83 protein-coding genes and 2 pseudogenes are annotated in these 100,719 nt (G+C 64.0%); 26 read left to right on the top strand and 59 right to left on the bottom strand.

Translation table 11 applies throughout. The annotated features are described in order from the left end of the window. The 5 genes and pseudogenes from QCE48_RS11580 to QCE48_RS11600 all read right to left on the bottom strand — a co-directional run. A pseudogene (locus QCE48_RS11580) lies at positions 1–473 on the bottom strand (phosphatidylserine/phosphatidylglycerophosphate/cardiolipin synthase family protein); the annotation flags it as partial. Beyond that, a complete protein-coding gene (locus tag QCE48_RS11585) occupies positions 422–697 on the bottom strand; it encodes a hypothetical protein (protein WP_309787710.1) in 276 nt (91 codons plus the stop codon). The pseudogene QCE48_RS11580 and the gene QCE48_RS11585, both read right to left, overlap by 52 nt. Positions 698–699: 2 nt before the next feature. After that, on the bottom strand, positions 700–3,222 hold the full coding sequence (locus QCE48_RS11590; RefSeq protein ID WP_404983348.1) for a type VI secretion system Vgr family protein: 2,523 nt from the start codon (positions 3,220–3,222) through the stop codon (positions 700–702). 732 nt (positions 3,223–3,954) lie between these two features. After that, a complete protein-coding gene (locus QCE48_RS11595) occupies positions 3,955–5,706 on the bottom strand; it encodes a GMC family oxidoreductase (protein ID WP_309787709.1) in 1,752 nt (583 codons plus the stop codon). Between the two features lie 420 nt (positions 5,707–6,126). Continuing rightward, positions 6,127–6,756, bottom strand: a complete 630-nt coding sequence (locus tag QCE48_RS11600; RefSeq protein ID WP_309787708.1) for a DapH/DapD/GlmU-related protein — start codon at positions 6,754–6,756, stop codon at positions 6,127–6,129. Positions 6,757–6,982: 226 nt separating this feature from the next. On the opposite strand from QCE48_RS11600, the gene QCE48_RS11605 reads away from it, so the two are divergent. Continuing rightward, on the top strand, positions 6,983–7,549 hold the full coding sequence (locus QCE48_RS11605) for a hypothetical protein (protein ID WP_309787707.1): 567 nt from the start codon (positions 6,983–6,985) through the stop codon (positions 7,547–7,549). Between the two features lie 229 nt (positions 7,550–7,778). Here QCE48_RS11605 and QCE48_RS11610 read toward each other — a convergent pair whose 3' ends face one another. From QCE48_RS11610 to QCE48_RS11650, 9 genes are all read right to left on the bottom strand, one after another. After that, a complete protein-coding gene (locus tag QCE48_RS11610; protein ID WP_309787706.1) occupies positions 7,779–9,125 on the bottom strand; it encodes a glycosyltransferase WbuB in 1,347 nt (448 codons plus the stop codon). Positions 9,126–9,264: 139 nt separating this feature from the next. Further along, positions 9,265–10,407 (bottom strand): glycosyltransferase family 4 protein, encoded by a 1,143-nt coding sequence (locus QCE48_RS11615; protein ID WP_309787705.1) that lies wholly within the window; start codon positions 10,405–10,407, stop codon positions 9,265–9,267. 53 nt (positions 10,408–10,460) lie between these two features. Then, entirely contained in the window at positions 10,461–11,417 is a 957-nt protein-coding gene (locus QCE48_RS11620) for a GDP-L-fucose synthase (RefSeq protein WP_309787704.1), read from the bottom strand. Positions 11,418–11,423: 6 nt separating this feature from the next. Beyond that, positions 11,424–12,542 (bottom strand): GDP-mannose 4,6-dehydratase, encoded by a 1,119-nt coding sequence (gene gmd / locus QCE48_RS11625; RefSeq protein ID WP_116568086.1) that lies wholly within the window; start codon positions 12,540–12,542, stop codon positions 11,424–11,426. A 74-nt stretch (positions 12,543–12,616) separates the two neighbouring features. After that, a complete protein-coding gene (locus QCE48_RS11630) occupies positions 12,617–14,845 on the bottom strand; it encodes a polysaccharide biosynthesis tyrosine autokinase (protein WP_309787703.1) in 2,229 nt (742 codons plus the stop codon). Positions 14,846–14,917: 72 nt separating this feature from the next. Beyond that, positions 14,918–16,105 carry a polysaccharide biosynthesis/export family protein gene (locus QCE48_RS11635; RefSeq protein ID WP_309787702.1) on the bottom strand — a complete coding sequence of 396 codons (1,188 nt, stop codon included), beginning with the start codon at positions 16,103–16,105 and terminating at the stop codon, positions 14,918–14,920. Between the two features lie 17 nt (positions 16,106–16,122). Next, positions 16,123–17,502 (bottom strand): undecaprenyl-phosphate glucose phosphotransferase, encoded by a 1,380-nt coding sequence (locus QCE48_RS11640; protein ID WP_116568082.1) that lies wholly within the window; start codon positions 17,500–17,502, stop codon positions 16,123–16,125. A gap of 113 nt (positions 17,503–17,615) precedes the next feature. Further along, entirely contained in the window at positions 17,616–19,151 is a 1,536-nt protein-coding gene (locus tag QCE48_RS11645) for a mannose-1-phosphate guanylyltransferase/mannose-6-phosphate isomerase (RefSeq protein ID WP_309787701.1), read from the bottom strand. 99 nt (positions 19,152–19,250) lie between these two features. Continuing rightward, positions 19,251–20,252, bottom strand: a complete 1,002-nt coding sequence (locus tag QCE48_RS11650; RefSeq protein ID WP_309787700.1) for a helix-turn-helix domain-containing protein — start codon at positions 20,250–20,252, stop codon at positions 19,251–19,253. 1,475 nt (positions 20,253–21,727) lie between these two features. On the opposite strand from QCE48_RS11650, the gene QCE48_RS11655 reads away from it, so the two are divergent. Together QCE48_RS11655 and QCE48_RS11660 are read left to right on the top strand one after the other, a co-directional pair. Next, positions 21,728–23,887 (top strand): hypothetical protein, encoded by a 2,160-nt coding sequence (locus QCE48_RS11655; RefSeq protein WP_309787699.1) that lies wholly within the window; start codon positions 21,728–21,730, stop codon positions 23,885–23,887. 240 nt (positions 23,888–24,127) lie between these two features. Next, on the top strand, positions 24,128–24,580 hold the full coding sequence (locus QCE48_RS11660; protein WP_309787698.1) for a GDP-mannose mannosyl hydrolase: 453 nt from the start codon (positions 24,128–24,130) through the stop codon (positions 24,578–24,580). A gap of 164 nt (positions 24,581–24,744) precedes the next feature. On the opposite strand, the pseudogene galU reads toward QCE48_RS11660, so the two are convergent. Beyond that, positions 24,745–25,620 (bottom strand): annotated as a pseudogene (galU, locus tag QCE48_RS11665) (UTP--glucose-1-phosphate uridylyltransferase GalU); the annotation flags it as partial. A gap of 249 nt (positions 25,621–25,869) precedes the next feature. On the opposite strand from galU, the gene QCE48_RS11670 reads away from it, so the two are divergent. Together QCE48_RS11670 and QCE48_RS11675 are read left to right on the top strand one after the other, a co-directional pair. Further along, positions 25,870–26,910 carry a helix-turn-helix domain-containing protein gene (locus tag QCE48_RS11670; RefSeq protein ID WP_309787697.1) on the top strand — a complete coding sequence of 347 codons (1,041 nt, stop codon included), beginning with the start codon at positions 25,870–25,872 and terminating at the stop codon, positions 26,908–26,910. Between the two features lie 22 nt (positions 26,911–26,932). After that, complete coding sequence (locus QCE48_RS11675; protein WP_309787696.1) at positions 26,933–27,514, top strand: phosphatase PAP2 family protein; 582 nt, start codon at positions 26,933–26,935, stop codon at positions 27,512–27,514. A gap of 10 nt (positions 27,515–27,524) precedes the next feature. On the opposite strand, the gene QCE48_RS11680 is transcribed toward QCE48_RS11675, so the two are convergent. From QCE48_RS11680 to QCE48_RS11705, 6 genes are all read right to left on the bottom strand, one after another. After that, positions 27,525–28,451, bottom strand: coding sequence for a LysR family transcriptional regulator (locus QCE48_RS11680; RefSeq protein WP_309787695.1), 927 nt, complete (start codon positions 28,449–28,451; stop codon positions 27,525–27,527). 89 nt (positions 28,452–28,540) lie between these two features. Then, a complete protein-coding gene (locus tag QCE48_RS11685) occupies positions 28,541–29,617 on the bottom strand; it encodes an ADP-heptose--LPS heptosyltransferase (protein ID WP_309787694.1) in 1,077 nt (358 codons plus the stop codon). A 54-nt stretch (positions 29,618–29,671) separates the two neighbouring features. After that, complete coding sequence (locus tag QCE48_RS11690; protein ID WP_309787693.1) at positions 29,672–31,564, bottom strand: nucleoside-diphosphate sugar epimerase/dehydratase; 1,893 nt, start codon at positions 31,562–31,564, stop codon at positions 29,672–29,674. An 11-nt stretch (positions 31,565–31,575) separates the two neighbouring features. Next, positions 31,576–32,610, bottom strand: a complete 1,035-nt coding sequence (locus QCE48_RS11695) for a glycosyltransferase family 4 protein (protein ID WP_309787692.1) — start codon at positions 32,608–32,610, stop codon at positions 31,576–31,578. A gap of 98 nt (positions 32,611–32,708) precedes the next feature. Next, the gene (locus tag QCE48_RS11700; protein WP_309787691.1) at positions 32,709–33,680 is read right to left on the bottom strand and encodes an SDR family oxidoreductase; all 972 of its coding nucleotides are present in this window, start codon (positions 33,678–33,680) and stop codon (positions 32,709–32,711) included. Then, positions 33,677–34,489 carry a glycosyltransferase family 2 protein gene (locus tag QCE48_RS11705; RefSeq protein ID WP_309787690.1) on the bottom strand — a complete coding sequence of 271 codons (813 nt, stop codon included), beginning with the start codon at positions 34,487–34,489 and terminating at the stop codon, positions 33,677–33,679. The genes QCE48_RS11700 and QCE48_RS11705 overlap by 4 nt, the downstream gene beginning before the upstream one ends. Before the next feature lie 366 nt (positions 34,490–34,855). Between QCE48_RS11705 and QCE48_RS11710 the strand changes: the two genes are divergently transcribed. Next, entirely contained in the window at positions 34,856–35,899 is a 1,044-nt protein-coding gene (locus tag QCE48_RS11710; protein ID WP_309787689.1) for an acyltransferase, read from the top strand. A gap of 50 nt (positions 35,900–35,949) precedes the next feature. Here QCE48_RS11710 and QCE48_RS11715 read toward each other — a convergent pair whose 3' ends face one another. The 15 genes from QCE48_RS11715 to rfbB all read right to left on the bottom strand — a co-directional run bounded on the left by QCE48_RS11715 (position 35,950) and on the right by rfbB (position 54,090). After that, positions 35,950–37,056 carry a DegT/DnrJ/EryC1/StrS family aminotransferase gene (locus tag QCE48_RS11715; protein ID WP_309787688.1) on the bottom strand — a complete coding sequence of 369 codons (1,107 nt, stop codon included), beginning with the start codon at positions 37,054–37,056 and terminating at the stop codon, positions 35,950–35,952. After that, a complete protein-coding gene (locus QCE48_RS11720; protein ID WP_309787687.1) occupies positions 37,053–37,493 on the bottom strand; it encodes an FdtA/QdtA family cupin domain-containing protein in 441 nt (146 codons plus the stop codon). The genes QCE48_RS11715 and QCE48_RS11720 overlap by 4 nt, the downstream gene beginning before the upstream one ends. After that, positions 37,477–38,145 (bottom strand): HAD hydrolase-like protein, encoded by a 669-nt coding sequence (locus tag QCE48_RS11725; RefSeq protein WP_309787686.1) that lies wholly within the window; start codon positions 38,143–38,145, stop codon positions 37,477–37,479. Before QCE48_RS11725 ends, QCE48_RS11720 begins: the two co-directional genes overlap by 17 nt. Further along, entirely contained in the window at positions 38,142–39,140 is a 999-nt protein-coding gene (locus tag QCE48_RS11730) for an ATP-grasp domain-containing protein (protein WP_309787685.1), read from the bottom strand. The genes QCE48_RS11725 and QCE48_RS11730 overlap by 4 nt, the downstream gene beginning before the upstream one ends. Before the next feature lie 31 nt (positions 39,141–39,171). After that, the gene (locus tag QCE48_RS11735) at positions 39,172–40,650 is read right to left on the bottom strand and encodes a glycosyltransferase (protein ID WP_309787684.1); all 1,479 of its coding nucleotides are present in this window, start codon (positions 40,648–40,650) and stop codon (positions 39,172–39,174) included. A 15-nt stretch (positions 40,651–40,665) separates the two neighbouring features. Then, positions 40,666–41,862: a glycosyltransferase gene (locus tag QCE48_RS11740; RefSeq protein WP_309787683.1), complete on the bottom strand. Its 1,197-nt coding sequence runs from the start codon at positions 41,860–41,862 to the stop codon at positions 40,666–40,668. Between the two features lie 2 nt (positions 41,863–41,864). Continuing rightward, a complete protein-coding gene (locus QCE48_RS11745; RefSeq protein WP_309787682.1) occupies positions 41,865–44,192 on the bottom strand; it encodes a class I SAM-dependent methyltransferase in 2,328 nt (775 codons plus the stop codon). 67 nt (positions 44,193–44,259) lie between these two features. Then, positions 44,260–46,341: a rhamnan synthesis F family protein gene (locus QCE48_RS11750; protein WP_309787681.1), complete on the bottom strand. Its 2,082-nt coding sequence runs from the start codon at positions 46,339–46,341 to the stop codon at positions 44,260–44,262. After that, positions 46,338–48,455: a glycoside hydrolase family 99-like domain-containing protein gene (locus tag QCE48_RS11755; protein ID WP_309787680.1), complete on the bottom strand. Its 2,118-nt coding sequence runs from the start codon at positions 48,453–48,455 to the stop codon at positions 46,338–46,340. Before QCE48_RS11755 ends, QCE48_RS11750 begins: the two co-directional genes overlap by 4 nt. Further along, a complete protein-coding gene (locus QCE48_RS11760; protein ID WP_309787679.1) occupies positions 48,452–49,804 on the bottom strand; it encodes an ABC transporter ATP-binding protein in 1,353 nt (450 codons plus the stop codon). The genes QCE48_RS11755 and QCE48_RS11760 overlap by 4 nt, the downstream gene beginning before the upstream one ends. 18 nt (positions 49,805–49,822) lie before the next feature. Beyond that, the gene (locus QCE48_RS11765; RefSeq protein WP_309787678.1) at positions 49,823–50,644 is read right to left on the bottom strand and encodes an ABC transporter permease; all 822 of its coding nucleotides are present in this window, start codon (positions 50,642–50,644) and stop codon (positions 49,823–49,825) included. Positions 50,645–50,698: 54 nt separating this feature from the next. Continuing rightward, on the bottom strand, positions 50,699–51,592 hold the full coding sequence (gene rfbD / locus QCE48_RS11770; RefSeq protein ID WP_309787677.1) for a dTDP-4-dehydrorhamnose reductase: 894 nt from the start codon (positions 51,590–51,592) through the stop codon (positions 50,699–50,701). Beyond that, complete coding sequence (gene rfbC / locus QCE48_RS11775) at positions 51,589–52,140, bottom strand: dTDP-4-dehydrorhamnose 3,5-epimerase (protein ID WP_309787676.1); 552 nt, start codon at positions 52,138–52,140, stop codon at positions 51,589–51,591. Before rfbC ends, rfbD begins: the two co-directional genes overlap by 4 nt. Next, the gene (rfbA, locus tag QCE48_RS11780) at positions 52,125–53,018 is read right to left on the bottom strand and encodes a glucose-1-phosphate thymidylyltransferase RfbA (protein ID WP_309787675.1); all 894 of its coding nucleotides are present in this window, start codon (positions 53,016–53,018) and stop codon (positions 52,125–52,127) included. Before rfbA ends, rfbC begins: the two co-directional genes overlap by 16 nt. 10 nt (positions 53,019–53,028) lie before the next feature. Further along, positions 53,029–54,090, bottom strand: coding sequence for a dTDP-glucose 4,6-dehydratase (rfbB, locus tag QCE48_RS11785; protein WP_309787674.1), 1,062 nt, complete (start codon positions 54,088–54,090; stop codon positions 53,029–53,031). Positions 54,091–54,411: 321 nt separating this feature from the next. Here rfbB and QCE48_RS11790 point away from each other — a divergent pair, with 321 nt between their 5' ends. Next, positions 54,412–55,254, top strand: coding sequence for a symmetrical bis(5'-nucleosyl)-tetraphosphatase (locus QCE48_RS11790; RefSeq protein WP_309787673.1), 843 nt, complete (start codon positions 54,412–54,414; stop codon positions 55,252–55,254). A gap of 3 nt (positions 55,255–55,257) precedes the next feature. Here the strand turns inward: QCE48_RS11790 and QCE48_RS11795 are convergent, their stop codons facing one another. From QCE48_RS11795 to QCE48_RS11820, 6 genes are read right to left on the bottom strand one after another with little or no spacing between them, the layout of a single operon-like run. Next, positions 55,258–56,067 carry a lysophospholipid acyltransferase family protein gene (locus QCE48_RS11795; RefSeq protein WP_309787672.1) on the bottom strand — a complete coding sequence of 270 codons (810 nt, stop codon included), beginning with the start codon at positions 56,065–56,067 and terminating at the stop codon, positions 55,258–55,260. A gap of 2 nt (positions 56,068–56,069) precedes the next feature. Beyond that, positions 56,070–57,347, bottom strand: a complete 1,278-nt coding sequence (locus QCE48_RS11800) for a dihydroorotase (protein ID WP_309787671.1) — start codon at positions 57,345–57,347, stop codon at positions 56,070–56,072. 10 nt (positions 57,348–57,357) lie between these two features. Continuing rightward, a complete protein-coding gene (locus QCE48_RS11805; RefSeq protein WP_087631498.1) occupies positions 57,358–58,401 on the bottom strand; it encodes an aspartate carbamoyltransferase catalytic subunit in 1,044 nt (347 codons plus the stop codon). Between the two features lie 48 nt (positions 58,402–58,449). Continuing rightward, a complete protein-coding gene (gene pyrR / locus QCE48_RS11810; RefSeq protein WP_309787670.1) occupies positions 58,450–58,971 on the bottom strand; it encodes a bifunctional pyr operon transcriptional regulator/uracil phosphoribosyltransferase PyrR in 522 nt (173 codons plus the stop codon). Further along, a complete protein-coding gene (ruvX, locus tag QCE48_RS11815; protein WP_309787669.1) occupies positions 58,958–59,404 on the bottom strand; it encodes a Holliday junction resolvase RuvX in 447 nt (148 codons plus the stop codon). Before ruvX ends, pyrR begins: the two co-directional genes overlap by 14 nt. A gap of 10 nt (positions 59,405–59,414) precedes the next feature. Further along, the gene (locus QCE48_RS11820; protein WP_309787668.1) at positions 59,415–59,993 is read right to left on the bottom strand and encodes a YqgE/AlgH family protein; all 579 of its coding nucleotides are present in this window, start codon (positions 59,991–59,993) and stop codon (positions 59,415–59,417) included. 30 nt (positions 59,994–60,023) lie between these two features. On the opposite strand from QCE48_RS11820, the gene QCE48_RS11825 reads away from it, so the two are divergent. Further along, positions 60,024–61,499: a deoxyribodipyrimidine photo-lyase gene (locus QCE48_RS11825; RefSeq protein ID WP_309787667.1), complete on the top strand. Its 1,476-nt coding sequence runs from the start codon at positions 60,024–60,026 to the stop codon at positions 61,497–61,499. Here the strand turns inward: QCE48_RS11825 and QCE48_RS11830 are convergent. Both QCE48_RS11830 and QCE48_RS11835 read right to left on the bottom strand, forming a co-directional pair. Beyond that, entirely contained in the window at positions 61,489–62,862 is a 1,374-nt protein-coding gene (locus QCE48_RS11830; protein ID WP_309787666.1) for a hypothetical protein, read from the bottom strand. The genes QCE48_RS11825 and QCE48_RS11830 overlap by 11 nt on opposite strands. Before the next feature lie 338 nt (positions 62,863–63,200). After that, a complete protein-coding gene (locus tag QCE48_RS11835) occupies positions 63,201–63,371 on the bottom strand; it encodes a rubredoxin (RefSeq protein ID WP_025527884.1) in 171 nt (56 codons plus the stop codon). Between the two features lie 423 nt (positions 63,372–63,794). On the opposite strand from QCE48_RS11835, the gene QCE48_RS11840 reads away from it, so the two are divergent. From QCE48_RS11840 to QCE48_RS11850, 3 genes are read left to right on the top strand one after another with little or no spacing between them, the layout of a single operon-like run. Further along, positions 63,795–64,682: a hydroxymethylpyrimidine/phosphomethylpyrimidine kinase gene (locus QCE48_RS11840; protein ID WP_309788341.1), complete on the top strand. Its 888-nt coding sequence runs from the start codon at positions 63,795–63,797 to the stop codon at positions 64,680–64,682. A 28-nt stretch (positions 64,683–64,710) separates the two neighbouring features. Continuing rightward, on the top strand, positions 64,711–65,487 hold the full coding sequence (locus QCE48_RS11845) for a DUF72 domain-containing protein (protein WP_309787665.1): 777 nt from the start codon (positions 64,711–64,713) through the stop codon (positions 65,485–65,487). Positions 65,488–65,515: 28 nt separating this feature from the next. Further along, positions 65,516–65,932 (top strand): hypothetical protein, encoded by a 417-nt coding sequence (locus QCE48_RS11850; protein ID WP_309787664.1) that lies wholly within the window; start codon positions 65,516–65,518, stop codon positions 65,930–65,932. Positions 65,933–66,049: 117 nt separating this feature from the next. Here QCE48_RS11850 and groL read toward each other — a convergent pair whose 3' ends face one another. Beyond that, entirely contained in the window at positions 66,050–67,690 is a 1,641-nt protein-coding gene (gene groL, locus QCE48_RS11855) for a chaperonin GroEL (protein ID WP_309787663.1), read from the bottom strand. 103 nt (positions 67,691–67,793) lie between these two features. Beyond that, entirely contained in the window at positions 67,794–68,084 is a 291-nt protein-coding gene (locus QCE48_RS11860) for a co-chaperone GroES (protein ID WP_025527889.1), read from the bottom strand. A gap of 253 nt (positions 68,085–68,337) precedes the next feature. On the opposite strand from QCE48_RS11860, the gene QCE48_RS11865 reads away from it, so the two are divergent. Next, positions 68,338–69,054, top strand: coding sequence for a DUF2242 domain-containing protein (locus QCE48_RS11865; RefSeq protein WP_309787662.1), 717 nt, complete (start codon positions 68,338–68,340; stop codon positions 69,052–69,054). A gap of 176 nt (positions 69,055–69,230) precedes the next feature. On the opposite strand, the gene QCE48_RS11870 is transcribed toward QCE48_RS11865, so the two are convergent. Together QCE48_RS11870 and QCE48_RS11875 are read right to left on the bottom strand one after the other, a co-directional pair. Then, positions 69,231–71,339, bottom strand: a complete 2,109-nt coding sequence (locus tag QCE48_RS11870) for a D-(-)-3-hydroxybutyrate oligomer hydrolase (protein WP_309794152.1) — start codon at positions 71,337–71,339, stop codon at positions 69,231–69,233. A gap of 216 nt (positions 71,340–71,555) precedes the next feature. Next, positions 71,556–71,924, bottom strand: a complete 369-nt coding sequence (locus tag QCE48_RS11875; protein WP_309787659.1) for a BON domain-containing protein — start codon at positions 71,922–71,924, stop codon at positions 71,556–71,558. A 751-nt stretch (positions 71,925–72,675) separates the two neighbouring features. On the opposite strand from QCE48_RS11875, the gene QCE48_RS11880 reads away from it, so the two are divergent. The 3 genes from QCE48_RS11880 to QCE48_RS11890 all read left to right on the top strand — a co-directional run bounded on the left by QCE48_RS11880 (position 72,676) and on the right by QCE48_RS11890 (position 76,096). Then, the gene (locus tag QCE48_RS11880) at positions 72,676–74,193 is read left to right on the top strand and encodes a TAXI family TRAP transporter solute-binding subunit (RefSeq protein ID WP_309787657.1); all 1,518 of its coding nucleotides are present in this window, start codon (positions 72,676–72,678) and stop codon (positions 74,191–74,193) included. A gap of 111 nt (positions 74,194–74,304) precedes the next feature. Then, positions 74,305–74,964, top strand: coding sequence for a 2-hydroxychromene-2-carboxylate isomerase (locus tag QCE48_RS11885; protein ID WP_309787655.1), 660 nt, complete (start codon positions 74,305–74,307; stop codon positions 74,962–74,964). Positions 74,965–75,157: 193 nt separating this feature from the next. Then, complete coding sequence (locus QCE48_RS11890; RefSeq protein ID WP_309787653.1) at positions 75,158–76,096, top strand: LysR family transcriptional regulator; 939 nt, start codon at positions 75,158–75,160, stop codon at positions 76,094–76,096. 669 nt (positions 76,097–76,765) lie between these two features. Here the strand turns inward: QCE48_RS11890 and xdhC are convergent. Genes xdhC through xdhA form a run of 3 tightly spaced genes read right to left on the bottom strand, consistent with a single transcriptional unit; the run spans position 76,766 to position 81,153 of the window. Next, complete coding sequence (gene xdhC, locus QCE48_RS11895; RefSeq protein ID WP_309787651.1) at positions 76,766–77,260, bottom strand: xanthine dehydrogenase accessory protein XdhC; 495 nt, start codon at positions 77,258–77,260, stop codon at positions 76,766–76,768. Continuing rightward, complete coding sequence (xdhB, locus tag QCE48_RS11900; RefSeq protein WP_309787649.1) at positions 77,257–79,620, bottom strand: xanthine dehydrogenase molybdopterin binding subunit; 2,364 nt, start codon at positions 79,618–79,620, stop codon at positions 77,257–77,259. The genes xdhC and xdhB overlap by 4 nt, the downstream gene beginning before the upstream one ends. A 15-nt stretch (positions 79,621–79,635) precedes the next feature. Next, positions 79,636–81,153, bottom strand: a complete 1,518-nt coding sequence (xdhA, locus tag QCE48_RS11905) for a xanthine dehydrogenase small subunit (protein WP_309787647.1) — start codon at positions 81,151–81,153, stop codon at positions 79,636–79,638. A 287-nt stretch (positions 81,154–81,440) separates the two neighbouring features. Here xdhA and QCE48_RS11910 point away from each other — a divergent pair, with 287 nt between their 5' ends. Both QCE48_RS11910 and hfq read left to right on the top strand, forming a co-directional pair. Then, entirely contained in the window at positions 81,441–82,655 is a 1,215-nt protein-coding gene (locus tag QCE48_RS11910) for an MFS transporter (RefSeq protein WP_309787645.1), read from the top strand. 527 nt (positions 82,656–83,182) lie between these two features. Then, complete coding sequence (gene hfq, locus QCE48_RS11915) at positions 83,183–83,488, top strand: RNA chaperone Hfq (protein ID WP_116566897.1); 306 nt, start codon at positions 83,183–83,185, stop codon at positions 83,486–83,488. A gap of 88 nt (positions 83,489–83,576) precedes the next feature. Here the strand turns inward: hfq and QCE48_RS11920 are convergent, their stop codons facing one another. From QCE48_RS11920 to aspT (QCE48_RS11935), 4 genes are all read right to left on the bottom strand, one after another. Further along, positions 83,577–83,858, bottom strand: coding sequence for a hypothetical protein (locus tag QCE48_RS11920; protein ID WP_309787643.1), 282 nt, complete (start codon positions 83,856–83,858; stop codon positions 83,577–83,579). Positions 83,859–84,038: 180 nt separating this feature from the next. Continuing rightward, positions 84,039–84,896, bottom strand: coding sequence for an aldo/keto reductase (locus QCE48_RS11925; RefSeq protein ID WP_309787642.1), 858 nt, complete (start codon positions 84,894–84,896; stop codon positions 84,039–84,041). A gap of 75 nt (positions 84,897–84,971) precedes the next feature. Beyond that, positions 84,972–86,660 carry an aspartate-alanine antiporter gene (gene aspT, locus QCE48_RS11930; RefSeq protein WP_309787641.1) on the bottom strand — a complete coding sequence of 563 codons (1,689 nt, stop codon included), beginning with the start codon at positions 86,658–86,660 and terminating at the stop codon, positions 84,972–84,974. Between the two features lie 29 nt (positions 86,661–86,689). Next, complete coding sequence (gene aspT / locus QCE48_RS11935; protein ID WP_309787640.1) at positions 86,690–88,372, bottom strand: aspartate-alanine antiporter; 1,683 nt, start codon at positions 88,370–88,372, stop codon at positions 86,690–86,692. Between the two features lie 140 nt (positions 88,373–88,512). On the opposite strand from aspT (QCE48_RS11935), the gene QCE48_RS11940 reads away from it, so the two are divergent. From QCE48_RS11940 to QCE48_RS11950, 3 genes are all read left to right on the top strand, one after another. Continuing rightward, positions 88,513–88,698 (top strand): hypothetical protein, encoded by a 186-nt coding sequence (locus QCE48_RS11940; RefSeq protein ID WP_309787638.1) that lies wholly within the window; start codon positions 88,513–88,515, stop codon positions 88,696–88,698. 187 nt (positions 88,699–88,885) lie between these two features. Next, positions 88,886–89,899, top strand: a complete 1,014-nt coding sequence (locus tag QCE48_RS11945; RefSeq protein WP_309787636.1) for a LysR family transcriptional regulator — start codon at positions 88,886–88,888, stop codon at positions 89,897–89,899. Between the two features lie 13 nt (positions 89,900–89,912). Further along, complete coding sequence (locus QCE48_RS11950) at positions 89,913–90,911, top strand: 2-hydroxyacid dehydrogenase (protein ID WP_309787634.1); 999 nt, start codon at positions 89,913–89,915, stop codon at positions 90,909–90,911. A gap of 22 nt (positions 90,912–90,933) precedes the next feature. Here the strand turns inward: QCE48_RS11950 and QCE48_RS11955 are convergent, their stop codons facing one another. Continuing rightward, entirely contained in the window at positions 90,934–91,440 is a 507-nt protein-coding gene (locus QCE48_RS11955) for a plasmid fertility inhibition factor family protein (protein WP_309787632.1), read from the bottom strand. 156 nt (positions 91,441–91,596) lie between these two features. Here QCE48_RS11955 and QCE48_RS11960 point away from each other — a divergent pair, with 156 nt between their 5' ends. Genes QCE48_RS11960 through pdeM form a run of 4 tightly spaced genes read left to right on the top strand, consistent with a single transcriptional unit; the run spans position 91,597 to position 97,584 of the window. Beyond that, a complete protein-coding gene (locus QCE48_RS11960; RefSeq protein WP_309787630.1) occupies positions 91,597–92,682 on the top strand; it encodes a ligase-associated DNA damage response exonuclease in 1,086 nt (361 codons plus the stop codon). Continuing rightward, entirely contained in the window at positions 92,679–94,334 is a 1,656-nt protein-coding gene (locus QCE48_RS11965) for an ATP-dependent DNA ligase (protein ID WP_309787628.1), read from the top strand. The genes QCE48_RS11960 and QCE48_RS11965 overlap by 4 nt, the downstream gene beginning before the upstream one ends. Then, positions 94,331–96,925 carry a ligase-associated DNA damage response DEXH box helicase gene (locus tag QCE48_RS11970; protein ID WP_309787626.1) on the top strand — a complete coding sequence of 865 codons (2,595 nt, stop codon included), beginning with the start codon at positions 94,331–94,333 and terminating at the stop codon, positions 96,923–96,925. The genes QCE48_RS11965 and QCE48_RS11970 overlap by 4 nt, the downstream gene beginning before the upstream one ends. Then, entirely contained in the window at positions 96,922–97,584 is a 663-nt protein-coding gene (gene pdeM, locus QCE48_RS11975; RefSeq protein WP_309787624.1) for a ligase-associated DNA damage response endonuclease PdeM, read from the top strand. The genes QCE48_RS11970 and pdeM overlap by 4 nt, the downstream gene beginning before the upstream one ends. A 6-nt stretch (positions 97,585–97,590) precedes the next feature. On the opposite strand, the gene QCE48_RS11980 is transcribed toward pdeM, so the two are convergent. Both QCE48_RS11980 and QCE48_RS11985 read right to left on the bottom strand, forming a co-directional pair. Then, positions 97,591–98,034: a hypothetical protein gene (locus QCE48_RS11980; RefSeq protein WP_309787623.1), complete on the bottom strand. Its 444-nt coding sequence runs from the start codon at positions 98,032–98,034 to the stop codon at positions 97,591–97,593. Beyond that, entirely contained in the window at positions 98,031–98,297 is a 267-nt protein-coding gene (locus QCE48_RS11985; RefSeq protein WP_309787622.1) for a hypothetical protein, read from the bottom strand. The genes QCE48_RS11980 and QCE48_RS11985 overlap by 4 nt, the downstream gene beginning before the upstream one ends. Positions 98,298–98,333: 36 nt before the next feature. Here QCE48_RS11985 and QCE48_RS11990 point away from each other — a divergent pair, with 36 nt between their 5' ends. After that, on the top strand, positions 98,334–99,506 hold the full coding sequence (locus QCE48_RS11990) for an MFS transporter (RefSeq protein ID WP_309787620.1): 1,173 nt from the start codon (positions 98,334–98,336) through the stop codon (positions 99,504–99,506). A 185-nt stretch (positions 99,507–99,691) separates the two neighbouring features. Here the strand turns inward: QCE48_RS11990 and QCE48_RS11995 are convergent, their stop codons facing one another. Beyond that, the gene (locus tag QCE48_RS11995) at positions 99,692–99,871 is read right to left on the bottom strand and encodes a hypothetical protein (RefSeq protein ID WP_309787618.1); all 180 of its coding nucleotides are present in this window, start codon (positions 99,869–99,871) and stop codon (positions 99,692–99,694) included. A 116-nt stretch (positions 99,872–99,987) separates the two neighbouring features. Here QCE48_RS11995 and QCE48_RS12000 point away from each other — a divergent pair. Beyond that, positions 99,988–100,719 (top strand): contractile injection system protein, VgrG/Pvc8 family (locus tag QCE48_RS12000; protein ID WP_409014667.1); only part of this gene is annotated, 732 nt, incomplete at its 3' end.

Here is a 100,719-nt window from a genome sequence, read left to right on the forward strand (position 1 = left end):
TGCGATGGTTCCACGCCATACGCGGCTATGGTCCCCAACGTTGGACCATTGCCGCTTCCGCGCAGAAGCTTCTCGCGATACATGATTTCCTCGCGGTCGTGCCGGGAGAAGTCGCGCGTCACCAGTTCGATGCCGATATCCTTGAAGGACTGCGAGCCGAACATCTGGTTCGCGTCCTGCCGGAGTGCTGTATACATCTGCGCTCCGGCTGGCATAGCCCCCGAAGGTTTGCCGCCAGCCGGCAACAAGGCGTTGTGATACCAGTTCCGGTCGTACGCGATCTGTTGGGCATCCTCGTTCTGTGTCATGAACCGCGCTCCCTCCGTCCACCCGGGCACCTCCTGTTCGCTGATTTGCGCGATCCAGGCCGAATCGAGCCAGCACAGAATGCGGACCCTGACGCCCGCTTTAGCCTTCTTGATCAGAAGATCGCCGATACGAAGCGATTTGCCGCCATCGCGTTTGAAATACATTGACGGCTGGAAACCCCAGCAACGTAATCAATGGATCGAGTCGCTTGATCAATGGCGTCATACAGCGCGCCGAATGCAGCATCGCCATTGACAAGCGGCTCGTAGGTCGCCGCCATCGGGCGGTACGAATGCTCTGCTTTTTGCACGAACCACGGTAGGGTGATCCAGGCACTACGCGTGCAGGACAACGCAAGCGGCACGGTAATTGAAGGTTGTTGGGTCATGGTTAGGCATCCGTATCCGGGCTGAGCAGTTTGTTGTAGTCAGTACGGTGCTGGGCACGATCGACGGCGTTCGCCCCCGTCCCGTCTTGCCCTTCGTAGAAGTGAAATCCGCTATTGGCGAGCGCGCCGTTATCGGCGTTGCCCCGGTATTGGTCGGCCACGGGCATCGTGTAACTCGCGCCGTTGGCGAGCTTGAGCGTGTATTGCTGCGTCGTGGGGTGGTGTTCGACCTGAAGCAAGCCGGTTTCGTCCATCACGCCCTGCTTGACCAGCGTACCGTCCGCGAAAAGGCTATAGGGCATATTCGCGGGAATCGCCGCTCGCGAGGCGGGCGATGCGCCTGCGTAAAACGTCAGGGGCGTGGTCGGCATACCGGCAAGCGCCGGATGGTTCAGGTCCAGCGGCATGTTCAGCGATGCCGCGCCTTTCTTTTGCACCGTAATCGTCTTGATGAAAAGATCGAGCGGACCGCCGAGCGTGATACTGCCGTCCTTTATGTTGATGAACGCACCGCCGGATTCGAGCGTGAGTTCCCTCTTCGCGCAGATGCGCACCGTGCCGTTGACGCTCGCCATCGTCAGGTCCTGGTCCGCAATCAGCGACATCGCATCGCTCTGTGCCTGAATTTCGACCGGCCCTTGAGCGGCAAAAGCCTTGAAGCCGAATTTCTGCACGAACAGCGATATCCTTTCACCCGCCGCGACCGTGAACCGCTTCAGCACACTGAAGTCGGCATTCTTTCCGGCCACTGCGTTGATGCTGTCCTGCGCCGAAAGCTGTACGCCGCCGCCAGCGACGATGCCCGCCGAGGCGGGTGTGCTCATCAGCAGGCCGGGCTTCTTTAAACCGTCGAAGCCGTCCTTCATCTTCTGCTGCGCGTCGGTGTCGGCTGGCTCGGCCTTCGCGCTCGTGGCGGACGCCGCCAACGCCTTCGCCGTCGCCAGTGCGCTTTCGAGTTGGGCGATAGGCTCCTGCATGTCCAGTTGCTTGCCAGTCGCGCCGGGGCGGTCGTAAGCCGTGACCATCACGCCCTTGCCTGCGCGCAGCGCCCCCCAGCCCGAAGACCGCAGTTCATAGCCTTGGCCCCGGTTTGCCAGTTTGCTGTTCACCAGATAGCCGAGATTCAGCTGCGACTTGCCCGAGTGTTCCGTACTGAGCTTGACGCCTTCCTGGCCGGCCCAGTCTTCGAAACGAAGCTTGTTGTTCTTTTGCGTGCGGATGATGTTGCGCGACAGCCAGCGACGGTCATTCGTCACCAGATCGCGCGCCTGGCTGTGATGGTGGAACCCGCAAATCTCTGGCTTGTCCGGGTCGCCGTCCCGGAACGAAATCACGGCCTCGTCGTTATCCAGCGCGACAAAGTGCATACCGGTTTGCAGCTTGCCCGCGAACGGCTTCGCCAGACGCAGCGGTACGCTCTCGCCACCATTGGGCCAGTTGCCGAAGTCGGCATCCAGACGAACGATGTAATAGCCGGAAGCATTGATATAGCTATAGGTGTATTTATCCGGGCTGCAAACGCGTGCCGAAAGCGTGCCGGCAATGCGAGCCCAATTTCCCGGTTCAAGCTGGAGACGAAAACGCCGGTCAGCGGGAATCGCCTTGAAGCTGTTTGAATAGGACACATCGCGTGCGCCCCTGTGCGTAACCTCGATCACGACCTGGCCTTTCGGCGCGTCGGGCAGGACGATATCGGTTTCCAGCACGCGCGCGCATTGCAAGGTCAGCACGGTGCTCTCGCCCTCGTAGATCACCTGTCGGGCGATGGCCGCTTCATGCCGGAGTTGCGCCTCCCACCGCGCGCCGGCCTGGTCGAGGTGATGCGTTCCGTAGATATAGGGCTGGCCGTAGGTGGTCGGGTCCTGCGGTGCGATATTGGCCTCGTCCCTGAACCGCTCCCACGCCTGTTCCGGGTTGTAATCCGCGACCGTGAACGATTGCGGCACCGTCTCCGTGTGAGTCTTCAGTGTTGTTACCGCCTCCACGCCGTTGGCTTCGAGACCCGCAGCCTCGCGATACGGCACGATCCGTTGCGGATCGTCGTAAAGGTAATGGTCAATGTCATCGCCGAATACAATCTGGTCGCCGTGTTCCGTCTCGATCACATAGCAGTAGATGCCTGCTTTCTCCAAAAGCATATGCACGTAATCGAAGTCCGTCGTCTGGTATTGGAAGCGCCAGAGATGGACCGGATACTGACGACGCAGCCGAAACGACATCTGGTGATTGTCGATGCCGTGCCTGCGTAAAATCGTCTGGATGATCTGCGGTGTCGTGAGGTTCTGGTAGGGCCGTGTGTTCGTGACAGCCTGGAGCCGTCCGAAATGCGATTTCAGGACGATTTCGAACTTTACATAGTCCTTCGTGGTTTGAACCGTTGAAAAGCGCGAAATGAATCCGGTGAATTTTCGGATCGAGCCATCCTCGGGCACGACGGAAAATACCGCATCGAGATTCAGGTAGTCGGCCCGCGCGAGTTGCTGCGGGTGAGTCACTACGATGCGCGTCTCGGTGGGTGCGCCCATTTTTTCGGTTGCCTCAAACGACACGACCGAGAGCGCTGCCGCGCTTTGCGGGCCGGGCACGTCGAGAAAATACGCTTGGCGTCCTGTGACGCCCTTCCGCAGTAAATCAAACTCTGCCACTCCCGGCTCCTTCAAAAAGACCAGCGACGCAGCGTTAGCTGCCAGATCTATTAATTGAACATTTAATACCCGTCAGGTCAACGAAATTAATGCGTGATAATCGGCAATTAACAAACCTTCACAGAATTGCGCGCCAGCCTATTTCCGACGCATCGTCGAGCGGGTAGCAGGCGCGGGAACTGGCCGTCGACAAACCTGTGGCCGATTCGGTGATCAAGCTTGATTTACGTGCTGGCGTAGCCGCGTTCAATCAGCGCATTATTCGCGGCGTTCTGAATCGCCTGAATCGCGCGCTTGCGGAGGCACGCCCGGGCGGAAGTCCCCTCGGGGGATTGCCCGATGACCGGATGTGACAGCGCTTCGAGTCACGCGAACGGATCGCCGTCGAGTTGCAGTGGGCGAATGGGAAAGCAGACGTATCGAGCGGCAGGGACGCGAGGTCCTGGCGGCGTTGTGCGTCAACGCCGGGTGTGGATTGCCGTGCGAATGCGAGCGACATCGGCGCGAGCGCGACGAGTCTCATACCTATCAGCAAGTTCAGCAAATGCGCAAGCGCACCGGACGGCGTTCAACAAAACAAATCCAACCCCGCCCGAGCGCCAACACCATCCCCTACTTCTTGCCCATCTGAAAAGCTAAATCCGACGGCATATGCAGCGTCGAAGCCGCGAACGGCAACGGCTCTTCCTCCGGCCGTTCCATCGGCTGATGCTCCCCGACGATGATCGGCGTCACCGTCGCGCTCGTGCCTTCCGACGTCTTGAGCGCATGCGCGATGTGCTCGGACAGACGTAGTGTCATCGCGGCAATCGTGATGGTCGGGAAGTTCGCCCCCACGGTCGGGAACACCGAGCTACCCGCGACATAAAAATTGCTCATGCCGTGCACCTTGCAGTTCCGGTCGACGACCCCTTCCTTCGGCGAATCGTGCATGCGCGTCGTGCCCATGTGATGCCACGTTCCTTCCAGTTGCGCGGGCCACGGCTTGCCTTCCAGCGTCTCGTCGAGTTCGACATCCGCCACGCCGCCGCGCTGCAACTCGTCCGCGAGCAGCGCAACCGTGCGGTCGAACGTGCGCTTCACGAGTTCCGTCACCTGCCAGTCCACCTTGACGCGATTCAGACCGAGACTGTCCTTCTTGTCCGAGAGCGTCACGCGGCTGTCGCGATTCGGCTCGGCCTCGACGATCGTCTGAATCTTCACTTCCGTGATGAGCGGGCGCGGCTGCAGAAGACGCGCAAGCCCGAAGCACGCGGTATCGACCGGATGCGACATCATCGTCAGCAGGTCCTGCGTGAAGTTCCAGCCCGGCTGGTCCTTCTTGAGCAACCCCTGCTTGCAGCGAATCAGCGCCTCCGACCCTGCCGTGTTCTCGCCCTTGAAAACCGAGTAGAACCACGAGCGCGCATTCAGCAGCTTTTCCTTCTCGAGCACGTCCTTCGTCAGCGCGAACTGCGACGAAATGAACGTGCCGTGCGCAGCGACCGCCGTATTCTGATAGTGATATTTGATGTCGTAGAGCTTGTTGCGCGCCCACGCCTTCTTGAAGTTCACCTTAGCCGACATGATCCGCGGATGATCCATGAAATAGCGGCCCACCAGGTCATGCCCGTTGCCGAGGCCCGTCTTCTGCACCTTGTTCGATGACAGCAGGAGCCGCGCATTCTCGATCCCGCCCGTCGCCAGCACGAAGACCTTCGCCTTCACCGCAAAGCGCCGGCCCGACAGCGTGCCGACATCGATCTTCGTGACGGACTTAGCGTCACGATCGGTGTCGATGTTGAGCGCGTTCGCATACAGGAAGACGCGCACGTGCCGCGCGTTAAGCAACTCCTCGCGATACACCTTGCCAAAGCGCACCGGCGGGCTGAACTGCGAGATCGTGTCGCGCACCTTGCCGGTCGGGAACGGATGACGCCGCACGTCGTTGCGGTGGATCGCCGCTTCCCAGTACGCCGGCTCGAAGTTGTTCTCGCCGAGCTTCAGAAGCGCGTGCGTGCGCGCGTAATACGGGCGCAGTTCGTCCAGGCTGAAAGGCCAGCCGCTGTCCTTCACCCAGTCGCGCTTGTCGAAGTCCCAGGGATCGAGCGGACGGCACCAGCCGCCCCAGCAGTTGCTGCTGCCGCCGAGAAAGCGGCTGCGGCAACCGTCGGCGAATTCGTAGGGCACGCCGACGTTTTCGCCGCGATACAGGTCCCGCGTATCGCTATCGGCCTTGTAGCCGCCGCTTTCCAGCAGGCAGGCGCCGATGCCCTGTTTTTCCAGCTCCCGCGCGAGCGTAATGCCCGCCACCCCCGCGCCGATGATGCACACCGTGGTCTCGATGACTGCGCCATCTTCTACGCTACGGCTGTCGATGAACATTCCCCGTACTCCCTCTCACTCGTGCTCAGCGATTCTTCTGGTCCACGACCGAACCCTTCGGTCGAACCGACACGCTGTCGCGATCCACAATCGATACGCCGCTTCCGCCCGCGGTCCCTTCGCGCCTTGACGACGACAGGACTCGTGCAGGATTCGCGCGTCCTCACCGGTTCCCGGCGATGCGAGCGGCGACAGCCACGGCTGTCCCGCGCGGCAGCGAGAACTTTCAAGCATTGCCCCCCGTGATATTCGACCCGGAAGAAATAGCCGACCCGCCAAACTGGCGGCGCTTACGGCCAAGCTCTTCCGTCACCCCGGGCACATGCGTCCGTTCTCTGCCGACGGTTCGCATCCGGTACTGCGATTCATGCATAGAAACCGTGCGCTGCGACGCATGCCGTGCAGCCCACGTATGGCGAATTACGCGGAAAAACGCTTCCTGATGTATCGCACCGGATTACCGCCGTACACGCCTTCCGCTTCGAGCGAGCGATGCACGACCGACATCGGGGTCACGAGTGCGGAGCGTCCGATCGTCACGCCCATCTGCACCACGCATTTCGATGTGATCCACACGCCGTCCTCGATGACGATCGGTGCAACGCGCAGGTCCATGTTGCCGGCGGCGTCGTGCGAACCCGTCGTGAGAAACGCGCCTTGCGAGATGCAGACATTCGAGCCGATGCGAATCGAGGTCTGGTTATAGATCCATGCGTCCACGCCGAACCAGCAGTTGTCGCCGACTTCGAGATTCCACGGCGCCTTCACGCGGATCGGATGCGGCATGCGGCAGTTCTTCCCGATCCGCGCGCCGAACGCGCGCAGCAGCGCGACACGCAGCGACGAAACCGGAATCAGCTTGTTATTGATGAAACATGCTTCGAGGAAGAACCAGACGGTCTCGATGAAAAAGCTGCGCTTCGCGACGTAATTGCCCGGACCGGCCTTCGACAGGTCGATCACCTTGCCCCGCGCACCGAAACCGGGTGTCTGCGCGTTGTCCGTGCTGCGGGCCTCGCCGACGCAACGTTCCTCTATCGCCCTTTCCATTTGACCGATCCCCGCGTGATAGCCATGCACTTCGAGTGCTTTTAAGTGCTTTGCTCAAGGGCGTTCGCAGCCGTGAAGGCTCGCCTCTCATTGATCATTTAAACCGATCTTTGTTGAAATCGATTATGGTCGAAGGGTGCAGGCGCCCGCGTGCGCTACTGCACGAATGGCCGCATGAGAAAGACTTTTGGCGGTAGCGGCCGGGCACTCGGAATATCCTGTTTTCATGTACGCGCGCATGCATACGAATGCGCTCGCGCTGGCGGAAAATTCGTCTGGCGAGACCATCGACATCCCCGCCGGCATGCGCCGGATCGTGGGCGCACAGGAGAACTTCATGACACGCAAGATCCGCTCGACCTTCCTTTCGCTCTTCGCCGCGCTGTGTGTTCCGGCGGCGCTGCTATGCGCGCAGAGCGCGCATGCGGCGCCGCTCGGCAATGGCGCCGATGCGGCCGAGCTCGACATGCTCGGCACGCCGAAGGCCTATGCGGACCCGTACGGCACGCCGATGAACGGCAAGGGCGGACAGCGCGGGCCGGTGACGAATGCAAACGCGAAGACGGTGCAGGGATCGTCGCCGACAGACAAATTATTGGCGAAGCAGGATGGCGCCGAGCCGATGGCGGGCCAGGGCGGCGGGCGGGTCCAGTTGCGCCCGCTTGCCCGCAATCGCGATGCGAAGATGATGCAGACGCCGGACGGAGCGGCGGCGGCGTTGTATCAGCAGCCGGTGGGCGGCAAGCCCGTTGCGGCGGCCAAGCCGCGGGAGATTTACAAGTCACCGTGGTGAGGGTGGTCGCTGGCGCTTTCGGTGGAGTTTGGGTTGTTTAACCCCGTCCGGGGCGCTTGCGCTTCTCTGTGGTGGAACTTGTATTCGCGTCGGTCCATTAGCTCCGCCCCGGACAGGGGCAGAGCTAATAGACCGCTAAGAAAGCAAGTTCCACAGAAGCAAAAGCAAAACCGCATCAGCCGGCAGGCAGAAAGCCCAACTCAAAACCCCAAGCGCCAGCGCCCCGGTCCTACTCGATCTTCTCGACCGACTGCAGCATCACCGGCGAAGCCTCACTGACCCGTGCGAACGGCATCTCCGCTGCATCGACGCCGATCGCGTCGCCGACTTCGACATGCCGCCCGTCCAGAGGCCGGCCCCCGACAAGTGAAGCCAGCTTGTCCTCGAGACGCCCGAACACCGCAACCGGCGACAGCCGTTCCTGAGCAAACCGGCGCCCCTGCGCACCGAGATACGCGCGCAGCGCGGGATCGTCGACGAGCATGTCGATCGCTTCGGCGAGCTTCTCGACGTTCTCCGGCGGCACCACCACGCCGCGCGTGTTCACCGCCTCGAACAGCTCCATACCGGGCTGCGCCATCGCAATGACCGCGCGCGCGCTCGCGAACATGCCGGTGAGCTTCGACGGCATCACGAGATCGGCGACGTCGCCTCGCTGCGGCAGCACGTGAATGTCCGCGAGATTGAGCAGTTCGTTCAGACGCTCGACCGGCTGCAGACACATGAAGCGGCAGTTCGGCAGACCCGCGCAGCGCGCCTGCAACTTCGCCTTGGTCGCGCCGTTGCCGCAGAACACGAACACGATGTCCTCGCGATCGGCCATCGCGGCAGCGGTCTCGGCCAGCACTTCGAGACCCTGCTTCGCGCCCATGTTGCCCGAATAGAGCACGACCTTCGCATGCTCGGCGATGTTCAGCTCGCGACGGAATTCGCTCGGTCGGTCGAGCGGAAAGATCGCGGTCGTATCGACCCAGTTCGGCAGCAGGAACGCGTTCGTATCGGTGACGCCCTTGCGCTTGGCGCGCTCCACCATCTTGTCGGAGATCGACGAGACGACCTTGAAGCGCTGCATGAGCCATCGCTCGATCGCGAGCGCCGCACGCCCCGCCCGTTCGCTCTTGAGCAAGCCGAGTTCGAACGCGGCGTCGACTTCGAAGTCCTGGATATGCAGCCACGAATTCGCTCGCGTGACGAACGAGAGCGCGAGCGCGGCCGGTGCATTGAGAAGGCTCGGCGCGATCGTCATCACGACCTGCGGCCGCCAGCGCGCATGCGAGACGAGGGCCGGAAGCGATGCCGCCGCGAACGATGCGAGATGCATCAGCCGCTTCACGCCGCTAGGACGCTTGGGTACCCAGAGCGGCGCCCGCGCAACTTCGACGCCGCGCAACGTCTCACGGCGGCCGCGCCACCATGAGAAGCCTTCGGCGACCTTCCACTCCGGATAGTAAGGCGGTGCGCACACCACGCGCACGTCATGGCCGCGCGCTGCCAGCGCCTCGGCCATCTCCGCCGTGTACTTGCCCGCACCCGTCAACTCGGGCGCATAGTTGAGCCCGTAGATCAGAATTTTCATTTGGTCCCTCGCCCGACGGCCGCACCGTCGCCACGCATCGTGATGCGCGGCGATCGGCACCGGCCTGCGATCCGGCATCCCGTCTCGCAGGCCCTTTCTCTTTCTGTAATGCGGTGACGCTTGCTCTCCGTTAGAAAAATCAGTCCATCAGCATCATCGCGCAGCCGCGCGCGATGTTCGCCGCGGCCGACGGGGGATCGAACCGCTGAATCACGTCGACGCAACGCGTTGCGACACCGGCCGTATCGGAGAACGCTTCGAGCGCCTTCAACAGCGTGCGTTGCAAGGCCGGAACGTCGCCGGCGGGAAACGAGTAGCCGGTCACGCCGTCGATCACGAGTTCGGGCACGCAGCCACAACTCTCGCTGACGATCACAGGACAGCCGTGGCTCAGTGCTTCGTTGGTGACGAGGCCCCACGGTTCGCTCCGGCTCGGCAGCACCATGCTGGTGGCGCCGAAATATTCGCGCGAGAGCGGCTCGTCCTGCAGGCTGCCGAGAAAATGCACCGAGCCGGTCAGGCCGATGTCGACGACCTTCTGCTTCAACTGGTCGCCCATCGGACCCGTGCCGACGATGCGCAGCGAAGCGTCCGGAATCCGTTGCTTGATTCCGGCGAACGCATCGAGCAGCGTGCCGATGCCCTTCTCTTCCGACAGGCGCCCGACGAACAGGAACACCGGCGCATTGCCCTGACGATAGTGAACGCGATCGGCCACCGCCGTCTCCGGCGCGAACGAGCGCGGTAGCGCCGCGGCCTGGCACGGAATGAAGATCTTTTCCTGCTTCGCGCCGAGCGACATCAGATACTCGCGGCTGCGCTGGCCGAAGCCGAAGTAGCCGTCGCACAGCGAGAAGAACACGCGCTTCGGAATCGACGTCAGCATCCGGCGCGGCCGGTCGTTGCCGGTCGAATCACAGAACACGGCGCGGCGCTTGCCGGTCAGGATGCAGGCGAGCATCATCGCCCAGTACTCGGGACGGTGATAGCCAGGCAGCACGACGAGATCGGACTTCGCCTTCAGCACTTCCCACGTGAGGCGCATCGTCAGACGCCAGGTGGGCACGTCCTCGTAGCAGCCGCTGTAGAGCTTCTTCATCGGATAACGATGGAACGAATAGTCCACGTCTGAGAAGCCGATCCGGTCGTGCTCCGTGTCGGCGATCTGCACCATCGAGTAACGGATCGAACCGCTGCCCGAGATGTTGTGCAGCGCGGAGAGCACCGCTCCCTTGTGCCGCGACCACACCACGTTATGAAAGATCGTGACGGAGCCTGTCATTTTCTTTTCTTCCCTGGAAGTGGAACCGCGTATGTCCGCGTTCAGGTGAGTGCTCATTCCGCTACCGCCATCGGTGTCGATGCCGCGTGATGTTCCAGGAAGTCCGCATACGTCGCGCGGATGCCGTCTTCGAGGGCGATCGTCGCCTTCCAGCCCATCCGTTCGAGCTTCGACACATCGAGCAGCTTGCGCGGCGTGCCATCGGGCTTCGTCGCATCGAAGACGAGCTCGCCCTCGAAGCCGACCACCCGGCACACGGTCCGTGCGAGATCGCGGATCGTCAGGTCGTCGCCCATGCCGACGTTGAACACGCCATCGGCGACATCGCCTTCCATCAGGAAAGTCGCGGCATCGGCGAGGTCGTCGACGTGCAGGAATTCGCGCCGCGGCGTGCCCGAGCCCCAGACCTCGAGCGAACCCGCGCCGCGCACCTTCGCTTCATGCGCCTTCCTGATCAGCGCGGGCAGGACATGACTGCTCTTCAGGTCGTAGTTGTCGTTCGGACCGTACAGGTTGGTCGGCATCAGCGAGACAAACTTCGTGCCGTATTGCGCGTTATAGGCCTCGCACATCTTCAGGCCCGCGATCTTCGCAATCGCATAGGCTTCGTTGGTCGGCTCGAGCGCGGAGGTCAGGAGATATTCCTCCTTGATCGGCTGCGGGCAGGCCTTCGGATAGATGCACGACGAACCGAAGAACACGAGCTTCGACACGTTCCAGCGGCATGCCGCGTGGATCACATTGGTCTCGATCGCCAGGTTCTCGTAGATGAACGAGGCCGGCATCGTCGAATTCGCGTAGATGCCGCCGACGCGCGCCGCCGCCAGCAACACCACGTCGATCTGCTGCTCCTCGAAGAAAAGGTTGACGCCGCCCTGGTCGGTCAGATCGAGGTGCGCACGCGTGCGCGTCACGATGTTGCGGTAGCCTGCCTTCGCAAGCCGGCGCACAAGCGCCGACCCGACCATTCCCCGATGCCCCGCCACGAAGATGCGTGCGTTCTTGTCCATGGTTCTTTACTCGTGATGTTCGAGAGCCTTGAAACCCGCCAGCGTGACGAGCGCGTCGCGACGCGCGATCTGGAAGTCCGAGCGCACCATTTCCTTCACGAGCGACGAGAACGAGGTCTGCGGCTTCCAGCCGAGCTTCGTATGCGCCTTCGTCGGATCGCCGAGCAGCGTCTCGACTTCGGTCGGGCGGAAGTAGCGCGGATCGACGCGCACGATCACCTGTCCCGGCGTGAGCTTGGTTTCGCGGCTCTCGACGCGATCGACGATACCCACTTCGTTCACGCCTTCGCCTTCGAAGCGCACATGCACGCCGAGTTCGGCGGCGGCCTGCTGCACGAAGTCGCGCACGCTGTACTGCACGCCCGTCGCGATCACGAAGTCTTCCGGCTGTTCCTGCTGCAGCATCATCCATTGCATCTCGACGTAGTCGCGCGCATGGCCCCAGTCGCGCAACGCGGAGAGATTGCCGAGGTACAGGTCGTCCTGCAGGCCGACCGCGATGCGAGCGATGGCACGCGTGATCTTGCGCGTGACGAACGTCTCGCCGCGTACCGGCGACTCGTGGTTGAACAGGATGCCGTTGCACGCATACATGCCATACGCTTCGCGGTAGTTCACCGTGATCCAGTAAGCATAGAGCTTCGCGACCGCATAGGGGCTGCGCGGATAGAACGGCGTGGTTTCCTTCTGCGGAATCTCTTGCACGAGGCCGTAGAGTTCGGACGTCGAAGCCTGGTAGAAGCGCGTCTTCTTTTCGAGCCCGAGAATGCGGATCGCTTCCAGGATGCGCAGCGTGCCGATGCCGTCGGCATTGGCCGTGTATTCCGGCTCTTCGAAGGAGACCGCGACGTGGCTTTGCGCCGCGAGATTGTAGATTTCGTCCGGCATCACGCGCTGCACGATGCGCAGGAGGCTCGTCGAATCGGTCAGGTCGCCGTGATGCAGGAAGAGACGCTGGTCCGGATCGTGCGGATCGCGATACAGGTGGTCGATGCGGTCCGTGTTGAAGAGCGAGCTGCGGCGCTTTACGCCGTGCACCTCGTAGCCCTTCTCGAGCAGCAACTCCGCCAGATACGAACCATCCTGCCCCGTGATGCCCGTGATCAATGCGACTTTACGATTCATTCTCAACCTCGCCTATTAGCCTGTTCGATTCGGCGCGCTCGGTGGCGCGCCGTGTGTTTGTGTCCACGATCTCTTTATTCGGAGATGCTCTCGTAGCCGTAATAGCCTGCGTAGGTGCTACCCATCAGCATCTTCGACTGCGGTACGTCCGTCAGCAAAACACCCTTCATGTTCACGCCGCCGTGGTGCAGGCGCTTCATCGTTTCGCCGATCTCCTGCACCTGGTTCTTGCCGTGGCGCACGACGAGCAGGCTCGTGCCCGCATGCTTGCCGATGACGGTCGCATCGGTGACCGCGAGAACCGGCGGCGTGTCGACGATGACGAGGTCGTAGCGGTGCTTCAGGTCTTCGAGCACTTCGCCGAGGCGATCGCTCATCAGGAGCTCGGACGGATGCGACGGCAGCGATCCCTTGGTGATCAGGTCGACGCCCGGCAGCACGTCGTGCAGGATCGCGCCCGACACGTCGGCACCCATCAGCACGTCGGACAGACCCGGCGAATGACGCACGCCGAAGTGCGAGTGGATGTCGCCGCGACGCATGTCGCCGTCGATCAGGAGGACGCGCTTTCTCGTCGATGCAACGAGCGTCGCGAGGTTGACCGAGAGGAACGACTTGCCGGCTTCGGGACGCGAGCCCGTCAGCATCACGACGTTGTTGCGTGCATCGGCCATCTGCAGTTGCAGCGACGTGCGCAGCCCGCGGATGCCTTCCACTGCGGCGTCTTCCGGCGCTTGAGCGGCGAGCACGTGCAGTCCTTCGTGACGCTGGCCGACCTTGCGTTGCAGACGCAGTTGCGTATTGCTGCGCGGGACGATGGCGAACACGCGCACGCCCAGTTGACGCTCGATGTCTTCCGGACGCTCCACGCCGCCATACAGCGCCTTGCGAACGAACGCGACGATGATGCCGAGCAGCAAGCCCACGCCGGCGCTGATCAGGATCACGATCAGGCGCTTCGGACGAACGGGATCGTCGGCGGCTTGCGCGAAGTCCACGACCCGCACGTTGCCGATCTGGCCGGCCTTCGCGACGCGCAATTGCTGCGCCGTGTTCAGGAGGTTCGTGTACAGCTCGGTGTTCACCCGCACGTCACGCAACAGGCGCAGCGCGGTCTGCTCGGTATCCGGCAGCACGGACACGCTCTTGCCGAGACGGGTCTGCGCGCTCGACAGCGCGCCGATCTGCGCGTCGAGTGCCTGCACCGACGGATGGTTCGCCGTGAAGCGTTGCGACATCTCGGCACGTTGCTGTTGCAGATCGGTGAGCTTGGTCTTGTTGTCCACGATCTGTTGCAGCAAGAGGCGGCTTTCCTCGGAGAGGTCGACCGTGCCCTGACGATTGCGGAACGTGTTGTAGCGCTGTTCCGCCGCGTCGAGCTGCTTGCGCAGTTCGGGCAGTTGTTCGTCGAGGAACGCGAGCGTGTGCTCGGCTTCGAGCGAACGCTTCTCGACATCCTGCTGCACGAAGCGGCGGGCGATGTTGTTGACGATCATCGAGGCCTGCTTGCTGTCGCCGCCTTCGAGGCTCACGCCGATGATGCCGGATTGCAGCGCGGTCTCGGCCACCGTCAGGCGCTTTTGCAGCAGGTCGATAGTGCCGAGCGTCGAGGCGCGTTGCAGTTCGAACTGCGATCCCGCCGGGCCGATCAGCTTGTCGACCTTCAGCTTCACCGGACCGAGCGTGCTCGAGCCCGACACGACTTCGCCGACACGGCCGGTGAGGATCGCGACGCCGTCCGGATCGTTCAGCACGTAGCTGCCGTTTTCGCCTGCGACGAGCGTGAAGGTCTTCTCGTACTGCTCCTTCGGCGTGTCGAAGAGCGGCACTTCGATCTGCTCGTTGCCCCATGCGAAGCGCTGCATGTAGCCCTTGGGCATCGGCATGTTGAACGTCGACAGCGCGCTCGAGATGAGTCCGCCGACGAACGGGAAGTAGCGCGGCGCCGCCGTGATGTCGAGGTGCATGCGCTGGACCGCGTCTTCCACGACGAGGCGCGAGCGCAGCAGCTCGATTTGCGCGGCAGTCGTCGACTTGGAGTCGAACATCTGCGACACGGTCTGCATCGCGTTCTGGTTGTTGTTATTGTTGTTCGCGTTGTTGCTTTCTTCTACCTGGATCAGCGCATCCGCCCGGTACGTGGGCGGTGCGAGGAACGCATACGCCGCCCCCAATGCGATCACCGCGATCATGACGGAGGTAACTAACTTCCAGTTGCCGAGAACGGCCGCCAGATAGTCCGATAATCGCAGCTCGTCCCCCGTCGAAACGTCCGAGTATCGTGTGTCAAAGTTCATCGCCATGGTCTCGCTCACTCTTTCTGACTTGCGCATTGGGCGGCGCGCGACCCCCGCGCGCCTACTCGCTTACTTCGCTTACTTGGTTACGATTGCTGCGGTCAAGCCTGCGTTGATGGCCGGCAGCAGCAGGTTCAGCACGCGGCTAAAGCGCACGAGACCGCTGTTGTCGATGTACACGACGTCCTTCGGTTGCAGCTCGAAGTTGTTCGCGAGCAGCATCGAGACCGGCGAACGCGCATCCAGCTTGTAGATCTCCGGCTTGTCGCTCTGTCCGTTGCGGATCACGTAAGTCTCTTTCGGATTCGACGTTTCCTGGTTCAGGCTGCCTGCCTGCGAAATCGCGTCGGACAGCGTGAGCTTGCCGTTCTTCATCGGCAGCACGGTGGCGGGCTTGTTCACTTCGCCCATCACGTAGATGCCGTTCTCGTCGCGCGAATCGACGCGCAGCGAATCGCCCGGCTTGAGCACGATGTCCGAAGGCGTGCGGCCCTTCTTCGTCATGCCGGCCATGTTGATGTGATAAGTCGTACCGTCACGCATCAGTGTCACGCGGCTTTGATCCGCGGTCGGTGCGAAACCGCCCGCACGACCGATGGCTTCCGTCAGCGTCATCGGAATGTCGTTGAAGGTCTGCGTGCCGGGTGCGCGCACTTCGCCGTCGATATACACCTGCGACGAACGGAACGACGACACGCGCACCGTGAGCTGCGGCTTCACGAACACCTTCGAGAGTTCCTTGTACAGCTCGCGCTGAACCTGCTCGGCCGTCTTGCCCGCGACGTGCAGCGGCTTCGTCACATACGGGAACTGCAGGTTGCCGTCCGCATCGACGACGAAACCGGGCGCCGCATCCGACGGACGCGTGTTCGGGTTCGGCTGGCCGAGTGCCGCGACGAGTTCCGGGTGATCCCAGACCGTGATCTGCAGCACGTCGCCCACGCCGAGCGTGTAGGCGCTCGTCGTGCCGAAGAGGCCGGCGAGCGGATCGGGTCCCGTCGAGGCCGGCTGCTCGGCGCGCATCTTGCGCACGAGCGTCAGGTCGATCGGGGTGATCGGGATGTTGACTTCGGAGGCCGGATCGCCGGCATCGTTGCTCGTTTCGACGAGCGTCGCGGGCGTCTGCATGCGCATGCCCGGAGCCAGACCGCAACCGGCAAAGAGTGCGCACAGCGTGGCAGCCGCGGCGAGCGTGCCGAGCCGGAAACCCGACACGCCGCGTTTGGCGGCCAGCGACGTGGTGCTTGTTTGTTGTTGGATGAGCATATTGGTCGTCCCCTGCGTCAGTAAGCGTTGGTGTGCCGTAGTCCTTTGAAGATCGTTGCGGCGATGATTCTCATGTCGAGGCCGAACGACCAGTTTCCGAGGTAATACAAATCGTGTGCGACGCGTCCCTCCATTTTTTCGATGCGGTCCGTTTCGCCGCGAAAACCATTGATCTGCGCCCAGCCCGTGATGCCAGGCTTGATGCGATAGCGATGGATGTATCCAGAGACGACCTTCTGGTAGAGGTCGTCGTGCTCCAGCGCGTGCGGACGCGGACCGACGACGGACATGTCGCCACGCAGCACGTTGAAGAATTGCGGCAGCTCGTCGAGGCTCGTGCGGCGCAGGAACGCGCCCACGCGTGTCACTCGCGGATCGTTGCGGGTCGCCTGCTGGACCACGCCTGCCTGCTCGGTATGCACGCGCATCGAGCGGAACTTGTAGATCAGGAAGACGCGGCCGTCCGCGCCCTTTCTGCGCTGCTTGAAGAAGACCGGACCGCGCGAGGTGAGCTTGATCGCGAGCGCGATCATGATCAGAAGCGGCGACACCGCGAAGAGCGCCGCAGCCGCGAACGCGCGATCGAAGAGTTCTTTCTGAAGCATCGCGCTCGGCGAGAGCGGCGACGCCACGAGGTTGATCGCCGTCTCGCCGAGGAGATCCGTCACGCCGGATTCGAAGAGCGCGAGGCTCCTCACGTCGGGAATGAAGCGCACGTTCACCAGATCGTCGCGGAACTCGTTGACGAACTTGAGGATCGTGCGTTCATGCGTGAGCGGCAGCGCAAGCCACACTTCCTGCACGCCCTGCGTGCGCACGTAGTTCACGAACGCGACGTGGTCCTCGAACACCGGCACGCGGGTATTGATGCGCCCGCTGTCGGGCGTCGCGTTGCAGACCGCCGTCGCGCGGAAACCGGACGCCGGCAGACGGTCGATCTTGCGCACGATCGATTCGCAATGCCTGCCGCAGCCGACGACCGCCACCGTGTGCAGGTTCATGCCGGCGTTGCGCATCCGCCCGAGCACCGCATGCGTGACGAGCCGCCCGGCGATGAGCAGGCCGCCGGACATCGCGGTCCAGTAGGCGAACCACAGGCGCGACACGTAGTCGAGCCGGTGCAGCGAGAACATCAGCACGAGCGCGCACGCCTGCACGATCAGCCACGCGAGCGACACCTGGCTCGCGAGGACGATCTTCGAGCGGCCGCGCCACGACTGATACACGCCGAAGCCCGGAAAGAGCGCCAGCGAAAACGCTGCCGCGAACGCCACGAAGGCGACGTAGAAGCGATGTGCTTCGATGTTGTCGAAACGAATCTGCGAGGCCACGGCAGCGCCGCAGACAATCATTGCGACGTCGAACAACCGCGCCAGTAATCCCTGTAAATCGCGCATCCTCTTTCTCCCCGTACTTCAAACCGATGACGTGCTGCTACCCGCCGCTCCTCCTCTCTGCCAGCCTTGACGCCATGCCGTGTCCGTCGTTCTTGTAGGCTGCCTGTGCTGCTTCAGCTGCGGCCGTAGGTATCGTCGAAGCGAACGATGTCGTCTTCGCCGAGGTACGAGCCCGACTGCACTTCGATGATCTCGAGCGGCACCTTGCCCGGGTTCTCGAGCCGGTGCGTCACCCCGAGCGGGATGTACGTCGACTCGTTCTCCGAGAGCAGGAACTGCTCTTCGCCGCGCGTGACGAGCGCCGTGCCGCAGACGACCGTCCAGTGTTCGGCGCGGTGGTGATGCATCTGCAGCGACAGGCGCGCGCCCGGGCTCACGACGATGCGCTTCACCTGGAAGCGGTCGCCGTGATCGATCGAGTCGTAGAAGCCCCAGGGACGGCGCACCTTGCGATGCGCTTCCGCTTCAGGCGCATGCTCCTCGCGGATGCGCGAGACGAGCCCCTTGATGTCCTGCACGCGCGAGCGGTCGCACACGAGCACGGCGTCGTCCGTCTCCACCACGATGATGTTGGTCGTGCCCACACACGCGACGAGCCGTCCGCCTTCCGAGCGCGCATAGCTCGAGGTCGCGCCTTCGAACACCACGCGGCCGCTTGCCACGTTGCCCGACTCGTCCTTCTCCATCGCGTCCCAGACGGCGTCCCACGAACCGAGGTCCGACCAGCCCGCGACGAGCGGCACGACCACGCCCGCGCACGGCGCGCTCGGCGTGCCGACGTGCTCCATCACCGCGTAGTCGATCGAATCGGACGGCGTGCGGCCGAATGCGGCGGCGTCCGGGCGCAGGTACGCGCCGTCGGTGTGTCCTTCCTTCACCGCCGCGACGCATGCGGCGTGCATCTCCGGCTGCAGCTTTTCGAGCGCCGCGAGCCACACGCTCGCACGCACCACGAAAATGCCGCTGTTCCACCAGTAGGTGCCGGCCGCGACGTATTGCGCCGCGAGTTCGGCAGCCGGCTTCTCGACGAAGCGATCGATCTGATGCGCGCCATCGTCGAGCGCGCCGCCGAGGCGGATATAGCCGAAGCCGGTGTCGGGCCGCGTCGGCGGAATGCCGAGCGTCGCGATGGCGCCGTTCTCCGCGTGCTTCGCGGCGATGTCGATCGCACGATGCAGCGCGGGAATGTCGGCGATCGAGTGATCGGCCGGCATCGCGACGATGATCGCGTCTTCACCGTCCGCGCACGCCAGCGCCGCGGCAAGCGTCAGCGCGGGCGCCGTGTCGCGCCGCGCGGGCTCGACGACGATCTTCGCCGCCACGCCGCTGGCGCGGACTTGCTCTTCGGTCGTGAAGCGATGTTCCTCGCCGCAGACGATGATCGGCTCGGCCGCGACGTTCCAGTCGCCGGAAAAGCCCTTCATGCGCGCGACCGTCGCCTGAAGCAGCGAGTCGGGACCGACCACGCCGATCAGCTGCTTCGGAAATTGCTCGCGGGACATCGGCCACAGGCGCGTGCCGGACCCTCCGGCGAGAATGACCGGGACAAGCGAGCGGCACGGCCCGGCGAATTTCGCCGGGCCTGCCTCCGCCCCCACCCCACTCTCGTAACCTGCCTGATCCGTTGCCTGCGTTTCGCTTCTCGTCATCGTGGACTCCTGCTCCCAAAATAGTGCGTTCCGCTCTGAACAATGCCTTCACGCACCGGGCACCTGACCGGCGCGTGTCGTGTCGATGTGCCGCGCGACTCAGCCGCTCGGGTCGCGCCTGCTCTGCGTCCGGTATTCGGTCGGAGAGATCAGCAGGCGCTTTCTGAAAATCTTGGCGAGACGGTCGCCGTTGCCCATGCCGCTCCTGCGCGCGATCTTGTCGACGGGCAGCTCCGAATCCGTCAGCAACGCGCAGGTCACGGCGAGCCGTGCCTGCAGCAGATAGTCGGACGGCGTGATGCCCATCTCGATCTTGAAGCGGCGCAAGAAATTGCGTTCGCTCATCGCCGCGACCTGCGCGGCGTCGACGACCGAAATCGGCCGTTCGCAGTTGTCCTGCAGCCAGCGCGCCGCCGCGCGGATCTTGTCGCCGGCGGTCGCGGCGCCGCTGTCGCCGAGCAGCGACACGAGCTTCGCGGCCGAACCCGGCATCAGCCGTTCCGCGACGCCGCGCGAAACGTCGAGCCCCAGGTCGCGCTTGACGATCAGAAGCGCGCCTTTCATCGATTCGTAGCGATCGCCCGCTTCGCTGCCGTCCGAATCGCGCACCGCGTGGATCATCGACGAGCCGTAGCGCGCATGCGTTTCGTGCGCGTTGCCGATACCGGCGGCGTCGAGCACCTTGCGGCCCTCGGAGATCGACTTGACCACCGTCGTCTTCGAATGGACGCGGCGCACCCATTCGATGATGCGTTCGTCGCCTGCCGCGTCGTCTGCGCCGCGGCCGCCCGCGACGAAGAGCGCGTCGAAGCCGCCGTAGTGGCGCGCATCGAGTCCGTCGGTCCAGACGCGAACCGATGACGAGCACGCCACGTTGCCGCCTTCGACGGAGAGAAAGCGCACGTCGTAGGTGCACTCGGTTCGCCCCTTCGCCGACGACAGCTCGTTCGCCATATGAAAGACCTCGGCGACGATGCCGGCGCCCAGGAGCGAAAAGCCGTCGAACAACAGGATTGCGATGCGTCTCACCTCGGACTGCGAGCTTCTGGTCGAGGTGGGAATCCACCCCATGACCGCGGGTTCGAGATTGGCGTAAGGCATGGTCATCCTCTGCAACATGCGTAATCCACAACTCTGTGGAAGCTCGCTGCCATTGCGGTGCATCATGGCGATCGCCGAATTGACTGAGGCTCTTCGTGACCGATGGAAGCGAGATGTTGGCGGAATTGGTCCGCTGGCTTGAATCATAAACAGCCAAACTTTTTTATGCTCGCGATTTTCGCGCTGAAAGCCGGAAACTTGTTCTGATATGAGGCGGAACGCACATTGATATCCCTCCTCAGATTCAGTCCGAGCGTTCGTTCAGACTTTCGTCAAACTGACGCGGCATTCGGAGCACGAGCCTATAGAGCACTTTCCGGTCCGAATCGATTCGCAGCCGCCAGATCGGACAGCCAGCCTTGTTGCACAAGGCCCCGCGAGCACTGTCAAGGATTCGGGCAGACGCCCGCACGACCCTCAGACGTTTGAAAGTGATTCATCCATGAAACATTGAAATGTCCAATCGATTCAGCTCTGATCTTTCGATTCAACAGTTTTGCTACCTTTGTTACCGATTTGAATCAACTTTTAAGGGAGAATGAATACACTCAGATATGCCGCCGTTACATTAATTATTAATGCGCAGGCATTTTAAAATCCACCCGTAATATGCGGTCGTTTTAATCGTCCGGTAAAACCGGCCGGTTTTATCGAAGCGACTATTGAAGCGCATTGGTATGAAGTGTGATATTGCGCTGCAGCAGAACGCTCACCGTCCGGCTTTCCCCATGTACGCTGCGATCCGCCGCCCGGCCGTATCCGCCACGTTTTCGTCGATTGCGGCGCCGCATTCGACGCGCACGCCGTTGTCTGGCAATTGCAAGGCGCGGTACGTCGGAAAAATGAACCGACGAATCGGTGATTAATCCCCCGACGAATTACGGCGCCCGGTATGCGACGAGCGCCGCCTTCCCGGCGCGATGACCGGGGTGCGCAGGCAGCGTGCCGGCGCGCGCCTGCGCCGTTCGGGCCGTGTTTCACTCCTGATACTCGAACGGTCCGGGGCGGACGCGGCGCAGCGTGCGGCCCCGCACGCACGGCGCTCCGTTCGGCGCGATGCTGTCCCTGTCCGCCAACCTTCAGCGCAATGGCTATCCCGTTCGAAAGGGCTGACTTATGCTGGATTTGCCTTGTCGCGCGGATCGCACGGGATCGCGCAGGCGCCGCGTGGCCGGGGCTTCCGGCGAGGTGGTCTTTCCGGCCGATCCGAACCGGAACGCATTGTGTTCGATCGGCCACACGCAAATGCGGCCCGACGCGCGATCCGGCGAACGGTCCCCAAAAACGTTTCATTTTCGTAGCACGAGGCCGGCGGCGAGCCTATCGAGCCTTCGCCGACCGCGATCGATCGTGCGGAAACGCACACTTCGGAACCCATGAACTCAGACGCCGGTCCGCTCCGATCCACCGATTGTCCGCGACATCCTCGCGTCGCACGGAAACAACAGCGTCGCGCGCTGCTGCTTGGCATCGCCGTGTTTCTGTTGCAAGCCTGCGACCGGGCCGCGCCGGTGGAAACGGGCACGGCCACGCCGCAGCCCGCGTCGGGGGCGCTCGTGATCGACGGCACGCCGTGGCTGCCATGTGCCGCGGAAAATGCCGTCTGCGCCCTTCCGGGCACCGCCCGCGTGCTCTACGGCACGCCGGCCCAGCATGTGATCAAGGAATTCACGGACCACGCGCCCTGCGACAACACCGCTTTCGACGACCCCGCGCCCGGCGCCAACAAGCGCTGCTGGTACGCGGGCGGCGCGGCGGCGAAAGGCCGGCCGGGCGCGAGCCCCGCGCAGGTGGCATCGGCGGCTCAGGCGGACGCCGCGCCCGTCGAGCCGCTCTTGCAATGCAAGGGACCGGGCGCGCCCGGTCCCGCCACGCCATCGGGCGATCCGATCGAAGCGGACACCCCCGGCAGCGACGGCACGCGCATGTTCACGCGCGGCGCGCCGATCAAGATCGCGTTCACGGCGCGCGCGCAATCCGCCGACGCGCTCGCCTGGCAGATCCGCGACGCGTGGAACGTCGTGCGCGCGAGCGGCCGCTTCTCCGTGGCGGCGGGCGCGGGCAGCTACACGCTCACCTGCACGACCCAGACGGCCGGCTACTTCGCGATCGCCGCGACACTCGCCTCGCAAAAAGGCACGCTTGGCAGCCGCGGCACGCGGCCATCGGGCATCGCGACCTTCGGCGTGCTGCCGGACGTGTCGTCCGTGCTGCCGGCCGTCGCCTACGCGCATCCCGACCAGCATCGTTTCGGCGGACAGGGCGCCGCCTATCTGAAGCCAGGCGAATCGTGCTGTTCCGGCGACGGCTATCGCCCGCTCTATCCGAATCTCGGCCTCACCTGGGTGAACGACAACCGCAACTGGTACATGACGGAGCCCAAGGCCCCGAACACCTTCAACGCCGCCGCCGACAACCTCACGCCCTTCTTCCGTCCAGGCGACCTGCTGCGGCTGATCCAGCTCGACGGCATCCCCGGCTGGGCGAGCCCGACGCACACCGACACGCACAGCTACGCGCCCGCGTCGCTCGACGCGTACCGCGCGTACATGAAGCGCGTCGGCGAGGAATCGAACGCGGTGAGGAAGCGCTATTTCCCGGTCCAGTCGAACAATTACTATCAGGTCACCTGGGAACCCGACTACGAAGGCGGCCTGCCCTGGCGCGACACCGACGCGAACCTCGTCGCGATGTTCAAGGCGACTCACGACGCGATCCACGCCGGCGATCCGAACGCCGTCGTGATGGGGCTCACGCTGTCGGCGCTCTCGAAGAACACGGAGTGGTTGAGGCGCCTCGCGCCGCTTGGCATCGGCAAGTATCTCGACGGCGTCAGCGCGCACGGCTACTACGACATCGGCACGTCGCCTTCGCATCCGCCGGAGCGCTTCTCGGGCAGCAGCAGTCCGTCGACCGCGGCCAAGGCGCTGCCCGCCGCGATGCGCGAACTGCGCCGCGCGATGACCGACATCGTCAAGCCGGGCGCGAAGCTCTTCGTCACCGAGACGGGCGTCAGCTACGACATCGGCAGCAAGTACGGCCCGGCCTATCCGAACGCGAACATTCTCTACGCGCAGGGCGCGGTGGTCGCGCGCACGCACCTGATCCTCCTCGGCGAAGGCGCCGACGTGAGCTTCGTGTTCTATTCGGCCGATCCGCCGGAAGTCGGCTACGGCGTTTTCTTCGACCTCGTCAATGGGCAGGGCGGCTTCGGCCAGAAGGAGATCAGCCCGAAGCCGGCGGCGATGGGCGTCGCCGCGATGACGCGTCTCGTCGACGGCACGACGACGCTCGGTCCCCTCAGCGGCACGCCGAAGAACATCCATGCGTATGCGTTCCAGCGCCTGAACGGCGGCAAGGTCGTCACCGCGCTATGGACGCACGACAACAAGGAATGGCCCGGCGCCGAGGGCTTCAGCTCGACCTACGCGCAGCACTACAGCCTCGTCGTCGATGCGCCGGGGAAGTCGGGCACCGTAACCGTCTTCGACATGATGGGCAACGCGTCGACGATGCCGTACACGAACGGACGCGTCGCGCTCGCGCTGACCGAAGCGCCCCTCTACGTGGTCTCCGACAACGCGGAGGTCGCCCGTGCGAACGTGACGGCGCCGGCGGGCTATGTCGGCCAGTGAAGGCACGCAGCAGACTCGCGCGCTTGGCTCGCCTAGACGGTCTTTCGGCGGTTTTCGCCAGTGTCTGAAAGCGATGCGGCATTTTGTCGAGCGCTACACTCGATGCAACCGGATGGTCCGCCGCGCGAGCCTCGGCTCCAGTCCTGTTCGATCAGCGGTTCACAGCAAAATGATGCGGCACGGCCAACAAATTCGGGGAGGCCGGCGCCCGGACACACACATAATTAAAGCGGAGCAAAGATGCTTAACGAGGCGGATTTTCTGGACGTCGTCCGGCTCACGCCACTCGTCTCGATCGACCTGATCGTCACCGACGGCAACCGGCGAGTACTCGTGGGACAACGGCGCAATCGCCCGGCGCAGGGCACCTGGTTCGTGCCGGGCGGGCGCATCAAGAAGGATGAATCGATCGACGTGGCGTTCACGCGCATCGTCAACGACGAACTTGGCGTGGCGAGCGTCGAGCGCTCGTCGTCACGGCTTTATGGCGTGTTCGAACACCGGTACTCGGACAATTTCGCGGGCGCGCCCGGCATCACGACGCATTACATCGTGATCGCCTACGCGATGAACCTGACCGGCACCGTGCCGATCGGCCGCTTCGACCAGCACAGCAACTACGCGTGGCTGCTGCCCGACGAACTGCTCGGGCGCGAAGACGTCCACGACAACACCAAGGCGTACTTCAGATAGCGATGCACGGCTTCGCGCGCGACGCGCACGAAGCCGTGTGCGTGTCAGGCAAGCGCGGCGGACAGGTCGTCCGAACTGGCGTCGGTGGCTTCGCTCGCATCGCTCGCGTCGTTCAAGTCGCCTGCGTCGCTTGCGGCGGAGATAGCCGCCGCTTTGGCCGCCTCGTTGCGGGCATCGAAATGCGCGCGCAGATACGTCTCGAACTGCGCGGCCACTTCAGGATGGCGCAGCGCGAATTCGACCGTCGCCTTCAGATAGCCGAGCTTGCTGCCGCAATCGAAGCGCGTGCCCTTGTAGCGGTACGCGAGCACCTGTTCGTGCGCGAGCAGCGACTGGATCGCGTCAGTCAGCTGAATCTCGCCGCCCGCGCCGGGCTTCTGTTTCTTCAAATAGTCGAAGATGCGCGGCATCAGCACGTAGCGGCCGACCACGCCGAGATTCGACGGCGCCGACGCCGGTTCCGGCTTCTCGACCACGCGCGACAGCTTGAAGAGACCGTCGTCCCACTGCCGGCCGTCGATCACGCCATACGAGCGCGAATCGCGCCGGTCGATCTCCTCGACCCCGATCACCGACGAATGATAGTGATCGAACACGTCCACCATCTGGGACAGCACGGGCGGTTCGCCGTCGATGAGGTCGTCGGCGAGCATCACGGCGAACGGCTCGTTGCCGATCAGCTTCTCCGCGCACAGCACCGCGTGCCCGAGGCCGAGCGGCTCGGCCTGGCGCACGTAGAAGCAGTCGATGTGACTCGGCTTGATGCTGCGCACGAGATCGAGCAGCGCCTGCTTGCCGCGCGCCTGCAATTCGGCTTCGACTTCATAGGACTTGTCGAAGTGATCCTCGATCGCGCGCTTGCCGCGCCCCGTCACGAAAATCATCTCCGTGATGCCGGCGGCCGCGGCTTCCTCGACGGCGTACTGGATGAGCGGCTTGTCGACGACGGGCAGCATCTCCTTCGGACTGGCCTTGGTCGCGGGAAGAAACCGGGTGCCGAGACCCGCGACTGGAAATACCGCCTTTTTCACCTTTAGCATCGCTTTACCCTTCGAGTTGTGTGGTGGGTCTTCCTGCGCGTGCTGCCTTCGGTGCGCGCCTCGCGCCTCGCGGCAACCTGCATTGATTTGTCTGACTACCGGAAGAGCCAGCTTATTACCCCGATATCGAAACGATCTGCCAACACCTCGTCATATTCCGACTACCGTCACGGCGCCCCACCCCGCCCGCGTATAGTGCGACGCATATGCAATGACTTCCCGCTAAGCGGTTCGCGCTGGAGACTGTCGATGGGATACGGGAACGGTATGGGGCGGCTGTCGGTCGTGCGCTCGCCCGAACCCGATGCACTGCCGCGTGACACGGCAAAACGCATCGGAATTCTGATTTTCGAAGATTTCTCGCTGGTCGAGGTGAGCTCGATCTCGGAAGTGTTTTTCCTCGCTAACCAGATACGCAGGCCGGCGGCGGGTGCGTCCGCGTCGGCCGAAACACCGAACTATTCGCTGCTCTTTCTTTCGAGCGAGGGCGGCAGCGTCGCGAGCAGCTGCTCGATGCGCATCTGGACCGAAGGTCTCGACAACCGCTGGATGAACGACTGCGACGCGCTTTTCATCGCCGGCGGCCAGGGCGCGCAGCGCGCGCGGCACGACAGCGCGTTGAGAAAGCGGCTCGGGCGCGTCGCGCCGAAGATCCCGTTCGTGAAGGCGATCGGCGAAGGCGCGCAGATTCTCGCGGCCGCCAATCTCACGCTGCAAAACCGCTCGCTCGATTTCGCCGAGGAGCCAGCCGCTGCGTCCGCGATCGCGAACTCGCGCTTCATCGCGGAGCAGACGCTCACGCTCGACGACCCGAAGGGCCCGATCGCCGCGGCGCTCTCGATCATCAAGCGCGACTACGGCGCGGCGGTGGCGCGCGAAGTGTCGGAGCGCTCGATTCCGGGCGCGTGGCAAAAGCTCTCGACCGTGCTCGACGACACCGACAGCGGCGGCGTGCGCCAGAAGATCGACGCGGCCGCGCGCTGGATTCGCGAGAACTACGTGCGGCAGATTTCGATCGCGGACGCGGCGCGCGTCGCGGCGATGAGCGAGCGCAATTTCCTGCGCCGCTTCAAGGCGCAGATCGGGCTCACGCCGTCGGAATACCTGTTGCGCGCGCGGCTCGATGCGAGCTGCATGCTGCTCGCCGCGACCGATCTGCCCGTCGACAAGATCGCACGGCGCTGCGGCGCGGGCAGCGGCGACGGCCTCGCGAAAATCTTCCGCAAGCGCCTGTCGATTTCGCCGACCGAATATCGCATGGCAGGCAGGCGCAAGCTGGACACGCAATAAGAAGAACATTTCGACGGACCGCATGTTCCATACGACCTGGATTTCCAACCTCGGCGACGCCGGGCTGCTGTTACCGCTCGCGCTCGCCTGCGCCATCTGGCTGCGCGTGACGGGCAAGCACCTCGCGCTGCGCTGGCTCGTGTATCTCGCGGCGGGCATGGCGCTCGTCGGCGTGAGCAAGATTTTGTACGCGGGGTGCGGCATTCAGATCGAGGCCGTGCAGTTCCGCGTGATCAGCGGACATACGATGCTTTCCGCCGCGGTCTGGCCCGTGTCGTTCGCGCTGCTCGCAGCCGGCGCGCGGCCCGCGTGGCATCGCGCGGGCGCGTTGGGCGGGCTCGTGCTGGCGGCGGTGATCGGCATGTGCCGGATTGTCGAGGACGCGCACACGCCGGCCGAAGTGGTCGCCGGCTGGCTGCTCGGCGGCTTCATCGCGGTGCTGTTTCTCGGACGCGTCTTCAGCGAGCCGCGCCGCATTCCGCGCGTGCTCGCCGCGGGGCTCGGGTTGCTGGCGGTGTCGTCGATCGCTTATGGGCATCGCGCGCCGTTCCAGGCGATGATCGTCCACTACTCGCCGTGGATCTGTCAGGGGCTCGGTCTTTGAGCCGTCGAGATCAGCGCGACTCGCTGCACGTCTTCGCCTGCAACGCGGGCAGACTGGCGTAAAGCGCCGCGAGCCAGTCGATGAAAAGCCGCACGCGCCGGGGCTGATGCCGGTTGGCCGCATAAAGGATCGACACCACGCGCGGATACGACGGATACGCCTTCAGCACTTCCCTGAGCGCCCCGCTCGCGATGTACGGATCGAGCGAATAGCTCGACCCCTGGATCAAACCGAGGCCGGCCAGCCCGCATGCGAAGTACGAATCTGCATCGTTGACGGCGACGAGATTGCGCATCGCGATCACGCGCGTCTTGCCTTCCGACACGAACTCCCAGTTGCGCACCCGCATGTTGTTGAGCACGTAACCGACGGACAGGTGCTTGTCGAGATCGTCGAGCGTGGTCGGCTCGCCGTATTTTTCGAGGTATTCCGGCGACGCGCAGGTGATCTGCGAATAGCAGCCGATGCGCTTCGCGACCATCGTCTCGTCGACGACGGCGCCCACGCGCACCACGCAGTCGAGGCCCTCTTCCACGATATCGACCTGCCGGTCGGTGAGATTCAGCTCGACGTTGATGTCGGGATAGGACGCGAGGAATGCCGGCAGCGCGGGAATGAGCGTGCTCTTCGCCATCAGCGCGGGCAGGCTCACGCGCACCTTGCCCTTTGGCGTCGTCTTCGATTGCGAGAGCGCCGACTCCATGTCGTCGACTTCGCCCAGCACGCGCACGCAGCGCTCGTAGTAGGTTTCGCCATCCTCGGTGATGCTGATGCTGCGCGTCGTGCGGTTGATGAGCCGCGCCCCCAGATGCGCTTCGAGCGCCTGGACGGTGCGCGAGACGCTGGCGGGCGGCAGCCTCAGTGCGTCGGCGGCGCGGGAAAAACTGCCCGCCTCGACGACGCGGGAAAAGACTTTCATCGCGAGAAACCGGTCCATGCGTGGGTTCCGATGTCGGCGCAGGCGCGCCTGTTGGTTGAGCAATCCACGAGGATACTACGACGGTGGGCTTCGGCTCGAAGGTCGTGCTAGAGGCGATCGTCTTCGCGAAAGAGACGGGTCTCGTCGGCGAGCAGGCGTTCGTAGGCGCGTTCGAGCGCCGCGAGATCGGCCGTGCGCGCGCTCGCGTGGATGCCCTGGAGGCCGGGAAGCGCGACTTTCAACGCATGGCAACGGGCGTAGTCGCGGGCGCGCAGGTCCGCAGCGATGGTCGTGAAAAACGCGGTTGCCGGCACATCGAAGCCCGCCGCGATGTGCAGCGAGGCCGTGTCGGAGGTCATCAGATAGCGCGCGTGCTTGACCCACGCGAGGAAGTCGGCGGTATCGGGCGCGAGCGGCGCGACATCGGTGTAGTGCGGATGATCGAGCGGGCCAAAGCCCTTGACCGGCAGCGCGAAGCGCTGCCACAGGCGTTCGACGAGACGCGCATGCATCGGCGCCGGGATGCTGCGCACGGGCGTGCTCGCGCTCGGGCAGAACAGCACGTAGTCGTCGTGAGTCTGCGGCCGGCGTGGCAGCGGCAAGTCGGCGAGCCAGGCGTTGCGCTTTTCGGCGGCGGGGATATCGGCGGCGGACATGCCGAGCGCCCACAGGAAGAAGTCGATCATCGGCCACGCGGCGAACGCCGGCCAGAACAGATGATTGCCGATATCGATTTTCAGATCGTCGCGCGCGAGCGCGTCGAGCGTGACCGGAAGATCGCGCACGGAGCCGATCATCGGCGCGGCGAGTTCGTAGAGACGCTGCACGTAACGCGGCGCACGCGCGGGCCGATAAAGCGTGATGTCGATCGACGGATACCGCTTCCTGATCGCGAAAAGCGCGGTCAGCCCGATGATCGAATCGCCGAGCGTGACGCCCATGCCGTTGATGGCGTGGACCTTGCGATGCGCGGCGTAGTCGGCGGCGAATGCGGCGGTGTTGGCGTGGAGAATGCCCGGTGCGCTCGACAAAGGCCGAAAGCCCGTCGCGGGCGCGCCGGTCACTTCGAGATCGTACGGCGCGACGATTTCGCCGGTCGGCGACAACAGCGAACCCGGATGACTCAGCGCGGCCAGTTCATCGAGCGCGCCGTCGGGCGAGTTCTTGCCCGGATCAACCGGCATCGCGCGCTTCCGTCATCGCGCCGCTCCGGCTTGCCGATATTGCTCGCGCAGGCCTCACGCCTCGCGCTTGAGCGGGACGTCGCGCTTCGTCGACACGCTCTGCAGCACGGGCGCCACCGACGTCTGATATTCCGGCACCCAGCGGCGCAGATCGCGGCGCACTTCCTCGTCCGGCAAGACGCGATGCTGCATCAGCCACGGCAGCAATTCGTCGAGGAAGTGATCCGGCACACCGCGCGCCCGGGCGATCCGCAGTTTCGGATGGGGCGTGCGCGTAGTCGTTTCGTCGTCGGCGAGGAGTTCTTCATACAGTTTCTCGCCGGGACGCAGGCCCGTGAACACGATACGGACGTGCTCCTCCGAAAAACCGTAGAGCCGGATCAGGTCGCGCGCCAGATCGACGATCTTCACGGGCTGCCCCATGTCGAGGATGAAGATTTCGCCGCCCCGCCCCATGCTCGACGCCTGCAGCACGAGTTGCGCCGCCTCGGGGATCGTCATGAAGAAGCGCGTGATCTCCGGATGCGTGACCGTCACCGGGCCACCCTTCGCGATCTGCTGCTGGAACTTCGGGATCACGCTGCCCGCGCTGCCGAGCACGTTCCCAAAGCGCACCGTCTCGAACTGCGTGCGCGGCGCCGACTGCTGGAGCGCCTGACAGGCCATCTCCGCGAGCCGCTTGCTCGCGCCCATCACGTTGGTCGGATTGACGGCCTTGTCGGTGGAAATCAGCACGCAGTGACGCACATTATGTCGGATGGCCGCGCGCGCGACGCGCAGCGTGCCGAGCACGTTGTTGCGCACCGCCTGCCACGCGTTCTGCTCTTCCATCAGCGGCACGTGCTTGTAGGCGGCCGCATGGAAGACGATATGCGGCGCGAAGCGGCTCATGGTTTCGTCGAGCAGGAGCGAATCCTTCGCATCGCCGACGACCGGCACCACCGCAAGCTCCGGAAACTTCTCGCGCAGCTCCTCGGTGAGGCGGTACATCGCGTACTCGCTGAGATCGTACGCGATGAGTTGCGCCGGCGAAAACCGCAGGATCTGGCGGCAGAGTTCGGAGCCGATCGAGCCGCCCGCGCCCGTCACCATCACGACGCGCCCGTGCAGCAACGCCTCGACGTGCGGCATGTCGATCCGCACGGGCTCGCGCCCGAGCAGGTCTTCGAGATCGATCTGACGCACGCGCGAGAGGAAACCCTGGCCTTGCGCCAACGGTTCGAGCGACGGCAGCACCATCGCCTTCACGCCGGCCCGCACGCAGAGCGTCGCCACGCGCCGTTGCGTATCGACGGAAGCCGAGGGAATGGCGATGATCGCATGATCGGTCTTGAGTTCTTCCGCGATGCGAGGCAGGTCGCCGAAGGCGCCGAGCACCTTGTGCCCCATGACTTCGCGGCCCTGCTTGCCGGGGTCGTCGTCGAGAATGCCGACCAGGCGCCATTCGCTCGAACGCGACAGCTCGCGTGCGAGCATCGCGCCGGCCGTGCCCGCGCCGAGCACGATGACAGGCTTGCCTTTCCCGACGAGGCCGCCGTACAGATAGAACTCCTTGGCCGCGCGATAGAGCGCACGCGCGCCGCCCATCGCGAGAAACAGCAGCAGCGGCGCGACGATCAGCACCGAACGGGGAATGACGGGCGCGGGCTGCGCCATGACCGCGCCGATCATCACGATCAGCGCGCCAGCGCCGACCGACTTCGAGATACGCATCAGGTCCGGCAGGCTCGCGAACACCCACATGCCGCGATAGAGGCCGAAGAGCCGGAACAGGATGCCGTAGACGGGAAGAACCCAGAGGAGCGCGTGCATCGCGCCGGCCTGGAATTCGTGTGGAACAGCGCCGTTGAAGCGGATCAGGTAGGCCGCGAGCCAGGTTCCGGCGACCGCGACGAGATCGAACGCGAAGGCGCCGGCCGACAGCCAGGGTGCTTTGAATCGATTCATCCGCGTGGACCTCAAGGTTGTTCGGAAATACGGGATTGCTGACGCCGCCAGCACACATCGACGACGGCTCCCGCTGCCGTGACCACAATTGCCCACCCTGCCACTGCGCACCATTGTCCGAGCGGCGTAAAGCCCAGCGCCCGGTTTGCAAGCATTATGCCCGCGAGCATCAGCAAATACCACGCGAGCGCGGTTCGTGCGTGGCCTGCGCCCAGGCGCACCATCCGCTGATAGTAGTGCTCGCGATGAGCCTGCCAGAATCTTTCGCCGCGCGCGAGACGGCGCAGCAACGTCACCGAGGCGTCGCCGATGAACGGCGCGAAGACGAGCGCCGGGAACCAGACGGGCCACGTGCCCTTGAGCCAGCCCCAGTAACCGAGCGCACCGGCGAGGAACCCCAGGGGAATTGACCCCGAATCCCCGAGAAAAATCCGCGCCGGATGAAAATTGAAGAGCAGGAAGCCGGCCGACGCCCCCGCGATCGCCGCGCTGGCGACGCCGAGATCGAGTTGCGGCGTCGGGCCGGAAAGCGCCGCGAACGCGTAGCCGCCGAAACCGAACAACGCCATCCCGCCGGCGAGGCCGTCGGAGCCATCCATGAAGTTGTAGAGGTTGACGAGCCACAGCATCAGGAAACCGACCGCCGCCAGTGCCCACCAGGGCACCGGCGCGGGGTTCAGCACGATCAGCGCGGCCACCGCCAGCACGTGCGCGGCGAAGCGCACGCGTGCCGGCAGACCGCGCCGGTCGTCGATCTGGGAGACGGCGGCGACACATGCGGCTCCGACGGCCGCGAGCCAGATCGACGGCGCGACGATCAGCATCGCGACGACGCCGACCGGCACGATGCCCCAGCCGCCGATGCGTGGCGTCGGGCGAGTGTGCAGCGAGCGGTCATTCGGGATATCGGTCGCGAGTCGCCAGGCGAGACCGGATTTCAGCAGGAAGCCGAGAATCGCCGCACAAGCGACGAGCGCGAGCGCCGCTACGCAAGCGGCCGAGATCCACGGATGATCGATGAGGATTGGATACAGCGGGCGGGTCATGTCCCTGCGAGGCGTGGTTGTCGTTGTGGTCTGTCTGTCGGCTGTGCCGATCTTCCTTGATTACGCTGTTCTTGCGTGTAACCGCCGCTTTTCCGTTGTTACCGAAGGTTAGCCGGCGCAGGCCGTTGTGTGGCCCGGAACCAGGCGGCCGTGGCCGCGAGGCCCGCATCGAGCGAAACGGGAGGGCGCCAGCCTAACATATCTCGAATATGCGTCGAATTGACGCGCAGGCTGCCCGTCAGGCGGTCGATCTGCGCGGACTTGCCGGTTACGCGCCCCGCCAGTTTCAGCACGCCCACCGGCACCGGCAACAGCCGCGCGGCGCGGCCCAGATGGCGTCCGAGGAGGCGCGCGAGTTCCGCGACACTCGGGTCTTCGCCGTCGGTGACATGGAAAACCTGACCCGCGGCGCGTGCATGCGTCGCGCATTCGATCAGCGCGCTCGCGAGGTTGTCGACGTAGCACAGGCTCCGGCGGGCCTCCACTGCGCCGATCGGCAACGGAACGCCCTTCGCGATGGCACTCATCAGGCTCAGAAAATTCGCGCGCACCTCCGGTCCGTAGACGAGCGGCGGCCGCACGATCACGATCTCCAGTCCGGTGCGGGCGCCGAGTTCCATCAGCTTCACTTCGGCTTCGGCTTTCGAGATGCCGTAGGGGTCGGGAGGACGCCGCTCGTCGGTTTCTTTAAGCGGCCGGCCATTGTCGAGTTCGGCCAGCGCCTTGATGCTGCTGACGTAGACAAATCGCGTCGCGCCCGCGCGGGCGGCGGATTCGGCGGCTCGCAAGGTGCCGTCGACGTTGGTTGTGCGGAAGGCGGCGAGCGGATCGACTTCGGCGTCGCGCATGACGTGAACGCGGGCGGCGAGGTGGATCACCGCCTCGGCCTGCGCGAACGCTTCGGGCGAGATGGAGTCGAGCGACTCGATGGATCGCGTGTCGACGCCCGGCTCGCACACGGCCGCACCGCGCACGATGCCCGTGACCGGCCGCCCTTGCGCGAGCAGCGTGCGCGCGAGCGCGCGGCCAACGAAACCGTTCGCGCCCGTGATGGCGATGCGCGCGTTCATAACCACTTCCAGCCGAAGCGATTGAAGAACTTGAACGCAGACGTGATGAAAAGCTTGATATGCGTCCAGCCCTTGCGGGCGGCGTCGCCGCCGTGGTGCAGCACGCGCACGGACGGCACGTAGGCCACGCGAGCGACTTCATGCGCGCGCAGGCTCAGGTCGTAGTCCTCGAAATAGAGGAAATAGCGCGGATCGAAGCCGCCCAGCTGTTTCAGCACATCGGTGCGGAACAGCATGAAACAGCCGCTGACGATCGGCGGATCCCAGACTACGTTCTTGTCGTCGATCACGTCGCGCATCTCATAGCGGGCAAGGCGCTGCTCGAAGGGGGCACGCAGTCGCGCAGGCAGGAAGCCTCGGGCGAAAAGATCGAAAACCGTAGGGAAGCGGCGGCAGAGGAATTGTTGGTGGCCGGCGTCATCGCGTATTAGCGGTGAAATCAGTCCCGTCTCCGGCTGAGAGTGCATGAATTCAAGCGCGTGAATCAGCGCGTCAAGCTCCAGTTCGATGTCCGGATTCAGGATCAAGTGGTACCGACTTTTGCTCCGATCGATCGCAAGGTTATGGCCTCTGCCGTAACCGACATTGCCGTGGCCGCCCATCAGTATCGTGTCAAACGGCGCGCCGTGCGCGGTTTCCGGCAAGGCTATCCGATCTTCGACGGACCCGTTATCGACGAGGTAGAGCGGTGCCTTCGTTTCCAGCGGTCGCAGCGCCGCACCGAGCGTCTCGAGCGTACGATTCAGAAGGTCCGGGTCGGGACGATACACCACGACCGATACACTCAACAGGCAAGCTTCGCGAGACATTCCCGCAGTCGATTCAAACTGCATACTGTTCCCATGATTGGTTCTCGCTGACCGACCTTCGAGGGCCAGTCGAGAGCAAAGATGTGCGGCATTCGGCGCGATTCTAAAGTACGCGGAAACCATCCGCCGTTTTGCTGGCTGTGTGCGATGCTGGTGGCTTCAACGTCTGCTAGTCTGCTAGCACCGTCCGTGAGCGACGGGAGGAGTTCAGCGTCGGCGCTGTCACCATCGGACTCGACGGTTCGCGTCGGTTGGGTGCCGTCCCCGACAATGCCTCGAAAGATACAAATTCCATTGAAAACACGCTTGTCCGACGTTTGATTACCCGTATCATCTAGCGCTACGAATAACAGATCGAAAAAAGTTATGAATCCACCGGCCCAAGTCCAACGCATGTTTTATATTGATCTCGTGCGCGCCATCTCCGTGCTATTGATCATTACCTACCATTTCAACCAGCAGATTGGCGCGCATGGCATTCATGCCGCAGAGATATTCAAACAGACATTTGCAAGTGAGAACATCGGTTCGCTCGGCATTACGTTGTTCATCATTTTGTCCGGCGCTGCCCTGATGGCAAGCTACGGAAGAACACTCGAATTGCGGACCTACGCAAGGAAGCGGTTTCTTGCCATCTTTCCGCTGTACTGGACTGGATTTTTGGTCACGGCGGCTACGCTCTTTCTGCTGCACGGACACCTGCGCGGAGACTCGGCGCACTGGAAGTTCCTGCTGACGATAATCGGATTCGATGGCTTTCTGTATTATCGAATTCCCAACTATTATCTGCTGGGGGAATGGTTCATCGGGTTCATTCTCTTGCTCTATCTGGGCTTCCCGCTACTCAGAAAAGCGCTGAAGCAGCAGCCCTTATTGCTGTGCATCGGGGTCCTGGCGCTGTATGTATCGATTACGACGTTCTATAACGAGCTTTTCGTTATCGACATCGTGCACAATCCGCTCACGCGATTGCCGGACTTCGTTTTCGGAATGATGTTTGTTGCCTACGTCAAAAGAGTGTCCCAATCGGCGTTGCTTCTCGCGATCGTTGTCTTCGGCGTTCCGCTAGTCTGGCATCTTCCGATCCCGCATATCTATGTCGCTTTTCTAATGGGAATGTCCGCGTTTGCCACTCTCGCCTTCATCGCGCAAAAAATCGAGACGAACGCTCGCGTGAATGGCGGCATCGCCTTTATAAGCAAATACTCGTTTCCGGCATTCCTGGTGCACCATAACATCATCGGCGAACTACTCGTTCGCTTCATGAATACGAGTCTGGGTCGAGTGGAGGTTTACTTTCTGTACCTGATCGTTCTGATCCTCACCTTTTCGGCCGCTGTACTGCTGACCCGCCTTACCAACACGGTAACTCGAGGTTTCAAGCCTTCGGCGGCAAGCCAGCAGGCATGATCTGGAACTGAGTCGTGAACTGCTCATAGCCGATCGCGACTCAGAATAGGTCAACGTAACGACGCGAGTGCGCCGCAAACATGCTCGATTTCTGCATCGGTCATGTATTCTCCGATGGGCAAACTGAGCACCGACTGACTCAGGCGCAGTGCGACAGGCGACGCCCCGGGCGAAAAACCCGCCGATGCGTAACACTCCTGCGCTGCGGGAATCACCGGATAGTGAATGCTCGTTCCGACACCTGCTTCCTGGAGCTGCTGCTGAACGCTGTCCCGGTCGTCGCACACGAGCACGTAGTTATGCCAGACAGCGTTTCGCTGCGGGTCGAGCAGACGATAGACCGGGCCCTTGCCGGGCTCCATGCCGACTATCCGATCGTAGCGCGCAGCGATGCGCCTGCGGCTTTCGGTAATCTGATCTAGCTCCTTGAGCTTGATCGACAGGAAGAGCGCCTGAAGCGGGTCAAGCCGAGAATTGGTGCCCAGCGAATGGTGGTAGTACTTCGCTGCACTGCCGTAATTTCCGAGTTCCCTGACGCGCTGGGCCAAGTCTTCCGAATCAGTGACGACGGCGCCAGCATCCCCCAGCGCGCCGAGATTTTTCGACGGATAGAAACTGAACGCCGCGATGTCACCATGTGCCCCGGCCTTCTTTCCGTCACGAACGTCGCCATGTGCTTGTGCAGCATCTTCCACGAGGAAAAGCTTGTGACGCGACGCAATGTTCTTGAGCTCAGCCACATTTGCAGTTGCGCCGTAAAGGTGGACCGCAATGATGGCCTTGGTACGCGGCGTGATCGCCGCTTCGACCAACGCGGCGTCGAGGTTCGCGCTACGAGGCTCGACGTCGACAGGAACGTTCGTCGCACCAACTTGTGTCACTGACAACCAGGTTGCAACAAACGTTTGTGCCGGCACAATCACTTCGTCGCCGGGACCAATTCCCAAAGCACGCAATGACAGCGTCAGCGCGTCGAGGCCGTTGCCGACGCCAACGCAATGCTTCGTGCCGCAATATGCCGCGAAGGCGTTTTCAAAATCAGTGACATGACTTCCACCGATCAACATACCCGCTTCATAGAAACCGTTGAGTTGGGTGAAGAAAGCCTGCTTGTACTGCGCGTTCACCCGGGAAAGCTCCAGGAAGGGTACGTTCATGCCAAATCACTCTTTATGGGTTTGCCAGCTTCACGCAGGAATTCGAGGAAACTGTCATAGGTTCGAAGGTAGTCCGCTTCGGAGTACGTCTCGCTGGCAAGGACCGCGCAGACCGCGCCCGACGTGAAGTTATTCACGACGCGCCAGATATGAGGACACACATAAAACGGCCTGTTCGGCTGGTTGATGATTACCGTGCGCATCGTCAGCCCGTCGTCCAGGCATAGCTCGTAGGAACCCGCGAAAGCAAAGAAGAGCTGATGCAGATTTTTATGCGCATGGCCTGCGCGCTCCACGCCGAAGGGGACGTCATAGAGATAATACAGGCGCTTGAAATCGAACGGCACGTCTCCCTGTTGCACGAACGAGAGGTTGCCTCGTCGATCCGCGAACTGCGGCAACTCGATAAATTTGCACTCTTCAACGGAGAAGCTCACTTTCCACCTCATGTATTGCGCATGTCAGGTTGTCAAAAACAGCAGCGTGGCCTCCGCTCTGACCAATCGCTCGCTCCAGATAGGACCGGCTGCGCTGTCCAGTCGAGACCAGGTAAATAGGCACGCCGGCGAGCGCCGCGGCCTCCATGTCGCTCTCCGTATCGCCGAAGTAGCATAGCGCTTTGTGCTCTCGCAGCCGATCCGCCTTGCGTCGACCTGCGTCTTTTCCCGAACGCACCACTTCGGTCGAATCGAACAATTCTGCGAGCCCGAGCGATGCGACCTCCCGCGAAAACAGGTCGGGCTCGCGGCGCGCCGACAGCAAGAACAAGCTGACGCGGCCCCTCAGCGACTGGAGCAACGGCAACACGCCCTCGAATACGGCGTCCTGCTGCATGTGCCGCCAAGTCTCGACGCACTCGACCCACGCCTCGCCCACGACACGCGCCTGACCTTCTTCAACGCCTGTAGCGACAAGAGCCGCCTGTGTCGTCGCGCCGTTGCGCTTCAATTGCCAGAATTGCTCGTAAGACGCGTATTCTACCCCGCAAGTTTCGAGCGCTTCGCCCAAAGCGGAGAGCTGCTTCGCCTTGCAGGTGATCAGTGTGCCATCCAGATCGAAACCGATGACCGGCCGTGCGACCGTGCTCACGGTCGTGCTCCCTCAGGCGATTCGAAGGTGACGACTTCCTCGTAATACCGGCATACGAGCGCGACGCCGCCTCGCTGTTCACGCTCTTGGCATCGCTCTTTCAGTTCGGCCGCCTGCGGCAATCCGAGCAGATCGCTGAAATAAGTCTGATAGATCGGAAAGCCGGCCGCATCTGTCAGTGCAGTGCCCCCGCCGCATCTCGGGTTGATATCCACGATGCAATAGCCGCCCTCGGGGTGAGTCATGACTTGAAAGCAAAACATCCCGCTCAGATCGAATGCCTCGGCTACCTTCTTGCTAAGCGCGTGAAGCGCATCGTCAAAGAATATCCGCGCCTTCACACACACGCCCGCCTTCGTTTCGAGCCGTTCGCGGACCACCGCGCCAAAGTAGTCCGGAAGCGCCAGTACGTCGATGGTGAACTCCGGCTTGTCGCAGATCGCCTGAAATATGATGTCACTGGACACGTCCTCGTGACCTAGCACATCGAGCGGGTCCACCACACGAACGCCGACGCTGCCAACGCCCCTGCGCGGCTTGCGTACCATCGTGGCGGCGCGCGAGCGCCCGACCATGTCGCTGCCGAGCACGCTGTCCGGCACCGGCAACGAGGCTGCCCGGCATCGTTCGAAGTTCGTCCATTTGTCGTTGCATTCGCGCACCGCAGCGGCTGACAGTCGAGGCAACTTGACGCCGGTGCCAAACCGCGACTGCGCCTCCGCGACGGCGAGGATCTCCGCATCGTGTACCGGATAGATGGCATCGACGCCCTCGCGTTGCGCAATGTCCGCAAGGGCATCGATGAATGCATCCGCCTGCGATGCCAACGGCACCTGATAGTGCTTCGTCTGCCACCGTGACGGCGAAGCAATCATCTCAGCGGAGTTCGAATCCGTTGTCACGATACGAAGGCCTTCGAGAGTACTCAGGCTCTTGATGAGGTTTACGGCTGTCGCGGTTCCCGCGGCCGTGATCAGTACTGTCTTCCGGGTCATGTCAGGCACCAGTGAGAAATTACTTGGACTATCAGCGACGACGCAACAGTCGCCGTATCCCGGCGGCCACGACGGGTCGATAACGCTCGGGAACGAATGCACCTGAGCGATGATAAATCCGCCGCAGCAGGCTTGCGGGCATTTGCCCCTCGACGCGTCGCCATCCCAGTTGATGAGCGAACGACCCGTGGTCCTCCTCGAAGAAACGGTAGATCTTGTCGATCAACGCATGTTCGACGTTCGCATTCCTCGCAAGCGCCAGTCCGGCATCCACGGTCCGGGTCTCGTCGGCGTCGAAGACAATCACGCGGCGGCTCGCTATCGCCTCGGCGAACACGGGGTATTTCGTATGCGCCTCGATCTCCTCCTGCTTGCAGGCGAAAAAGAACACCGCGCGCTCTCTTTGCAGATCAACACACGAGCCATCGCGAAAGGCGCCCGCTTCGACCAGCGAACGGAACGGTTCGCCCACGCCGGCATGTACCGGCACGAGATAGGGGATGGCCGGCGCTGCGTCCATGTAATGCGCCGGGAACGTCTTTGAAATGGCAAGGAATTTCCGGTACATGCCGAGACGAAGTGCCATCTCGCCGCGCAAGGCGTGAACCTGCGCGGGCACGTCGACTTCGACGAGCACCAGGCTCTCAAGCAGAATTGAATGCAATGCACGAATCGCTGGCGCGTACTCGGTGACCTTCAGCAGACACTCGTGCGCGTCGCTCAGGAACGTCATGCGCTCCTGCTCATCTGCGATCGAACGGTAGAACGTCCCGAAGCGCTTGCCCAACAGCACGCGGGTGAACGTTGCCAATAATTCATACTCGCTCTGTCGACGCATTTGCGAGCCGCTACTCAGGTTGTTGCCGTGCACGCGATACAGGCAGGTCGGCGCGTTCGAGCTCACGAAGTCGCCTTCGAAGAGTAGATTCAGCCAGAGTTCGAAATCTTGCAGACGCTCATTCGATATGCCCCAGTACGCCCGATCGAAGCATTCGCGGCGAAACATCGAGGCAGGCGCACACAGGAAATTGCCCTTCAACATCGTCGAAAACAGCTTAGGTCGCGTGACGTTACGCAGCTGTTCGTGGTTGAAGATGCTCACGTCGGCCGGCATGCCTGTCGCATCGATGTAGCCGACGTCCGCGAACGCTGCAACAGCCGTCGGCGCGAGCTCCAGAGCATCGACCAGCTTCGTAAGATGCCCCGGAAGCCAGACGTCGTCATGACCGATCTGCGCGATATAGCGGCCGGTCGCGATCGAGGTGGCGTCGGTGAGTGCGGCACACACGCCATAGTTGCTCGGCTTGCGTACGGCATGCACGAGGAAAGGCTGCTCGTGCCGCCAACGCGAGACGATGTCCCAACTGCTGTCAGCCGAGCCGTCATCGATGATGACGACCTCGATGTCGTCACGGTGCTGCGCACTAATCGATTCGAGCGTATCTTGCAGAAAGCGCTCTCCGTTGTACACGGGGAGCACGACGCTAACTAGCGGATTGTTCATTGTCATTGGCGGAGCCGTCCATCAGACGACCAGAATGTTCAGTCGAGCGCAGTCGAAGTGCGAGGCGCGGCGTGCCGCAGACTCCAGCACTAACGGGCGATCCAGAATGAAGCGGTGAAGTTCATCGGAACCGAGCGTCGTCGCGGGAGCGATAAAAGGCGCGTTGCCGACGTGCCGGGCAGCCTGGCGGGCAAGCTGGCTATCCTTGGGCACTCGGGCCCGGTCCATGACGAGGCAGCCGTCGCCCGCTGCGCGAGCCAGGAATCCGACAGGCACTCGAGCAAGCGCCTGAAGCGTGGCCGCGTCGGGCGTTTCTAGCGGATCCATGCCGCTTCCGTCCGGCGCGACCTTGCCGATCGAGAACGTGCTTGCGATGCGCTGGGCAAATGCTTTGCGCTCTGCCGCATTCGACAACGCATGATCGTAGCGGACCACATACCGTGCGCTCGGCTCAATCGTCACCTCGGCCTGGGGATCGGTAGCCTGTATCAGCCGCTGCGCGATGTCGATGCGTTCGCTTTCGGCTTTTGGCTTCTGCCCAAGATCCATCGCTGTGCTGGCCGCATGCACGCGCCAACCATACGCTGCATAGGGTAAATGCGCGACCTTGCAATCCTGGTCGGTGAATCGCTGCAGATACCCGAAGGATAGCCAGATATCGAAGCAACTGCGATATTGCGTCTCCGCATCGGGTTCTTCAAGGATCATCTGCTTGCAGATACCCGTTCGGAAACACGTAATGTGATGCATATAGAAATAATGCATCGCGCTCAATGCATCGAATTCAGGCTTCCAGTAGCGTTCGCGACCCTGCGCCGAAAACTTGGCTTCGTCGGTAAAGACGAGATCATATCCGTCGCGATTCCGACCGAGGAAACGCACGAGCGGCGCAAGATCGACCTCATCGTCGTGATCCAGGATGGCTGAATAAGGTGCGTCGGCTGCGACGAGCGCGGACACATAAGCAGCAAAGATCCCGCGGTTCGTATCGTGTCGAACGTACTTGAAATGCGTAAAACACGACGCCATGCGCTCGGCGAAGACATCTATGCGCGTGTCGTCCGGAGAGTCATTCACTACCACCCACTGGATGCGCTTGTGCACCGGCCACAGCGACATCGCAAGCCGTTCGAGATAGAAGGCTGGGGTCTTGTAGCATGGCGTGATGATCGTCACCAGCGGCAATTCGGTGGGAACCCGCTTATCGTCATTCGGCATACTTACTCCATGCCCTCGCTTTTCGACTCGATCTTCCGGTTGGCAGAGCCAGCTTCGAGTTCGGCAATGCGCCGCTCGCTCTTTGCAAGCTGTTCGCGCAGATCGCGGAGTGTTCGTGCGCTTGCGATTCGCTCCGCAGCGGAAGCTTCCAGAGCAGCTTGAGCTTTGCGTGCGCTATCGGAAACCGCCTCGAATCGTTCGCCCAGCATATGCGCGACTTCAGCAGGATCGACAAGCCGAACGGTCAACTCCAGCCGCCAGCCCGCGCCGACACGAGCCGCCAGTCCGGAAGGCAGCACGGGAAGCATCTGTGGATCGTCATCGCCTGCGTGCAACAACAACCCCTTTCCAGGACGAGCCGCGCCAAAGACGGCGATCGAAGGCGACACCACGTAGTCCTGCTCGAAAGCGCAAGACCACTGGTGCTCCTGCGCGGCATCGAATAGTTCGATTCGCGTTATCTCATACCAGCCGGCGCGATCCGCCGGGTCGATGCGCAGCATGCTCGGCGTCGTTGCATCCGGTGGCAGCACGAGTACCACGTCCGCCGATCCGGAGGAGACCTTCTGCACGACGATCTGATCGTCGCTGAACGTGGCATCCGGATGGGCGTGATAGACGGTGGCGACAAAGCGGCTGTTCGGCGCAGAGGAGAGCGGCAGCGGCTCGTCGGCCCATCGATCGAGGAAGTCGGACACTTCGCGACCCGTCGCGAAGTTCTGGAATGCGGATTCTTGCCTCGCATACCGATCGAAGTCGGTGTCGCCGATTGGAATCCCCGCGGCCCGCGACGCGTCCTGCAGGAACTCCCTGCGGCTCATCAGTGCGACACGGCTTTGCGGCGAAAAGCTGAAGTTTCGATTGACCAGCGACAGGATGGCCCTGAACAGGAGAAATCCCAGTTCGATGCTGTCTTCTTGCTGCCACTCCATGTCGATGGGCCGGGCACGCCCATCTTCGCCGATCACAATGTTCTGCGGGATAAGATCGAGGAAGGCGCCGGGAAGCGCGGCGTGCGCACTGTCCAGCACCGACTGCCTGCCTTGCGTACGCGACAGGTCCGCGAGAATACCGACATAGCGCCGCAGATAGTCGCCGACGTCCTCCAGGGTCCATCCGTTTTTCGATACCACGTCGACAAAGGAGTCCGACAGGAGTCGCCCGGCCACATAGGGGCCGACATCCTCAAGCACGAATCGATACCGGCCAAGCGAACCCAGACCGGACGATCGCGTTTCTATTGCGCGAGACTCGACGACAATGGCATCGACGGTCGGTCGGAACAGCACTTCCTTGCAAAACGGCGACCGCCGTGCAGTGTTGTAATAAAAAGCCAGCACGTCCTGCCGCGGCTGCTCACGCGCCTCTCGCTCCGCGACCACAATGAAGGAATTGGCGACGTCCATGCCGAGATCGTTGCGGATCACGGTCGGCCACACTCGCTGAAGCGTAAAGGACGGGTGCTCCGCCAGCTGCGGATCCTGATGTACCGTCTGCACCGCCAAAGCGGACGGATCGAACCCGGGGTGCGCAAAGCCCGCTTCGGTCACCACCGCCACCGGAAACTTGTAATCGGGAAACGGCGCCATGAAACTGGGAAACTCGAACGACGCCTGACGAAACAACTGGGCCAGCTCGGCCCTTCCATAGGTGCGCGGGCCCTTCTCCGCATAGCGGTTTTCGATCCCGAACATCGGGATGCCAACGTGATCCTCAGGTGCGCCGGCGAAGTACTTGAGCCCGACCTGATTCTCGATCGCGACGATCACGATACCGCCCGGCGAAAGTAGATCGCGCACGCGCGAGAGCATCGCTAATGCGGGAGCGCTGCCAGGCGTGAAGAGCGATGCGTATTCAAGCACTCCGATGAGCGTGACGACATCGAAGCGCTCCTCCGTGACAAAGTCGTCAAATCGCTCGGATACGACGGTCACATCAGACAGATCCCTGCAACGCGACCTGACAATCGCAGCGCGGCGCGGTGATCCTTCGAGCGCCAGGACCTGCGCGCCGCTTTCGCCGAGATAGCGGGTGATCGCCCCACACCCGGCGCCGATCTCCAGCACCCGAGCCGCCTCCAGGCGGGAGTGAAACGGACGCAGAATGTTGGCGCGTGTGCCTGACAGATGGTAGAGGGACGGCCAATCCGACATCGATTTGACCAGTTCCGCCGACCCGAGCGACACATCGGTGGCGTTTGCAACGGTCGCACCGATGCGCGTTTCGACGGCATCGCCGTCGCTGTAGGCGATTCCTTCGTACGTCGGCTTGCGCCAGACACCGACGTTGGTGTCGAGCACGTATCCGCTTCGCTCCAACGAGAAAGACATTCGTGATTCCTTGGTTTTAGGTAGTGCACCGCTGCGGGGACAAATTATAGTCGCGCCGCGCAGGGTTCTATGCGTCTCGCGAAGCGCGTGCCCAGCGGTAGGGCTTCGAGCCAGCCTTGTCGTCCGCGCCCTCAGCCGCGCCCGCAATTTGATTCGTGTCGATCACGCTCATCCCTGCGCGCCGCACCATGAGCGGAAGCAGGCGTTCGAGCGCATGTGCGAGAGTCCCGTCGATTTGCCCCGTCTCCTCTTCGAACGACCTGCGGTCAAGCCCGAGAGCGAGCAGTGGCTCCAGCGCATCCACCCTGGCCCAGAACATCGTTCCCGCTGCGAAACGAAATCGCAACTCCGTCGTGTCGAATCCCAGCGCGTGTGCGAGCGCATTGATGTGACGCTCATTGGAGCCGCGAAACTGGTCGGAATAGACCATATGCCCGGCGGGCCCGATCATACCGACCGAAGGACGAGCATGCATTGCGAAAAGGACATGCCGCGCGCCCGGTCTGTCTCCCAGCAACTTGTCATAGAGGTCCTTGCGCCATGCATCTCCGTCGACACGGTGCAACGACTTTTTCGAATGAATCTTGCACACGTATTCGCACCCGGCCCGACGCACCCGGTCAAGCAGTGTAATGAACGGAAGGAGATCGCGACCGCGATTTTCAAAGCGTTCGATGTCCGCGCCGGGGAATTGGGCGTTGATCGTCTGCTCGATCCCCGAGGGCGCGCGCTTGTCAAGCGACACGAAAAGCCGGAAGCCCACTGGAAGACACGCAAGGTAATCAGAGATCTCAGGCCACAAATCGGCATAGAACAAATGCAGTACGACCGCAATATTCCGGGGGTCGACGCTCCAATGATCGGGCGCGACGGGGCCAAATTCTTCGAGGACCATGCGCGTCTGCTCCAGATACGCGAATCCGGTGTCGGTGTCCGGCTCTATCACGGCGCCGCGGGACCAGTCGTTCCATGCGCGGATGAAGACAAGGCCGTTGCGACCGTCTGCACGCAAGCTGCTTGCACACGCCTGCCGAAGTGCGTTCGCGTAGCCCGAAGGCGTCGCGTTCGCACAGATGCGCGCGGCACTGCCCGCCACCGGGCTGCTGTCGATGCCCGCGACGACGCACGCATACCCCCGCGCGACGTCGTGTGCGCGAAGCAAGCACGGCATTTCGTCCTCGTAACGCGTAACCGCGCCCTGAAACCGCGCGTCAAGCAGCACGGGATGTAGGCTGTACGGCGGTACGGGGCTAGCGGTTGGTTCGCCTGCGACGACTCCATCGAATCCATGCGCCGTCCGTCCATCGGAAGGCGAGCGCGAGATGACTCCGACCAGATGAATCGGCGACAGGCCGGCATCGGAGAAAACAGTGCGCCATCTTTGCGCCTCGTCGGGGTCCGCCAGAGCGGCATCCACGAGTACGACCGGTGTGCCCGCAAGCTCGAGGTAGCGCGGATGTCTAAGCACTTTAATCCAATGCCGCAGATTCGCGGACTGCGCGGGCACGTCCTGCGCCGCGAATTGCACGCAAACGCGCACTGCCAACTCGGGAGCGTCGAGCAGCTCGACTAGTTCGTGCACGCCTATGCCATTCGCCGCGTCACGCGCTTCTAAGCATGCGTCGATGCAGAATGCGCGGAGTCCGTAGCTTGCCGCCAGCTCGGCGTCCCGCAAGACACTCGCGCAGTCGCCCTTCGCGGCAAAGTCAATCCTCTCGGGCATTCTGGGCTGCCGATGGCCGATGAAACGCGGGCGCGCAAACGCGCTGGCCGTCCGGTCCCGCGCTTCGCTCCAACGATAGAACGCGACGGGGATCAGTTCGTCCGACGTCGATGTTCCTCCGTTCAGACGTTCGGAATGTTCCGGATGCCGGCCAGCGAGCGCTCCCAGAAATACGCTGCGCAGGCCGTCTCGCGTTGTGAGCGGCAACGTCTGCAGAAGGCGCGTGACATCGGGACGATGATCGTTATCGAGTCGGCATCGCAGGGACGCCGCACCCGCCAGGGCCCGCGCTCCGAGCAGGTCCAGCCCGAGCGCCGACGCGCGCACCAGCGCTCCCGGATTCAAACGGGTGCGCAATCGCCGCAGCCAGGTCAGCGACTGATAGCGCAGCACGGAAGGCAGCCGCTCCGGGCCGAGGCGCTTCATACATGTTGTCCCGGCCGGGCAGTCCAGCGCGCAATGGCGCGTCGCGTCGCGTCCAGGTAAGCGTGCTTGTACTGCATATCGGGTTCCAGATGGTTCCCTTCGCCCCACTCGTTCCATGCGTTGACGAATACGATGCGTTCATCTCCGCAGGCGAACCGGTGGGTATAGGACAGCGCGCCGTCCAGCCAGCTTTCGTACGCCTCCGGAGTAGATCCGAGGAAGACGTGACTTGTGTTCTGCTTCCTCGCAGTGTTGTCCCACGAGGGCATCACGCCGCGAAACATGGGATATCCGGGATAGCTTTTGGCAAGGCAGACTTCCGCCGTCTTTGAATAATCGTAAAGCGCCCCTCTGAATGTGGGCGACAACTGCTCGACGTCGCCCGCAAAGGGAACGCCGCAGCCATGCGGAGGGAATTCGACGCTTGCATCGAAACCGAACTGCGCTGGCGTTTCACCTCGCGCCCAACTATCGAACGATTGAACGTAGGCGAGATAAAGGTCGCCGAGACCCGCTTCGCGCGCGAGCCTGCGCCAAGTATCGGCGGCTCTTCGAGGCTGAGGTAACAGCGATATCCGGTAGACCAGCACGATCGGCTTCCCGTCGACACGGATGTAGCGCTCATCCCTAAGTAGCGGCAGCCAGTCAAGAAACAGGGCGACCTCGTCGTCTTCCGAGTACGACTGACCAATCAGCAAGGACGAGTCAAGCCCGTCCCAACGGCGGGTCCAGTTTTCATTCGCCCAGCAGATGCAGAACGGGAAGTCCGGCTTGCCACTCGCGAGTACTTCATCGAGCGGGCGCTCGAGCAGCCGGTGTCCACTGAACCAGTAGTAGTAATAGCAGAAGCCGGCGAGCCCGGCGTCGAGCGCCAACTGTGCCTGCGCTTCCCTGACCTCGGACACGCGCAAATCGTAGTATCCGAGATCGGCGGGAAAGTGCGGCTGATAGTGCTGCTTGAAATTCGGCTTTGCCTTGGAGACATTGGTCCATTCGGTGAAGCCCTTTCCCCACCATTCGTCGTTCTCGCGAATCGGATGATATTGAGGGAGATAGAACGCCAGCACGCGGATGTCGGACGCATCCACGGCTACGCGATCAGCGCCAAGTTCAGCAAGACGCGCAGTGGCGGCAGAGAGCGGCCCCGAGGGTGTGGCCAGCAATTCGGACACGACGAAAAGGGCCTTCGGCTCGAATACGATTCGTTTCTTCTGATCCCAGAGTGCCCGCATCAGCCCGTCAATGGGGGAATGCGCCACGCCCGACGCCTGTGCGAACCCTCCCGAAGCTGCGATCGCCTCGCGCCGCAGCAGCACTGCAGTTCCGCTCGCCGCAGGCACCCGGCGAGACAACGCATAGGAAGGTTCGGTTGCGTCATCGCCCTCTCCCAGCGAACGCAGGTTGCCCTCCCGGTCCCAGCATGCACCGGATTCGACCAAGGATCCATCCGTCATCACAGACTTCGCGCAGGAAGCAACGGCTGAAGGCTCACCTTCCAGACGTGAAATAAGCGAGTCGATTGCGCCGGGCTGGACTTGCGCCACGTCGCTGGTCAACAAGACGAATTTACCTGGCGACCGTCCAATCGCACGATCAAACGCCGCAGCCAGTTCTGCATCGGATCCGGCGCCCTCGACAGCGACTCGGCCGACCGAACTCAGCCACTGTGTCCGCCCGTCTTCTTCGCCTGCGATAACGACGACTATCTTCGCCGAAGCGCTGCCCGCCGCGAGAACGCGTTGCAACGCAGTGAGCGATTCGGCAGTCCGTCGCAGCGGCCCGCGCGCGAGAACGACAACTGTCACCTGCGGCAGAGACTGCGCGGGGAAATTCAACTGCGCAGCGTCCAGGACCGTGGGATCGTCCGCCGCGCTCACGGTGACGAGCGCCTGCGTCAGCGCGTTGCGCTCACGCGTCCGATCCGGGCGAGCGGTGGCACCGACAGGCGGTGTCCCCAGCACATGCCGCGCGATACGCGACCACAAGCCGATCGGGCCCTCGGTGCGCAGCAATCGAAGACCATACCGGCCGGTCGCAACAGGGCCACCGCCCGCGGCGATGACATTTCGAAGACGGCGCAGCACGCGCGTCGGGTTGGCGGGTTTGTCGATCATAACTGATGCAACTGCATCGACATTTTCATGTCGACCAACCCGAAAAAGGACGTGTCCGGACTAATGACCAGGTGGATCGCGTCGTATCGACGATCATGCGGAACAATGGTCTCGCCTTCGCGCGTAGCGATACCGAGCGAGATGAAATAGTCGCCCTGACCAAGACGACAATCGAGGAACACGGTCGCGCGCATGCGCTCTCCCGCTTCCCCTACATGTTTCACTTCCTCGCAATCAAGCAATTCGGAATTGGAGCCGAAGACGGTTATGCCCTCCTTCGTCTTGATCGTGACGCCGAGAATGGGTCGCACGAGCGTACGAGTGAAGCGCACGCCGATGTCCAGCCGCACGCGCGCGCCGACTTCGACCGAATGAGGAAATTCGACACCGCCGCTCTCCAGCCGAAAATCGGTAATCGCGGCCGATCCGTCGCCCCAACGGTATTCGTACGGGTTGTAGCCCGGACGCTGCGAGAATACATCCTCGTCGAGTCTCAGTTTGCCCGCCGCGACATCCGGTCCGTCCTCCGCCGCGTCCTTACTTTCTTCGTCCGATACGGCGCCCTCTTTCACCCTCTCGGCAGACGGCTTCGACCGCCTGCGCGCGTTACTGTCGCGTCCGAACAGCAAGTCGAGGTAGCGATTCACCACCTCACGAGGCGCGCCTTCTTGCAACTTCTGCCCTTGATCGAGAAGGATCGCGCTCGAACAATGCGTCACGATCTGCTCGCTGCTATGCGTGACGAGGAGGATGCTCGTGCCGTTATCCTTAAGTTGCTTGAGGCGATCGAAGCATTTCGCCTGGAAACGCGCATCTCCAACCGCGAGGGCTTCGTCCACGATGAGGATTTCTGGATTTGTCTGAGCCTGGACGGCGAACGCGAGCCGCACCATCATCCCGCTCGAATACGTCTTGACAGGCTGATCAACGAACGCGCCGATATCGGCGAATGAAACGATGCTGTCGAAGCGCTCGTCCACCTCGCTTGGAGATAAGCCGAGCAACGATGCGTTCAGATACACGTTTTCGCGGCCGGTAAACTCGGGGTTGAACCCTGATCCCAACTCCAACAACGCCGCAACGCGCCCGTTCACCGACACCGCACCCGCCGTGGGCGTCAGCGTTCCGGCAATGATTTGAAGCAAAGTCGATTTGCCAGAGCCGTTTCGGCCGACGATACCGACGGTTTCCCCTCGCGGAACGCTGAAACTCACATTTTGAAGCGCCCAGAACGGACGGTACAACTGACGACGCCGACCCACTAACATCTGAAGCAAACGGTCGCGCGGCCGCTCGTAGATGTTGTAGCACTTGCCAACGTCGTTAATTTCGATTGCGAATTGACTCATGAATTGACTAGCCCCGGCTCACAAAACATCCGCGAAGCCGCGGCGCGTACGCTGAAAAAAGGCGAAACCCAACCACGCCGCGATGTATCCGAAGACAAAGTATTTCAACAGGCCGATCCAATCCGGCGCATGGCCCCAAATCAGCGCGTCGCGAAGTTGCTCGATGATAAACGTCAGCGGATTCCACTCAATCAGAAACCGCAAATCCTCGGGCACCGAAGTCGTCGGGTAAAACACCGGAGAAAGAAACATCAATAACGACGTCACGATCGACATGAGTTGCCCGATGTCCCGCAGAAAGACGCCAAGCGACATGAGAAACCACGTCACGCCTGCAATCATCAAAAGGTAAGGCACAAGGATGAGCGGTACGAACCAGGCGGTAATCGGCAGGTGCTGCTGCCAGAAGAAAATGCCTCCTATCAAGATCAACGAGGCGATGAAAGTGTGGAACAGCGCCGTGCCGAGCGTGATCCAGGTCAGCGTTTCGAGCGGGAAAACCACTCGCTTCACATAATTCGTGTTCGCTACGATCATACCCGGCGCGCGATTGATGCACTCGGCGAGCAGGCCGTGAGTCAGCACGCCGACAAACATGACGACGGCAAATTCAAAATGGCTCGTAGAAGCCGGGCGCCATTTGGATTTAAATATGACGCCGAAGACGAACGTGTAAACGCTCAGCAGCAAGAGCGGATTCACGAATGACCAGAAGATGCCGAGGAATGAGCCTTTGTAACGCCCGGCGACCTCCCGCTTCACGAACTGATAAATCAGATTACGCTCGCGCACGAGCGACTCGATTACGGACAGCGGATTACGATAGTTAAGGCGGGTCATTAATACGTTTCTCGTAGGGCGATGCGTTGATAGCCGTATCGCTCTTGTGATGCGTCAAGCGCCGATGATCTGATCGATGGTTTGCCGCATTGGAACTTCCCAAGTCGGGCGGACTAGTTCAAAACGCTGATCGAATAGCGAACAGTCGAGCCGAGAATTAGCGGGTCGCCGGGCTGGAAGCGGATAGTCTTGCGTGCCGATCGGGATCACGCGGTTCGTGGCGACAGGGAATTTTCCAGTGGCGCGCGCATAGTCGATCACCGACGCCGCGAACCCGTGCCACGAAGTACTGCCGGCTGCGGTCATGTGGAAGAGTCCGCTTGCGAACACATTCGCACGCCGCTCTTTGATCACCTGCGCCAGGCACTGCGCCGTCAGATCGCCGATGAGCCGCGCACTCGTTGGCGCACCGACCTGATCGGATACGACGCGCAGTTCCTCGCGCTCGCCAGCGAGGCGCAAAATCGTCCGGAGGAAGTTTTTTCCTCTCGCGGCGTAAACCCAGGTGGTACGAAATACCAAATGGTCGCACTGACTCGCTGCAATCGCCTGTTCGCCTGCAAGCTTAGAGCGTCCATAAGCGTTGATCGGAGCAGGCGCGTCCTCCTCTCTCCACGCGCGCTCGATCGCGCCGTCGAACACGTAGTCGGTAGAATAATGGACGAGAAGCGCTCCCAGCCTGCGCGCAGCTGCCGCCAGTTCGCCCACGGCCTGACCGTTGATGATGAGCGCCATCGGCTCTGCCTGCTCGGCCTCGTCCACGGCGGTATAGGCAGCCGCGTTCACGATGATGTCGGGACGCATCGAATCGACCAAAGGACCGAGCTTCTCCGGGGCAGCAAGATCTGCCTGCTCCCGCGTCAGAGCGACGACCGTGCCAAGCGGCATGAGGCTGCGCGCAAGCTCCCAGCCAACCTGTCCATTCGCACCTAGCAGCAGCACTTTCACGCAAACACCTCCGCATCGGCCAGACGGGCGCCCGTGCGGTCTTTCGGCGCAACGAGCGGCTCCTCCGAAATCGGCCATTCGATCCCGATCTCCGCATCGTTCCAGACGATGCTGCGCTCATGTGCCTGATACCAGTAATCGGTAGTCTTATAGAGAAACTGCGCCGTCTCCGACAACACGACGAACCCATGCGCGAACCCCGGCGGCACCCACAACTGCCGATGGTTCTCTTCCGACAGGTTCACGCCCACCCACTTCCCGAAGTTCGGCGAACTCTTGCGGATATCGACGGCGACATCGAACACCTCGCCTTCGACCACACGCACGAGCTTTCCCTGCGGATGCTGAATCTGATAATGCAGCCCGCGCAACACGCCCTTCGCCGATCGTGAATGATTGTCCTGCACGAACTCGACGCCGCTCTGTACCTGCTCGGCAAACTCGCGAGCATTGAAGCTCTCGTAGAAAAATCCGCGCGCATCGCCGAATACCTTCGGTTCAATGATCTTGACTTCGGGCAGCGCCGTAGCGGTTACTTGGATGGCCATGCGACTTGGTCCTTCGGAAGATTGAGCAGGTATTGACCGTAGGCGTTCTTGGCGAGCGGCTTCGCGAGCGCGAGTAGCTGCTCATCGCCGATCCACGCCTGGCGATAGGCGATCTCTTCAGGACACGCCACCACGAGCCCTTGCCGCTTTTGCAGCGTCGCGATGAACGTGGCAGCTTCGATCAGCGAATCGTGCGTGCCGGTATCGAGCCACGCATAGCCACGACCCATAATCTCGACGTCGAGCTTCTTCTGCTGCAGATAATGCGAATTGACGTCCGTGATTTCCAGTTCGCCGCGCGGCGACGGCTTGATGTCCGCCGCAATGTCGCACACCTGGTTGTCGTAGAAATAGAGGCCCGTCACCGCGTAATTCGAGCGCGGCTTCGCGGGCTTTTCCTCGATCGACAACGCGCGAAATTCACGGTCGAATTCCACCACGCCGTAACGCTCCGGATCGTGCACGTGATACGCGAACACCGTCGCGCCGTCGGTGCGCGAATCGGCGTGTTCAAGCTGTTTCGCGAGATCGTGCCCGTAGAAGATGTTGTCGCCGAGAATCAGCGCCGACGGATCGTTCCCGACGAACTCGCGACCAATGATGAACGCCTGCGCGAGCCCGTCCGGCGACGGCTGCACCGCGTACTGGATGTTCATGCCCCACTGACTGCCGTCGCCGAGCATCGCCTCGAAGCGCGGCGTGTCCTGCGGCGTGGAGATGATCAGCACGTCGCGGATGCCCGCCACCATCAGCGTGGAGAGCGGGTAATAGATCATCGGTTTGTCGTAGACAGGCAGCAGCTGCTTCGACACGACGTGCGTGATCGGATAGAGCCGCGTGCCCGAGCCGCCCGCGAGGATGATGCCTTTACGCGCCATCGTCAGCCCCTCACGCGCGCTGCGCGTAGTTGGTCTCGACCCATTTCCGGTATTCGCCGGAAGCCACTTCGTCGGCCCACGCCTGGTTGTCCAGATACCACTGGACCGTCTTCGCGAGACCGGTTTCGAAAGTCTCGGCCGGCTTCCAGCCGAGTTCGCGTTCGAGCTTGCGCGCATCGATCGCGTAACGGCGGTCGTGACCCGGACGATCCGTCACATACGTGATCTGATCGCGATAGGAACCGTCCGCCTTCGGCTTCAGACGATCCAGCAGATCGCACAGCGTATGCACGACTTCGAGATTCTTCTTCTCATTCCAGCCGCCGACGTTGTACGTTTCGCCCGGCGTGCCGCGCGCGAGCACTTCGCGGATCGCGGAACAGTGGTCGCCGACATAGAGCCAGTCGCGCACGTTCTGACCGTCGCCGTACACCGGCAGCGGCTTGGCCGAGAGCGCATTCGCGATCATCAATGGGATCAGCTTCTCGGGGAATTGGTACGGCCCGTAGTTGTTCGAGCAGTTCGTTGTCAGAACCGGCAGGCCATAGGTGTGGTAATACGCGCGCACGAGATGATCCGAGCCAGCCTTCGTCGCGGAATACGGGCTGTTGGGCGCGTAGGCGGTTGTCTCGGAGAACTGCGGATCGGTAGCGGACAGCGAGCCGAAAACTTCGTCGGTCGAGACATGCAGGAAGCGGAACGCCTGCTTTTCATTCTCGGGCAGCGCGCTCCAGTAAGCACGAGTCGCTTCCAGCAGCGTGAACGTGCCGACGACATTCGTCTGCACGAAATCCGCAGGACCGTGAATCGAACGGTCGACGTGACTCTCGGCGGCAAAGTGCAGGATCGCGCGGGGCTTGTGCTCGGCTAGCAGCGCATCCATTGCCGCGCGGTCGCAGATGTCGGCGCGCGCAAACATGTGGCTCGGATTGCCCTTCAGCGGCTTCAACGTGCCCAGATTGCCGGCGTACGTCAGCTTGTCGACGTTCACCACTGCTTCGTCCGAGCCCTGCAGCCAGTCAAGCACAAAGTTGGCGCCGATAAAACCGGCACCGCCCGTTACGAGAATCATAGAAGCCCTCTTTGCGGCCTTTTCGCTGGCGTTGCCGAAATGGCCGTCGTAGACGTGGAAAAATTTGCGCAGTCCTGCGCACGCGGCGTCACAAACGGCAAAACCGACCGGAAGTCGGATCCGCACGCGCCGTCTTGATTAGACACTGATTATAAAGCCCCCAAGTGCAAAAACTACACACCTAACAACTTGAAACAGCTGCGCACCGGCGGTTTCAAAGTTGTAACGGGCGGAGGCGACGACGATTTGACACGCGCGGTGACGATTCGTGCCGTGCCCCATAATGACCGCCACGCTTGAAATCCAGCACACGTTCACTCTATGACCGACGCTCTCCCGACCGCCCGCTCTCCCCTTGTTTTCGGCGACCTCCAAGGCTGCCGCCAGCCGTTCAAACGTCTTCTTCGCAAGCTCGCGCCCACCGACGACACCCCGCTCTGGTTCGCCGGCGACCTGATCAACCGCGGCCCCGAATCGCTGCAGACCCTGCGCGACGTGATCGCGCTCGGCAATCGCGCGACGGTCGTCCTCGGCAACCACGACCTGAACCTGCTCGCGGTCGCGGCCGGCCTGCGTAAGCCCAAAAAAGGCGACACGCTCGACGAAATCCTGGCCGCGAAAGACGCCGCCGATCTCATCGACTGGGTGCGGCACAAGCCGCTCGCGCACTTCGAGCACGGTGTGCTGATGGTTCACGCGGGCGTGCTGCCGCAGTGGGACGTGACGATGACGCTCGAACTCGCACACGAGCTCGAACAGGCGCTGCGCGGGCCGAAGTGGCAGGAGACGCTCGCGTCGCTGTACGGTAACGAGCCGCATCGCTGGGACGATTCGCTCACCGGCGCGGACCGCCTGCGCGTGACGTACAACGCGCTGTCGCGCATCCGCTTTTGCACCGCCGAAGGCGCGATGGAGTTCGCGAACAACGGCGGCCCCGACGCCGCGCCGCCCGGTTACATGCCGTGGTTCGACGTTCCGGGCCGCCGCACGCAGGATGTGACGATCGTGTTCGGCCACTGGGCCGCGCTCGGCCTGATGGTGCGCGACGACGTGCTCTGCCTCGATTCGGGATGCGTGTGGGGTAACAAGCTGTCGGCGGTGCGGCTTGCGGCGAACCCCGCCGAGCGCGTCGTGACGCAGGTCAGTTGCGCGATGAAACCTTGAAGCTCACGCCGTCCGCTGCGACGGCAGCGTGCCATCGTCGAGATCGACCGAAGCCGGCGCGACCGCCTGCACCGGCGCCTCGCCGCGCATCCGATGCAACGCCACTTCGATCGCCGCCTGCGCCTCGCTTGCCAGAAGACGCCGGTTCGCACCCGGCGCGAGCGCGTCGCACACGTACAGATGCGCGGTCAGCGGCGCGCCGCGCAGCAGCAGGTCGAGCGAATCGCCGAGCGTCATGTCGTCGATATACGCGGGCGCCGTCGATTGCCGGCCGCTCGCGTCTTCGTACATCAGGCAGACCGGCTGCACCGGACACGACGCCGACACCGCCGCCTGAAACAGGTTCGCGTGAAACGGCAGCAGCTTCTCGCCGCTCGACGTGGTGCCCTCCGGGAACACGCACATCATCTCGCCCGCCGTTAGACGATTCGCGAGCTCGTGCATGATGCGCTTCGCGTCGCTGCGCTTCTCGCGCTGGATGAACACCGTGCCGAGCTGCTGCGCGAGCCAGCCGACCACCGGCCAGTTGCGGATCTCCGCCTTCGAGACGAACGGCGTCGGCCGCCACGCGTTGATCACGTAGATGTCGATCCACGAGATGTGATTGCCGACCACCAGCACGCCGGCATCGAGCCGCGCTTCGTCGTTATGGACGACGAGCCGCATGCCCGCGAGCCGCAGCATCTTCAGCGACCACGCGCGGTTCATCTCGCGGCGTGCGTCGGCCGAAGCGCGCGGAAAGCGCGTCGCGACGATCCACACGCCGCGCAGCAAGTGAACGGCGAGACGCAGCTTCGCGCCGGCGAGACGCATCCTCAGCGCGTCTCGAAGGCGATATGGCCCGCGACGATCGTCGCGCGCACGCGGGCCGGCAGTTCGTAGCCGAGGAACGGCGAGTTGCGTCCCTGGCTCTTGAGCTTGCGCGGATCGACGAGCCAATCCGCCGACGGGTCGAAGACGCATAGATCAGCGACGGCGCCCATCGCGATGCGTCCGGCCGGCAGCTTGAGCACGTCGGCGGGTGCGGACGAAATGCGCGCGAGCGCCTTCGCCAAAGGCAGGTTCGCCTCGCGCGCCCACTTCACCGTCAGCGAAAGCAGCAGTTCCAGGCCCGTCGAACCCGGCGTGGCTTCGGCGAACGGCAGCAGTTTTTCGTCGTCGTCGAGCGGCGTGTGGTCGGAGCAGATCGCGTCGATCGTGCCGTCGGTGAGACCCGCGCGGATCGCTTCGCGATCGCGCTGCGAACGCAGCGGCGGATCGAGGCGATATTGCGAATCGAAATAGCCGATGTCGATGTCGGTCAGGTGAACGTGGTTGATCGTGACGTCGCACGACACCGCGAGCCCTTCGGCCTTCGCACCGCGCACGAGTTCGACGCCCGCCGCCGACGACAGATGCGACAGATGCACGCGCGCGCCCGTGACACGCATCAGCTCGAAAATGGTGTGCAGCGCGATGGTTTCCGCCGACACCGGCACCCCCGAGAGCCCGAGCCGCGACGCCACCGCCCCGCTCGCCGCGACGCCGCCGCTTGCCATGTACGCGTCCTGCGGACGCAGCCACACGGTATAGCCGTAAGTGGTCGCGTATTGCAGCGCGCGCAGGAGCGTGCGCGTATCGACGATGGGATTGTCGGCCTGCGAGAAGCCGATGCAGCCGGCCTCCGTCAGCTCGACCATTTCCGTAATCGCCTGCCCTTTCAGGCCGACGGTCAGCGCGCCGAGCGGATACACATGGGCCTGATGCAGCTTCTGCGCGCGAAACTTGAGCATCTCGACGAGACCGGGCTCGTCGAGGACCGGATCGGTGTCGGGCGGGCACACAAGGCTCGTCACGCCGCCCGCGATGGCCGCGGCCATTTCGGATTCGAGCGTCGCCTTGTGCTCGAAGCCCGGCTCGCGCAGCCGCGCCGAGAGGTCGACGAAACCCGGCGCGATCGCGAGTCCCTTCGCGTCGATGGTCTTCGCGGCGCTGAAGTCGGCGGGCGCCTCGCCGATCCCGACGATCCGGCCCGCCGCGATGAAAACGTCCGCTTGCCGCTCGGTGCCGGCTGCGGGATCGATGAGCGTGCCGCCCTGAATCTGGATCTTCATGTCGTGTTCTTTAGTCGCTATTTCCGGCCACAATGCCCATCACCGCCATGCGCACCGCGATGCCGAACGTCACCTGATTCAGGATCACCGACTGCGGTCCGTCGGCCACTTGCGAATCGATTTCGACACCGCGGTTCATCGGCCCCGGATGCATCACGATGGCATCGGGCGCGGCGAGCGCGAGTCGCTCGGGCGTGAGGCCCCAGCTCTTGAAATATTCCTGCGCGGACGGCAGCAGCGCGCCGCTCATGCGCTCGTTCTGCAGGCGCAGCATGATGATGACGTCGACGCCCTTCAGGCCCTCGTCGAGATTGTGATAGACGTGCACGCCCATCTGTTCGAGATTGCCGGGCAGCAGCGTGCGCGGCCCGATCGCGCGCACTTCGGGCACGCCGAGCGTGGTGAGCGCGTGGATGTCCGAGCGCGCGACGCGCGAATGCAGAATGTCGCCGACGATCGCCACGCGCAGCTTCGTGAAGTCGCGCTTGTAATGGCGGATCGTGTACATGTCGAGCAGACCCTGCGTCGGGTGCGCGTGACGTCCGTCGCCGGCGTTGATCACGTGAACGTGCGGCGCGCAATGCTCGGCGATCAGATACGGCGCGCCGCTCGACGCATGGCGCACGACGAACATGTCGGCGTGCATCGCGGAGAGATTGTTGATGGTGTCGAGCAGCGATTCGCCCTTGCTCGTCGACGACGCGTTGATGTTCAGGTTCAGCACGTCCGCCGACAGCCGCTTGGCGGCGATCTCGAAGGTGGTGCGCGTGCGCGTCGAGTTTTCGAAGAAGAGGTTGAACACCGACTTGCCGCGCAGAAGCGGCACCTTCTTCACTTCGCGGTCGGTGACGCTCACGAACTGCTCGGCGGTATCGAGGATATGCGTGACGATCGAGCGCGGCAGCCCTTCGATGGTCAGCAGGTGTTTCAGCTCGCCGTTCTTCGTGAGCTGGGGATTGCCTTTGAGAAAGCCGTACCTGAACGTGTCGGAGGCGCGCGCGGACGCGTTGTCCGGCGTGCTGCTTTCGGCAGAACCCTGAGTGGCGGTGTTCATGTCAGTCCTGACGGGTTATTTCGATTGAGTCGAGGGTGTTGCTGCGCGCTATGCGTGGCTCGCGCGCACTTCGGTCGTAAAGGCGAAAGTGCCGTCGTCGCGTTTGGCGAGCACGAGGTCCACGTCGGCCCGCACGTCCACCACGCCGCCGACGAAGCGAGCCGCGATCGGCAGTTCGCGACCGCCGCGATCGGCGAGCACGGCGAGATCGACCGAAGCCGGACGGCCGTAGTCGTACAGCTCGTTGACGGCCGCGCGCGCGGTGCGCCCGGTGGAAAGTACATCGTCGATCAGCACGATCCGGCGGTTGTCGACTTCGAACGGCAGCGCGGTCGGGCTCGCCTGGCTGTGCAGGCCCTTCTTGGCGTAGTCGTCGCGATGCAGCGACACGTTGACGACGCCGAATTCCTTCGCGCCGAGGTCCTTTGCGAGCCGCCCGGCAAGCCACGCGCCGCCGCTGTAGATGCCGCAGAGCACCGCGCCATCGGCTGCTTTCAGCGACTCGCCGTGAGCCGCGCGAATCTGGTCGAGCAACGCGCGATAGAGCGCTTCGGCGTCAATGGAACTCATGATCGTCGGACAGTCCGTCTAGAAATTGTTGGAGAATGACGCGGGCGGCTTCGGCATCGATGTCGTCGAAGCGGCCGCGGGCATTGGGGCGCACGCCGCCCGCCTTCAGTTGCGCTTTGGCATCGACAGAAGAATAGCGTTCGTCAACCCAGCTGACCGGCACGTCGAAGCGCCCGTTCACCTGATTGCCGAAGCGCTTCGCCTGCTGCGTCATGTCGTGAGCCGTGCCGTCCGGATGCAGCGGCAGGCCGACCACGACCGCATCCGGCTTCCATTCGTCGATCAGTTTGCCGACCGATTCGAAACGATATTCGCGATTGCGGTTTTCGAGGACGACGAGCGCGCGGGCCTGCCGCGTCAAGGTATTGCCCACCGCCACGCCGATCCGCTTCTCGCCGTAATCGAAGGCGAGGAGAGTCGCGGCCCGGTTCATGCGCGACCCATCAGGCGTGGCCTGCTTCGCCGGAAAGCATCGAGCGCGACACGCCGAGCAGCGAGAGCGCCGCTTCGAGGCGATCTTCCGCGGGCACGTCGAAGATGATGCGCGAATCGGCTTCCACAGTGAGCCAGCCGTTCTTCGAGATTTCCTCTTCGAGCTGGCCCGCGCCCCAGCCGGCGTGGCCGAGCGTGAGGAGAAACCGGTCGGGGCCCTTGCCGCTCGCGACGGCTTCGAGCACGTCCTTCGAGGTGGTCATCGCGAGGCCGCCGGGCACGCTCATCGACGAGGTGTACGGCTCGCCCTCGCCCGCTTCGTGCAGGACGAAGCCGCGTTCGGTCTGCACCGGCCCGCCGAAGTAGACGGGCAGATGCACGAGCGGCTCGATTTCGAGCTTGAGGTCGATGCGATTGAAGAGCGACTGCAGGTCGATGTCGGTCGGCCGGTTGATCACAAGGCCGAGCGCACCGCGTTCGCTGTGATCGCAAAGGTAGACGACCGTTCCCGAGAACGTCGGATCGGCCATGCTGGGCATGGCGATCAGGAACTGATTCGTCAAATTGATGCGATCGGAAGTCTTGGACATAATTCGGAATTTTACCAAAGGCGCTACGTGATGGCCGACTTTGATCTGGGGCTGGTGTGGTTTCGGCGTGACCTGCGCGTGGCAGACCATGCTGCACTCTATCACGCGCTCACGCGGTGCCGCCGGGTGCTGTGCGCCTTCGTTTTCGACCGCGAAATCCTCGCGCCGTTGCCGAAAAACGATCGCCGCGTGCCGTTCATCCACGCGAGCGCCGTCGAACTAGATCACGCCTTGCGCGACGCCGGCGGCGCCCTGATCGTGCGTCATGGCGCGCCGCTTAACGAGATTGCGTCGCTCGCGCGCGAATGCGGCGTGCAGGCAGTCTTCGCCAACCGCGACTACGAGCCGTCGGCGAAGGCGCGCGACGATGCGGTCGCGGAAAAGCTGGCGGGCGCGGGCATCGCGTTCTTCACGTTCAAGGACCAGACGATCTTCGATCACGACGACGTCCTGACGGGCGCCGGCAAGCCATACACGGTGTTCACGCCGTACAAGCGCAACTGGCTCGCGACGCTCACGCCGGACGCGCTCAAGCCCTATGCGTCGGAGGACGCGCTTTCGGCGCTGGCGAAACCGCCTTCGAATGTGAAGCACGCGATCCCTTCACTCGATGCGCTGGGCTTCAGCGCGACGCATGCGCCGGCGCTGCCGACGGGCACGAGCGGCGCGCTGAGTCTTTTCGACGACTTCCGCGACCGCATGCCCGACTATCACCGCACGCGCGACTTCCCGGCGGTGAAAGGGCCGAGCTATCTCGGCGTGCATCTGCGGCATGGCACGATCTCGATCCGCGCGCTCGCCCGCAGCGCGCACGACGCGCAGCGCCACGGCAATCGCGGCGCCGAAACGTGGCTGTCGGAATTGATCTGGCGGGACTTCTATTTTTCCGTGCTGCACCATTTCCCGCAGGTCGGCGTGCCGGGCGACCATCGCGCGTTCAAGCCGGAATACGATCGCATTCAGTGGGAAACCGGCGACGCCGCCGACGCCGATTTCGCCGCGTGGTGCGAAGGCCGCACGGGCTATCCGCTCGTCGATGCCGCGATGCGCCAGATCAACCAATCGGGCTACATGCACAACCGTCTGCGGATGGTGGTCGCGAGTTTTCTGACGAAGGATCTCGGCATCGACTGGCGGCGCGGCGAGGCGTATTTCGAGGCGCTGCTCAACGATTTCGAACTGTCGTCGAACAATGGCGGCTGGCAGTGGGCCGCGTCGAGCGGCTGCGACGCGCAGCCGTACTTCCGCATCTTCAATCCTGTGACGCAGTCGGAGAAGTTCGATCCGCAAGGCAAGTTCATCCGCCACTATGTGCCGGAAGTGGCAGCCCTCTCCGACAAGGACATTCACGCGCCGTGGCGCGCGAAACCCGACGCGCTCAAGGCCGCGAAGATCGCGCTCGGCGCGGATTACCCGCTGCCCATCGTCGATCACGACACCGCGCGCAAGACGACGCTCGCGCGCTACGACGTCGTCAAGGGCGCGCGCAACGAACCTAGCGTGTGACCGGCGTCTGCCGCTCGATCATCGCGATCAGCGACAGCACCGAGCCGCGCCCCTCGGCCGGCGCGATGCCCGCCGCCGCCTGATGCAGCATCGAGCGCAGCGTTTCGGCGGCGCGCTCGGGGATCGCGGCATCGAGCGTGTGGGTCTGGAATTCATACGCGATACGCCGCCACGCGAGCCCGAGCGTATCCGCGAGCAGCGCGACGTGCCCGAGCCCGAGCGAACACGCCGCCGCGCCCAGCCGATACGCGGCGTCGGCCGCATGGAGCGCCGCATCCGTATCGACGCTGCCCGTTTCGCGCGCCGCGCCGCCCCGTTCGACCAGTCCGTCGATCGACACTTCCGCGCTCTGCAAAAAGTCTTCGTAGGCGGCCGCGTTCACGCGCAGCACGCCGAGGTCGCGCGTGACGGCATCGCGAGTCGCGGCTTCGGCCGCCTCGGCCGCGCCCTGCTCCCAGACCGTTTCAGAAGCCTGCGTCGCGGCGATATGCCACGCCACCGTCAGGCCGTAGTCGCGCAGGACGTCGACGTGAGCGGCGTCCTCGGGACGCGCGCCGAAAAGCGCGAAGTCGCGCCAGAGCAGCGCGAGCGTCGCGCGCACCAGCGACTTCGGCGCATACGACGAAGCATGCGCCTGATCCGCCAGCACCAGATTGAAGCGCGTGTAGAGTCGGCGGGCGTCGGCGGCGGGCGCGTCGGTCGGCGTGATGTGCGCGCGCTCGCGCAGCGCGCGCACGGTCGCCACCGCCAGGCGCCAGAAATCGTAGGGATCGGGGCTCGCGAGATCGGAGAGACAGGCGTCGAGCCGGGCGAACGCATCGTCGCCGTTGTCGGAGGGCGTGCGCAGCAGCGCGAGCAGCGCCTCTTCGTAATGCGCCCGCACCCGCGCAAGGCGCTCGGGCGCGATCGGGCGCAGCGTTGCGGGCGGGATCGCGCGGCCGGCGAGCGCGAGATCGTCGAAGGAGACTGGGGTGACGCGCGTGTGTGCCGCGAGGAGCGCGTGCAGGGCGCGGTAGTGGTCGAAGAGAACGGTCGAACACGCGAGCTCGCGCAAGTTGCGCCGCTCGACCGCGGCGCCGAACACGCGCAGCGTATCGGCGATGCGCGTGCGGTTGGCGTCGCTGTCGTCGCCGAGCGGCGCGACGAGCGCCAGCGTCTCCGTGAAACGCTGCCCCGGGAGCCAGCCCGCGGCGTGCAGCGCGTTGATCGCGCGCTTGAGCGCCGCGGCCGAGTCGCCCTGACGCTGGAAGGCATGCAGCGCGTCGGCGAGCGCCATTTCGGCGCTGCGCACCGACCCGCCGCGCGGATTGGGCAAAGCTTCGAACGCAACGGACAAATCGGGCAGGTCGGGTCGAATGGTCATGGAAGCGCTCACGTGCCGTTTCGCGGCCCTCGGCCGCACGCGGTTGAACTGCATCATGGCTGAACCGGATCGAACAGGCCAGCCGGGGCGGCCCCAACCCGGGCTCAAGCCGGACATCGAACGGGCCACCAGCCCTTCGGCCCATCGTTCCGACGTCGGGCCGACACTCAAGCGTAAGCCTAAATCACGCGAATGGGGTTCGATCGTTTGTGTCGCGTGGCGGGCGGCGTTTCCTTCATCGCAACAAAAAGGCCCGACAAAACCCACGCCCAAAAGACGCGCGCCGCATGACGGTGACGTCATGCGGCGCGGCATCGGTGCCGGCGCGCGATGCCGGCTCAGATCTGGACCATCTCGAAGTCTTCCTTACGGGCTCCGCACTCGGGGCAGGTCCAGTTGATCGGAACGTCCTCCCAGCGCGTGCCGGGCGCAATGCCTTCTTCGGGCAGGCCCGCTTCTTCGTCGTAGATCCAGCCGCAGATCAGGCACATCCAGCTTCTGTATTCCATGCTTATGCCGAGTCGAATGGTCGGTTGAAATTAAGGACATGATGGTACCGTGTTGCCGCCCCGATGCCTAGCAACAGGCTTTCCAGCCGGGCGTTTCGCGGTCTTCGAGACCGCTTCCCCCTGCCGTGGCGACAGCGCGAAATCATACCGCGGACCGGTCCCGCCGCGCGGTCATCGGAAGCCGCGACGATCGAGCGGGCGCCCGCGCCAATCTTCCGCAAAATGTACGCAAAGAATGCCCGCTCGCGCCCCTCCAGTGCGATTAGGCCGCATAATCGAAGCAATTACACCGTTTTGGTCTGGCGTCCGGGCACGTGGTCAAAGGCTCGTTCGCCAGCCGGCGCGGCGCTTTGTCCCACGTTGCCCCGCGTTGCTTCCAGCCGCTTTTTTACGCCTTTTCGATCTTCCATGCCCGCTTTCGTCATGCCCAGCGACACGCCTCCGATCGTTCTCACGTTCGGCCTCTCCGACCCGACCGGCGGCTTCGGTCTGCAAGCCGACCTGCTGACGCTCGCGAGCATGGGCTGTCACGGCGTGTCCGTGCTCACGGGCTACACGGTGCGCGATTCGGCCACGACCGACGAAGTCACCGGCCTCGATCCGGACACGGTCGCGACCCAGGCGCGCATGTTGCTGGAGGACATGCCGATTGCCGCGTTCAAGATCGGCGCGGCGACACGGGCAGAAGTGGTGAGCGCGATCGCCGAGGTGGTCGCCGACTACGACGACATCCCGCTGATCCTCGCTCCCGACTTCACGCTCGACGATGAACACGTCCTTTCCGCCGACGAACTGCGCGAATCGCTCGCCGACCTGCTCGTGCCGCAGACGACCATGCTAGTCGCCGATCACGCCACGTTGTTGCAGCTCGCCCAGCCGGACGGCGACGCCGAAGCGCCGAGCCTCGACGCCGCGATCTCGCATTTGCTCGCGCAGGGCTGCGAATATATTCTCGCGACGGAGACGGGCACGCATCGGCACGTCAACACGCTCTACAGCGAGGAAGGCCAGGTGCGGCAGGACACGTGGGACCGCAGCCCGAATCGCATGATGGGTCTGACGGATACGCTCGGTTCGGCCATCGCCGCGCTGCTCGCCAACGGCCAGGAACCGGCCGAAGCCGCGCGCGAGGCGCAGGAGTATCTGTTCCAGGCGACGCGCGCCGCGTTCCGTCCGGGCATGGGCGCGTATTTGCCGGACCGCTTTTTCTGGGCGCGCTCGAACGACATGGACGACACCGACGGCGCGACGCCGCCCGATGCCGTCGCGGACGAGCCGCCGCCAGCCGCGCCGGGTGCAGCGCGTCACTAACCCTACTACGACGAGGCGTTGAGAGCGCATGCCGTATCGACTGCCCCACCTTCACAAGGCAATCCATCACGGCGCGATCCGCGTCGGCTGCGCCGGCTGGGGCCTGACGAGCGCCGTCGGCTCGCACTTCCCCGCCGAGGGCACGCATCTGGAACGCTACGCGCACGTGCTCACTTGCGTCGAGATCAATTCCAGCTTCTACAAGCCGCATCGCGCCCAGACTTACGAAAACTGGGCACAGAGCGTGCCGACGTCGTTTCGGTTTTCCGTGAAGCTCGCCAAGGCGATCACGCACGATGCGCGGCTCGTCGGCTGCGAGGCGCTGCTCGACGAATTTCTCGACACTACCGGCAAACTCGGCGACAAGCTCGGCTGCTGGCTCGTGCAACTGCCGCCCAGCCTCGCGTTCGATGCGAACGTCGCCGAAACGTTTTTCAGCGCGCTGCGCGAGCGCACGCAGTTGCCTGTCGCGTGCGAGGCGCGCCATCCGACGTGGTTCACGACCGAGGCGGCCGCACTGCTGAAGTCGAAACACATCGCCTATGTCGACGCCGACCCGATTCCCGATGAATGCGAGATCAGGCATCGCGCGGACGCGTCGCTCGTGTATGTGCGGCTGCACGGGTCGCCGGATCTATACAAATCGTCCTACGACTACACCTACCTCGACGACCTCGCCCACACGCTGCAACAGCGCGCGAAAAAAGGCGCGCAGGTGTGGTGCGTGTTCGACAACACGGCCCAGGGCGCCGCCCAGCCGAACGCGCTGCATCTGCTCGCGCGTCTCAAGCCGCATCACAAGTGACGTTCGATTCTTATGCGAGGAGAAACCGATGCGCAGGTGGATTGGAGCGATGAGCCTTGCCGCGATGCTGTGCGCCGCGCTGCCTGCGGCGGTGTCGGCGCAAACGGATGCGACACCGCCGCCGAACGCCACGCCAGCCGGCGATGGCACCTTCCTGCTCACGATCTTCCTGAAACACGACCAGTCGAAACCCTTGCCGAAGATCAACGAACAGTTGAAGGAGCAAGGCTACTTCAAGGCGTTTCCCCCGCCCGGCGTGCAGGTGGTCTCGTGGTACGTGATGATGGGCATCGGTCAGGTGGTCACGCTGCGCGTGCCGGCCGACCGTCTGCGCGAGGTGAACCGCGCGATCGAGAACACCGCGTGGGGCGGCTACACGACCGAGTTTTATCCGACCTACGACTACAAGGCGGTCGCCGAGCAAATGCGGGCGCAGTCGAAATAATCCTGACATGCACAAAAAACCCGCAAGGTCTTTCGACCTTGCGGGTTTTTCACTTTGGCACGGACGCGGATTCCCTTGGAAACCCGCGTCCGGAATGCAGAGCGGCGCGAGCCGTTCTTACATGTCCATGCCCATGCCGCCCATGCCGCCGGGCATGCCGCCACCCATCGGAGCATCTTCCTTCGGCAGCTCGGCAACAGCGCAGTCGGTCGTCAGCAGGAGACCCGCCACCGATGCCGCGTTTTGCAGCGCCGTGCGCGTCACCTTCGTCGGATCGACCACACCTGCGTCGACCAGATCGACATACTCGCCCGTTGCCGCGTTGTAGCCGTAGTTGCCCTCGCCGGCTGCAACCGCTGCCACCACGACGCTGGCTTCTTCACCGCCGTTCGTGACGATCTGACGCAGCGGCTCTTCCATCGCGCGCAGCACGATCTTGATGCCTGCGTCCTGGTCGGCGTTCAAGCCCTTCAGGCCTTCGATTGCCTTGCGAGCGCGGATCAGCGCAACGCCGCCGCCTGCCACGATGCCTTCTTCCACCGCTGCGCGCGTTGCGTGCAGTGCGTCTTCAACACGTGCCTTCTTTTCCTTCATCTCGACTTCGGTCGCAGCGCCGACCTTGATCACTGCCACGCCGCCGGCCAGCTTCGCCACGCGCTCTTGCAGCTTCTCACGGTCGTAGTCCGACGTGGCTTCTTCGATCTGCGTGCGCACTTGCTTCACGCGCGCTTCGATCGAAGCGGCTTCGCCTGCGCCGTCGATGATCGTCGTGTTTTCCTTGCCCACTTCGATGCGCTTCGCCTGACCCAGTTCAGCCAGCGTTGCCTTTTCGAGCGTGAGGCCGGTTTCTTCGGCGATCACTTGACCACCCGTCAGGATGGCGATGTCTTCGAGCATGGCCTTGCGACGGTCGCCGAAGCCCGGAGCCTTGACGGCAACCGTCTTCAGGATGCCGCGGATGTTGTTGACGACGAGCGTTGCGAGCGCTTCGCCTTCGACGTCTTCAGCGATGATGAGCAGCGGACGGCCAGCCTTCGCGACTTGTTCCAGTACCGGCAGCAGGTCACGGATGTTCGACACCTTCTTGTCGTGCAGCAGCACGAACGGGTTTTCGAGGACGGCGACTTGCTTGTCCGGGTTGTTGATGAAGTACGGCGACAGGTAGCCGCGGTCGAACTGCATGCCTTCCACGACGTCCAGCTCGTCTTGCAACGACTTGCCGTCTTCAACCGTGATCACGCCTTCCTTGCCGACCTTGTCCATGGCTTCGGCGATGCGGTCGCCGATCGACGAATCGCTGTTCGCCGAGATCGCGCCGACTTGCGCGATTTCCTTGTTGGTCGTGCACGGCTTGCTGATCTTGCGCAGTTCTTCGATGGCGGCCGTGACGGCCTTGTCGATGCCGCGCTTCAGGTCCATCGGGTTCATGCCCGATGCGACGTACTTCATGCCTTCGCGAACGATCGACTGGGCCAGAACCGTCGCCGTGGTCGTGCCGTCGCCGGCGTTGTCGCTGGTCTTGGAAGCCACTTCCTTGACCATTTGCGCGCCCATGTTCTGGAGCTTGTCCTTCAGTTCGATTTCCTTCGCGACCGACACACCGTCCTTCGTGACCGTCGGGCCGCCGAAGCTGCGTTCGAGCACGACGTTGCGGCCCTTCGGACCGAGCGTGACCTTGACTGCGTTCGCGAGGATGTTCACGCCTTCGACCATCTTGGCGCGAGCGGAATCGCCAAATACGACTTCTTTAGCTGCCATATTCAAACTCCTTGATTCGTTTCGGTTTTATCGGCCGGGGCGCTTCGGGCGAGAGCGAGTCGATCGCGTTTGAGCGCGCCGGGCCGACTGACTAGAAAGATGCTTACTTGACCAGAACGGCCATGATGTCTTCTTCGCGCATCACGAGCAGTTCTTGCCCGTCGACCTTGACGGTCTGGCCGGCGTACTTACCGAACAGCACGCGGTCGCCCACTTTGACGTCGAGGGCGTTCTGCGTACCCTTGTCATCGCGCTTGCCCGGGCCGACGGCCAGGATTTCGCCTTGATCCGGCTTTTCGGCTGCCGCGTCGGGGATGATGAGGCCCGAGGCAGTCTTGGTTTCCTGATCCAGACGTTTGACGATGACGCGATCGTGCAAAGGACGAAGGTTCATACACACTCCTCTCTTGATTGAGACTGAAGAAACGCGGGAAAACCCGTACCAGCGGGCTTGGCGCCACCGGACGGCAAACTTGTTAGCACTCTCGTGCGGTGAGTGCCAATTATATGGACGGGTCGTGGCAATTTCAAGAAGGGAATGGTCGAGAGACGAAATGCGCGTCGACGTAAAGCGCGCTTCGCTTTTACGTGCGCCTCTGCACCGGCACTACAATCTACCCCGCCGACGTCACTCGCCTTCCTTTCCAATGCGCATCCGATTCCTCTTCTTCGGCCTCCCGCTGATCGCCCTCGCCGCCTGCGGCGGCAAGACCACGCCCACGCCCAGCTACCAGCAGGAAATGTTCAGCACCGGCCCGAGCCCGTACGCGCGCAACTTTGAAGCGCCGACGAAGGAAACCTGCGAAGCCGCCCGCCGCGCACTGCTCTCCCAGGGCTTCCTGACCACGATGGTCCAGCCCGACACCGTCGACGCCAACAAGAACTTCCAGCCGACACCGGAGACGCACGTCGTCGTGTCGTTCCATGTCGTCTGCACGCCCGGCGAAAACACGACCAACACCAGCATCGCCTACGTGAACGCCGTGCAGGACGGCTACGCGCTCAAGAAAAGCGACACGTCCGCGAGTGTGGGCTTGAGCGTGCTCGGCTCGCTGTCGCTGCCGATCCGCTCGAACAGCGACGCGATGGTCAAGATCTCCAGCGAAACGGTCCCGGCGGGCAAGTTCTACGACCGCTTTTTCACGCTGATGAACCACTATCTCTACACGGTGCCGCGCAGTTCGCCGATTGCCGGCGAAACCATCAGGAGCGAGACGCTCGCGCCGTCGCTGATTTTGAACTCGCCCGAACTCACACCGACGCCGATCGTCGTGCAGGCGCCCGCGGCCGCCGCAACCGCGATCCAGGCGTCCGATGCGGTCGCTGCATCCGCCCCGGCGCAGACGTCGTCGCCGACGCAGTGAGCGCGGCGCCACCGCCCGAACCGTTCTGAAGTCTCTCGCAGCGTGACCGCACATGACTCCGCAAGCACAACGGACGCGTCGCGCGAGCAGCAATGCGCCCGCCAGCCCGAAAGCAAAAAAGCCGTTCGCCCCGCAAAGGGCGAACGGCTTTCTTCTTATCGCAACTCAACCGCCGGTCAATTCGGCACGTTCACCGCCCCTCCCGCGACCGTGATCGCATTCGCGCCCGGATTCGCGGATATCGCCGGCAGATTCGCCGTCGTCAGCGCGGGCGCCGAGCCCGGCGTACCTCCGCGCGACGTCGCGCGCACCACCTGCGACGGCGGCAGCGCCGCGCCGTTCTTCAGATGGTTCCACATCAGGTTCAGCGCCTGAATGTTGTAGTAATGCACCGGCACGAACCGCGTATCGAAGCCCGCGACGCTCAGGAACGCATCGAAATGCTGGCCGTTCGTGATCTCGTAGAGCGCGAGCTGGCTCGACTTGCCTTCCGCCACCTGATTCGCGCCGAGATACGGCCGCGACGCATGGTTGATCGGCACGAGCGCGTCGGCGCGTCCCTGCACGATGATCGCGGGCTTGCCGCGCAGGTTCGCCTTCACGCGGATGGCGTTCACATTCGCCGCCATCGTCGGATTGCCCGTTGTCCAGAGCGTGCGCATGCAGACCGCGCCCGCAAAGCTCGCGTCGGCGGTGGCGAGACGATGATCCGCCGCGCCCGAAGTCCCCGCGTTGTACACGAGATTGACGCCGTTGGTCGGCGGCACGCCGTTGCCGTTGCCGAACACGGTGAGCATCGGCGAGACGAGCGGCGTGAGGCCCGCTGCGCCCGTCAGCGGATTGGTCGTGCCGAAGCTGAAGTTGCACAGGTTGTCCGCGACGCTCGACTGCATGTAGGCGTTCGCGTAGGTGACGGCGACCGCCGGCACCGCCTGCGAATCCCACATGGGCGCCTGCAGCGTGTCGGAATCGGACTGATAGCCCGCCTGGTGGAGCTTGTCGAGCGCGTCGTTCGCCTGACTCTGCGTGTCGCCGCCCGCGACGAGACCGCTCGCCGCGAGCGACGCGCAGCGCGCGGTGCGGATCGCGTTGGTCGTCGCGAGCGGCAGCGCCGTGAGATACGGCGAACCGGCCGCGGCGGTCGCAAGCGCGGCGCACGGCTGGAGCAGGTTCGCGAGTGTCGTGTAATCGGCGAGCGGCGAGCCGAACGCGCCGACCGCGACACCGCCCTGCCTCACCGAAACCTGCGACGGCAGGCTCAGGTTGATCTGCGGCTCGCCGACAACCACCGCCGTGATCCAGCCGTCGGTATCCTGCTCGGCGGCCGCGAGCGACGCGCCGCCGCCGTTGCTCACCGACGTCGCGATCGTCGTGATGCTGCCACGGCCGTAACGGACCTTGCGCGTCGTGCCGTCGAGCGCGCCGTAGGAATCGTTGAGCGCCCAGTACGCGAACTGGATCGCCTGCAGCGTGTTGTTGCCCCAGTCCTTTTCGGGATTCTGCTGCGAATGCGCGTGCTTGAACGCGTAGCGATTCGGGAAATTCGTGTTGAACGTCGCTGCCGTGGTCGAACCGAGGTTCGCCGTGAAAACGCTCGATCTGCCGGCCGCGTTGGCGCCCGCGAGCGTGCCGTCGATCAGCGTGACGATGTTCGTCGCGAGTTCGTGCGCGCCGTTGCCGCTACCCTTGTCGGTGTAGGCGACCGCGCAGCCGCGCTTCAGGCCCCATTCGCCCGCGGCCGAGATCGCGCCGTACACGCCGCGCGAGCCGGACGACGTCGCCGTGACGATGCACGGCTGGTCCGGATTGAAGCTTGCCGGAATCTGGACGAGCAGGCTCACGTTCTTCGTGCCGCTGCCGTCGTCGGCGAACGCGAGGTATTCCTTGCCGGCGATCTTGCCTTCGCCGAGCGTGTCGTTGCCGTTCAGGTCGACGTTCGGCCCCCAGAAACGACCGTAGCCGCCGTTCGCCGACATGTCGACGAGCGCGCGGTAGTTCGAATAGATCGCCAGGCGCCGCAATTCGGCGGCGGTCGGCTGCGCGGGGCTCGCGAGCGTCGGCGGCGTCGCGGAGGCGCGCCCGGTCTTGCCGCGGCCGGCGGTCAGCAGGTCGTCGGTATTGCCGTCGTAGGACTGCGTCTTCACCGATCCCGCGACGAAGTTCGGCAGCGTGTTGTTCGAGCCTGCGCTGTTGTTGTCGTCATCGCTGCTGCCGCACGCAGCGAGCGCGACCGCGCTCAGGGCGGCGAACGCCGTCATCCATGGAAGCCTTGGAATTCTTGTCATTCTCAGTCTCCGTCATGATTTTTATGTGACCGGGCGAGCGGCCCGGCATGGCGTTGTTGCGGACGTCTCGATATCGGGACGGCGCGCGGCGTCCGACACGAATGCTGCGACGCTAAACGAAAACGGGTTCCGGCGCGCGAAGCGCCGGAACCCGTCAGGCCATGAGCCCCGGCGACGCCGCGCTACGCACGACGACGCCCCACGTCCTGCTCGACTTTAGCCCCCTCCGCCCTGCACGCCGAGCGTGATCTTGTTCGACACGGATTTGACGCCGGCCACGCCCTTCGCGACTTCCTCGGCCTGGGAGATCTGGCTGCCGTCCGGCACGGTGCCGGTCAGGACCACTGCGCCGCCGCGCGCTTTCACGAACACGTTCGACACGTCAAAACCCTGCGCTTTCGACAGCGCGCGGCGCACGTCGTTGCCCAGCTTGCGGTCGGTCTTCTTGGTCGTGCTCTTCTGGGCCTTGGCGGAGGCCGCCGAGTCGGTGGTCGCCATGGCATCGCTCGACTGGGCATACGCGCTCGAGGCTACGGCCACGCATACCACCACACCCAGCGCCTTCAACATATCGACAGCTTTCATGATTTCTCCTTTTGCTTCGCTTATTGACTTCGCACAGTTGCTACTTCGCACAGTTGCTACTTCGGATGGGACCGCATCTTTCTGGCGGCTTGCTACGACATCGTGCGGAACGCGATGGCCGTGGACATGGCGCGGCCCGCGCGCATGCATGACGGCCGGCGAACCGGCGGATGTGGCAACACGGTGCTGCGAGAGGCTGGCGAATCAATCGATACTCGGCCGGTTGCGGGCGTGGCCCGGCGGCTCATATTTGGGGTGCTGCGCGGCGGCTGCCGGACTGCTGGTCAGCTCGCCGCCTTCCGTTCTGACGTGCGCGGCATACGCATCGACCCACATTGCGGGTCGAACGCACGCGTGTGCAGGTGCACGGCGGCGAACGTCAATTTAATCCAGCACGCACAGAAGCGCAAAGCTTTTAAGCGACAGCGACGCCCCCGGGCAACCGGCGCCGTGACATACGCGCGTCATGCGCGCTTCATGCCGACCTGCCTGCTCGCCGTCCGCTCTCGCCCGTCGCGGCGGTCCGGTGCCGATTCGATCTCATGTACCATCGTCGGGAAAGGGCAGCCGGTGCCGCGCGACGACGCTTGGCCGCGCGAGGTTTTGTTGCGCAGCCACGTGTCACGTCGCCCCATCTTCGGCGAGGTTGCGATCCGAACGAAGCACTTGCTGCCGAATCACCGACGACGGGAAGACGGCCTGCCGGGCGCCGCCATCTCCCGCTTTCCGCCTTCCGACCACCGACAAAGCGATGAACCAGCCTCCAGAGCCCAGCCCAGACCCCGGGACCGGCCCCGACAAGGACTCCCGCGCCACACGCGATGCGCGTCTCAAGCCGCCGCGCATCGTCGCGCGCTTCGTTGCGATTTCCTGGCGCGACCTCGCGCTGACGTTCGTGCCGATCCTCCTCGTGAGCGCGGCCGCGATCTATCTGGCCGTGCGCCTGATCCAGCCCGCGCCGCCGAGCACGCTGACGATCGCCGCCGGCACGAAAGGCAGCTCGTTCTGGAACAGCGCGCAGAAATACAAGACGATCCTCGCGCGCAATGGCGTCACGCTCAACGTGCTGGAAACGCAAGGCTCGCTCGACAACCTGCGCCGTCTCGACGACCCGAAGCAAAGGGTCGACGTCGGCTTCGTGCAGGGCGGCGTCAGCACGCCGGGCGCGACGCATGACAACCTGATGTCGCTTGGCAGCGTCGCTTACGTGCCGCTTGCCGTGTTCTATCACGGCCCGGTCATCTCGCGTCTGTCGGAGCTGAAGGGCAAGCGCCTCGCGATCAGCGCCGAAGGCAGCGGCACGCGGGCGCTCGCGCTCACGCTCCTGAAGGCAAACGGCATCGAGCCGGGCGACGACACCGAACTGCTGCCGCTCGCGGGCGACGAAGCGGCAGCGGCGCTCGTCAAGGGCGATGTCGACGCCGTCTTTCTCACCGGCGACTCCGCGCAGCCGCCGACGATGGGCCGCCTCTTTCGCATGCCTGGCGTGCGCTTCTTCGATTTTTCGCAGGCCGATGCCTACTCGAGGCGCTTTCCGTACCTGAACGTGATCGAGCTGCCGATGGGCGCGTTCGATTTCGCGAAAAATCTGCCGCCCAAGCCGATCCACATGGTCGCGCCGACCGCCGAACTGGTTGCCCGCGACGGACTGCATCCGGCGCTCTCCGATTTGCTGATCGAAGCGGCGCGCGAAGTCTACGGCCGCGCGAACCTGATGCAGCGCGCGAACGAGTTTCCGGCGCCGCTCGTCCACGAATACCGGATCAGCGACGACGCCGAGCGCTACTACAAGTCGGGCAAGAGTTTCCTGTACCGCACGCTGCCGTTCTGGGTCGCGAGTCTCGCGGATCGCGTGATCGTGCTGCTGGTGCCGATCATCGTCGTGCTGATTCCGGGTCTGAGGCTCGTGCCGGGGCTCTACCGGTGGCGCGTGAAATCGCGCATCTACCGCTGGTATGGCGCGCTGATTGCGATCGAGCGCGAAGCGATGGGCGACCCCGGCCAGGAAGAGCGCGCGGCGCTGATCGACCGGGTCGACGCAATCGAGAACGCCGTCAATCGCATGAAGATGCCGCTCGCGTTCGCCGACCAGTTCTACGTGCTGCGGGAGCATATCGGCTTCGTGCGGCATCGGCTGACGCAGGATCAGGCGCTCGCGCGCGACGCGCAGGCGGCTCGCGGCGAACGACCGTCCGCGGGACGCGAGGCGGGCTCCGCGCGCGGCACGCCGGTTGCGCGCGATGTCGCGTCGCGGACAGACACAGCGTGACGCAGCACTTAAGATGGATAAAAGTCGGGCGGAGTCACGATCCGACGCAAGTGAATACACCATTGGATCGAGTCACAGCGCGCAGCAAGCATCAGGTCAGGGAGAACAATCATGAGCGCCTCGAACACCCCCGGTCACGGCCAGCCGTACTTTTTCTTCGATTTCATCTCGCCGTTCTCGTATCTGCTGCTCGAACAGCACGACAAATGGCCGGCGATGCCTTTCGAGGTGACGCCGGTCGAACTGTACAAACTGCTCGACCGGTGGGGCCAGCCGCACGCGGCGACGATTCCGTCGAAACGCGTCTTCACTTATCGGCACGCGCTCTTTCGCGCGGAGCAACTGGGCATTCCGTTCCGGATGCCGCCCAAGCATCCGTTCGATCCGAGCAAGCCGCTGCGCCTTGCCGTCGCGGCGGGCAGCGACATCGCGTGCGTGCGCGACATCTTTCGCTTCATCTGGCGCGACGGCCGCGATCCGTCGACGCCCGAAGGCTTTCGCGATCTGTGCCAGCAAGTCGGATTGCCGGACGGCGAGACGCTGATCGAGCAAGAGGACACCAAGGCGAAACTGCGGGCGAACAACGATCTGGCGGTGTCGCTCGGCGTGTTCGGCGTGCCGACCTTCGTCGTCAACGACCAGTTGTTCTGGGGCGAGGACACGCTGCCGATGGTGCTCTACGTCGCGCGCTCGCCGAACTGGCTCGACGGGACGGAGGTTCGCCGCATCAGCAGCCTGCCGATGGCGCCGACGGACGTGGATTTCGGGTAGCGCAACGGACGCAATTGAGGCGCTTGTCTCTTGCGCGGCGAGCGCCCGTTCGCCGTTCGACTTCTTGCACAGGCACGCCGCCTATGCCGCGCATAGCGCGCCCGCTATGGCGTCGGGCGCCGGAACGGCTTAACTTGGGCGTTTCCCGACTCTCCGTTTGCGGCCCGCCGCCGTCCGTATCTAATCCGCGCCCATGAACGACATCGCCGATTCACTCGACATCTGGCTCATCCGCGTGCTGCGCACGCTGCTGCTCGAACGCAGCGTGACGCAGACGGCGCAGCGGTTGAACCAGACGCAGCCGGCGATCAGCACCGCACTGCGGCGTCTGCGCGAAATCCTGAACGATCCGATCCTCGTGCGCGGCAAGCAGGGCATGGTGCCGACGGAGTACGGCGAGTCGCTGCTCGCGCCGGCGCAGCGCGCGTTGCGCGAGGTCGAGTTCATTGCGACGCCGCACGGCGATTTCGACGCGGCCAGTTCGCGGCGCACGTTCCGCATCTCCGCGCCCGACTATCTCAACGATTTCTTCATGCCGACGCTGGTCGGCGCGTTTCGGGAGGCGGCGCCGCACGCGCGCCTGGAGATCGAATCGCTCAGTCCGATGCGCGATCACGAGCGCGCGCTGGACGAGGGCGAGATCGATCTCGTCGTTGCGAACTGGACGAAGCCGGAGCCGCGTTTCGAGCGCCAGGATCTTTTCACCGACGTATTCGTCTGCCTGATGCGCGCCGACCATCCGCTCGCGCGCGAGCCGCTGACGGCCGAGCGTTACGCACTCGCGGCCCACTTGGCGCCGACGCCGTATAGCGGTGCGAAGCGCCATCCGATTGATATCGGGCTGGAACGCGCAGGCATCCGGCGGCGCATCGTCGCGACGATTCCGTACTTCGGGCTCGTGCCGCAGGTGTTGTTGCAGTCGGATCTGATCTTCACGGCGCCACGGCGGTTCGCCCAGCATTACGCGGCGATGCTGCCGCTGGCGGTGCTGGAGTCGCCGGTGCCCTTTCCGCGAATCAAGTGCTATCAGCTTTCGCTGCCGCAGCCGGAGCAGCCGACCGATGTCGTGTGGCTGCGCGCGTTGATGGCGCAGGTTTCGGAGGGGTTGACGGGGAAGCGGGCGGGAGGGTGAACGGGGCAGTTGGTTCTGCGTCCAACACCACTCTATGCGATATTAGTTTCTTCTTTGGAACTTGTTTTCGCGTCGGTCTATTGGCTCTGCCCCTGTGCGGGGCGGCACCTACTTTCTTTGCTGCTGCAAAGAAAGTAGGCAAAGAAAGCAGCTATTCGGCTCACAGAGTTAGGACGTGACCGCAATTGCAGCACGGAGTGGACATACCGCCTAAGTGTCACCCGCAAAGAACAAGAGGGGTTGGTGCGATTAACTACTGTGTCCTCGCGCACCGAATACAATGGTACAGCAGTCATCCATCCATCTTCGCTTCGCTCAGACGTCAGATGCATGGGTCGCGCGATTGATGTTTGCGGTTGCCCACCGCTGATTTTCGGTTATGCCTTTCGTCCGCGAAGCGTGGACGGATGGATGATTGCCTTACCAAAAACTTCACTGTGCGATGACACAGTGGTCAATCTTACGAAGCGCGGTGGGCCTTCGAGGGCGACACTTAGGCGGTAGGTCCACTCAGTTTATCAAGTGCGTTGACGTTGTGAGACTGCTGCCTGAAAAGCTGCTTTCTTTGCCTACTTTCTTTGCGCTAGCCAAAGAAAGCAAGTCCCGCCCCGCACAGGGGCAGAGCCAATAGACCGACGCGAAAGCAAGTTCCCTAGCAGCAAGGAAACATCAAGCGGCGTTCACAGCCGCCCGAACCCGCGAAAGCGAACCACTGTGGACCCGAAGCAACTGCGCCGCGACCGCCAGCGCAATCGAAACCGGCGCCTTGTCGACGATGCCCTCGACCCCGATCGGACAGGTGATGTCCGCGAGCCGATGCCCGGACACGCCGCGCTCCACCAGCCGCCGCTCGAACTTCACCCGCTTCGTCTTCGATCCGATCAGCCCGAAGTACGCAAAGTCCTCGCGTCGCATGATGCGCTGGGTCAACGCGAAGTCGAGCGAATGATCGTGCGTCATCACGAGAAAGTACGCGCCCGCCGGCGCTTCATCGACGATCGCTTCGGCCAGGTCGGTCGGTTCGATCTGCACGTTGGCGGGCACTTCGTCGGGAAAGAGCTCGTCGCGCGCATCGACCCACTGCACGACGCACGGCAGCGTCCCGAGCACCTTCACGAGCGCATGTCCCACATGGCCTGCGCCAAACAATACGACGTGCATCATGACCGCGCGCTCCTCACCGCATTCACCGCCTTCAGGATCTCCTCGGCCGTGGCCGGCGCGTTCATCGCCGGATTCACCTTGTAGTCGCCGACCGCCGCCACCGCATCGCGAATCGCAAAGAACACCGAGAACGGCAGCAGCAGCGGCGGCTCGCCGACCGCCTTCGACTTGTGGATGCTGTCCTCCACGTTGCGGTTCTTGAAGAGATTGACGCGGAAATCGGCGGGCGTGTCGTTGACGGTCGGAATCTTGTACGTCGACGGCGCGTGCGTCATCAGCTTGCCGCCCGCGTTCCACCACAACTCCTCGGTCGTGAGCCAGCCCATGCCCTGCACGAACGCGCCTTCCACCTGACCTTTGTCGAGCGCCGGATTCAGCGAATCGCCGACATCGTGCAACGCGTCCGCGCGCAACACGCGCATCTCGCCCGTGAGCGTGTCGATCACCACTTCCGACACCGCCGCGCCATACGAGTAATAGTGGAACGGCCGGCCTTGCAGCGCCGCCTGATCCCAGTGGAGCTTGGGCGTCGCGTAGAAGCCGTCGGACCACAGTTGCACGCGCGCGAGATACGCCTTGGCGATGACTTCCTCGAACGGAATCGCATCGTCGCCGACGATCACGCGGTCGTTCGCAAAACGCACGCTCGACGCCGCCACCTCGCTCCCGCCGAACTTCTCGGCGGCGAACTTCGCGAGCCGCTCGCGCAACTGGCGCGCGGCGTCCTGCGCGGCCTTGCCGTTCAGATCGGTTCCCGTCGAAGCCGCGGTGGCCGACGTATTCGCGACCTTGCTCGTGTCGGTGGCCGTCACGCGCACGCGCCCGAAGTCGATGCCGAGTTCGTGCGCGACGACCTGCGCGACCTTGGTGTTGAGCCCCTGCCCCATCTCGGTGCCGCCGTGGTTCACGAGAATCGAACCGTCGGTGTAGATGTGGACCAGCGCGCCCGCCTGATTGAAGTGCGTCACGTTGAACGCGATGCCGAACTTGACCGGCGTGAGCGCGAGGCCCTTCTTCAGGATCTCGTTCTTCGCGTTGAATTCGCGCACGGCTTCGCGACGGCGCCGGTAGTCGCTCGTCTCGGCCAGTTCGCCGAGCAGTTCCGGCAGCACGTTGTCCTCGACCGTCTGGCCGTAGGGCGTGCGGTTGTTGTCGGTCTTGCCGTAGAGATTGTTCAGGCGCACGTCGAGCGAATCCATGCCGAGCGAACGCGCGACGTTGTCGATGATGTACTCGATCGCGAACGCGCCCTGCGGTCCGCCGAAGCCGCGAAACGCGGTATTCGACTGCGTATTGGTCTTGCCGCAATAGCCTTCGATATGCACGTCGGGCAGCCAGTACGCGTTGTCGAAGTGACAGACGGCGCGCGTCATCACCGGGCCCGACAGGTCGGCGGAGAAGCCGCAGCGCGAAGTCATGTCGACCGACACGCCGTCGATCACGCCGTCGTCGCGATAACCGACTTCGAAGTTGTAATGGAAGTCGTGGCGCTTGCCGGTGATCATCATGTCGTCGTCGCGATCCGGGCGCAGCTTGACCGGGCATAGCAGCTTCCATGCGGCGAGCGCGGCGCAGCACGCGAAGATGCCCGACTGCGATTCCTTGCCGCCGAAGCCGCCGCCCATCCGGCGACATTCGACCAGCACGTTATGCGACGGCACTTTCAGCACGTGCGCGACGAGATGCTGCATCTCGCTCGGATGCTGCGTCGAGCAGAAGACGTGCATGCCGTCGTCGTCCTTCGGCACGGCGTAGGCGATCTGTCCTTCCAGATAAAACTGCTCCTGGCCGCCGAGCAGCATCTCGCCGCGCTCGTGGTGCGCCGCGCGCGCCATGCGGCCGGGCGCGTCGCCGCGCGCGAGCTTGAGCGGTTTCAGCACATACGATTCGGCTTTGCGCGCGTCCTGCGCGGTCAAGACGGCGGGCAAATCCTCGAATTCGATCTGCGCGCGGCGCGCCGCGAACCGCGCCGCATCGTGCGACGTCGCGACCACGATGAACATCGGCTGGCCGACGAACTGCACGATGCCGTCGGCGAGCACCGGATCGTCGTGGATGATCGGGCCGCAGTCGTTCACGCCCGGAATGTCCTCGGCGGTGAAGACGGCGACGACGCCCGGCGTCGCGCGCACGGCGTCGAAGTTCATCGACACGATTTTCGCGTGCGCCTTCGGGCTCATGCCGAGCGCGGCGTGCAGCGTGCCGGCGACGAGCGGAATGTCGTCGGTGTAGCTCGCGCGCCCGCTGACATGCAGATGCGCCGATTCGTGCGGGCGCGAAACGTGGACTTGCTTGAACGCGTCGATTTCGTCGGCGAGCGACTGGGCGTCGGTGAGGAAGGCTTCGGCTTGCTGGTTCATTGTGTTGGTTTCCTCTTACTGCACTTCGACCAGTTGAATGGCGCGCACATCGAGCGCGTGCTTCGGCAGCGGATCGTGCGGACGCGTCTCGAGCCAGAACCGGTACATCAGGCTCTTGGCCGTATCGAGGCGGTAATTGCTGCTTGCGCGCATGTCGGTGAGCGGCGCGTAATCGCGGCCGAGCGCGACCATCGCGGCCTGCGCGGTGGCTTCGTGCCACTGCGCGTCGGCGAGGACGCTTTCGGCGTGGGTCGCGCGCTTGGGCGTCGCGGCCATGCCGCCGAACGCGATGCGCGGCTCGCGGATCGTGTCGCCATCGGCGATGAACGAGAACGCGGCGCACACGGCGGAAATGTCGGAGTCGAAGCGCTTCGAGAGCTTGTAGGTGCGGAACTGCAGCTTCGCGCGCGCGCCGCTGCGCGTCGGCACCTTCAGGCCGGCGACGAATTCGTGCTCCGCCATGTCCTTCTTCTGGTACGCGAGGTAGAGGTCTTCGAGCGCCATCTCGCGCTCGCCGTTCGCGCCGAACAGCACGACGCGCGCGCCGAGCGCGATCAGGCCGGGCATCGAATCGCCAATCGGCGAGCCGTTCGCGACGTTGCCGCCGATCGTTCCGGCGTTGCGGATCGGCAGGGAGGCGAAGCGCTGCCACATTTCGGTGAGTTCGGGATACTGCTTCGCGAGTTCCGCATACGCGCGCTCGATGGTGACGCCCGCGCCGATCTCGATCCACTGATCGTTGGTTTCGCAGCGCTGCAACGTCTCGATCTGCCCGACGTAGACAATGTCGCCGAGATCGCGCAGTTGCTTCGTCACCCACAGGCCGACGTCCGTGCTGCCCGCCAGGATGCGCGCTTCCGGCCGCTCGGCCTTGAGTTGCGCGAGCGCCTCGACGGTGCGCGGCGCGTCGAAGCGGCGGTCGGCGTGCTCGTAGTGGAAGGTGTCGTCGCGTTTGATGGCGGCGAGCTTTTGCGCCAGCGCCGCCACGTCGACCGGTGCGAGCGGCGCGGGCGCGTCGAACATCTTTTCGGCGGCATCGACGATCGGCTTGTAGCCCGTGCAGCGACACAGGTTGCCGGTCAGCGCGTTGCTGATTTCCTCGCGCGACGGCGCCGACTTCGCGGCGCACGGACTCGTCGCATGACCGTGCTTTTCGTAGAGCGCCCACATCGACATGACGAAGCCCGGCGTGCAGAAACCACACTGCGAGCCGTGGCAATCGACGAGCGACTGTTGCACCGGGTGCAGCGAGCCGTCCGGCTGACGCAGGTCTTCGACGGTGAAGAGCGCTTTGCCATCGAGCGTCGGCAGGAACTGGATGCACGCGTTCACCGCCTTGAACGCGACGCCGCCCGTCGAATCCGCCTCGCCGATCACGACGGTGCACGCGCCGCAGTCGCCTTCCGCGCAGCCTTCCTTGGTGCCGGTGCAGCGCGCGTCCTCGCGCAGGTATTGAAGGACGGTGCGGGTCGTCGATGCGTCGCTCACTTCGCGGATCGCGTTGCGGTGGTAGAAGCGAATCGGCTGGCTCATTGCGGGTCTCTGGGCTCGAATGTTGGTTGCGCGGGGCTCGCGCAGCCTGTGGCGATGGTCGGAAAACTATCATCGACAAAAACCACAACCCATAGCCGGCCCAGGATGAACGACATATTCCTGTCCCAATATTATCGGGAAGCCTTTTGGATCAAGGGTTTGCGGCGCCCTCCCATAGCGCGGAAAGGCGGGATTTGGTCCATCTGGTTACAAAACTTGGCGGACGCTGCACCGCAACATATGGGAGAATCACGACTCCCGGCCGAATTCAACCCGCAGTTACCCCAATGTCCACCGACTCTTCCGCCACGCGTCCCAGCGACCTCGCCATTACCGGACGAATCGTGTCCGTCGTCGTCTTCACCTTCCTGTGCTACCTGACCATCGGCATCCCGCTCGCGGTGCTGCCCGGCTTCGTGCACACCGACCTCGGCTTCGGCTCGGTGATGGCGGGCGCGGCGATCAGCGTCCAGTACTTCGCGACGCTCGCCTCGCGTCCGCTCGCCGGCCGCACCGCCGATACGCTCGGGCCGAAGAAGACGGTGCTCTACGGTCTCACGGCGTGCGCGGCGAGCGGCGTGTTGCTGCTGGCCTCGGCGCTGGCGGCGCAGTGGCACGCGGTCAGCCTGGCGTTGCTGATCCTCGGGCGGCTCGTGCTCGGCTTCGGCGAAAGCTGGGTCGGCACCGGGTCGATCACGTGGGGCATCGGGCGCGTCGGCGTATCGAACAACGCGAAGGTCATTTCGTGGAACGGCATCGCCACCTATGGCGCGCTTGCGATCGGCGCGCCGCTCGGCGTGTTCATCGACCATTCGGTCGGCTTCGCGTCGCTCGGCTTTCTCGTGATCGCGCTCGGCGCGCTCGGCTACTGGCTCGCGACGCGCATGGCGCCGGTTCCGGTCGTGCACGGCGAGCGCATGTCGTACCGCAGCGTCTTCTTCCGCGTGCTGCCGCACGGTCTCGGTCTCGCGCTCGGCTCGGCGGGCTTCGGTTCGATCGCGACGTTCATCACCCTCTTCTACGCCGCGCACAACTGGCCGAACGCGGCGCTCTCGCTCACGGTGTTCGGCACGATGTTCGTCGGCGCGCGCCTCCTGTTCGCGAACACGATCAAGACCTACGGCGGCTTTCGCGTCGCGATCGTCTCGTTCGCATTCGAATGCGCGGGCTTGCTGATGCTGTGGCTCTCCGCCGATCCGACCTTCGCGCTCGCGGGCGCCGCGCTCACGGGCTTCGGCTTCGCGCTGGTCTTCCCGGCGCTGGGCGTCGAGGCGGTCGGGCTCGTGCCGCCCGCAAGCCGTGGCGCGGCGCTCTCGGCGTATTCGGTGTTCCTGGACTTGTCGCTCGGACTGACCGGGCCGCTTGCGGGCTATATCGCGGGCGAATTCGGCTACGGCTCGGTGTTCCTGTTCGCCGCCGTGGCGGCGGCGCTGGCCGTCGCGCTGTCGGTCGCGCTGTACATGCGAACCGGACGCGGCGTCGGCGGGCCGGCCACGGCCTGATCGCCCCGCCATCGACGATCGAAGCGCTCGCTCTCGCGAGCGTTTTTTTTGCCGCGCGCCGGGCGCGAAGCGTCGATCCGGCGAGGTGAGCCGCGCCAGTTTCGCAGATCGAAGCATCCGGGAAAAGCGGACGTCGTCGCCCGTTCCGGCGACGCGCGACGATCCCTCACACGAATGCGCTGTGTGCGGGCCGTGCTGGACATGGATTTGTGTCGGTGAAACTATTGAAGCGAAACGGTCGCGACGCCATCAGAATCACATCGCGTTCCTCAGGATGGCACGCGGCAACGGCAGAACGCGAGCTGCACAAAGAAACCGAAGACAAAAGCGAACGTTGCGGCGGACCTCGAATCGAACGTCAAATTCGAGCGAGGAGCGCGAGCCGCGCGGGCGGCATTGAGATACCCTGATGGAAACGGCCCGCGCGAAAGAATCGAGGTCCGCTACGCTGCCGTTCGCAGCGAACCGGACACGCGTTCGCCGGCATCGAGATCGACAACAACACATCCAAATATCAGGTGAACGCAATGGTTCAGAAACCCGACGAACCTCAATATGACCTGCTCACTGCCGCACGCGAGGAAAAAGTGCGTGTGGCGGTCTTTCTCGTCAACGGAATCCGGCTCGTCGGCTACATCGAATCGTTCGACCGGCACGTCGTGATCCTGCGCGCGCCGACGGGCGTGCAGGTCGTCTACAAGCACGCCATCTCGACGATCCAGCCGGACACCGGCAAGCCGCCCACCAACCGGCGCTCCCACGACACCCCGCATGGCGAGGGCGAACGCTCGTCCGGACCGCGTCGCGGACCGGGCGAAGGTCACCGGTCGTAAGAAAACCGCGCCCGCAACGGGGCGCGCGCTTTCACATCCGTGTCGCGCGGGTTTCATGCCCGCGTCACGAAACTCGCCTTTTTTGGCGCTACGCGCGCATCGCGCCGGATCGGTTCGCGGCTCCTTCGACCCAGGGCTTGCGCGAGAGCACGTCGCGCAGCACCGCTTCGAGTTCCTGTTCGCCGGGATGGCAGCCCCATTTGCTGAAGCCCGCCGCCGACGCGATCATGAACCACGAATGCGGCGGAAACCATTCGAAGCGCAGCGCCCCGTTCTCGAAGACGCGCAGCCGGCCGGTATCGCGATCGAAATCCGCGCACACCGCGATGCCGTTTTGATGCGCGCTTGCTCGGATGAGGCGGTTCAACATCGATCGCTCCTGGCTGCGGCCCGCACGACGAGCCGATGGTGTCGCCGCACGCGCGTGCGGCGTTGGCGTCCGCGTGCAGACGGCGAGCGCTCGTCTGCCGGGACACGTCCATCAGACACCCGGCCGAGCGTCGCGTCGGTGCGTTGCATGACATTCGGCCGCGCCCGGGAATCCGCCGCGTCAGAGCATTTCCAGATGCTGTTTGTTTGTCGGCGGCCTGAAGTGGCTGTCGATCTGCGCGAGTTCGTCCGGGGTCAGCGCGAGATCCGCCGCCGCGCGGTTCTCCTTCACGTGCGCCACGTTCGACGCCTTCGGAATCGAGCAGACACCGGGTTGCTGGAGCACCCACGCGAGCGCGATCTGGAACGTCGACACGCCGCGCGCCGCCGCGATGTCGTTCAGCACGCTTTTCTTCGGCAGCCGTGCGTGATCAACGGGGCTGTACGCCATCGCCGGAAGACCGCGTTCGCGCAGCCACGGCAGCAGGTCGAATTCCGGCCCGCGACGCGCGACGTTGTAGAGCACCTGGTTGGTCGCGCACGCGTTGCCGTCGTCGAGCGCGAAGAGTTCTTCCATGTCGTCGGTGTCGAAGTTGCTCACGCCCCAGTGACGGATCTTGCCGTCGCGCTTCAACTTTTCGAAGCCCGCCACCGCGCCTTCCAGATCTTCGCCGCCGCGCCAGTGCAGCAGGTACATATCGATGCGGTCGGTTTTCAGGCGCTTCAGGCTGCGCTCGCACGCCGCCTGCACGCCGCGCTCGCTGGCGTTGTGGGGATACACCTTGCTCACGATGAAAATGTCGTCGCGCAAGCTGCCGAGCGCTTCGGCGATCAGCTTTTCGCTTTCGCCGTCGCCGTACATCTCGGCGGTGTCGATGAGCGTCATGCCGAGTTCGACGCCCGTGCGCAACGCGGCGATCTCGTCACGGCGGGCGCTGGCGCGTTCGCCCGCGCGTTCGCCCATTCCCCAGGTGCCCTGGCCGAGCTTCGGAATCGCCTCGCCGGTCGGCAAGGCTACGGTTTCAATCGATCGGGTCATCGCGTTCTCCTCGAAGCACTATCGTACTTCGGTCGGCGCTTCGCACCTCGGGTTCCCCGGATCGCCGCGAAGCGTTCAAACCAGCCCGACGACGAGCGGCCCGAGCAGCGTCAGAAGGACGTTCGCGAGCGCATAGGTGATCGCGAACGGCACCGTCGGCACGCCGCTCGCGGCTTTGTCGAGCACGGCGCCGAATGCCGGATTCGCGCTGCGCGAACCGCTGAGCGCGCCGGCGAGCAGCGCGGCGTTGTCGTAGCGCAGCACGTAGCGGCCGAACAGCATCGTCAGCAGGAGCGGAAAGAGCGTGACGAACACGCCGAGCAGGAAAATCGTGAGACCGCTCTCCTTGACCGTCACGACCGCCTGCAGACCCGAATTGATCCCGACCACCGCGACGAACGCGGCCAGCCCGAAGTCCTTGAGCAGTTGCGAGGCCGCCGGCGGCATCACGCCGTACATCGGATGCTTGCCGCGCATCCAGCCGAACACGAGCCCGGCGAGCAGGCACCCGCCGCCCGAGCCGAGCGTGAGCGGAATGCCGCCCACGTTCACCACGACGAGGCCGATCAGCAATCCCACCACGATGCCGACGCCCATATAGATGAAATCGGTCTTGTCGGTGTACGGCAGCTCGTAGCCGGCGGCGTCGACGGCGCGTTTGGTGTCCTGCGGCGAACCGAAGAACGTGATCACGTCGCCGTGTTCCAGCTCGGTTTCGGGCAGCACCGGCAGCGGCCGGTCCACGCGCCGGATCTCGTGGATATAGACGCCGTGCCGCAATTCGCGGTCGACGCTCGCGCGCACGGCCGCGATCGTCGTGTGATTCATGCCGCGGCGCGAGAACACGCCCTGGCGGCGCTGCATGACGAGGCTGATGCCGTCGGTATCGCCGACTTCCTCGCCGAGCTGCGACGCCGCCGCGACCATGACTTCCCGGCGCCCCACGACGAGCACGATGTCGCCGGCTTCGAGCATCACGTCCGGACGCGGTTCGAGCGGCTTGCCCGCGCGCCGGATGCGCTCGATCGTGATCATGTCCTGCTCCGCCGTCTCGATCTGCGCGACGGTGCGTCCGCCGCCGCCGCGCACGCGAAAGGCGCGCCCGACGAGCACCGGCAACGTCGACGTCTGCCCCGCGCCCGGCCCGCTGCCGCCCGCGCCGGCCAGCGCCTTCTCGGCTTCGAGCGCGGCGTCGTGCAGGTTCTGGCCCATGAACTTCGGCAGAATGTTCACGCACACGATGATCGCGCCGAGCGAGCCGAACACGTAGGTGACCGCGTAGGCAATCGCGACATCGGACTGCAGCGCCTTCGTTTCCGCCGCCGGCAGGCCGAGCCGCGCGATGGCGTCGCCGGCCGTGCCGATGATCGCCGACTGCGTGAGCGCGCCGCCCGCGAGCCCTGCCGCGAGACCCTTGTTGAGCCCGAAGAGCCGCGCGCAGACGATCACCGTGACGAGCGCGCTCACGGCGAGAAACACGGCCATCGCGATCTCGCGCAGCGTGCGCCGGTTGAGCGAGTTGAAGAATTGCGGGCCGGAGTCGTAGCCGACCGCGTAGATGAAAACGGCGAACATCACGGATTTGACGCCGTTGTCGATCTGCACGCCCACCTGGCTGATCACGACCGCCGCGAGCAGCGACCCGCCCACGCCGCCGAGCTGGAACTTGCCGAAGTTGATCTGGCCGATCAGGTAGCCGATCGCGAGCGACAGGAAGAGCGCCACTTCCGGCGACTTCTGGAAGATCTGGTGTAGCCAGTCCATCGGGTCCCTTTATGGTGGTGAGCGCCGCTCTACCCGAACTTGCCCGCGAGGCCGACGACGAGCGGCCCCATCAGCGGCAGCAGCACGTTCGAGAGCGCGTAGGTGATCGTGTAGCCGATCACGGGCGTCGAGTTGCCCGTCACGCCGACGAGCGCACTGATCGCCGGCGTGCTGCACTGCTGTCCGGCGATCGCGCCGAGCAGCATCGGCACTTCGAGCTTCAGCAGAAAGCGTCCGACAAACAGCGACACGAGCGCCGGCCCGAGCGTGATGACGACCCCCGCGACCGGCAGCGCGACGCCGTATTCGCGGATCAGGCGCACGGCGTCCGACCCCGCCGACAGCCCGACCGCCGCGATGAACGTACAGAGGCCGAAGTCCTTCAATATCTGCGCGGCCGCCGAGGGCAGCGAGCCGATCAGGGGATAACGCGAGCGAATCCAGCCGAACAGCAGCCCGGCGAGCAGGCACCCGCCGCCGGTGCCGAGCGTCACGTCGACGCCGCCCATCCGCGCGGAGAGCCGCCCGAGCGCGATGCCGACGAGCACGCCGAGGCCGAGGAACACGAAGTCGGTCTTCTGCGTCGCGCGTACGACGTAGCCGAGCTTCGCCGCGCCGCGCGCCACGTCTTCGCGCGCCCCGACGAGCGTCAGCACGTCGCCGCGATGCAATTCCGTGCCGGGCAGCGCCGGAATCGTGCTGTCCAGCCGCGTGACCGCCGAGATGAAGACGCCGCGCGCGTCCGCTGGCGACGCGCGCTCGCGCACCTGCGCGACCGTCAAGCCGTGCACGCCGCGATGCGTGAGCATGACGTCGAGCTTGTCGGCGTAGGCATCGGCGACATCCGCGCCGAACACTTCCTCGCCGATGGCGGGGATCGCCTGCACGACCGCTTCGCGCCGTCCGCCGATCAGAATGCGATCGCCGGGCTTCAGCACGACGGCCGGCTGCGCACGGATCACCGAGCGGCTGCGCGTCACGCGCTGCACGCTGATGTTGTGGCCGTAGCGCGCTTCGAGTTCGCCGATGGTCTGCCCCGCCGCGCCGATCACCTTCACTTCGCGCCCGACGAGCGGCGGCGCAGCGAGGCTCTGGCCTTCCGCGAGGGCGCCGTCGCCGCCGAGCTTGCGCCAGAGCCGCTCGGACTCCTCGCGCAGGTTCACGCGCAAGAGGAGCGGCGCGAACTGGCTCGTGAACAGCACGATCGTGACGAGCCCGAACAGGTAGCTCACGCTGTACGCGGTGACGATGTTCGCCTGCAGGCGCGCGGTGTCGGCGGCGGAAAGACCGAGCCGGCCGATCGCCTCCGATGCGGTGCCGATCACCGCCGATTCGGTCGCGGCGCCCGCGAGCAGCCCGGCGGCAGTGCCCTGGTCGAGCTTGAGCACGGCGACGGCGCCGAGCACGAGCGCGATCACGACGACCATCTCCACGATGGACAACATGCCGTAGCGCCAGCCGCGGCCGATGTTGGCGAAGAACTGCGGACCGCCGGTGAAGCCGAGCGCGAAGATGAAAAGCGCGAAGGCGATGTTTTTCAGGTCGGGAGAAATGCGCGCGCCGCTCTGCCCGAGGATCAGCGCGACGATCAGCGTGCCGCACACGCCGCCGAGCTGAATCGGGCCGATCTTCACCGAGCCGATGAGATAACCGATCGCCAGACTGGCGAACAGGGCGATTTCAGGCTGTGCGGCGAGCAACTGCCAGAGCATGGATTATCTCTTTTCCGAGAAGCAAATGACTTTATTCCGAATTGGACGGGATTCGTACAGCCCGCTACGCTATATTGGCACCCGTTCGGCGATAAAAAAATTCAGTTTGCAATTTCTAAATTCGAATCGGAAGCGAAACCATGGCAAAACTGAAATTTTCTCCAATCTACACGTTAAGCATTTATAGAATCAAGAACGGCAACAATTTACAAATCGCGCAACGCCAAGCGCGACAAGCCGATCGCGCAACGTTCGCACGAATATTTTCCATTTTGAAAATCACCGCAGTGTCCGCCTGGTCATTTTTACACGTTCATTTCTTCTGATGTCAGTGAATTTCCTGCCGCTGGCATACAAGTAGTTTGAGGATCTGCACGAAATACCGCCAAGAAATTAAATATTGTAATTTGAACCGGGTGTCAATATTATTTCCTTGCGGTTCTCAAAAAGTCCGATGTATCGAAGCCGCCTTGCGCATCGGATAAATCGACATATCCTCCGAGGGTCTTTGTGATGAACCAGATACATGCCATGCGAGTCTTCGTCCGCGTCTCCGAGACGGAAAGTTTCCGGCGCGCAGCACAACAACTCGACGTATCGAATGCATTAGTCACCCGATCGATCGCCATGCTCGAAGCGCACCTGCGCACGCGTCTCATCAACCGTACCACGCGCAACCTCTCCCTCACCGAAGCCGGCACGCGCTATCTGGAAGGCTGCCGCGCGCTGCTGGAAGAACTCGACAATCTGGAATCCGCGCTCGCGCACACCGAAGGCGAACCGAGCGGCACGTTGCGCGTCGTGGCGTCGAGTTCGCTGTCGCTGCTCACGCTGACACCGCTCATCGACGGCTTCCGCAAGCTCTATCCAAAGGTCAACGTGCGGCTCACGCTCGCCGAGCGTCACGTCGACCTGGTGGAAGACGGCTTCGACGTCGGCATCGTCACGGCCTTCATGGTGACGAGCACCGCGCTCGTCGAACGTCCCGTCGCGACCAACCCGCTGATTCCCGTCGCCTCGCCCGCCTACCTCGCCGAACACGGCACGCCGCGCGCGCCCGTCGACTTGCAGGCGTATCCGTCGGTCGCGCTGCCCAACGAAATCCGCAGTTCCACCTGGCATTTCCGTCATCGCCACGGCGCGTCCGATCAGGTCACGCTCGCGCCGGTCTACACGGTCAACAACGCGCTGATGGTGCGCCTCGCGACGCTCGCCGGCATGGGTTTCTCCGTCCTTCCGGAAGGCCTCGTCAGAGCCGACCTCGAAGCCGGAACGCTCGTGCGCGTCCTGCCCGACTACGCAATCGACGATCCTGACATGAAGGTTTCGGTGGTCTATCCTGGACGTCAGTACCTGCCCGCCAAGACGCGCTTTTTCATCGATTACACGCTCGCCAAACTCGCGCCGCAGGTGAATGGCGGCGTCGAACGCCCGGACGCGGTGTTGACCCATGTGCCCGGCTTCATGCCGATTTCGACCGCAAGCGCGACGCACGCGATGCCGCTCTCGGACCGGTCCACTCACTGAACGGAAACGCGCCATGCCGACCCGCATGATCGTCTTCAGCAGCCGGCAGTACGACGTCGACAGCTTCAACGAGGTCAACGCGCAGTACGGCATCGAACTGGACTTTCAGGAGTCGCATCTGGATGCCGAAACGGCCGTCCTCGCGCGGGGCTTCGAGGCGGTGTGTCCGTTCGTCAACGATCGTCTCGACATGGCGACGCTCGAAAAGCTGTATCTCGGCGGCACGCGGCTCGTCGCGCTGCGCTCCGCCGGATTCAACCATGTCGACCTGCCGACGGCAAAACGGCTCGGGATGACGGTCGCGCGCGTGCCGGCGTATTCGCCGCACGCCGTCGCCGAGCATGCGGTCGGCATGATCCTCACGCTCAACCGGCGTTTTCATCGCGCGGTCGCGCGCACGCGCGAAGGCGACTTTTCGCTGAACGGCCTGCTCGGTTTCGATCTGTATGGCAAGACCGTCGGCGTGATCGGCACCGGCGTGATCGGCCGCGTGTTCGGCGGCATCATGGCGGGCTTCGGCATGAACGTGCTGGCTTACGATCCCGGTACGCCCGCCGAGGACCTGCTCGCACGCGGCGCGCGCTACGTGCCGCTCGACACGCTGCTCGCCGAATCGGACGTCGTGAGCCTGCACTGTCCGCTCCTGCCGGCGACGTATCACCTCATCGACGAACGCGCGCTCGGCAAGATGAAGCGCGGCGCGATGCTGATCAACACGGGGCGCGGCGGGCTCGTCGAAAGCAATGCGCTGATCGGTGCGTTGAAGAGCGGCCAGCTGGGCCATCTCGGGCTCGACGTCTACGAGGAAGAAGGCGGCCTCTTCTTCGAGGATCACTCGAACCGTCTCCTTCAGGACGACGTGCTCGCGCGCCTCCTGATGTTTCCGAACGTGATCGTCACGTCGCACCAGGCGTTCTTCACGCGCGAGGCGCTGCTCGAAATCGCCACGACGACGCTCGGCAACGTCAAGGCCTGGCAGGACGGCGCGCCGACCAACGTGGTCGAGGGCTGAAGCTCTTTCGGCCCGCGCGAACTCAGATATCCTCGTATTCCGACGACGCCTCGCCCGACGCCGCGCACATCTGGCGCAGCAGTTCGGCTTCGCGCTCGTGCACTTCCACCGGCATGCACAGCGCACCCGCGTGCGCGAGATAGCGCGCGCGATGCTGGCCGTTCCTGAACGACACCACGCCCTCGCGGTGCACGCCGATCAGGCCCAAAAGCCCCGCTGCGCGCCGCGCCGAGATCGTCACGTAGGGCATTTCGGGCACGCGCGGATTGTCGGGATCGAGGAACTCGCGGATGCCTTTCACCTTGCCCGCATGCCAGTCGCTGACGGCCTTGAGCACATAGTCGGTATCGTCGCGATCGGCGCATTCGAGGAGCCGCTTCACATCGACCAGCACGACCTGATGACGCGAGTCGCGCTCCGTGAAGACGCGCTTTAAGCGCACGAAGTCGTACAGCGTGTGGCCTTGCAGCCGCACGATCCAGACCGCTTCGGCAGCGGCCGGGGCAACCATCGCAGTATCGATCGACATAGAGGAGAGCCGGGACCGCGCGCGCTCCATGCGCACGCTTGTTAAGTGAAACTTGTACACCCTAGTGACGGTTCGTGAAAGACTCATGACGGGCACGGCATGTGCTGTGTTGCGTGAATCAAACTACGCTCATCCGAAGGACGAGCCGGAGCGAGGTTGAACACGAACCTAAGCGCAAGCACGAACACACAGGCTGACCTGATCGTCGCGCGTCCGGAAGGGCTTTACTGTCCGGCGGGCCACTTTTATATCGATCCGTGGCGGCCGGTCGAACGGGCCGTCATCACGCATGCGCATGCCGATCATGCGCGCTTCGGTCACCGGCACTATCTGGCGGCCGAGCCGGGCGTCGGCGTGCTCCTGTCGCGGCTGCCCGGCATCGACCTGCAAGGCGTGCCTTACGGCGAGCGCATCGTCATCAACGGCGTGACGGTCTCGCTGCATCCGGCGGGGCACGTGCTCGGCTCGGCGCAGGTGCGCGTCGAGCATGCGGGCCGCGTGTGGGTCGCATCGGGCGACTACAAGGTCGAGCCCGATCCCACCTGCGCGCCGTTCGAGCCGGTTCGCTGCGACACCTTCATCACCGAATCGACGTTCGGCCTGCCGATCTATCGCTGGGAGCCGTCGCAGACGGTTTTCGACGGCATCGACTCCTGGTGGCGGCACAACGCGGCAGAGGGACGCGCGTCGGTGCTCTTCTGCTATTCGTTCGGCAAGGCGCAGCGCATTCTCGCGGGCGTCGATGCCGCAATCGGCCCGATTTTCTGCCACGGCGCGGTCGAGCCGCTCAACCGCGCGTACACGCGAGCCGGCGTGCTTCTGCCGCCGACGCGCCCCGTCTCCGACATCGCCGCGCGCGACAAGGCGGAGTTCAAGGGCGCGCTCGTCGTCGCGCCGCCGTCCGCGCAGGGCAGCGCGTGGATGCGCCGCTTCGGCGACTACAGCGACGCCTTCGCGTCCGGCTGGATGCGCCTGCGCGGCACGCGGCGGCGTCGCGGGCTGGATCGCGGCTTCGTGCTCTCCGATCACGCCGACTGGCCGGGCCTGCAACTCGCAATCGGCGCGACGGGTGCAGAACGCGTGATCGTCACGCACGGCCAGATCGAGCCGATGGTGCGCTGGCTGCGCGAACAGGGTTTGGAAGCGGGCGCCTTCACGACCGAATACGGCGACGACGCGATCGAAGCCGACGCGGCGGAAGCGCCGTCGGCCGTCGAGAGCACGACGAGCCACGCAGAATGAAACGCTTCGCCACGCTCTACGCCGCGCTCGACGCGACGACTTCGACGAAGGAGAAGCTCGAAGCGCTGACCGCGTACTTCTCGGCGGCCGAGCCCGAGGACGCCGCCTGGGCGTCGTATTTCCTCGCGGGCGGCAAGCCGCGCCAGTCGGTGCCGACGCGCATGCTCACCGAACTCGCCCGCGAGCGCGCGGGGCTGCCGGAATGGCTCTTCGAGGAGTCGTATCAGGCGGTCGGCGATCTGGCCGAAACGATCGCGCACATCCTGCCGCCCGCGACGCGCGAATCCGAACTCGGCCTCGCGCAGTGGATCGAGGATCGTGTGCTGACCTTGCGCGGCGCGAGTCCGGCGGAGTTGCGCGAGCGGCTCGTCGGCTACTGGGACGAACTCAACTGGAGCGAGCGCTTTCTTCTGACGAAGCTGATCGGCGGCGGCTTTCGCGTCGGCGTGGCGCGGCAGCTCGTCGTGCGCGCGCTCGCCGAGGTCGCGGGCGTCGATCACAAGCGCATCGCGCAACGGATGGTCGGCTGGACCGATTCGCGGCAGGCGCCGAGCGCCGCGCGCTATTTGCGGCTCGTCGCGCCCGAGCGCGCGGGCGAGGACATCGACACGCCGCCCGAAAGCGATCTCGGTCTGCCCTATCCGTTCTTTCTCGCGCATCCGCTGCAAGCCGACCCGGCGACGCTTAACGCGCCATCGGACTGGCTCGTCGAATGGAAGTGGGACGGCATTCGCGCGCAGCTCGTCAAGCGCGGCGGCCGCGTCTGGCTGTGGTCGCGCGGCGAGGACCTCATCACGGAGCGCTTTCCCGAACTCGCGTCGCTCGGCGCGGCGCTGCCGGACGGCACCGTGATCGACGGCGAGATTCTCGCCTGGGAGCCGGGCGGCGCGGCGCCGTTGCCGTTCGCGCGCCTGCAGCCGCGCATCACGCGCAAGTCGCTGACGAAGCAGGTGCTCGCCGATTCGCCCGCCGCGCTCCTCGCCTACGATCTGCTCGAAGCCGATGGCATCGACTTGCGCACGACGCCGCTCGAAGCACGCCGCGCGCGGCTCGATGCGCTCGCCGCGACGCTTGCGACGGACTTGCTGCGCGTTTCGCCGCTCGTCGCCGCCGGCGACTGGGACACGCTCGCGACGCTGCGCGACGAAAGCCGCGCGCGCGGCGTCGAAGGTTTGATGCTGAAGGAGCGCCACTCGATGTACGGCGTCGGGCGCACGAAGGCGTCGGGGACGTGGTGGAAGTGGAAGATCGACCCGTATGCCGTCGATGCCGTGCTGCTCTACGCGCAGCGCGGCCACGGCCGGCGCGCGAGCCTCTACACGGATTTCACCTTCGCGGTCTGGGACGAGGCCGACGGCGTGCGCACGCTGGTGCCGTTCGCGAAGGCCTACTCCGGCCTCACCGACGAGGAAATGCGCCAGGTCGATGCAATCGTGCGCAAGACAACGGTCGAGAAATTCGGCCCGGTGCGCAGCGTCACGCCGACGCTCGTCTTCGAGATCGGCTTCGAAGGGATTCAGGCGAGCCCGCGCCACAAGTCGGGTATCGCAGTGCGCTTTCCGCGCATGCTGCGCTGGCGCACCGACAAGCAGATCGACGACGCCGACACGCTCGACATGCTCAAGGGCTTTCTCGGCGAGACCGCATCATGAACGCGCCTGACGACGCCCGCGAGCGGCGGCCTCGCCCGCCGCGTCCGCGCCGCGTGCCGAAGACGCGCGCCGCGCAGGCAAAGGCCGATGCCACCGCCGAGCTGTTTCGCCCCGCGCCATTCGGCGTCGATCCGCTCGAAGCGGCGAAGCCGTTCGACGAGCGGGTGGAACGCTGGTTCGCAGACCAAGGCTGGCAGCCGTTCGACTTCCAGCGCGACGTATGGCGCGAGATCGCGCGAGGATCGAGCGGCCTCTTGCACGCGACGACCGGCGCCGGCAAGACCTGGGCCGTGTGGCTCGGCGCGCTCGCGGCGTTCGCGCAACCGCAGGCGCGCGCGCTGCCCGCGCCGCTCACCGTCCTGTGGATCACGCCGATGCGCGCGCTCGCCGCCGATACCGCGCGCGCGTTGCAGGCCGCCGTGACCGCGCTCGCCGTGCCGTGGTCGGTCGGCCTGCGAACCGGCGACACGCCATCGGCCGAACGCGCGCGGCAGAATCGCCGGATGCCGTCGGCGCTCGTCACGACGCCCGAAAGCCTCACACTGATGCTCACGCGCGCCAACGCACGCGAAGAACTCGCGCAGGTGCGGCTCGTGGTCGTCGACGAATGGCACGAGCTGCTCGGCAACAAGCGCGGCACGCAGACCCAGCTCGCGCTCGCGCGCCTCGCCCGCTGGCGGCCCGAGGTGCAGGTCTGGGGCCTGTCCGCGACGCTCGGCAACACCCAACTCGCGCACGACGCGCTGCTCGCCGCCGTGAAGACGCCGCGCGTGATCGTGCGCGGCGCGCAGCCGAAGACGCTCGTCGTCGATACGCTGATTCCCGAGACCATCGAGCGCTTTCCGTGGGGCGGCCATCTCGGCGTGCGGCAGGTCGGCCCGGTCGCCGATGAAATCGACCGGGCGCGCAGTTCGCTCGTCTTCACCAACACGCGCTCGCAGTCGGAAATCTGGTATCGCGCGCTGCTCGAACTGCGGCCGGACTGGGCCGGGCTGATTGCGCTGCATCACGGATCGCTCGATCAGGAAGTGCGCGAATGGGTCGAACTCGGGCTGAAGAACGGGCAGTTGAAGGCGGTCGTGTGTACGTCGAGCCTCGATCTCGGCGTCGATTTCCTGCCGGTTGATCGCGTTTTTCAGATTGGTTCGCCGAAGGGCGTCGCGCGCCTGATGCAGCGCGCCGGACGCTCCGGCCACGCGCCCGGACGCGTGTCGCGCGTGACGATCGTGCCGACGCACGCGCTCGAGCTCGTCGAAGCGGCGGCGGCGCGCTGGGCGGTCGAGGAGAGGCACATCGAAGGCCGCGAGATGCCGTACAAGCCGCTCGACGTGCTCGTGCAGCATCTCGTGACGGTGGCGATCGGCGGCGGCTTCACGGCGCCCAAACTCTTCGATGAAGTCCGCCGCGCGTATGCGTACCGCGACCTGACGCAGCAGGAATTCGACTGGGCGCTCGCCTTCGTCGAGCGCGGCGGCACGTCGCTCGCGGCGTATCCGGACTATCACCGCGTCGAGCGCGACGACGGCGGCGTCTATCGCGTGCCGCGCGAGGACCTGATCCGGCGGCATCGCAACAATGTCGGCACGATCGTCGCAAACGCGACCATCAACGTCGCTTACATGACGGGCGGGCGCATCGGCGCGATGGAGGAATCGTTCATCTCGCGGCTGAAACCCGGCGACGTCTTCACGTTCGGCGGCCGCACGCTCGAACTCGTGCGCGTGCGCGACATGACCGCCTACGTGAAGCGCGCGACCTCTTCACGCGGCGCGATGCCGCAATGGGCCGGCAGCCGCATGCCGCTCTCGTCGGAACTCGCGGGTGCGACGCTCATAATGCTCGCGCGCGCGAACGCCGGCATCTACGACGAGCCCGAGATGCGCGCGGTGCGGCCATTGCTCGAATTGCAGGCGAGATGGTCCGCGCTGCCGGGACCGGGCGTGCTGCTCGTCGAAGCAATCCGTTCGCGCGAAGGACATCATTTCTTCTGCTATCCGTTCGCCGGACGCACCGCGCATATCGGGCTGGGATCGCTGATCGGCTGGCGCGTCGCGCGCGATTCGCCGAGCACGTTTTCCATTTCGATGAACGACTACGGGTTCGAGTTGCTCTCGGCGCGTCCGTTCGACTGGCAGACGCTGATCGAAGGCGGACTTTTTTCGCCCGCGAATCTCGAATACGACATTCTCGCGAGCCTCAATTCGTCGGAACTCGCGGCGCGGCGCTTTCGCGAGATCGCGCGCGTGTCGGGGCTCGTGTATCAGGGACATCCGGGGCAGCAGAAGAGCGCGCGGCAATTGCAGGCGTCGAGCGGACTCTTCTACGAAGTGTTCCGCAAGCACGACGCCGATAACCTGCTGCTCGCGCAGGCCGAGGACGAAGTGCGGTTGCAGGAACTCGAACTGGACCGCATCCGCGTCGCGCTCGAACGGATGAACGCGAGCCGTCTCGCGCTCACGCATCCGAAGAAGCCGACGCCCTTCGCGTTTCCGCTGATCGTCGGACGGCTGCGCGAGAAGGTGAGCACCGAGAAGCTGTCGGATCGCGTCGAGCGGATGCTGGCCGATCTGGAAAAGGCCGCGCGCACATGACGACCGAAGCGCTGACCGTCGATGTCGCCGGCCATACGCTGCTGCTTTCAGCCGAGCGCGCGGCATTCGATCCGCTGCTGAAGGCGCTCTTCGTCGCCGATGCGCATTTCGGCAAGGACGCCGTGTTCCGTGCGCGCGGCATTCCAGTGCCGGCGGGATCGACCGATGCGAATCTCGCGCGGCTCGATGCGCTCGTCGCGACGCATCGGCCGGAGTCGATCGTGTTTCTCGGCGACTTGCTGCACGCGCGGGAGTCGCACGCCGACGAGACGTTGGGCGCGCTATCGGCGTGGCGCGCGCGGCATCGGGCGCTGCGGCTGTTGCTCGTCGAAGGCAATCACGACCGGCATGCGGGCGCGCTGCCGGCGGCGTTCGGCATCGAGACGGTGTTCGAACCTTATGCGATGGGACCGTGGGCGCTTTGTCATCATCCGCAGACCGTCGACGGCGCATATGCGCTCGGCGGGCACGAGCATCCGGTGTATCGCATCGCGACGCGAGCGGACCGTGTGCGGCTGCCGTGCTTTCGATTCAGTGCGCGGGGCGGCGTGCTGCCGGCGTTCGGTGAATTCACCGGCGGGTTCGAAGTGAACGACTCGGCGCGGGGCGAGGCGATTTATGTCGTCGCCGGAGAAAGGGTGCTGGAGGTGCGGGGGTAAATCCCCTCAGTGATAAATCGTCTTCGACGACGTGAGCTTCGTCAGCGTCCCGCGCTGGAACCTGAACCAGCCCTCGCCGGTTCTGAGCACGGCTTCGTCGCGCTGCCAGTACACGCTGTCGATCCTGAGCCGCCGTCCGATGCGCTCGACCGCCGGCGGTTTCCTGCGAAAGTCGTAGAGCACGAGCCCGTTGCCCTCCTCGACCAGCATCCGCGCGACCGCCTCGTGCGCGCCCGACGTGTCGTCGAAATGGCGCAGGCGGCTGCTGTTCACGCGATCGAACGGCTGGCCGTCGATCTGCGCGACATAAGCGCTGCCCTCCTGCACGAACTGCAACGCGCCGGCCACCGTCGCGACAGGCCCCGCTGTGCCGCTTTGCGCATTCGCGACGCTCGCGACAAGCGTCGCGGCCGCGAACAGACCCTGAAACAATCTCCGGCAGACGATCATCGAATGACTCCTGAAACGCGGCGCTTTCCCAACACAGCGCCAACGCGCAATGATCCGAATTTTGACATCGCGTAATTAAAAGAACCATTCACAAGCGCGCTATCGCCGGGAAGACTCATGCGTGCATCGGACCTTTCCGGAAAATAAGCCTCACGCGAGCGCCGTGCCCGAGCGGCCAAACTAAGGGTTTTCACCAGCAGCGGCGTACATCCTTCGGTACACTCCACTCCTTCATTCATCGCGTAACGCTTGGCGTCGTTCATTTCGAAAACGCGCGTCGCGACGACACCCCCGCTGCCATGCCCCTGCCTCTTCTCGCTCTCGCCATTGCCGCGTTCGGCATCGGCACGACCGAATTCGTCATCATGGGCCTCTTGCCCAACGTCGCCCGCGACCTCGACGTCTCGATTCCCGCCGCTGGCATGCTCGTCTCCGGCTACGCGCTCGGCGTGACCATCGGTGCACCGATCCTCGCCATCATCACGGCGAAAATGCCGCGCAAGAAGGCGCTGATGGGGCTGATCGGCGTGTTCATCGTCGGCAACATGCTGTGCGCGATCGCGCCGGGCTATTGGGTGCTGATGGGCGCACGCATCGTGACGGCGTTCTGCCACGGCGCGTTCTTCGGCATCGGCTCGGTGGTCGCGGCCGACCTCGTCGCGCCGAACCGCCGCGCGCAGGCGATCGCGCTGATGTTCACCGGCTTGACGCTCGCGAACGTGCTCGGCGTGCCGCTCGGCACCGCGCTCGGCCAGGCCGCCGGCTGGCGCGCGACGTTCTGGGTCGTGACGCTGATCGGCCTCGTTGCGGCGGGAGCGCTTGCCGTCTGCCTGCCGAGGCACATCGAGATGCGCGAAACCAGCATCTTGCGCGAATTCAACGTGCTCAGGAACCCGCAGGTGCTGATGGTGCTCGGCATCAGCGTGCTGGCGTCGGCTAGTCTGTTTTCGGTCTTTACCTACATCACGCCGATTCTCGAAGACGTCACCGGTTTCTCGCCGCATGCGGTCACCTACGTGCTGCTGCTCTTCGGGCTCGGACTGACGGTCGGCAGCACGCTCGGCGGCAAGCTCGCCGACTGGAAGGTGTTGCGTTCGCTCTTGTCGTTCCTGCTCGCGATCGTGGTGATCCTCATCATCTTCGCCGGAACGATGCGCTTCGAAATCCCCGCGATGATCACGATTTTCCTCTGGGGCATGCTCGCGTTCGCGATCGTGCCGCCGCTGCAGATTTTGATCGTGAACCGCGCGAGCGACGCGCCGAATCTCGCCTCGACGCTGAATCAAGGCGCCTTCAACCTCGGCAACGCGACGGGCGCGTGGCTCGGCGGCGTCGCGATCAGCGCGGGCGCGCCGCTGGAGGCGCTGCCGTGGGTCGGCGTGCTGATGGCGTGCGGCGCGTTCGCGCTGACGCTGCTTTCTGCGTCGCTCGAGCGGCGCGCGCGGCGCTCGGCTGTGGGGCAAGCGGCCTGAACACCGGCGGCGCGATCGCGCCGCCTCCCTCGCCTTTCAATCGGGAAACGCACCATTTCGGCTTGACAATCCCACACCTGCGACCGAACGCCGTCGTTACTTCTGCGCACGGTCAGCTATCAATCGAGTTTGCCTTATCCGGACGCCGTCAAGACCTGCAAATATCTGGTTCGGCACAAGACGGTTCAGGTGCATCTTTCTATCCCAATGCTGGTGACATTGCAGGCGCCGAAGATACGAATCGTGTCATCGCGCTTAGCGATTTCAAAGCTGGCCCCCTTCACCAGATATTCGCCACCGACTGCTACCGATACATCGCCGCAGAAATATGCGTCGGCGACAAGGCTGGCGCGGAATTCTGTCAAGACTTGTTAATCGTCGCTTATCTCTTATTAAATTCGTTGACCTTAATGGATTTAAATGTTCAGTTAACAGGTTTGGCAGCTAACGCTGCGTCGCTGGTCTTTTCAGGGAGCAGGGAGTGGCAGAATTTGATCCATTACGGCGGGGCGTCGCGGGACGCCAGGCGTATTTTCTCGACGTGCCCGGCACGGACAGCGCGGCGGCACTCTCGGTCGTGTCGTTCACCGCAACCGAAAAGATGGGCGACCCGAATGTCGTCCATATCGAACTGACTCACCCGCAGCAGCTATCGCGCGCCGACTATCTGAACCGTGACGCCGTTTTCAGCATCGAGGCCGACGATGGAACCGTGCGGCGCTTTTCCGGCTTCATTGCACGCTTTTCGACAGTGCAGACCACGAAGGATTTCGTCAAATTCGAAATCGAGCTGAGGTCGCATCTGGCACGGCTGAAGGCCGTCACGCGCAACAGGATTTTTCAGCACGGCTCGACGCCGGACATTCTGAAAGCAATCCTGCAAGGTCATGGCGTGCCGGACCATCAATTCCGGTTCCGGCTGCGCGGGAAACATCCCCAGCACGCGTTTCGCATGCAGCACGGGATGACGGACTTCGACTACGGACACATGCTCCAGGAGAAATCCGGCGTGTATTCGTATGTGGTCGAGAACGAACACGGCGATGAGGTGAACTACGGCGACGATATCGACCACTACATATACGACCCGCAACTGGTGGTGCCGTACCGCGAGGCGGCGGGACTCGACGCGAACGGCGTCGAGGCAGTCACGTCACTGAAGACGCACACGAAGACGGTGCCGCAGTCGTTCACGGTCGCGGATTACAACCCG

The organism is Caballeronia sp. LZ024 (assembly GCF_031451455.1).
Lineage (GTDB): Bacteria > Pseudomonadota > Gammaproteobacteria > Burkholderiales > Burkholderiaceae > Caballeronia > Caballeronia telluris.

Coding starts and splice junctions, on each gene's coding strand:
- QCE48_RS11585 (WP_309787710.1), bottom strand. CDS start 697: ATGACCCAACAACCTTCAATTACCGTGCCGCTTGCGTTGTCCTGCACG.
- QCE48_RS11590 (WP_404983348.1), bottom strand. CDS start 3,222: ATGGGCGCACCCACCGAGACGCGCATCGTAGTGACTCACCCGCAGCAA.
- QCE48_RS11595 (WP_309787709.1), bottom strand. CDS start 5,706: ATGTTCATCGACAGCCGTAGCGTAGAAGATGGCGCAGTCATCGAGACC.
- QCE48_RS11600 (WP_309787708.1), bottom strand. CDS start 6,756: ATGGAAAGGGCGATAGAGGAACGTTGCGTCGGCGAGGCCCGCAGCACG.
- QCE48_RS11605 (WP_309787707.1), top strand. CDS start 6,983: ATGTACGCGCGCATGCATACGAATGCGCTCGCGCTGGCGGAAAATTCG.
- QCE48_RS11610 (WP_309787706.1), bottom strand. CDS start 9,125: ATGAAAATTCTGATCTACGGGCTCAACTATGCGCCCGAGTTGACGGGT.
- QCE48_RS11615 (WP_309787705.1), bottom strand. CDS start 10,407: ATGACAGGCTCCGTCACGATCTTTCATAACGTGGTGTGGTCGCGGCAC.
- QCE48_RS11620 (WP_309787704.1), bottom strand. CDS start 11,417: ATGGACAAGAACGCACGCATCTTCGTGGCGGGGCATCGGGGAATGGTC.
- gmd (WP_116568086.1), bottom strand. CDS start 12,542: ATGAATCGTAAAGTCGCATTGATCACGGGCATCACGGGGCAGGATGGT.
- QCE48_RS11630 (WP_309787703.1), bottom strand. CDS start 14,845: ATGGCGATGAACTTTGACACACGATACTCGGACGTTTCGACGGGGGAC.
- QCE48_RS11635 (WP_309787702.1), bottom strand. CDS start 16,105: ATGCTCATCCAACAACAAACAAGCACCACGTCGCTGGCCGCCAAACGC.
- QCE48_RS11640 (WP_116568082.1), bottom strand. CDS start 17,502: ATGCGCGATTTACAGGGATTACTGGCGCGGTTGTTCGACGTCGCAATG.
- QCE48_RS11645 (WP_309787701.1), bottom strand. CDS start 19,151: ATGACGAGAAGCGAAACGCAGGCAACGGATCAGGCAGGTTACGAGAGT.
- QCE48_RS11650 (WP_309787700.1), bottom strand. CDS start 20,252: ATGCCTTACGCCAATCTCGAACCCGCGGTCATGGGGTGGATTCCCACC.
- QCE48_RS11660 (WP_309787698.1), top strand. CDS start 24,128: ATGCTTAACGAGGCGGATTTTCTGGACGTCGTCCGGCTCACGCCACTC.
- QCE48_RS11670 (WP_309787697.1), top strand. CDS start 25,870: ATGGGATACGGGAACGGTATGGGGCGGCTGTCGGTCGTGCGCTCGCCC.
- QCE48_RS11675 (WP_309787696.1), top strand. CDS start 26,933: ATGTTCCATACGACCTGGATTTCCAACCTCGGCGACGCCGGGCTGCTG.
- QCE48_RS11680 (WP_309787695.1), bottom strand. CDS start 28,451: ATGGACCGGTTTCTCGCGATGAAAGTCTTTTCCCGCGTCGTCGAGGCG.
- QCE48_RS11685 (WP_309787694.1), bottom strand. CDS start 29,617: ATGCCGGTTGATCCGGGCAAGAACTCGCCCGACGGCGCGCTCGATGAA.
- QCE48_RS11690 (WP_309787693.1), bottom strand. CDS start 31,564: ATGAATCGATTCAAAGCACCCTGGCTGTCGGCCGGCGCCTTCGCGTTC.
- QCE48_RS11695 (WP_309787692.1), bottom strand. CDS start 32,610: ATGACCCGCCCGCTGTATCCAATCCTCATCGATCATCCGTGGATCTCG.
- QCE48_RS11700 (WP_309787691.1), bottom strand. CDS start 33,680: ATGAACGCGCGCATCGCCATCACGGGCGCGAACGGTTTCGTTGGCCGC.
- QCE48_RS11705 (WP_309787690.1), bottom strand. CDS start 34,489: ATGTCTCGCGAAGCTTGCCTGTTGAGTGTATCGGTCGTGGTGTATCGT.
- QCE48_RS11710 (WP_309787689.1), top strand. CDS start 34,856: ATGAATCCACCGGCCCAAGTCCAACGCATGTTTTATATTGATCTCGTG.
- QCE48_RS11715 (WP_309787688.1), bottom strand. CDS start 37,056: ATGAACGTACCCTTCCTGGAGCTTTCCCGGGTGAACGCGCAGTACAAG.
- QCE48_RS11730 (WP_309787685.1), bottom strand. CDS start 39,140: ATGACCCGGAAGACAGTACTGATCACGGCCGCGGGAACCGCGACAGCC.
- QCE48_RS11735 (WP_309787684.1), bottom strand. CDS start 40,650: ATGACAATGAACAATCCGCTAGTTAGCGTCGTGCTCCCCGTGTACAAC.
- QCE48_RS11740 (WP_309787683.1), bottom strand. CDS start 41,862: ATGCCGAATGACGATAAGCGGGTTCCCACCGAATTGCCGCTGGTGACG.
- QCE48_RS11745 (WP_309787682.1), bottom strand. CDS start 44,192: ATGTCTTTCTCGTTGGAGCGAAGCGGATACGTGCTCGACACCAACGTC.
- QCE48_RS11750 (WP_309787681.1), bottom strand. CDS start 46,341: ATGAAGCGCCTCGGCCCGGAGCGGCTGCCTTCCGTGCTGCGCTATCAG.
- QCE48_RS11755 (WP_309787680.1), bottom strand. CDS start 48,455: ATGATCGACAAACCCGCCAACCCGACGCGCGTGCTGCGCCGTCTTCGA.
- QCE48_RS11760 (WP_309787679.1), bottom strand. CDS start 49,804: ATGAGTCAATTCGCAATCGAAATTAACGACGTTGGCAAGTGCTACAAC.
- QCE48_RS11765 (WP_309787678.1), bottom strand. CDS start 50,644: ATGACCCGCCTTAACTATCGTAATCCGCTGTCCGTAATCGAGTCGCTC.
- rfbC (WP_309787676.1), bottom strand. CDS start 52,140: ATGGCCATCCAAGTAACCGCTACGGCGCTGCCCGAAGTCAAGATCATT.
- rfbA (WP_309787675.1), bottom strand. CDS start 53,018: ATGGCGCGTAAAGGCATCATCCTCGCGGGCGGCTCGGGCACGCGGCTC.
- rfbB (WP_309787674.1), bottom strand. CDS start 54,090: ATGATTCTCGTAACGGGCGGTGCCGGTTTTATCGGCGCCAACTTTGTG.
- QCE48_RS11790 (WP_309787673.1), top strand. CDS start 54,412: ATGACCGACGCTCTCCCGACCGCCCGCTCTCCCCTTGTTTTCGGCGAC.
- QCE48_RS11795 (WP_309787672.1), bottom strand. CDS start 56,067: ATGCGTCTCGCCGGCGCGAAGCTGCGTCTCGCCGTTCACTTGCTGCGC.
- QCE48_RS11800 (WP_309787671.1), bottom strand. CDS start 57,347: ATGAAGATCCAGATTCAGGGCGGCACGCTCATCGATCCCGCAGCCGGC.
- QCE48_RS11805 (WP_087631498.1), bottom strand. CDS start 58,401: ATGAACACCGCCACTCAGGGTTCTGCCGAAAGCAGCACGCCGGACAAC.
- pyrR (WP_309787670.1), bottom strand. CDS start 58,971: ATGAGTTCCATTGACGCCGAAGCGCTCTATCGCGCGTTGCTCGACCAG.
- ruvX (WP_309787669.1), bottom strand. CDS start 59,404: ATGAACCGGGCCGCGACTCTCCTCGCCTTCGATTACGGCGAGAAGCGG.
- QCE48_RS11820 (WP_309787668.1), bottom strand. CDS start 59,993: ATGTCCAAGACTTCCGATCGCATCAATTTGACGAATCAGTTCCTGATC.
- QCE48_RS11825 (WP_309787667.1), top strand. CDS start 60,024: ATGGCCGACTTTGATCTGGGGCTGGTGTGGTTTCGGCGTGACCTGCGC.
- QCE48_RS11830 (WP_309787666.1), bottom strand. CDS start 62,862: ATGACCATTCGACCCGACCTGCCCGATTTGTCCGTTGCGTTCGAAGCT.
- QCE48_RS11835 (WP_025527884.1), bottom strand. CDS start 63,371: ATGGAATACAGAAGCTGGATGTGCCTGATCTGCGGCTGGATCTACGAC.
- QCE48_RS11840 (WP_309788341.1), top strand. CDS start 63,795: ATGCCCAGCGACACGCCTCCGATCGTTCTCACGTTCGGCCTCTCCGAC.
- QCE48_RS11845 (WP_309787665.1), top strand. CDS start 64,711: ATGCCGTATCGACTGCCCCACCTTCACAAGGCAATCCATCACGGCGCG.
- QCE48_RS11850 (WP_309787664.1), top strand. CDS start 65,516: ATGCGCAGGTGGATTGGAGCGATGAGCCTTGCCGCGATGCTGTGCGCC.
- groL (WP_309787663.1), bottom strand. CDS start 67,690: ATGGCAGCTAAAGAAGTCGTATTTGGCGATTCCGCTCGCGCCAAGATG.
- QCE48_RS11860 (WP_025527889.1), bottom strand. CDS start 68,084: ATGAACCTTCGTCCTTTGCACGATCGCGTCATCGTCAAACGTCTGGAT.
- QCE48_RS11865 (WP_309787662.1), top strand. CDS start 68,338: ATGCGCATCCGATTCCTCTTCTTCGGCCTCCCGCTGATCGCCCTCGCC.
- QCE48_RS11870 (WP_309794152.1), bottom strand. CDS start 71,339: ATGACAAGAATTCCAAGGCTTCCATGGATGACGGCGTTCGCCGCCCTG.
- QCE48_RS11875 (WP_309787659.1), bottom strand. CDS start 71,924: ATGAAAGCTGTCGATATGTTGAAGGCGCTGGGTGTGGTGGTATGCGTG.
- QCE48_RS11880 (WP_309787657.1), top strand. CDS start 72,676: ATGAACCAGCCTCCAGAGCCCAGCCCAGACCCCGGGACCGGCCCCGAC.
- QCE48_RS11885 (WP_309787655.1), top strand. CDS start 74,305: ATGAGCGCCTCGAACACCCCCGGTCACGGCCAGCCGTACTTTTTCTTC.
- QCE48_RS11890 (WP_309787653.1), top strand. CDS start 75,158: ATGAACGACATCGCCGATTCACTCGACATCTGGCTCATCCGCGTGCTG.
- xdhC (WP_309787651.1), bottom strand. CDS start 77,260: ATGATGCACGTCGTATTGTTTGGCGCAGGCCATGTGGGACATGCGCTC.
- xdhB (WP_309787649.1), bottom strand. CDS start 79,620: ATGAACCAGCAAGCCGAAGCCTTCCTCACCGACGCCCAGTCGCTCGCC.
- xdhA (WP_309787647.1), bottom strand. CDS start 81,153: ATGAGCCAGCCGATTCGCTTCTACCACCGCAACGCGATCCGCGAAGTG.
- QCE48_RS11910 (WP_309787645.1), top strand. CDS start 81,441: ATGTCCACCGACTCTTCCGCCACGCGTCCCAGCGACCTCGCCATTACC.
- hfq (WP_116566897.1), top strand. CDS start 83,183: ATGGTTCAGAAACCCGACGAACCTCAATATGACCTGCTCACTGCCGCA.
- QCE48_RS11920 (WP_309787643.1), bottom strand. CDS start 83,858: ATGTTGAACCGCCTCATCCGAGCAAGCGCGCATCAAAACGGCATCGCG.
- QCE48_RS11925 (WP_309787642.1), bottom strand. CDS start 84,896: ATGACCCGATCGATTGAAACCGTAGCCTTGCCGACCGGCGAGGCGATT.
- aspT (WP_309787641.1), bottom strand. CDS start 86,660: ATGGACTGGCTACACCAGATCTTCCAGAAGTCGCCGGAAGTGGCGCTC.
- aspT (WP_309787640.1), bottom strand. CDS start 88,372: ATGCTCTGGCAGTTGCTCGCCGCACAGCCTGAAATCGCCCTGTTCGCC.
- QCE48_RS11940 (WP_309787638.1), top strand. CDS start 88,513: ATGGCAAAACTGAAATTTTCTCCAATCTACACGTTAAGCATTTATAGA.
- QCE48_RS11945 (WP_309787636.1), top strand. CDS start 88,886: ATGAACCAGATACATGCCATGCGAGTCTTCGTCCGCGTCTCCGAGACG.
- QCE48_RS11950 (WP_309787634.1), top strand. CDS start 89,913: ATGCCGACCCGCATGATCGTCTTCAGCAGCCGGCAGTACGACGTCGAC.
- QCE48_RS11955 (WP_309787632.1), bottom strand. CDS start 91,440: ATGTCGATCGATACTGCGATGGTTGCCCCGGCCGCTGCCGAAGCGGTC.
- QCE48_RS11965 (WP_309787628.1), top strand. CDS start 92,679: ATGAAACGCTTCGCCACGCTCTACGCCGCGCTCGACGCGACGACTTCG.
- QCE48_RS11970 (WP_309787626.1), top strand. CDS start 94,331: ATGAACGCGCCTGACGACGCCCGCGAGCGGCGGCCTCGCCCGCCGCGT.
- pdeM (WP_309787624.1), top strand. CDS start 96,922: ATGACGACCGAAGCGCTGACCGTCGATGTCGCCGGCCATACGCTGCTG.
- QCE48_RS11980 (WP_309787623.1), bottom strand. CDS start 98,034: ATGATCGTCTGCCGGAGATTGTTTCAGGGTCTGTTCGCGGCCGCGACG.
- QCE48_RS11985 (WP_309787622.1), bottom strand. CDS start 98,297: ATGAACGACGCCAAGCGTTACGCGATGAATGAAGGAGTGGAGTGTACC.
- QCE48_RS11990 (WP_309787620.1), top strand. CDS start 98,334: ATGCCCCTGCCTCTTCTCGCTCTCGCCATTGCCGCGTTCGGCATCGGC.